Genomic DNA, 107,494 nt, shown 5'->3' with positions numbered 1-107,494 from the left:
CCGCCCGCCACGTCCCGGCAGGTGAAGGTGAGTGCCGCCTGGCTGATCGAGAACGCCGGGCTCGGCAAGGGCTTCGCTCTGCCCCACTCGCGCGCCGGCCTGTCCACCAAGCACACCCTCGCCCTCACGAACCGCGGCGGGGCGAGCGCGAACGAGATCGCGCAGCTGGCCCGCTTCGTGCAGCAGCGGGTGCAGGCCGAGTTCGGACTGCTGCTGCAGCCCGAGCCCGTGCTGATCGACGTCGAGCTGTAGTCGGGCGGCGCCCTCAGGCGCCGAAGAGGCGCTGGAGACGCTGCACGCCCTCGAGCAGCTGCTCGTCGCCGAGCGCGTACGACAGGCGCAGGTAGCCGCTCGGGCCGAACGCCTCGCCGGGCACCACCGCCACCTCGGCCTCGTCGAGAATCAGGTCGGCGAGTTCGAGCGAGGTGGTGGGGGTCTTTCCCGCCCATTCGCGGCCGAGCAGTCCGGTCACATCGGGGTAGACGTAGAAGGCGCCCAGCGGATTGGGCACCGTGACCCCGGGGATCTTCGCCAGTTCGTCGACGATCAGTCGGCGACGTCGGTCGAAGGCCATCCGGAAGGTCTCGACCTCGTCCTGCGGCCCGGTGAGCGCGGCGAGCGCTGCGCGCTGCGCGATGTTGTTCACGTTGCTGGAGAGGTGGGACTGCAGGTTCGCGGCCAGCTTGATCGCGTCGGTCGGCCCCACCATCCATCCCACCCGCCACCCCGTCATCGCGTAGGTCTTGGCGACGCCGTTGACGAGGATCGTCTGTGCGGCGAGGTCGGGCACCGCTTCGACGATCGACGTCGCGCGGGCACCTTCGTAGACGAGGTTCTGGTAGATTTCGTCGCTGATGACCCAGAGGCCGTGGGCGAGCGCCCACTCGCCGATCGCGCGGGTCTCCTCCGGCGAGTAGACCGCGCCGGTGGGGTTGGAGGGCGAAACGAAGACGAGCACCGTGGTGCGGTCGGTGCGCGCGGCCTCGAGCTGGTCGACGGTGACCTTGTACTCCTGGTCGGCGCCGGCGAACACCTCGACCGCGACGCCGTCGGCGAGAGCGATGGCCTCGGGATACGTCGTCCAGTACGGCGCGGGAAGCAGCACCTCGTCGCCCGGGTTCACGACGGTCTGGAACGCCTGGTAGACGGCCTGCTTGCCCCCGTTCGTCACGACGACCTGAGCGGGCGTGACCTCGAGGGCCGAGTCGTGCAGGGTCTTCGCCGCAATGGCTTCGCGCAGGACCGGAAGACCGGCCGCCGGGGTGTAGCGGTAGTTCGCGGGGTCGGTGACCGCGGCGGCCGCCGCGTCCACGATGAACGACGGCGTCTGGAAGTCGGGCTCGCCGGCCGCGTAGGAGATGACGGGGCGGCCGGACGCCTGCAGCGCCTTCGCTTTCGCGTCGACCTTGAGCGTCGCGGACTCGGCGATGGCGGACAGTTTGCGGGAGAGGGGGGCGCGCGAGGTCACGGTGCGAGCCTATCCGGGTGCGCCGCCGCTTTCCCGGGGAATCAGGGCACGACGGGAGCGGACGGGCGGTGCATTCGCACGGGTGCGGGTTCCGTAGGCTTACGTGGTGATCGAGTGGGTGCTGGCGTCCTGGACGGAGATCCTCGGATTCGCGACGGGTCTCGCGTGTGTCGCGCTGGCCGCGCGACGGAACGTCTGGAACTACCCGATCGGCATCGCCAACAACCTCGTCTTCCTCGTCGTGTTCGGCTCCGCCGGGCTGTACGCAGCCGCCGGGCTCCAGCTGGTCTACCTCGCCTTCGCGGTGCACGGCTGGTGGCGGTGGACGCGCGGCGTCGAGCACGACCGGTTCTACGTCGCGCGGACCCCCGCCCGGGGCTGGGTCTGGCTGATCGGTGCCGGCCTCGTGGGCGCCGTTGTGCTCTGGTGGGTGCTGTCGAGCTTCACCGACTCCCCGCTGCCGCTCGCCGATGCCGCAACGACCTCGGCGAGCCTCGTGGCGCAGTACCTGCTCAACCGCAAGCGCATCGAGAACTGGTACGTGTGGATCGCCGTGGACATCGCGTTCGTGGGCCTCGCCGTGGCGACGGGCCTGTGGATCACCGCGGCGCTGTACCTGGTGTTCATCGCCCTCTGCGCCTACGGCCTCACCTCGTGGCGCCGCCTCGAGCGTTCCAACACCATGCCGGTGCTGAACGGTGGCGCCGAGGTGGGGGTCCGTGGCTGACGCCGCGCCGCGGTTTCGCCATGCGCTCGTGCTCGGCAAGTTCTATCCCCTGCACGCCGGTCATTCCGCGCTGATCCGTGCCGCGATCCGCCGGAGCGATCGCGTGAGCGTGCAGGTGCTGGGCTCCTCGGTCGAGACCATCCCGCTCGAGGTGCGGACGCAGTGGGTGTGCGAGGAGCACCCCACGGTGCGCGTCGTGTCCACCGTCGATGACGCTCCGGTCGACTTCGGCTCGGATGCTGCGTGGCAGCAGCACGTGGAGGTCATCGAGAGCCTGCTCGACGAGCCCGTCGATGCCGTGTTCACCTGCGACGAGTACGGCGGTGAGCTGTCGCAGCGCTTGGGTGCGTCGTGGCAGCGGATCGATCCCGGCCGCGTTTTCAACCCCGTCTCGGGTACGGCGATCCGCGCCGATGTCGCCGGTCACTGGCACGAGCTGGCCGCTGTGGTGCGCGAGTGGCTCGGCGTGCGCGTCGTGGTGCTCGGTGCGGAGTCGACGGGGTCGACCACCCTGGCCGCGGCGCTCGCGGCGGAGCTCGGCACGGCGTGGGTGCCCGAGTACGGGCGCGAGCACTCCGTCACCCGCGAGGGCGGCCTCGATGCGCCGTGGCGCAGCGACGAGTTCGATCTCATCGTGGACCGTCAGATCGACCGGGAGCGCGCTGCCCTGCGCACGATGGCCGCCCCCGTACTGGTGTGCGACACCGACGTGCTCGCCACGGCCCTCTGGCATGAGCGGTACGTGGGCGTCGCCGCTCCCCGCATCCTCGAGCGGGCTCGGGCGCACCGCCCCGCCCTCTACATCCTCACGGGGGATGAGATCCCGTTCGTGCAGGACGGCATGCGCGACGGCGAGCACCTCCGCCACGAGATGCAGGACCGATTCCGAGAGGCGCTCGCAACCTCCGGTGCGAGGTGGCTCGAGGTGCGCGGGGATGTCCCCTCCCGCGTGGCCCAGGCCCTGCCCGCCATCCGGGCGGCGGTCGCGGAGCGGTTGACGTTCGGCGTCCCGCTCGAGGCGCGTCCCTGGCAGGAGCAGGTCGACCTCCAGCGGCGCAATCGCGACAAATAGGCGGCGCGATCGCGACAGGCAGACGGTGCGCACGCGAGCGCACGCGAAATAGGCTCGGCGCATGGTGGATCAGGTGCAGGCCGAGCGGATGACGTCGGCCAAGGGCTTCATCGCGGCGCTCGACCAGAGCGGCGGCTCGACCCCGAAGGCGCTCGCCCGCTACGGGATCCAGCCCAGCGCGTACTCGGGCGAGGCGGAGATGTTCGCGCTCATCGATCAGATGCGCGCCCGCATCGTCACGTCGCCGGCCTTCAGCGGCGACCGGGTGCTCGCGGCGATCCTCTTCGAGGAGACCATGGAGCGCGACTTCGCGGGCAAGCCGGCGGCGCACTACCTCTGGCAGGACAAGGGAGTGGTTCCGTTCCTGAAGATCGACCAGGGTCTGGCCGATGCCGCCGACGGCGTGCAGGTGATGAAACCCCTTCCGGGTCTGGACGACCTTCTCGACCGCGCGGTGCAGCACGGATTCTTCGGGACGAAGGAACGGTCGGTGATCGGTGCGGCCGATCCCGGCGGCATCGCCGCGATCGTGGAGCAGCAGTTCGAGGTGGCGCACCGGGTGCTGGGGCACGGGTTGATCCCGATCCTCGAGCCCGAAGTCACCATCACGATCCCCGACAAGACCGCCGCGGAGGATCTGCTCCTGCGGGAGATCACCCGGCACCTCGCCGACCTGTCCGCGGACGAGAAAGTGATCATCAAGCTCTCGCTGCCGTCGGTGACGAACTTCTATCGACCGTTGACCGAGCACCCCCGTGTCATGCGGGTCGTGGCCCTGTCCGGGGGGTACTCGCGGACCGAAGCCGACGCCCTCCTCGCCGAGGACACGGGCGAGATCGCCAGTTTCAGCCGCGCGTTGACCGAGGGACTCTCCGCTCAGCAGTCCGATGCCGAGTTCAACGCCACCCTCGACCGCTCGATCCAGGAGATCTACGACGCCTCGGTCGCAGGCTGAGCGGCACCGGAGGTGCGGCGGCGCTCATTAGGCTGACGTCATGCCGGATCGCTGGAACAAGGTCTCCGCCGCTCCGACGGCTCCGCTCGCGACCGGGGGAGTGGCCCAGCTCTCCGTGGACGACCTCCTGAGCCCCCGGGTGGAGGCAGGGGCCTCGCTCGCGCTCGATGAGAAGCTGCGCCAGGCGTACTACTGGATCGTGAACCGGGCGATCGTGTCGCCCTACTACGACGTCGAGTTCTCCGCCGACGCGCCGGTGACCTTCCCGCTCGGCGACGCCGGAGCGGAGCTCACGCTTCCGACGGAAGCATCCTTCTCCTCCAACGTTCTGCTGCCTCTGCTGAGCTTCGCCGTCGGCGGCAAGTGCCTGTTGATCGGCGGCCCCGGTCGAGGAAAGACGACCGTCGCCGTGCTCATGGGGGTGCTGGCCGGATCGACCGCCGACGAGGTGCGTCGCGGCGTGCAGCAGGGGCAGCCGCAACTCACCGTCAGCGACCTCGTCGGCATCCCGCTTCCGAAAGACCTCGTCGGGGCCGAGCGGCTCGCCGACATCCGCATCGCCTGGCGCGAATGGCTCGAGCGGCCGGTCAAGATCATCGACGAGTACAACCGCATCCCCACCAAGACCCAGTCGGCGCTGCTGACGATGGTCGCCGAGGGTTACGTCGAGAGCCACGACCAGATGCGCCGGACGGCCCCGGCGTCCGGGGTGGAGAGCTGGTTCTTCACCGCGAACGACGATGCCGGTGGGGGAACCTTCCCGGTGATCCAGGCGCTCCGCGACCGCATGGACGTGACGGTGCCGGCCGCGGGATTCAACAGCCGGTTCTTCGCCGAGCTGGTGGCCCGGGTAGAGGCGGGGGAGAAGCCCGAGGAGCACGTCCCCGGTGAGCTCGTGTTCTCCGGGGCCGAGCAGACGGCGATGCGCTCGGCGATCCGCGCTGTGCCGTTCCCCGCCGAGGTGCGCCGGCGGCTGGAGTACTTCCTCGGGCAGTTCGAATTCGTGCAGCAGGGCGGACGCCGCTTCGAATACCGCACGAAAGACACCGTCACGACCGCCGGAGGCCGGGTGGGCGAAGCGATCGAGGCCAACACCGGCGCCGACCTGGCGGTGGATCTGGGCACCCAGACGCTCAACGGGTTGTCGGTGCGATCGCTGCAGACGCTCGTGCTGTACGCCAAGGCGATGGCCTGGTTTCGCGGACGCGATGCTGTCGGACTCGAGGACGTCGCGGCGGTACTGCCGTTCGTCCTCCGCGGGAAGCTGCTCGTGCACGCCTCGCATCCACGGTTCGACGTCGGTGCGGAACGCGAACTGCTCACCGATACCGCCAGCTGGCTCGCCGATCTGTTCGCGCAGTCGTGTCGGCAGTACGACGCGGCCGGTCGCGACGTCGACGATCCGGTCGGCGACCTGCTCGCGCAGCTCGACCGCGGTCTCGACGGTGTCTCGATCGTCGATGCGCAGCGGAGGCTGACGGAGATCGAGGGTCAGATCCGTCGCATCGCCGGTGTGGGGAAGCTCTACGGTCGCGACTTCGACGACCTCACTGCCCTCAAGTACCTGCACCAGCGCTATTCCGCCTACCTGCGCTGGGCGGACGACGCGCGATGATCGCTGTCGCCCGCCACGTCACCGACGAGCCGCTCGGCGAACTTCGGCCGGCCGACGTGCTCCCCGCCGTCGACGGGGTCGATGTCGCGGCAGCCTCCGCGAACGTGCGGTCGCTCGGCGGCGATCCGCGGCGCTTCGGGCTGCGCCTGGGGTCGGCACTCGAGGCGGTCGGCGTGGATGCTGACACCGACCTCGTGCGCGGTGCGATCGCGCTCGCCGCGTGGCGCTCGGGGGTGCTGGCGCTGCGGGATGCGGCGCTCGCGACCCTGGCTTCCGGCGGCGTGCCGGTGACCGTCGCCGCGGCGGCGCTGGCGATCGCGGGCGACACGCTCGAAGAGTTCACCGAGCGGCAGCGGGACGACCGGTTCTGGTGGCCGGGGCGTGCCGAGTGGAACGGCTACGTGCGGGCCGTGGGGGGCTTCGCCGGTCTCGGCGGGGCCTGGATCGAACCGCCGAGCGACGGCGGCGCCTACGACGACGGCGATGCCGAGTTCTTCCTCGTTCGCACCGGAGAGGGGTGGTGGCGGATCGACGCCGATGTCTGGGGCGCCCGACTCACCCGGGCGCGCCCGCCCGTTTCGGCGCAGCGCGCTTCCCGGGTGACCGTCGTCACCCGGCCCGACAGCTACCTCGCGTGGTTGCACGTGCGCGACGCATGAGGATCCTGGGGGGCAGGCGCCGATCGCCCCAGCCGCAACCCCTCGACCCCTCCGCGCGCATCGCGTGGGAAGCGGCCCAGCGACTGTGGGGCGTGCGGATGGCCGATGCCCAGCTGCTGCCCGGAGCAGGCCGGGAGGTCGGCTCCTTCGCGTGGTTCTCGTTCCCGCCGACTGTCGCGATCGACCCGGCCCTCGTCGCCGAGCGCGGGGTCGCCGGCGAACTCGAGAGCGTCTTCGCCCACGAGCTCGGCCATCACGTGCTTGCACCGAGCACCCGCATCGACGGGCTGAAGATCCGCCACCAGATGGCGCGCGCCCTCACCGCGTCGGGTGCCCGCGCCGTGAACGCCGATCACGCGGCAACGCTGGCGAACATGTGGAACGACCTGCTCGTGAACACCCGTCTTGCCCTGCTGCAGCGACGTGCGGCCGCCGGCGCTGCGGCAGCATCCGCTCCCCTCACGGAGCCCGGCATCGTGCGCACGCTCCGCATCACCACGCGGTCGGGGTACGACAGCGCTGACCGGCTCTGGTGGGTCTACCGGCGCACCTACGAGCTGGTGTGGAACCTCGTGCCGGGGGCGTTCTGCCCGCCCGTGCCGCCACCCGCGCCACCCCCGCTCGGGGCGGCGCCCGTGGTCGAGACGCCCCTGTCGAACTTCGCGCCCAAGTTCCGGGAGCAGGAGCTCGCGCTCCGCGCAGCCCGGCGGGAAGCGGCGCTCGCCGCAGCGGAGCTGAATGCGGCCATCACCTCGCATCCGCAACTCGACGCCGACCTCGCGGCCGGCCTGGTGCGCACCTTCCTCGCCGACCCCGTGAGCGGGGCGCTGCGGTTCGGGATGCTCGCCGCGCCCTACCTGGTGGAAGGAGAGCGTGCCGCAGCAGCCGACCTCGGTCGCGCGGGCTCGCTGATGGGACGCGCGTGCGCGGCTGACGACGCTCCGGCCACCGCGAAGGAACTCGGCCAGGTGCTCGCCGACGGCCGGTTGCACGGTGCCGTCGCCGCTCCCGACGGGCGTGCCGGCGATGCGGACGAGCCGGGGACGGAGGCGCCCGGCCAGGGATTCGGCGTCGCCGAGACCCTCGCCCTCTACGAGGCCAGCGACGCCGACGCGGTCATGGCGGCGTACTACCGCACCGAGGCCGCCCCCTGGGTGCGGCCGTTCACCCAACGACGTCCCGCCCTTCCCGACGCCTCCCTGCCCGGCCCGCTCGCGGTGTGGGAACTGGGCGACGACCTCGCCGACATCGACTGGCCGGCGTCGTTCCGGACGTCCGCGGTGCTCGTACCCGGCGTGACCACCCGTCGCCGCACGTGGCTCGCCGACGAACCCGTCGCGGCCGAGGAGAGCATCGAGCTCGACCTCTACATCGATTCGTCGGGCTCGATGCCCGCCCCGCGCCGAGGCTCCCCGGCGGTGCTCGCCGGCAGCATTCTGGCCCTCTCGGTGCTTCGCGGCGGCGGTCGCGTGCGGGTCACGAGCTTCTCCGGGCCCGCTCAAGTGGCGGGGAGCGAGCGGTTCACCCGCGACCACGTCGAGATCGTGCGGGGTCTGACCACCTTCTTCGCGGGAGGCACGTCCTTCCCCCTCGACCTCTACGGCCAGCGCTATGCGGGGCTCGCGGTCGCCGATGAGGCCACCCGCCGGCACGTCGTCGTGCTGTCCGACGACGGACTGCGATCGATGTTCGGGTTCGGCAATGAGCCCTTCAGCGGGACCGCTGCCACGGTGCGCGCGGCGTTGACCACCGGCACACTCGTGCTGCTCGATGCGGGACGGCAGGTCGCGGACGCGGCCGAGGGGGCGGGCTACGACGTGCTCTACCTGCAGACGATGGACGACGCACCGGCCGCGTGCGCACGATTGGCGGAGGTGCTGCATGGCTGAGGACGGAGGCGCCCTGATCGCCTGGGCCGAGCGCGGGGGCGATCAGGCGGCCGTCTGGGGCGACCTGCAGCCAGGTCCCGGCATCGCCGAGATCGCGGCCCGCCTCTCGAGCGTGCCGCGGCCCTTCCTCGACGAGCGACTGTCGGTGCGCGCCCTGGCGGGGGATGTGCTCGGAGCCGGGGACCTAGCGTGCCTGCGCTTCGAAGACGAGCAGCACGTGCGCACCGGCGCGGCCATGGCCCTGTGGCTCATCGCGAGCGAAGACGTCATCGCGCCGTTCTCGCCGCCGCTGCGGCGCGATCGGATGCTGCTCGCCGTCGACGCGCTCGCGATGCGGCTGGCTCCCGTCACCCCGCCGGTGGAGTGGACCTCGGACGACGAGCGCCGCGAGGAAGCCGCCCGCACGTTCCTGCTGTGGATCGGGCAGCTGCCGGCCGGTGAGGACGTCGAGACCGCGCGGGCGCTGCTGGCCGGGCGGGACTCCCTCGAGCGCAACCGTTCGCTCGCCGAGGCGTTCGAGGAGCACCGCCACCGCGCGGAGGTGGCGCGACGCTTGGCCGAGGCGCGGGCACGCGAGGCCGCGGCGCGGTACTCGAGTGAGTGAGCGCGCCGCAGCCGTCGATCCCGACGCGCCCGATCCGCTCCTGCTGGCGGAGTACACCCCCGGCACCTCGGCGGTGCTGCGCGACGAGGAGCGCTGGCCCACGCTGGATGACATCGGCCGCACGCGTCTTGCGCGGTGGCGGCAGCATCCGGATGCCCCGGACTGGGTGCACGCGACCGGGGACCGGCTGACGCCCGAGCAGATCGAGCGGGTGCGTCACCCCTTGGTCGTCGACGGTTGGCTCGAGGCGCATCTTGCGGTCGCCCGGCGCCTGATCCGATTTCGTCGAAGTACCGGACTCGACACGCTCGAGGACTTCCCGACCACGACGCGGGCCGACCTCGTCGCCGATCTCGGTGCCTTCGTGCCGTTGGATGCGGATCTGGATCGGATGCTGCACGGCACGAGCTCGGGCTCCACGGGAGCGGCGCTTGTCATCCCCGACGACGTGGAGGAGGTGGCGCGCGGCTTCCACCTGCTGCGCGACCTCGTGCGCGGGGAGGGGATCGACTGGGAGCCCGACGGGGAGCGTCTCGCACTCGCCCACGTGGTCTTCCAGGCTCAGGCGTTCACCTACGTCTCGCTGATCAGCTCGTTCGCGCTTCGCGCGATGGCGCGGGTGAACCTGCACGAGCAGGCGTGGGGTGACCCGGGCGCGCGCGCCCGCTTCCTCGCCGCCGCCGACCCCCAGGTGATCACGGGGCACCCGACGAGCCTCGGCGAGCTGCTGCGGCCGGAAGTGCGCGCCGCGGTGCGCCCGCTCGCGCTCTTCTCGAGCGCGATGGCGCTCGCCGCGCCGTTGCGCCGCCGGCTCCAGGACGCCTTCGCCTGCCCCGTCTTCGACGTCTACGGTCTGCACGAGACACGGCCGATCGCCGTGCGCACAGACGACGGGCCCTTTCGCATCCTGAACCGGCGCGTGCACGTCGAGGTGCTCGATGCGGCCGGCGCTCCCGTGCCCGCCGGGGAGATGGGCGAAATCGTCGTCACGGCGGGGGAGAATCCCTTGCTGCCCCTCGTGCGCTATCGCACGGGTGACGTCGGGCGGCTGGTGACCCTGCCCGACGGGACCCCGGGGCTCGCCGACCTCGAGGGGCGCGCCCACGTGGTGTTCCGCGCGGCGAGCGGCCGTGCCGTCGCCAGCGTCGAGCTCACCCAGCACCTGCAGGCGCACGGCGCGCTCGGATGGGTGGTCGAGCAGTCCGCCGACGGGGCCATCGCTGCCACAGTCGCCGGCGGTGACGCGGAGGCGGCCGGTCGCGCCCTTTCGGCGCTGCTCGAGCGGCCGGTCGTGGTGCGCCGGGTCGAGCGGCTCGCCGACCTCGGCGAGGGCAAGCCCCGCCGCTACCGCGCCTGAGGGGGCAGCCGTAGCCCCGCGAGGGGGCGTGGGGGATCGTTATGGGTCCGTTGCGGGCGACGCGCGCTGCCCGCGTACCGTGGAAAACGGGGGTGGAGCATGCGCAGACGCGTTCTCGCCGTGGCGGCGGCCGGGATCGGGATGCTGCTGCTGAGCGCGTGCGGAGTGCCGGGCCCGCCGCAAGAGCGCTCCGTGGGCACGCCCGTCGACGCGATCACGTGCGTCGACGACTTCGAGGTGTACGAGGGCGCCGACCCGGGACCGGCCAGCGGAGTCATGCCCGACGACTTCGCACCCGTCGCCGTGATCCGGTGCGAGCCGAACGCCACGCGCGAGTTGGACGGCGGCGTCGTGTGGTCGGGAATGCTTCTCGAGCGTTTCGAGGGAGACCTCGGTCCGTTCCTCGGCGCGATCGCCGCGCCCAGCGATCCGCAGTGGCCGGGCCCCTGCACGGCGAACATGGTGCTCGCTCCCGATCTCTGGGTGGAGGGCGTCGACGGCCGGTTCGTGCGGCTGTCCTACCCATCGACCGGGTGTTCGCAACCCAAGGTGGAGGTGGTGGCGGCGCCGCTCGCAGCACTCCGCGTGGTCGACGAGGAATTCACGCCGCGTGCCGTGATCAAGAGCCCCGAAGCCGAGGTCGCCGGGTGCGCGACGCGGGCGAGCGTCGGTCCGGTCCTGGCGACCGAGGTCGATTTCGGCCAAACGGGGGAGGAGGCTTCGGCTCAGCCGGAATCGGCCGATGGCCAGATCGCGCTCATCCCCGAGGAGCTTCCGACGCTGCCGTCCGCCGCCGATGTTCAAGGATTGCGGGTGTGCTTCTACGCGGCGCAGCCCGGGGTCGCGGTCGAGACGGACGGGGCGCTCTTCATGGACGACCGCCGCATCGACCCCCCGGATGTCGCCACCGCCCTCGCCGCCGTGGCTTCGGCGGCGCCTGTCGCGGGGTGCACCGAAACGGCGTCGCGGTTCGCGGTGGTGCAGCCGCTGCCGGCCACCGCCGCGTCGTTCACGGTCGAGTTCGACGGCTGCCGCCGCGTCATCGATCCGGCCTTTCGCGCGCTCGCCGCGCCGCCCGCCTTGCTCGCGCTGCTGGACAGCGCCCCCTGAACAGCGCCCCCTGGAAAATTTCCGGCGCGGTGTCGATTTCGGCCGGCGCCGTTCGACGCGATAGTAGGGGTGGTTCACAGCATCCCGTCCACCGCTCTTCGGAGCACATCCCAGGGAGATTCCGATGAAGTACATGCTGATCATGCGCGGCACCGACGAGGCCTACGCGGCTTACAAGGAACTGCCGTTCGAGGAAGTCATCAACCGCATGGGCGCTTACAACGAGGCCATGATGAACGCGGGTGTGCTCGTGGGCGGAGACGGCCTGGCCGACGATCTGAGCACCGCCTTCGTGGTCGATTTCGGCGGCGAGACCCCGGTCGTCACCGACGGCCCCTACGGCGAGACCCACGAGCTGTTCAACGGGTTCTGGATCCTGCAGGTCTCGTCCCGCGAAGAGGCGATCGAATGGGCGAAGCGGGCTCCGCTCGGCGCCGGCAGCAAGCTCGAGGTGCGTCGCGTGACAGATGAGACCGACTTCGCGGACTTCGCCGACAACGAGTACGTGCAGAAGGAAGAGGGCTGGCGCGAGCAGCAGTCCGCCGGCTGAGTCGACATGACCGACCTCGACGTCCGCGCGAGCGTGGCGGCGATCTGGCGCATCGAGGGTGCCCGGATCGTCGCGACGCTCGCGCGGGTGGTCGGCGATCTCGGCTTGGCCGAGGACCTCGCCCAGGACGCGCTCGTGGAGGCGCTGCGGTCGTGGCCCGAGGGGGGCATCCCGAACAACCCCGGCGCGTGGCTGACGGCGGTCGCCAAGCGCCGGGCGATCGACGCCTGGCGCCGACGCGAGCGGTTGGACGAGCGCTACCAGGCGCTCGCGCACGACCTCGAGAGCGAGACCGACGCGCCGTGGCAGCCCATCGAGGACGACGTGCTGCGTCTCGTGTTCGCCGCCTGCCACCCCGTTCTCGCCCGCGAAGCGCAGATCGCGCTCACCCTGAAGGTCGTGGGCGGACTCAGCACGGAGGCGATCGCGCGCCTGTTCCTGCTGCCGGTGCCCACGGTGCAGCAGCGGATCGTGCGCGCCAAGAAGTCGCTCGCCAGTGCCCGCGTGCCCTTCGAGATCCCCGAGCCGGCGGAATGGCCGGCGCGGTTGGGTTCGGTGCTGAGCGTGATCTACCTCGTGTTCACGGAGGGGTACGCCGCGAGCTCGGGAGACCGGTGGATGCGGACGGAGCTGGCGAACGAAGCGGTTCGGCTCGCGCGTATCCTCTCGAGACAACTGCCCCGCGAGCCGGAGGTGCTCGGCCTGCTCGCGCTCGTGGAACTGCAGTCCTCGCGCTTCGCGGCGCGGACGGACGCGGCCGGGGCGCCGGTACTGCTCGCCGATCAGGACCGGCGGCGGTGGGACCGCTCGGCGATCGCGCGCGGGCGCGCCGCCCTCGTCCAGGCGGATGCGCTCGGTCGCGGACGTGGGCCCTACCGACTGCAGGCCGCGATCGCCGAGTGTCACGCGGTCGCCGGCTCCGTCGAGACGACCGACTGGGCCCAGATCGTGCTGCTGTACGAGTTGCTCGGGCGGATCGCGCCGAACCCCGTGGTCGATCTCAACCGCGCGGTGGCCATCTCGATGGCGACCGGACCCGCGACCGCCCTGCGTGTGGTCGACGAGCTGGCCGAGGCGGGGGCGCTGCACGGATCGCACCTGCTGCCGTCGGTGCGCGGGGAGTTGCTCGCCCGCTTGGGCCGCCGCGAGGAGGCGCGCTCGGAGCTGCTCGTCGCCGCCGGCCTCGTCGCGAACGAACAGCAGCGAGCCGTGCTGCAGCGCAAGATCGCCGAGCTCTGACGGCGCAGCACGCGGGGGTCAGCGCCCCGACACCTGCAGGGCCGCCCACAGCTCGGCGCGCGCGGGGAAGGCGGTCAGGTCGACTTCGAGGATGCGCTCCACCTGCGCGATCCGGGCGCGCACCGTGTGTCGGTGCACGCCGAGGGCGACGGCCGTCGCATCCAGTCGGGTGTCGTTCTCGAGCCAGCTGCGGGCGGTCGCGACGAGGTCCGAGCCGTGTGCCGCGTCGTGGCCGATGAGCGGCTCGAGGGTGGTCGTGGCGATGAGACGGGCGAGATCGGTGTCGAGCGCTCCGAGCACACCGGATGCTGCGACCTCACCGAAACGGGAGACGCCGTTGCCGTGCCGGCGCAGCGCCTGAACCGCCTCGTCGTGTCCCTGCGCGAACGCGGCGTAGGCCACCGGCGTCGACAGCCCCACCCGGGCGTCGAAGCGGGACGCGAGTTCCGTCGCCAGCGCGTCGTCGGTCGCGGAGACCGCGAAGACCAGCCCGTCGGGTCCGCGCCCGAACACCACGGCCGCCTCCCCGGCGACAGAGCGCACGTCCAGCCACTCCGCGGCGGCGTCGGCTGCGGGGTGTGCGGCATCCACCACCCCGATCACGACCGGCGCCGTCGGTATCGAGGGCCAGAGCTCACGGGCGAGGCGCCGGGCGAGGGTCGCATCCCCGGCCAGCAGCGCGTGCACGACCCCACCGCGCAGCAGACCGAGCGCGCGGGTGACGCCCTCGTTCTGCTCGAGCGCGAGTCCGGCGAGGGCGATCACCGACGTCACCACCGCCCGTCCCTCGGTGTCGAGCGCGCCCCCGGCGATCGCGATGACCCCCCGGAGGTGGCCACCCCGCCCCAGGGTCTGCAGGGTGAAGGGAACCCCGCCGATCTGCAACGACGAGCCGGCGCGCGCTCCGCGGCGGAGCACGGTTTCGACCTCGCGGTCGAGGTCAGCTCGGGTGGCCGCATCGAGCCTGCCGGTGGGGTGCTCGCGCTGCAGCGCGCCGCCCGCGTCGTACAACCCGACCCACGCGTCCAGTTGCCGGGCCAGTTCCGCGAGCGTCGCCGAGAGTCCGTCGGGGCGCAGTGCCGCGAGCGAGACGGCGCGCTGGGCAGCCAGCGCCCAGCTGCGGCGGGCGTACGCCCCCGCCGCGATCGCCTCGGCATTGGCTCGCGCCAGGGCGATGAAGGGGGTGCGGTAGGGCACCTCGAACAGCGGCAGGCGGGCCGCGGTGCAGGCGGTCAGCAGCTGCGGGGGGATCCCCGCACGCACCACCTCGGTGCCGAAACCGAGCGCCACCACCCCGCGTGCGCGCAGGCGCTCGACGTAATCGTCGTAGGTCGGCTGATCGTCGGCGGGCGGCGCGAACTGCGTGCCCGTGGTGAGCAGCACGAGCCCTTCCGAGAGGAACGGCGTCGGATCCATCAGGTCGGTGCTGTGCACCCAGCGCACCGCCTGCTCGAGAGCTCCCTCGTCGAGCTCGGCCTCGGGGGTGGCGAGGGCCAGGCCGAGTTCGCGTCGGCCGAGCAGGGCACGCACCGTGGGGGTCTCCTCGATCCGATCGACCATGCTCTCCTCCTCCACCGCGCCGCCGCGCCGGCCGCCGTCGTGTACAGCGGCGCTGGTGCGACTGTACCCGGCGTCCGGTGCCGCCGAAGCATCCGCTCCGTAGCATCGCGCCATGAGTACTTCTGTCATCGCCTCCGCCGTCGGGGGTCCCTCCCTCTCGCAGGAACGGCGCCTCGTCACCGCGATCCCGGGTCCGGCGTCCGAAGCGCTGCTCGCGCGCAAGGCCGAAGCCGTCGCCGCCGGCGTCGGTCACACCGTGCCGATCCAGGCCGTCGCCGCCGGCGGCGGGGTCGTGGTCGACGTCGACGGCAACTCGCTCATCGACCTCGGCTCGGGGATCGCGGTGACCACGGTCGGCAACGCCCACCCCGCGGTCGTCGCGGCCGTGCAGGCGCAGGTCGCGCAGTTCACCCACACCTGCTTCATGATCTCGCCGTACGAGTCTTACGTCGCGGTCGCCGAAGCCCTCAACCGACTGGCGCCGGGCGACCACGCGAAGAAGAGCGCCCTGTTCAACTCCGGGGCCGAGGCGGTCGAGAACGCGGTCAAGATCGCGCGCAAGGCGACCGGACGCCAGGCGGTCGTCGCTTTCGATCACGCCTATCACGGCCGCACCAACCTCACCATGGCGCTGACGGCGAAGAGCATGCCGTACAAGAGCGGCTTCGGACCGTTCGCCTCGGAGGTCTACCGCGCGCCGATGTCCTACCCGTTCCGCGACGGACTCAGCGGGGCGGATGCTGCGGCCACCGCGATCCTGTTGATGGAGAAGCAGATCGGGGCGGACAACCTCGCCGCCGTCATCATCGAACCCATTCAGGGCGAGGGCGGGTTCATCGTGCCTGCTGACGGCTTCCTCCCCGCGCTCGCCGAGTGGTGTCGCGCTCACGGCGTGGTCTTCATCGCCGATGAGGTGCAGACCGGCTTCACCCGCACCGGGGCGATGTTCGCCAGCGAGCTGTTCGGAATCGTGCCCGACCTCATCACGACGGCGAAGGGCATCGCGGGGGGCCTGCCGCTGGCGGCCGTCACGGGGCGTGCCGATCTGATGGATGCTGCGCACCTCGGCGGCCTGGGCGGAACGTACGGCGGTAACCCGGTCGCCTGCGCGGCAGCGCTCGCCGCGATCGAGGTGTTCGAGACCGAGGACCTCTCCTCTCGCGCCCGGGCGCTGGGGGAGATCCTGTTCGCCCGACTGCACAGCATCCAAGCCGCCGATCCCCGTGTCGGAGACGTGCGCGGCCGCGGCGCGATGGTGGCGGCGGAATTCATCGATCCCACCACCGGGGCACCGGACGCCGCCTTGGCGGGTGCCGTGGCGAAGGCGGCCATCGCCGAGGGCGTGATCGTGCTGACGTGCGGAACCTACGGCAACGTCATCCGGTTCCTGCCGCCGCTGTCGATCCCCGACGCCCTGCTCGAGGAGGGCCTCGACGTCGTCGCGGCCGCCCTCGCCGCCGCGTGAGCTTCACCGACCGAGCCTCATCGAAGGAGATGGACACGCCATGACCGAGATCAACAGAGACGTGGTGATCGTGGGTGCGGGGGCCGCGGGCCTGACCGCCGCGAACGCGCTGCGTCGCGCGGGGCTGTCGGTCGCCGTGCTGGAGGCCCGCGACCGCGTGGGCGGCCGCCTGCTGACCGACGTGATCGAGGGCGCGACCCTCGAGGTCGGCGGCCAGTGGGTCTCACCCGACCAGGAGGCGCTGATCGAGACGGTCGCCGACCTCGGGCTCGACACCTACAGCCGCTACCGGGAGGGCGACAGCGTCTACATCGGCCCCGACGGGGTACTCACCCGTTTCACCGGCGACATCTTCCCCGTCGCGGAGGCGACCGAGAAGACGATGGTCGACCTCATCGCCCGTCTCGACGAGATGGTGGCCGCCACCGACCCCGACCGGCCGTGGGAGCATCCCGACGCCGAGGCCCTCGATCGCATCTCCTTCGAGGGATGGCTGCACGAGCAGACCGATGACCAGGAGGCGATCGACAACATCGGCCTCTTCATCGCCGGGGCGATGCTCACCAAACCCCCGCACGCCTTCTCGGCACTGCAGGCCCTGCTCATGGCGGCCAGTGCCGGCAGCTTCAGCAACCTCGTCGATGCCGACTTCATCCTCGACAAGCGCGTCGTCGGCGGTCTCCAGCAGGTGCCGCTTCTGCTCGCCGAACGTCTAGGTGACGACGTCTTCCTCGACCAGGCCGTGCGCACCCTGGAGTGGTCGGAAGATGGGGGAGTGCGGGCGATCGCCGATGGGATGAGTGTGCGCGCCCGCTTCGCGATCCTCGCGCTCGCCCCCGTGCTCTACCCGCGCATCTCCTTCGTGCCGCCGCTGCCCCGCCTCCAGCACCAGATGCACCAGCACCTGTCGATGGGGTTCGTGATCAAGGTGCACGCCGTTTACGACCGGCCGTTCTGGCGAGACCACGGGCTCTCCGGCACCGCGTTCAGCCCGTACGAACTCGTCCATGAGGCCTACGACAACACCAACCACGACGACGAGCGCGGCACGCTGGTGGGCTTCGTCTCCGACCGTCATGCCGACGACATGTTCCGCCTGTCGGCCGAGGAGCGTCGCGGTCTGATCCTCGAGTCGCTGTCCCACTACTACGGGGAAGATGCGCTTCACCCCGTCGTGTATTACGAGAGCGACTGGGGCACCGAGGAGTGGACGCGCGGCGCCTACGCCGCCAGTTTCGACCTCGGCGGGCTCGTCCGCTACGGCGCCGACCTCCGTGCGGCCGTCGGGCCGATCCACTTCGCCTGCAGCGACCTCGCCGGTGCCGGTTACCAGCACGTCGACGGGGCGATCCGGATGGGACGGCTGGCTGCGTCGACGATCATCGAGGAGGCCCGCGCATGAGCGCCCCGATCGTGGTCGGGTACACCGCGACCGATGCCGGCGCCGACGCGCTCGCCCTGGGAGCACGACTCGCCCGAGCGACCGGCAGTGCGCTCGAGATCGTGCTCGTGCTGCCCGACGAGTCGCGCAGCGTCATCACCCCGCCGGACGCGGGGTACACGCAGCACGTGCGTGATCAGGCGGAGCGGTGGCTCGCCGAGGCGAGCGAAGCGGTGACGGCCGCGCATCCCCGCGGGGCGGTGCGCTACGGCGAATCGTTCGCCGCGGGGCTCGTGAACGCGGCCCACGAGTTCGGCGCCCGGGTGATCGTCATCGGCGCGGCCAACGGCGGCCTCCGCGGTCGCCATCGTCTCGGCAGCGTTGCGAGCGAACTGCTGCACTCCTCCGACGTTCCCGTCGCCCTCGCGCCCGAGGGTTTCCGGCAGGCCGACACGGCCGTCGGTCTCTCGCGGGTCACCGCCGCGGTAGGAACCCGGGCCGGGGCCGACGTGCTGCTGGAGGAGAGCATCGCGCTCGCGGCCGCAGCATCCGTTCCCCTCCGCCTGGTGTCGCTCGAGCCTCTCGACCTCCCCGCCGGTCTTGACACGGGCGCGGTGCGGGTGCTCAGCGACACGCACGCGGAAACCGTGCTGGAACGCGCGCGGGAGACCCTCCCCACGGACATCGCCTCGAGCGCGACGGTGGCGCACGGCGAGAGCATCGAAGACGCGGTCGGCGACCTGGAATGGCTGCCCGACGAGATCGCCGTGGTCGGCTCGAGTCGTCTCGCGCAGCCGCGCCGACTGTTCCTCGGTACCACCGCCGCGAAGATGCTGCACGAGCTTCCGGTGCCGCTCCTCGTGGTGCCGCGCACCCGCTCCCAGGAAGGACCGCAGTCATGACCTCTCCGCACTCCCCGGCGACACCGCCCGTCGCCGTCGACGAGGCCGGCGGCGGCCTGTCCAGCAAGGGCTTGTCCGCCGGGACCATCGGCCTGATCGGTGCCGTCGTGATCGGCATCTCGTGCATCGCCCCGGCTTACACGTTGACCGCGGCCCTCGGCCCGACCGTGTCGGAGGTCGGCTTCCAAGTGCCGGCGATCATCCTCGTCGGGTTCATCCCGATGCTGCTGGTCGCGTTCGGCTACCGGGAGCTGAACAAGCAGATGCCCGACTCCGGTACCTCGTTCACGTGGGCATCCCGCGCGTTCGGCCCCTGGATCGGCTGGATGGCCGGGTGGGGACTGATCGCCGCCACCATCCTCGTGCTGTCCAACCTGGCGGGCATCGCGGTGGAGTTCCTCTTCCTGCTGATCGACCAGCTCGCGGGCAGCCCCGGCACGATCGCCGAACTGGCGTTCAACCCGTTCATCAACGTGGTCGTCTGCCTCTTGTTCATGCTGGGTGCCACGATCGTGTCCTACCGCGACCTGCAGACCACGCAGAAGCTGCAGTACGTGCTCGTGACCTTCCAGGTGCTGGTGCTGGTGGTCTTCTCGATCGCCGCCTTCGTGCACGTGGCCCAGGGCGACGCGTTCGATGCGAGTCCGGTGGAACTGTCGTGGTTCAACCCGTTCGAGGTCGGATCGTTCACGGCGATCGTCGCGGGTCTGTCGCTGTCGATCTTCATCTTCTGGGGGTGGGACGTCACCCTCACCATGAACGAGGAGACGAAGGACCCGGAGAAGACTCCCGGCCGCGCGGCGACCCTCACCGTCATCACGATCGTGGTGCTGTACCTGCTGATCTCGATCGCCCTGCTGGCTTTCGCCGGCACGGGGGACGGCGAGCTGGGCCTGGGCAACGAAGACATCCAGGACAACGTCTTCTTCTACCTGAGCGGCCCGATCCTCGGGCCTCTCGCCTTCCTGGTGTCGCTCGCCGTGCTGACCAGCTCGGCGTCGTCGCTGCAGTCGACCTTCGTCTCGCCCGCCCGAACGCTGTTGGCCATGGGGCACTACGGCGCGCTGCCGTCGCGGTTCGCGAAGGTGAGCCCGCGGTTCTTCACCCCCGGGTTCGCCACGGTCGTGTCGGCGGTCGTCGCATCCGTCTTCTACACGATCATGCGATTCGTCAACGAGAACGTTCTGTGGGACACGATCACGACGCTCGGACTGATGATCTGCTTCTACTACGGACTCACCGCGTTCGCGTGCGTCTGGTACTTCCGCAAGCAGTGGTTCGACTCGGTGCGCAACGTCGTGTTCACCCTGCTCTTCCCGCTCGTGGGCGGGATCATCCTCGCGGTGCTGTTCGTCATCACCCTCGTCGAGAGCCTCGACCCCGAGTACGGCAGCGGCACCGAGTGGTTCGGCGTCGGCAGCGTGTTCGTGCTGGGTGTGACGATCATCGGGCTGGGCATCGTGCTGATGGTCTGGCAGGCCATCCGCCGCCCGGCGTTCTTCCGGGGCGAGACGCTTTCCCTGGCCGCGCCGCCCAGCGCGCGCCGCCAGAATGTACCGAACGGATCGGAGAAACCATGACCGAGTACGCCGTCGTGAACCCCGCCACGGGGGAGACCCTCGCCACCTACGACACCTTCACCGACGATGAGGTCGAAGCCGCCGTCGGACGGGCGGATGCTGCGTCCCGCTCCTGGGCGCGCACGTCGCCGTCGGAGCGCGCCGAGCTGCTGCACCGCGCCGCCGAGCTGCACCGCGAACGTCGCGAGGAGCTCGCGAGCATCATCGTGCGCGAGATGGGCAAGCCCCTCGAGGCGGCCCTCGGCGAGGTGGACTTCGCCGCGGACATCACGCAGTTCTACGCCGACCAGATCGCGGTGATCACTGCCGACCAGCCGCTGCCGATCGCGGGAGAGGGAACGGCCGTCATCCGCCGCACGCCGCTGGGCGCGCTCCTCGGCATCATGCCGTGGAACTTCCCCTACTACCAGGTCGCCCGCTTCGCCGCGCCGAACCTGGCCATGGGCAACACGATCCTGCTCAAGCACGCCCCGCAGTGTCCGGAATCGGCGGCCGCGATCGAGACCATCTACCGCGACGCGGGCTTTCCCGAAGGGGCATACGTCGACCTGCGCGTGACGAACGAGCAGGCGGCGTCGATCATCGCCGACCCGCGCGTGCACGGGGTCTCGGTGACCGGCTCGGAGCGAGCGGGCGCCGCCGTCGCCGAGGCGGCCGGGCGCAACCTCAAGAAGGTCGCCCTCGAACTCGGCGGGTCCGACCCCTTCCTGCTGCTGTCGACCGATGATCTCGATGCGACGGTGCAGGCGGCCGTCGACGCTCGGTTGGACAACACCGGGCAGTCCTGCAACGCGGCGAAGCGATTCGTCGTCGTCGACGAGCTCTACGACGCGTTCCTCGAGAAATTCTCCGCCGCGATGAGCGCCGCGACGCTGGGCGACCCGAACGACGCCGATACGGTGCTCGGGCCGCTCTCTTCCCTGACGGCCGCGGAACGCCTGCAGGAGCAGGTCGATCGGGCCGTCTCCCAGGGGGCCACCCTGGTCACCGGCGGCACCCGAGACGGGGCGTTCTTCACCCCGACCGTGCTGACCGACGTCACCGCGGAGATGGATGCGTACCGCGAGGAGTTCTTCGGCCCGGTGGGCGTGGTCTACCGCGTCGCCGACGAGGACGCCGCCGTCGCGGTGGCCAACGACACGCCCTTCGGTCTCGGTTCGTACCTGTTCACCACCGACGAGGAGCAGGCGCAGCGTGTCGCCGATCGGATCGAGGCGGGCATGGTCTTCGTCAACCTCGTGCTGGCAGACTCGCCCGAGCTGCCGTTCGGCGGCATCAAACGGTCGGGCACCTCCCGCGAATTGGGACTGCTCGCCGCGGATGAGTTCGTCAACAAGAAGCTCATCCGCACCGCATGAGGGGTGGAGGTGGGCTCGGTTCGCCACCGCGAGGGGCATGACGTAGACTGGATGAAGCAGTTGAAGTCTGCATTCTTTCGCCGTGCCCGCGGGTCGGGCTGGCCCCTCCCCAACAGGACACGACGGAAGACGGCGGGCGATTCGGGCCGCAAGGTCTTAGGGCGGTAGCTCAATTGGCAGAGCAGCGGTCTCCAAAACCGCAGGTTGCAGGTTCGATTCCTGTCCGCCCTGCGCGTCAGCGCACGCTGGCACACGGAAGGTAATTCAGGTGAGTTCGATGGTCCAGGATGAACCGGCCGGCGAGGCCGTCGCCAAGCGCGACGCGCCGAGAGAGAAGAAGCCCAACTTCTTCCGGCGGATCGCCATCTTCATCCGGCAGGTCTTCGCCGAGCTTCGCAAGGTCGTCACCCCGACCCGGCAGGAACTCGTCAAGTTCACCGCGGTGGTCCTCGGATTCGTCGTCGTGATGATGGCCCTGGTCTACGGCCTGGACGTGCTATTCGTCTGGGTCACGACCGCAGTCTTCGGTGTACCGGACGGCACTGTCCCCTGAGTAGCGCTTCGGCGCCCGCGGCGCGCGCTCAGCGCCCGCACCCTGAACGGAAGAGAACACACGTGTCTGAAAAGTTTACCGACGACGCCGATTGGGCGACGGCCGCCGAGCAGTCCAGCGAGGACGACGAGGCGCAGGAGGGCAACCAGCTTGCCGCCGAAGAGCGCTCCGTCGAGCCCGCCGAGCACGCCGCGCTGCACATCGAGGATCCTGACGGACCGGCCGACGCCGCCACCGATGGCGAAGACGACGATATGGATGTCGACGACCCCGAGGCCGACGCGATCGTGAACGACGCGCTCGAGCTCGACCAGGCCGCCGAGGCCGAGGCCGCAGCCGAAGTGCTCACCGAGTCCTACGAAGAAGAAGCGGCCGAGCTCGCCGCCGAGGCTGCCGACGAGGTCACGCCGTACGACGGCCCCGACATCAACGGCGAGCCCGATGCCCCGGTGCTCGACGAGGAGTTCATCGAAGAGGTGGGCGCTGCGGCAGGAGTCGTCGACGAGGTCGAGTCCTCGGTGTCCCCGGCCGACGCTGCGGAAGTTCCCGGTGACGTCGACCCGGCCGATCACGAGACGGACCCGTACGAAGAGTTCCGGATGGATCTGCGGATGCTTCCGGGCAAGTGGTTCGTCATCCACTCCTACGCCGGTTTCGAGCGCAAGGTGAAGGCCAACATCGAGCAGCGCAAGTCCACGCTCGAGGTCGAGGACGACATCTACCAGGTCGAGGTCCCGATGGAGGACGTCGTCGAGATCAAGAACGGCCAGCGCAAGATGGTCACGCGCGTCCGGATCCCCGGCTACGTGCTCGTGCGCATGGAACTCAACGAAGACACCTGGTCGGTCGTTCGGCACACCCCCGGCGTGACCGGGTTCGTGGGCAATGCGCACAACCCGACCCCGCTCCGCTTCGAGGAGGCCTTCAACATGTTGAAGAGCCTCGTCGAGGTCAAGGAGGTCGCCCCGGCGAAGGCCGGCGCCACCAAGGGCGGCCAGGGCGTCGCCCGCAGCATCGTCACCGAGGTCGACTTCGAGGTCGGCGAGACGATCACGATCAAGGAAGGCTCGTTCGCGGGTCTTCCCGGTTCGATCAGCGAGATCAAGCCGGAGAGCGGCAAGCTCACCGTGCTCGTGTCGCTGTTCGAGCGTGAGACCCCGGTCGAGCTGTCGTTCGACCAGGTCACCAAGCAGTAGGAATTACCCCAGACTTCCCGTCGTTGAGATGGGAGAACCGCTGTCCGGAGATGCCGGGCGTGCGGGAGAGAAGATCCCCCCCCGAGCCTCAGCGAGGCGAAGGATGCGGATCGCTCGAGGAAAGGAAAAGGAAATGGCACCGAAGAAGAGGGTGACCGGCCTGATCAAGCTTCAGATCAAGGCCGGAGCCGCAAACCCCGCGCCCCCGATCGGGCCCGCGCTCGGTCAGCACGGCGTCAACATCATGGAGTTCTGCAAGGCGTACAACGCGGCCACCGAGGCTCAGCGCGGCAACGTCATCCCCGTGGAGATCACCGTCTACGAGGACCGCAGCTTCACGTTCATCCTGAAGACCCCGCCCGCGGCGGAGCTCATCAAGAAGGCCGCCGGCCTGGCGAAGGGGTCGCCGACTCCGCACACGACCAAGGTGGGCAAGCTCACCAAGGATCAGGTGCGCGAGATCGCCACGACCAAGCAGCCCGACCTGAACGCGAACGACATCGACGCTGCGTCGAAGATCATCGCCGGCACCGCCCGTTCCATGGGCATCACGGTCGAGGACTGAGGGGATAACGAACATGGCTACTAAGTCCAAGGCCTACCAGGCCGCTGCGTCGAAGATCGGCGAAGACACCTTCTACACGCCCACCGAGGCGGTCGTGCTCGCGAAGGAGACCGGGTCGAAGAAGTTCGACTCGACCGTCGAGGTCGCGCTCAAGCTCGCTGTCGACCCCCGCAAGGCCGACCAGATGGTGCGCGGCACCGTCATCCTGCCCCACGGCACGGGTAAGACGGCTCGCGTCATCGTGTTCGCCACGGGCCCCGCAGCCGAAGCCGCTCTCGCGGCCGGTGCCGACGAGGTCGGTGGAGCCGAGCTCATCGAGAAAGTCGCCGGCGGGTACACCTCGTTCGACGCCGCTGTCTCGACCCCCGAGCTCATGGGCCAGGTCGGTCGACTGGGTAAGGTGCTGGGCCCCCGCGGCCTCATGCCGAACCCGAAGACCGGCACCGTGACCCCCAACCCGGCCAAGGCCGTCGAGGAGATCAAGGGCGGCAAGATCGAGTTCCGTGTCGACAAGCACGCCAACGTCCACTTCGTGGTGGGCAAGGCGTCGTTCTCGGCCGAGCAGCTCGATGAGAACCTGAAGACCGCTCTCGAAGAGATCGTGCGGCTCAAGCCCTCGAGCTCGAAGGGGCGCTACATCCAGAAGGGTGCGGTGTCGACCACGTTCGGCCCCGGCATCCCGCTGGACGTCAACAGCATCGCCTGACACCTGGTGTGAAGAAGGACCCCGTCGCGATCCGCGGCGGGGTCCTTCTTCGTTCAGCGGGTGGGGAGGACGTCGAAGCCGGAGCTGCCGAGGGGAACGACCTCGACGAGATCCACGGCCGAGACTTGAGCGGACGCGGGACCGCGTCGCATCCATGCCACCATCTCGTCGACGCGCTCGGGGATGCCCTCGATCTCGCCCTCGACGGAACCGTCGCTGCGGTTGCGCACCCAGCCGCTGACCCCGATCTGCTGGGCCGCGGCCCGCGCGGAGAATCGGTAGCCGACACCTTGGACGGCTCCGTGGACGTGGATGACGACGCGGCGCATGCCCCCATCGTGCCGCACCGGCGAGGGGTCGGGGTCAGTGGGGCAGCACGAGGCTGATGGCGAGGGTGATCATCACCACGGCGATGGCTCCATCCAGCACCCGCCACGCGCGGGGAGTGGCCAACCAGCGCCCGAGATACCGTGCGCCGTAGCCGAGGGAGAAGAACCAGGCGATGCTCGCCGTGATGGCACCGGCGGCGAACACCCACCGGAACTCGCCGTGCGTGGTCGCGACCGAGCCCAGAAGGAAGACCGTGTCGAGGTAGACGTGCGGGTTGAGCCACGTCAGGGCCAGGCAGGTCAGCAGTACCGGGGTCAGCCGGGTGCGCGTCGCTGTGCCCTGGCCGAGCGAGGCGCTACCGGCATCCGGCGAACGCGCGTCGAGGGCGGCTCCGCCCGGTCGCCACGCGCGCCGGGCCGCGAGCAGCCCGTACCCGGCGAGGAAGATCGCGCCGGCCCAGCGCACCACGTCGATGAGCCACGGCACGGCGGCCAGCACGAGTCCGATTCCGGAGACGCCGAGCGCGATGAGGACGGCGTCCGAGATTGCGCAGACGAGCACGACCGCGAGCACGTGCTCGCGGCGGATGCCCTGACGCAGTACGAAGAGGTTCTGCGCGCCGATGGCCACGATGAGGGACAGACCCAGGCCGATTCCGGCCGCCAGAGAAGCGAGCATGCCCCTGACGCTAGGCGCGACCCGAGCGCAAGTACAGCTCATGTTTCTGTTGCACCATTAGCGTAGCTTCATGGACATCCCGCTCGACCTCGCTCGCACCCTCGCCGTCGTGCTCGAGGAGGGGACGTTGGATGCTGCGGCCCGCCGTCTTCATGTCACTCCTTCGGCGGTGAGCCAGCGCATCCGCGCCTTGGAGGACCGGCTCGGTCGCGTCGTGCTGGTGCGCTCCAAGCCGGTGCGGACGACCGAGGCGGGTGAGGCCGTGGTGCGCCTCGCGCGGCAGCTCGCGCTCATCGAGCACGAGGCGCTCGCTGAGATCGGGGTCGACGACACCGTCGGGGCAGCCGTCGTTCCCCTGGCCGTGAACGCCGACTCGCTGGCGACGTGGTTCCTCGCCCCGCTCGCTCGCATCACGCGGGAGCGCCGCGTGGTCTTCGACCTGCACCGGGATGATCAGGACTTCACCGCCGGTCTGCTCGAGTCGGGAGCGGTGATGGGCGCGGTCACCTCCCGCTCGACCGCCGTGGCCGGGTGCCGGGTGAGCGCGCTCGGGGTGCTCCGCTACGAGGCGGTGGCGAGTGCGGCGTTCTTCGAGCAGTGGTTCACGGCGGGTGTGGATGCCGCCTCCCTCGCCGAGGCGCCGCTCGTCGACTTCGACCGGCGCGACGAACTGCAATCCCGCTGGCTGGGCGAGCGCGTGGGTGAGGCCGCCGTGCCGCCGCGGCACCGCGTACCGGCGTCGAACGACTTCGCCACCGCGATCCGGCTGGGTCTCGGGTGGGGGTTGCTCCCGCGGCTCCAGTCCGGCGACGATCTCGCCTCGGGTGCCCTGGTGCCCCTGGGCGGGCCGCCGATCGATGTGCCGCTGTACTGGCAGCAGTGGAACCTGACGTCTCCGCTGCTCGACGCGATCCGCGACGAGGTGGTCGCCGAAGGGCGACGGGTGCTCGTCGCGTGAGCGATCAGTCCTCGCTGACCTGCAGCACGAGCTTGCCCCGCGTGTGGCCGTTCTCCAGCTGCTCGTGGGCGGCGGCGGCATCGGCCAAATCGAAGACGCTGTCGATGTACACCTGCAAGGCGCCGGAGTCCAGGAGTCGACCGATCGTCGCAAGCGCCCCGCCGTCGGGGATGACCTTGTAGCTCGTGGCGCGCACACCGGCAGCGGCGGCAGCATCCGCGTATCCGGGCCACGCTCCGGTCGGCACCTCCACCAGCAGGCCGCCGGGGCGGAGGACGCGGAGCGAGCGGGTCCCGGTGTCGTCGGTCGTGTTGCCGACCAGGTCGATCACGACGTCGACCTCGCCGGCGCGCTCCTCGAACTTCTCCGTGGTGTGGTCGATGACCACATCCGCACCGAGTTCCCGCAGCCAATCGGCGTTGCGGGCGGAGCTCGTCGCGATCACCCGAGCGCCGAAGTAGGCGGCGAACTGCACGGCGAAGTGACCGACCCCGCCGCTGGCGGCGTGGATCAGCATCCGTTGTCCTTCGTGGGCGAGAGCCGTCTCGACGACGAGCCCCCACGCGGTCAGGGCGGCGAGCGGCACGCCCGCGGCCTCGACATGCGAGAGCGAGCTGGGTTTGCGCGCCAGGGACAGCGTCGGTACGACCGCGTACTCGGCATAGCTGCCCCCGCACCGCGGGAAGTTCGAGACGCCGAAGACCTCGGTGCCCGCCGGGAAGGGGTGCGCCTCGAAGGGCGCCCGCACGACCACGCCGCTGAAGTCGAAGCCCAGGGTCGCGGGATAGGCGGCGATGCCGTTGGCGACGCCGCTGCCGGCGCGGGTCTTGGCATCGATCGGGTTGACCCCTGCAGCCACGATGCGCACGAGCACTTCGCTGAGCACGGGGGTGGGAGTCGGCACGGTGGCCAGGTGCAGATTCGACGGTGCGCCCGTCGCATCGATCACGGCCGCACGCATGTCGGCCGGGGGCTCGAGGGCGGACAGCGGGGCGAGGTGGGCGGAGGACTCGGGACGCGACGGCCGGAATCTCATGGTGCGCTCCTTCCGTACGGTCATCGTCGGCAGCACAGATGCTGAAGGACGACCTCAGTCAAGCGCGAGATTGTCTCCACGGTGTTACGCCGGTGTCACCGCGCAGGAAAGGATGCTGCGCTCAGGCCTCGGGGGTCTCGCCGGCGGCGAGGGCATGCATGAGCACCGTGACGTGACGGATATCGGCGACGTTCCAGTCTTCGAGCACGGCGAACAGGCGTCCGTGGTGCGGCTCCCGCGCCGCAGCGAGGCGTTCGGCGCCCTCCGGAGTGACGGCGATGAGCCGGGAGCGGCGGTCGTCGGGATCGGGGGTACGGGCGATGAGCCCGAGGACTTCGAGCTCGGAGACCGAGCGGCTGATGAGCCCCTTGTCGGCGGTCAGTCGATCGGCGAGGGCGGAGAGGGTGATCGCCCCGGAGCGACTGATCGTGGAGAGCACCTTGAAGGTACCGGGCAGCATGCCCGGGTGCACCCGCTCCGCGGCGTTCGCGAGGTAGCGGCGGAAGACGGTCATCAGCTCGGCGAACGAGGCTTCGAGAGCCTGAACGGCTTCGAAGCGTTCGGGGTCGGCCGTGGCGGCTTCCGAACCCGCCGAGACGGCCGACCCCGTGCGGGGGTCAGCCGTCTCGGCGGACGTGACGGAGGCCGTCATGTCATGCACCGTCGCCCGTGCTGGAGCGACGGGACGAGCGCAGCTCGTGCTCGGTGAGCGTGGCCACGGGGCCGGTGGCCTCGAGGACCGCCATGCCCTCGGCGGTCGAGACCGTCGCGAGGTCGGCCTCGCCGGCGACGACCCGCTCGCTGGTCGTCATCCGCGTGAGCGGCTTGTTCGGCAGGAAGATGATCGCGATGAGGCTCACGATCGCCACGGGAACCGCGATCAGGAACGAGTGCGCGATCGCCGTGGCGTAGATGTCTTCAACGATGACCTGCACGGTCGGCGGCAGGGCCGACACCTGCGGGATCGCCCCCGACTGCAGCTGCTGTGCGACGGCCGCTCCGTCCGGGCCGAGGCCCGCGATCGCGGCTCCCAGGTCGGCGGCGCGCTCGGTGAAGAGGTTCGTCGCGGAGGTCGCGAGGGCGGCGCCCATGACGGACACCCCGATCGTTCCACCGAGGCTGCGGAAGAAGGTGACGCCCGAGCTGGCTGCACCCATCACCGAGGGGGCGCTGGTGTTCTGCACGATGAGCACGAGGTTCTGCATCGTCATACCGACACCGGCACCGAGGAGGGCCATGTAGATCGAGACGAGTGCGAAGTTCGTGTCGTAGTGGATCGTCGACAGCAGCGACGAGCCGGCGATGAGCAGGATGGCGCCGGCGATGAGGTACGGCTTCCAGTGACCGAAGCGGCTGATCAGCTGCCCGACCACGACCGAGGCGATGAGGAGTCCCGCGATCATGGGGATCGTGAGGATACCGGCCTCGGTCGGCGTCGCGCCGCGAGCCATCTGCATGTACTGGCTGAGGAAGACCGCCGTGCCGAACATGGCGAGTCCGGTCGCGATCGAGGCGATCACCGCGAGGGTGAAGGTGCGGTTGCGGAACAGCGTGAGCGGTACGAGCGGCTCGGTGACGCGCAGCTCGACGACGATGAACAGCACGGCAGCGGCGATCGAGCCGCCGACCATGAGTACGGTCGGAACGCTCCACCAGTCGAAGCTGTCGCCCGCGTTGGTCACCCAGATGAGGATGAGCGAGACCGACGTTGCGAGCAGCACGATGCCGAGGTAGTCGATGTTCGCCTTGCGAGCAGGACGGGCAGGCAGGTGCAGCGTCCGCTGCATGATGATGAGGGCTGCGACGGCGAAGGGGAGCGCGACGAAGAAGTTGAAGCGCCAGCCGAGGGTATCGGTGATCACACCACCCAGGAGGGGGCCGCCCACGGTGGCGACGGCCATGACCGCGCCGAACAGACCCATGTACTTGCCCCGCTCGCGGGGGCTGATGATGTCGGCCAGGATGACCTGGCTGAGGGCGGCGAGGCCGCCGGCGCCGATGCCCTGGACGGCACGGAAGGCGATCAGCGTCTCGGGGTTCTGCGAGAACCCGGCCGCCGCGGTCGCGAGCACGAAGATCGCGATGGCGATCTGGATGAGCAGCTTGCGGTTGAACAGGTCGGCGAGCTTGCCCCAGACGGGGGTGGAGATCGCGGTCGTCAGCAGGGTCGAGGTGACGACCCAGGTGAAGGTGGCCTGGTCGCCGCTGAGGTCGTGCACGATGACGGGCAGCGACGTCGACACGACGGTGGACGCGAGCATGGAGACGAACATCCCGAGGAGGAGTCCGGTGAGCGCGGGCAGTACGCGACGCTGCGCGGTACTGGGCTCGGGAACAGCGGTTGCCATGGTGAAACCTTTGGAGGAGAGAGGGTTTCGCGACACCAGCGGCGCGATAGTTGACTGATATCAACTATAACGCGGTTGCTTGACTTTCGTCAACTATGCGTCGATGAGCGCGAGCGCCCGGTACCTCTCCCGCGGCGGCTCGGCTCGCGCCGGTACCTGGATGCCCGTGGTGCGGCGGTAGAGCTCGTCGATCAGGGTGGTGGCGAGGTGCACGAGCTTCGCGATCTCGCGGTCGTCGCGGTCGACCCACTGGCAGCGCGGCTCGTCGGCGACGGGCACGAAGTCGTCGTGCTGCTCCCACGTCACGAGAGTGCGCTCGGCTCCGAGAACGTGCTGCTGCCACCAGACCTGGCGCAGATAGGTGCGAGGGATGCTGCGCCACGACTTATTGGTCGTCTTGATCTCCGCGAGGATGACCCGTCCCGCAGCATCCACCGTCACACCGTCCGGTGTCGCGAGGTGACGCTTCTCCACGACCGCATGGAACAGGGCGGACGAGGGCTGGATCCCGTGCGTCGCCGCCACCCACGCGGCGATCTCGGGCTCGCGCCGACGCCCGTGGTCGGTGTAGGCGTTACCGGAGAATCCGGAGCCCATGAGCTTCGCATCCGCGGCGCGCTTGATCGCGTTGGCGCTGGTGAGGGTGGCGACATCGGTGGCGGTGATCCCGCGCGAGCGTGCCCGCACCCATGCCACCCGGTCGCGCGAGTCCGCAACGATCCGGGCGGCCAGCTCGGGGCTGCGCGCGCTCAGTTCGGGGGACATGCGTTCGATGCTAACCCCGCCCTCCCGCCGCTTCCGCCTCGACCCGCCGCCAGATTCCGACCGCCCGCGCGTGTCGCGCCCTTACGCCGCCGCCACCGTCCAAAACGTACGTACTCGTCGAAACCGGATGTCCTTGCGCTCAACCAGGTGTGTGCTCGCCGAGAACGTACGTACTGGGCGTGGGGAGTGCGGGGGGTGGAAAACTGCTGCTCCACAGGGCGGGCGATCCGCTGGGTTGTCCACCGGGGTGGGAATCGGAGGGCGGTGGGGAGAGCGGATGCTTCACCCTCGACGCATGCCGCACCACATCACCGTTGCCGAGGCGCGCGCCGCGCTGATGACGCGAGTTCAGCTGGACGAGTCGGGTATGCGTGACTCGGACCTCCGACGCGCAACCCAAGCCGGCGTGTGGGTGCGCGTTCAGCGCAACCAGTACGCGGAAGCATCCCTTCTGAGCAATCTGTGGCCCGAGTCGAAGCACCTCGTCGCTGTTGTGGCCGCCTCGCGGGAGATGAGGGGAGGTGAGAGCGCGATCTCGCACTATTCCGCTGCCGTCGTGCACGGCCTTCCGCTTTACCGGCTCCAGCCCGCGCGCGTGCAGTCGACCTTGCTCGGGCACGCGCGTTCGTCCAGCCGCGGTGGCGCCATGCGGCACGAGGACACGCTCGGTGAGGACGACGTCACGACCGTGGGCGGAATTCGCTGCACCACGCTCGAGCGGACGGTGTTCGACATCGCCCGCACGCTGGGCTGGGAGGCGACCGTCGCCTGCGCCGACGCCGCTTTGCGCACGATCGCGATGCGTGAGCGCGAGTATGACCCCGACGTCGCTGCGGAATGGCGCGACCGCCTGCGTGAGCGGGCGGCCGGTGCTACGGGGCGAAGGGGGATTCGGCAAGCGCGGCGCATGATCGAGTTCGCCGACGGGAGGGCCGAGCTGCCCGGGGAGAGTGTTAGCCGCGTGCAACTCGTGCGTCTGGGGTTCACCGACCTCGACCTGCAGGTTGCCGTCCCCTCTCCGGCAGGCCGGAACTACGAGGTGGACATCGGGATCCAGCAAGCTCGCACGTTCTGGGAATTCGACGGAAAGGGCAAGTATGCGGATGCGGACAGCATCCGGGACGTCGTCCTGCGAGAGAAGCAACGGGAGGATTGGATCCGGGGCAAGACCCAGTGGCGCATGGTCCGTGGCGAGGATGCGCACATCGTTACTCCCGCCGCGCTCGCCAAGAGACTCGCCTCGTTCGGCGTCTACCCGCCCCGCTGAGCCTCTTCTCTCGCGCTTCCCGCCCAGTACGTAGGTTCTCGACGAACCCGCACACTTTGGGTTCCCCATAAGGGGTGGGTTCGCCCATTACGTACGTTTTCGGCGAGGGGGGCGGGCGGAGCGGGTGGAGGGGGCGAAGGGCGAAGGGGGAGGAAAGGGGGAGGCGGGCGGGATTTGGGGGGAGAGCGGGAAGGGGTTATATTGGTGGCAAGCCAAAGACCGCCGGTCATCGGCGTGCGCGCGAGCGCATGACGATCGAAGCAGCAGAAGCGAAGTCCGCAAGGACATCGTGGAAAGCGGACCTGCGCAGGTGTACGAACGACATCCCGATCGGGATCAACGCTCCGTGCTCTTGCGCCGGAGCGTTTTCTTATGCTGCGGGGAAGAACGGATGCTGCGGCCCGACGCCCGCTCCCGCGGAGCGTCTCGTACATCAAAGGAGTGGCCATGGCGCAGAAGGACGCATCGGTTGCCGAGCTCACGAAGCACTTCGAGGACTCGACCGCCGTTCTGCTGACCGAGTACCGCGGTTTGACGGTTGCCCAGCTCAAGGAGCTGCGTAACAGCATCCGTCAGGACGCGGAATACGCCGTGGTGAAGAACACGCTGACCAAGATCGCCGCGTCCAACGCGGGGGTCACCGGCCTGGACGACGACCTCAAGGGTCCGTCTGCCATTGCCTTCGTCCACGGTGACCCTGTCGCCGTCGCGAAGAGCATGCGGAACTTCGCCAAGGCTAATCCTCTTCTCGTGATCAAGGGCGGCTTCTTCGACGGCGCCTCCTTGACCGCAGAAGAGGTGAACAAGCTCGCCGATCTCGAGAGCCGTGAAGTCCTGCTGGCGAAGCTCGCCGGCGCGATGAAGGCCTCGCTGTTCGGCGCCGCCTATCTGTTCAACGCACCGCTCGCACAGGCCGTTCGCACGGTCGACGCGCTGCGTGAAAAGCAGGAGTCCGCAGCCTGATTCATTCAGGCGCGGTACGAATAACCCCGATCAAGGAGATAAATCATGGCAAAGCTCAGCACTGACGAGCTGCTCGACGCGTTCAAGGAGCTCACGCTCATCGAGCTCAGCGACTTCGTCAAGAAGTTCGAGGAGACCTTCGAGGTCACCGCCGCGGCTCCCGTCGCCGTTGCCGGCCCCGCTGCCGGTGGCGCCGCCCCCGTCGAAGAGGAAGAGGTCAAGGACTCCTTCGACGTCATCCTCGAGGCTGTCGGCGACAAGAAGATCCAGGTCATCAAGGTCGTCCGCGAGCTCACCTCGCTCGGTCTCGGTGAGGCGAAGGCCGTCGTCGACGGTGCTCCCAAGGCCGTCCTCGAGGGCGCCAACAAGGAGACCGCCGAGAAGGCCAAGGCCGCTCTCGAAGAGGCCGGCGCGACCGTCAACCTCAAGTAATCCCCTCTCGGGTCGGCGTCGCCTCGCGACATCGGCCTGAGAAACTCGAAGCCCCGGATGCTGTCAGCATCCGGGGCTTCGTCGTTCCGTCAGCGCGGGGGAGCGGTGGAGGCCCTCACCACGAGCTGCACCGGGATCGTCGAGCGCGCGGGGGCGGCGGCGTAATCGACCATCCCGAGGAGGATGTCCACGGCCTGCTCGCCCTGCGCGGCCGGGTGCTGCTCCACGGTGGTCAGCGCGAACATCTCGGCGTAGTCGTGGCCGTCGATTCCGACCACGCTCAGCTGCCCGGGCACGGTGATGCCCAGGCGCCGCGCCGCGATGATCGTGCCGATCGCGATCTCATCGCACGCGGCGACGATCGCCGTGGGGCGTCCTTCGACATCGGCGAGGAGGGCGGCCGCGGCAGCGTAGCCGTCGGTGATGGTCAGGGAGGCGTCGTGCGACCGGGCCGCAGCATCCAGCCCCGCACCCCGCATCGCTTGGCGGTAGCCCGCGATCCGGTCGGAGACGTCGTGCGCGGCAGGTTCGTCGGCGGGCGTCTCGCCGAGGAAGGCGATCGAGCGGTGCCCGAGGGCGAGCAGATGCTGCGTGATCATCCGTCCGATCGCGGTGTTGTCGATGCCCAGCGTGGCGATGTCGGTGAGCTCGTTGCCGATGCAGACCGTGGGCTTTCCGAAAGCCAGCAGCCGCTGGATGTCGTCGTCATCGGGTTCGAGGGCGACGGCGATGACGCCGTCGAACCGTTTGCGGGCGAGGAAGTGGCTGTACAGGCTCACGCGGTCGCGGGAGTCGGGTTCGGCGACGTAGAGGGTGAGGTCGTAGCCGCGCGGGATCAGGGTGCGCTCCACGCCCTCGATGATCGATCCGAAGTACCAGCGTTTGACGCGCGGCACGATGAGGGCGACCGTGTTGGTGCGCCCCGTCGCCAGGCTGACGGCACTGGTGGTCGGTACGTATCCCAGCGAGCCGGCGGCATCCTGCACGCGCCGGCGGGTCTCGTCCGAGACGTATCCGCCGCCCGTCAGGGCCCGGCTCGCGGTGGATTTCGACACCCCGGCCAGGCGCGCCACCTCCGCGATTCCGCTCACGCGTCCGCCTCCCTCATCTCCGGCGTCCCTGCCGCGGATGCGCGTCCGTGTGCATCCGATCGTCCACACCATAGTCGAGACGGCCCGGAAAGAGAACCGGTTCCACACGTCGCAGCCCAGCGCACCCGCGCGTGATCACGCTTGGTTATCGAGTTGTGATGATTGGACGTTGTGTCCACCCAGGATCTCGCTTACCGTGGTGTGGAATCGGTTCCCGAATGGAACCCGAGTGCGGGTGCAAGTCGTATCCGCGCCCTCGAAGGGGAGGAATCATATGATCAGCTCGCAGCGGCGCCGTGTCATCGCACCGATCGCGCTCATCAGCATTGCGGGACTCGCTCTCGCAGGTTGTGCCGAAGGCGGCTCGTCCGACAGCGGCTCGGCGGAAGGCCAGACGGTCGAGATCGCCGGCGGCATCACCGGTGTCGAGGCGGATGACCTGAACGCATCGTTCGAACAGTTCACCGCCGACACCGGCATCAAGGTCAACTACACCGGAGACAAGAGCTTCGAGGGAAACATCGTCACCAAGGTGTCCGGTGGATCTGCCCCCGACATCGCGATCGTCCCCCAGCCCGGTCTGCTCAAGGCCCTCGTCGAGACCGGTGAGGTTCAGCCGGCACCCGAGGCCGTCGAATCCAACGTCGACGAGAACTGGTCGCCCGACTGGAAGACGTACGGCACCGTCGACGACACGTTCTACGCGGCTCCCATGCTCGGCAACGTCAAGGGGTACGTCTGGTACTCCCCGGCGAGCTTCGCGGAGTGGGGCGTCGAGGTTCCCAAGACCTACGACGAACTGCTCACGCTCACCCAGACGATCCGCGACAAGACGGGCGCCGCTCCCTGGTGCGCCGGCTTCGCCTCGGATGCTGCCTCGGGATGGCCCGGCACCGACTGGATCGAGGACCTCGTCCTGCGTCAGTCCGGCGCCGACGTCTACGACCAGTGGGTCGCGAACGAGGTTCCCTTCACCGACCCGAAGATTGCTGACGCGTTCGACGCCGTGGGCGACATCCTCCTCAACCCGGAGTACGTCAACGCGGGCTACGGCGACGTGAAGAGCATCAACTCCACCGCCTTCGGCGACGTGGCCGCAGCTGTCGCCGACGGTCGTTGCGCCCTGACGCACCAGGCGAACTTCCTCTCGGCGAACTTCCTCGAGGCGAAGACCGCCTCGGGTGAGACCCCGGTGATCGCTCCCGACGGTGACGTGTACGCGTTCCTGCTGCCGGGCATCGAGGCCGACGGCGAGACCTACGTCGAGGCCGGTGGCGAGTTCGTCACCGCGTTCAGCGACTCCGACGCCACGCAGCAGGTGCTCGAGTTCATGTCGACCCCCGAGTTCGCCAACGCGCGTGTCGAACTGGGCGGCGTCATCTCGGCCAACAAGAACGCCGACGCGTCCCTCGCGTCGAGCGGCTTCCTCACCGAGGCGATGGAACTGCTGCAGGATCCTGAGACCGTGGTGCGCTTCGACGCATCCGACCTCATGCCGGCCACCGTCGGTAGCGGCTCCTTCTGGAAGGGCATGGTCAACTGGATCGACGGCCGCCCGACCGAGCAGGTGCTGAGCGACATCGAAGCGGGCTACAACAACTAGTCCTGATGCGGGCTACGCGTCGTGGGGATACCGTCCCCACGACGCGTAGCCCGCTCTGGACATTGCGAAAGGTATGACAGTGTCGCATACGCTTACTGCCCCGCCCGCGGCTCCGCCGGCGGATAAGAAACCTCTCCCGCCCGCGAACGACAGGCGCGCTGCGACGATCGGTGCGATCGTTGCAGCGGTCGTGTTCCTCGTGGCCGTCGTGCTGCTGTTCATCGCACCGGCCAACGACGATGCCCCGCCCACCTCGCTGGGCTTCTCGCTCAACAGCTTCTTCGTCTGGATCGGCAATCTGAACCCGCTGGTGCAGATTCCGATCGCGGTGCTGGTGTTCGCCGTCGTCGTGGCGTTGATCCTGCTCGTCATCGAGTTCGCGCCCCGTGCCGGTCGCGGCTACTTCTGGCTGCGCCTGGCCATCTGCTTCGGCGTGCCGGTGCTCGCGTTCATGCTGCTCCGGCCGTACCAGAACGCGGTGCTGTACGTCGTGGCGATCGCGCTGGCCCTCGGAGCTCTGCTCTTCACGCTCGATTACCGATCGCGCGCGGGAGCCGGTTACTTCTTCCAGCTCGTGACGTTCCTCCTGCCGGCGGCGATCCTGCTGCTCGTGGGCCTCATCTACCCCGCGATCTCCACGATCTACCAGTCGTTCTTCGACAAGACGGGCGACAACTTCGTCGGCCTCGAGAACTACATCTGGACCTTCACCAACCCCGAAGGCTTCTTCTCGGTCATCAACACCATCATCTGGGCGTTGTTCGCCCCGACGCTGTCGACCGCGATCGGCCTGGCCTACGCCGCGTTCATCGACCGGGCGCGCGGCGAGAAGATCCTCAAGCTGTTCGTGTTCATGCCCTTCGCGATCTCGTTCGTCGGCGCCGGCATCATCTGGAAGTTCGTCTACGACTACCGCCAGGGCGAGCAGATCGGTCTGCTCAACGCCATCGTCACCCTCTTCGGCGGTCAACCGATCGGCTGGCTCGACCAGCAGCCGCTCGTGAACACCTTCGCGCTGCTCGCCGTGTTCATCTGGACGCAGACCGGCTTCGCGATGGTCATCCTCTCCGTCGCCATCAAGGCGGTTCCGATCGAGCAGCTCGAAGCAGCGCAGCTCGATGGCACCTCCGCGTGGCAGCGCTTCATCAACGTCACCGTCCCGGGCATCCGGGCGTCGTTGATCGTCGTGCTGACCACGATCACGATCGCCTCGCTCAAGGTCTACGACATCGTCGCGGTCATGACCGGCGGTCGCTCGAACACCAGCGTGCTGGGCTTCGAGATGGTGAACCAGCAGCAGCGGTTCCAGAGCTTCGGTCACTCCTCGGCTCTCGCCGTGGTGTTGTTCCTGTTCGTTCTGCCGCTCATCGTCTACAACGCGCGCCAGATGCGCAAGCAGAAGGAGATCCGATGATCCCCGTGGTGGAAGCAAGCCCGGCCTACAGTGCCCGCGCTGCGCGCAAAGTCGCTCGCGAGACGCGGAAGAACGAGAACGAGGCCCACAAGCGGCTGACCTCCCGGACGGCCACGATCATCGCGATCATCATCGCGATCTTCTGGACGATCCCGACCTTCGGTCTGTTCGTCACGTCGTTCCGACCGGGATCGGATTCGCAGACCACGGGTTGGTGGACGGTCTTCACCAATCCCGGGTTCACGCTCGACAACTACTTCGACGCCCTGACGTCGGGGGGAACCGCCCTCACCCTGGGGGACTCGTTCATCAACTCCCTCGCGATCTCGATCCCCGCGACGGTCATTCCGATCGCCATCGCGTCGCTCGCGGCCTACGCCTTCGCGTGGATCGACTTCAAGGGCAAGAACCTGCTGTTCGTGTTCGTGTTCGCTCTGCAGATCGTTCCCATCCAGATGGCGCTCGTCCCGCTGCTCAGCCTCTTCTCGCGCGGGCTGACGATCAACGGTGTGGGAGTGTTCCCGGGCTTCGAGCTGCGCGACGTCGACCACAGCTTCGCGACGGTGTGGATCGCGCACGCGATCTTCGCTCTGCCGCTGGCGGTGTTCCTGCTGCACAACTTCATCTCGGAGATTCCGACCGAGGTGATCGAGGCCGCCCGGGTGGACGGCGCCGGTCACGGGCAGATCTTCTTCCGGATGATCCTGCCCCTGTCGATGCCGGCGATCGCGTCGTTCGCGATCTTCCAGTTCCTGTGGGTCTGGAACGACCTGCTGGTGGCGACGATCTTCGCGCCATCGTCATCGCTGCCGCTGACGCAGACGTTGAACTCGCTGTCGGGCTCTTGGGGAGACCGGTGGTATCTGCAGTCGGCGGGTGCGTTCATCTCGATCATCGTTCCGTTGATCGTGTTCTTCTCGCTGCAGCGGTTCTTCGTGCGGGGTCTGCTGGCCGGCGCAACGAAGGGCTGATCGGCTCACCGACAGAGGGGGCAGCATCCATTCTTCGGATGCTGCCCCCTCTGCGTGTGCGTCAGCGGGCGGGTGCGGGCCGGGCGTCAGCCCGCGCAGCCCAGCCGGTTCTGGATGCTCTTCATGGCGTCGATCTCGCTCGTCTGTGCGGTGATCATCGATTCGGCGACCGTGAGCACGCGCGCGTCGTCGCCGAGTTCGATGACCGCTTGAGCCATGGGGATCGCGCCCTCGTGATGGCGGATCATGAGGTCGAGGAAGAGGCAGTCGGCCGCGGTGCCGGTGGCGGAGCGGAGGTCGGCGAGCTGGGCGTCGGTGGCCATCCCCATCTCGTCGCGCAGCTGGGCATCCGTCGCAGCTTCGGCGTCGTGACCGTGCTCGGAGGAGGCGGCCATCCACGACATGAGTGGAGCACCCGCTTGGGGAAGACCCCACTCCACGAGCCACCCGTACATCTCGCCGCGCTGGGCGGATTGCGCCGTCGCGATGTCGTACGACAGGGTGCGCAACTCCTCGTCACCGGTCTTGCGGTAGATCTCCATCGCCATCTCGACGGCCTGGCTATGGTGCACCTGCATGTCGCGGGCGAAACCCGCCTCCGCCGACACGGTCGAAGGGCGCACGGGAGCGGCGGACGCACCGAAGGCCGTGAAGCGTCCGACGGCGAAAGCGACCGCGACGAGGGCCACGGCCACCAGAGCGACCAGTAACCAGCGCCGCGCCGGTCGGCCGGCGGTGTCGTCGCTCATGTCAGAGCTTGCCGGGCCCGTCGAGGGCGCCGGAGCAGGAGGCGCCGGGCTCGGGCGCATTCTGGTCGCGCCAGTACTCCTCGAAGAACTGCGAGATGCGGGGGTCGTCGGCCGCGTCGATCTTCAGCTGGTGGTCCCAGGCGCTCAGGACGATCGGCGAATCGAGTCCCTCGTACGGCGAGAGGATCGTGTAGGTCGACGGCAGGAAGGACTTGAGGGTGCTCAGCTGCTCGTCGCTCACCCGGGCGGCGTCGTAGGTCACCCAGACCGCGCCGTGCTCGAGGGCGTGCACCGCGTTCTCGTTCTGCTGCGGTTCGGTATAGACGCCGCAATTGAGCCAGACCGCGTTGTGGTCCCCACCCGCGGGCGGGGTCTGCTCGTAGGCGACCGTGCCCTCGACGTGGTTGTTCGTCAGGTCGAACGTCTCGACGCCGTCGATCTCGGCGCCTGTGCTGTCGCCCGCGGTGTACGTCGGGGCGCCCTTCGGCGCGAAGACGAACGAGGCGACGACGAGGGCAACGACCGCGACCGCGGCGGTGCCGCCGACGACCCACCAGACCAGCTTGCTGCGGCGGCGCTTGGCGAGCTGGCGCTGGTACTCGGCCAGCTTCTCCTGGCGCTTCTGCTCGCGCTGCTGCTTGACCGTCTGGTTGATCTGGGTCTGCTTGGCGGGGTTGCCGCTCGTGCGGCCGTTCTCAGGTGACATGTGCAGTGGCTCCGGGCTTCTGCTCGGGGGCGGGACGCGCCGACGTGGTGCCGACCGTCCCACCCTATGCGGGCGGATAGGAAACAGCCTGGGAAACCCTCGAACGGAGGCACGCGCACGGTGCGCCGCGCGGTTCGGTTCGCTAACATGGACACCGTCGCCCGAATCGATTCGATGGCATCCCTTCGTGCCGCGGCGACACCATCCCCTCGCACCCGCCCCCGGTTCTCCGGGGGCTCACCGACGTCTTGAAAACAGGATCCCTTGCTCGACACCGCCTCCATCCCCGTCGTCTCCCCGGGCGGCAAGCCCGCCGCCTCGGCGACCGGCGCCATCCGCACCCTCGGGTCGAACCCGGCGACCGCGCCGATCGTCCTGCACCCCGGGGATGCGATCACCCTCGGGCGGCGCGTGGTGCTCATCGTGCTGCTCGGCGCCCTGACGGCGCTCGGTCCGTTCACGATCGACCTGTACCTGCCGGCCTTCCCGATCCTGCAGGAGGACTTCCAGACCACGCAGGCCGCGATCCAGCTGACGCTCGCCGGCACCATGATCGGGTTCGCCCTCGGCCAGCTGATCGTCGGCCCGCTCAGCGACAAGGTCGGCCGGCGCGTGCCGTTGCTGGCGGTGACGGCCGTGCACGTCGTCGCAAGCCTCGTGGCCGCGTTCGCGCCGAACCTCGCCGTGCTGGGTGCCGCGCGGGTGCTGATGGGGATGGGGGCTGCGGCCGGTGGTGTGGTCGCGATGGCAATCGTGCGCGACCTGTTCGGTGGGCGCCGCCTGGTGGTCGTGCTCTCGCGCCTCGCTCTCGTCACCGGTGTCGCGCCCGTGATCGCCCCGCTCGTCGGATCCGCGCTGCTGCAGGTCGTGCCCTGGCGCGGCTTGTTCATCGTGCTGGCCGGGTACGGCGCGCTGATGCTGGTGTGCGCCCTCGTGCTGATCCCCGAGACGCTGCCGCCCGCGCGCCGGAGCGGCCAGGGGTCGACGACCGTGCTGCAGCGCTACCGCAGTGTCTTCAGCGACCGCGTGTTCGTCGGCGTCCTGTTTATCGGCGGGATGACGTTCAGCGGGCTGTTCTCCTACCTCTCGGCCTCCTCGTTCCTGTTCCAGGAGACCTACGGCTTCGACGCGCAGCTGTACGGCGTGCTCTTCGCGGTCAACTCGCTCGGCCTCGTGATCGGCAACCAGATCGCGGCGCGGTTGGCCGCGCGCTTCGGACCGCAGTGGGTGCTGGCGTTCTCGAGCTCGGCGCTCATCATCAGCTCCGCCGCCATCATCGCGGGCGACCAGCTGAACCTGGGCCTCTGGGGCACCGTCATCCCGCTCTTCTTCTTCATGACCGCGTGCGGGTTCACCTTCCCCTGCGTGCAGGTGCTGGCCCTCGACCGGCACGGGAAGGCGGCCGGTACAGCAGCATCCGTGCTCGGAGCCGCCAACTTCGGCGTAGCCGGCCTCGTCTCCCCGCTCGTGGGATGGCTCTCCGGATCTGCCGGCATCACGGCCACCTCGATGGCCGGGGTGATGTTCGGCTGCGCCGTCATCGGCGCCCTCGCGCTCTGGTTCATCGTGCGGCCGCGCACCGTCGCGCGGCTCGCGCCCTAGCCCCGCATCTTCGCCGCGACAAGCGGGGCGGATGCTGCCGCCACCGCTGGCTAGGCTGACCGGCATGAGCGACACCGGCGCACCCCCGAACGACAGCGACGGTGCCGACCACAGCGACGGTGCGGATGCGGAGCTGGCGCTGCTGCGCGCGGAGGCCGAAGCGGCGGAGGCGCGCCTGCGCCTGGCGCGGGCGGAGGCGGCGCGTGCCGCGGGCGGTGCGCCACCGGCAGGCGTTCCGGCTGAAGCGGCTCCCGCGCCGGCATCCGCCGGTCCCCTTGACGCTCCGGCCGCACCGGCGGGCGTTCCGGCTGAAGCTGCTCCCGCGCCGCCATCCGCCGGTCCCCTCGACTCCGAGCGGGTCGCTGCCATCGCGGCGGGCTACTCCTTCGACGGCCCGGTGCTCGAACTCGGCGCCCTCGTGAACGGCGAGGCGGTGGCGGCCGCCCAGATCCGCATCCCGCTCGCGATGACGAATCGGCACGGTCTCGTCGCGGGGGCTACAGGGACGGGCAAGACCCGCACCCTGCAGGTACTCGCGGAGCAGCTCTCCGCCCACGGGGTCGCGGTCTTCGCGGCCGACATCAAGGGCGACCTGTCGGGCGTCGCCACGCCGGGTGAGCCGAGCGACAAGCTGCTCGCCCGCACCGCCGGTATCGGTCAGCAGTGGACGCCCGAGGCCTTTCCCGTGGAGTTCTACGCGCTGGGTGGTCAGGGCAGGGGCGTGCCGCTGCGGGCGACCGTGTCGGGCTTCGGGCCGCTGCTGCTGAGCAAGGTGCTCGGACTGAACGCGACGCAGGAGTCGAGCCTCGGACTCGTCTTCCACTACGCCGATCGGAATGGTCTGGCGCTCGTCGACCTCTCGGACCTCCGCGCCGTGCTGAGCTTCCTCACGAGCGACGAGGGCAAGGCCGAGCTGAAAGAGCTCGGCGGCCTGTCGAGCGCCACGGCCGGCGTGATCCTGCGTGAGCTGATCACCTTCGCCGATGCCGGCGCCGACGTCTTCTTCGGCGAACCCGAGTTCGATGTCGCCGCGCTGCTGGCCACCGCCGCCGACGGGCGCGGTGTGATCAGCCTGCTGGAGGTGCCGGGCGTCGCCGATCAGCCGGCCCTGTTCTCGACCTTCTTGATGTACCTGCTCGCGGAGCTGTACGAACTGCTGCCCGAGGTCGGCGATGTCGACCAGCCCAAGCTGATGTTCTTCTTCGACGAGGCCCACCTGCTGTTCCGCGACGCGTCGAAGGACTTCATCGCCGCGATCGTGCAGACGGTGCGTCTCATCCGCTCGAAGGGTGTCGGCGTCTTCTTCGTCACCCAGACGCCCAAGGACGTACCCGGCGACGTGCTCGCCCAACTGGGCTCGCGCATCCAGCACGCCCTCCGCGCTTTCACCCCCGACGACACGAAGGCGCTGCGCGCCTCGGTGCGCACCTACCCCTCCTCGGGGTACGACCTCGAGCGGGTGTTGCAGGAGCTGAGTACCGGCGAGGCGATCATCACCGTGATGAGCGAGAAGGGCGCCCCCACCCCGGTCGCCTGGACGCGCCTGCGCGCACCGCAGGCGCTCATGTCGCCCACCCCCGACGAGCGGATCGACGCCGTGGTCGCAGCATCCCCGCTTTCCCAGCGCTATGGGGCCCCGATCGACCGGGAATCGGCGCGTGAAGTGCTCGCCGCCCGGATGAGCGCCGCGCACGCGGCCTTCGCCGCCGAGGAAGCGGCCGAGGAGCAGCAGAAGCTCGACGCGGCCGCGGCGAAACAGCGGGCCGCGGCCGAGAAGGCGAGGGCGGCGGCCGACAAGAAGGCGCAACAGGAGTACGAGCGGATGCTGCGGGCGACGTCCGGCTCCTCGCGCAGCCGCCGTTCGACTCCGCGCAGTCCGGTGGAGCAGATCCTCGGGTCGAAATCCGCCGACGCGTTGCTGTCGGGCGTCATCCGCGGGATCTTCGGCACGGGCCGCCGCCGCTGAGGCCACGAGCGCCGGGTGCACCCGCCCGCGTCAAGCCCCGGCGGCTCCGGAGGGCGCGAGCGTAGCGTCACCATCGTGACTGAACTGACGGCCCCGACCGGACGAGAACCCCAACTCACAGCGGTGCCCCACGCCGACGGTACGCCGCCGCGCGCGCTGGTCATCGGCGCGACCGGCTACCTGGGGGGACGCCTTGTGCCCCGGCTGCTGCAGGCCGGGTACCTGGTGCGGGTGTTGGCGCGCAACGCCTCTCGCGTGGCCGCTTTCGAGTGGGGCGCCGAGGTCGAGGTCGTCGAGGGCGACGCGACCGACCGGGCCGCCGTCGAGCGCGCCGTCGCCGATGTCGACGTGCTCTACTACCTCGTCCACTCGATGGCGGCGGGCGACGATTTCGAGAACACCGACCGGCGTGCAGCCCGCACCGTGGCGGATGCCGCGGCCGCAGCATCCGTGTCCCGCATCGTGTATCTCGGGGGCCTGCACCCCGACGATGCGCCCCTCTCGGCGCACCTGCGCTCGCGGGTCGAGGTGGGCGAGATCCTGCTCGCGAGCGGGGTGCCCACCCTGGTGCTGCAGGCGGGCGTCGTCATCGGTTCGGGGTCGGCGTCGTTCGAGATGGTGCGCCACCTCACCGATGTGCTGCCGTACATGCCCGCGCCGAAGTGGGTGCGCAACCACATCCAACCGATCGCGGTGCGCGACGTGCTGTACTACCTGCTCGGCGCCGCGCGCGTCGACCCGGAAGTGAACCGCGCGCTCGACATCGGCGGGCCCGACGTGCTGCGTTACGGACAGATGATGAACGGCTACGCGGTCGAGGCGGGCCTGCGCCAGCGCGCGATCGCCGCCCTGCCCGTGCTCACCCCGCGCCTCGCCTCGCACTGGGTGAACCTCGTCACCCCGATTCCGCGGGCGACGGCTCGCCCCCTGGTGGAGTCGCTGCAGAACGAGTGCGTCATGAAGGATCACGACGTCGACGACCTCATTCCGCCCCCGGACGGCGGTCTCACCCCGTATCGCACCGCGGTCGCGCTCGCTCTCGGTCGGGAGAAGAACGACACGATCGAGACGAGCTGGCAGGACGCCGAACTGTCGGGCGTGCCGAGCGACCCGCTGCCGAGCGACCCCGAGTGGGCCGGCCGCGTGGTGTTCGTCGACGCCCGCTCGGTCACGACGACCGCGTCGGCGGAACGCGTGTGGGCAGTGATCGCCGGTATCGGAGGCACCAACGGGTGGTACTCCTCACCCCTGTTGTGGTCGATGCGCGGTCTGATGGACCGGCTGGTCGGCGGCGTGGGACTTGCCCGCGGGCGTCGGAGCCGAGCGGTGCTCACCGTGGGCGACGCGCTCGACTTCTGGCGGGTCGAGGCGGTGGAGCCGGGGCGTCTGCTGCGACTGCGTGCCGAGATGAAGGTGCCCGGGCTCGCGTGGCTCGAGATGCGGGTGACCCCGGAGGGCACCGGCTCGCGATACGAACAGCGCGCGCTCTTCTTCCCGCGCGGCTTGGCCGGCCGGCTCTACTGGCTCGGCGTGCTGCCGTTCCACGGGCTGATCTTCCCGGGCATGGCCGCCCGCATCACCGCCGCGGCCGAATCCGCCGACCCGCCGCCGGCGCCGGACCTGGCCGCCGCGCCGGCTGATCGCTCGGGCGAACATAACTCCTCCACTTCGGGCGGCTGAGGCCGGGATCGGGCGGTTCGGGGGAGGTATCCGCCCGTGGTGGCGGAGTTGTGTCCGCCTGGCGGCGTCGACTTCTCCCGCGACGGTGTCCCCGGCGGACCCGGCGGCTGATCGCTCGGGCGAACATAACTCCTCCACTTCGGCCGGCTGAGGCCGGGATCGGGCGGTTCGGGGGAGGTATCCGCCCATGGTGGCGGAGTTGTGTCCGCTTGGCGGCGTGGACGTCTCCCGCGACGGTGTCCCCGGCGGAGCCCGCCGGCCGCGAGCGACGGCGTCGTAGGGTGAGAGGATGCACCCCACAGCGGCCGTGATCACCGTGTCGGATCGATCTGCGGCGGGCGAACGCCCCGACGAGAGCGGCCCGGTCGCCGCCGCAGCGTTGCGCGAGGCGGGCTTCCCGTGCGAGCCGGCGGCGATCGTGCCCGACGGCGCCGACAGCGTCGAGGCTGCCCTCCGGGCAGCTATCGACACGGGCGCCCGGCTGATCGTGACGACCGGCGGCACCGGCGTCGGCCCCCGCGATCTCACGCCGGAGGGCACCGTCCGTGTCGTGACGCGCGCACTGCCCGGCATCGCGGAGGAGCTTCGCCGGCAGAGCACCGCGGAGAAGCCCGCGGGCATGCTGTCGCGCGGTATCGCGGGAGTGGTCGACGGTGCGGGTGCGCTCGTGGTCAACCTGCCGGGTTCGCCCCGCGCCGTTGCCGCGGGAATGCCCGTGATCCTTTCGATCGCCGGTCACGTGCTCGATCAGGTCCGCGGATCGGACCACTCGTGAGCGCCGTCCGGATCGCCGCGATCTCGACCGAACCCCTCGACCTCGACGCGCATCTGAGCGCGGTCGACGACGCGGCCTCCGGTGCCCAGACGAGCTTCGTCGGGCGGGTGCGGGACAACGATCCGGATGCTGCGACCGCCGTGGTCGCCCTGGAATACTCCGCGCACCCCGACGCCGAAGCGGCGTTGCGCGCGCTCGCCGAGCGTGCCGCCGAGGCCACCGACGCGATCGTCGCGGTGAGTCACCGGATCGGCCGACTCGAGGTCGGCGATGCGGCCGTGATCGTGGCCGTGTCCTCCGGGCACCGCGCGGCGGCGTTCGAGGTGTGCCGCGCCATCATCGAGGCCATCAAGGTGGAGCTGCCGGTGTGGAAGCGCCAGGTCGAGGCCGACGGCACCACCGCCTGGAAGGGTCTCGGCGGGTGACGAGGGCCTCACGGCCGGCAATCGAGGAGACGCGATGGAACGTGTGACGGGCATCGGCGGATTGTTCTTCCGCTCAGACGATCCCGACGGGCTGACCCGGTGGTACACCGAGATGCTGGGCGTGGACCCCGCCCCCACCGCCTACGGCGAGCCGTCCTGGCAGCAGAGCGCCGGACCCACCGTTTTCGCGGCGATGTCGCCGGAATCCGAGCACTTCACGGGCGGGCGCGCCTGGGCGGTCAACTTCCGCGTCGCCGACCTCGATGCCATGGTCGCGCAGCTGCGGGAGGCAGGAGTCCTGGTCGTGGTCGATCCGGCGTTCTATCCGAACGGGCGCTTCGCCGACCTGCACGACCCGGAGGGCAACCCGATCCAGCTCTGGCAGCCGGCGGGCCTCGACGCGGCCGACTGACTCGCCACCGGTTGAGAGCGCGACCCGGGCGGACCCTCGTTCAGCCGCCGGCGAAGGGGGGCAGCACGTCGACCGTCGCCGCCGGGGTGAGCGCAGCATCCGTGTCGACCCGCAGGCCGTCCACGAGCACAGCGCACCGCGGCAGGATCTCGCCGACCGTCGGGTGGTCGGCGGCGATACCGGCGCGCAGGGCGAAGACGGATGCTTCGTCCCGCTGCTCTTCGTCGGTACCCGCGCGCTCGGCCGCGGCCGCGAAATAGCGCACTCGCACGCTCATTCCGGGCGCATCCAGTCGCCCGATCGGCCGCCGGTCTTGGCGACGATGCGCAGGTTCTCGATGACGGAGGTGCGATCCATGCCCTTGACCATGTCGACGATCGCGAGGGCGGCGACCGACACGGCGGTGAGGGCTTCCATCTCCACCCCGGTGCGGTCGGCCGTCTTGACGGTCGCGGTGATATCGACGCCGTGCTCGGTGATCGTCAGATCGACCGAGGCGGCGTGCACGCCGATCACATGGGCGAGAGGAAGGAGCGTGGGTGTGGCCTTAGCCGCCTGGATGCCGGCGATCCGGGCCACGGCGAGCACGTCACCCTTGGGGGCGGTGCCGTCGGTGAGCGCGGCGATCACGTGCGGTGCGCACCGGACGAATCCCCGGGCGGTGGCGCTGCGCACCGTCGGGGTCTTCTCGGTGACGTCGACCATGCGCGCGTGGCCCGCGCTGTCCAGGTGGGTGAAGCTCATGACACCAGCATGACATCGACCGCATCGCCCACGGCGACCTCGTCGATGTCGGCGGACACGATCGCGAACGCCTGAGCGCGGGCGAGGCCCCCGGCCAGGTGCGAGCCCGAGCCGCCGGCGGTCGCGGGCCGCACCGTGCCGGCGTCGGGATCGACGATGGCGGGAAGGTACTGTCGGCGCCCGGGCGGGGTGCGCCACGAGACCGCCGCGGCCAAGGTCATCGTGGGGCGCGTGATCACGGCGCGTCCCTGCAGTTGCAGCAGCGTCGGACGCACGAACACCTCGAACGACACCGCGACACTCACCGGGTTCCCCGGCAGGCCGAACACGAGGGCGCCGCTGGGCAGCATCCCGAACGCCTGCGGTTTGCCCGGTTGCATGGCGACCTTCGCGAACTCGATCGGTCCGCCCTCGAACGCGCCGCGCACGGGTTCGAAGGCGCCCGCGCTCACACCGCCGGTGAAGACGATGACGTCAGCGCCCGCGGCTTCGGCGTCGCGCGTGACGCGCAGCACCTCGCCCGGGTCGTCGCCCACCCGCGCCGCGAGCACCACCTCGGCGTCGGCGTCGACAACCAGACCGGCGAGGAGGGGTCCGTTCGAATCGGGGATGCTGCCGGCGCCCCCGGTCTCGTCGGGGCCGCGCAGTTCGCTGCCCGTCGACACCACCGCGACCCGCGGTGCACGCACGACGGTCACGTGGGTGACGCCGGCGGCGATGGCGGCGGCGACCTGGAACGGTCCGAGCCGGGTGCCGGGAGCCATGACCTCGTCGCCGGTGCGCAGGTCGCCGCCGCGGCGCCGCACGAAGACGCCCTCGTGGTGCGGAGCGCTGACGACGACGACGTCGTCGAGGCCGCCGGACAGTCCCGCGGCCGTGTCTTCGAACGGCACGATCGTGTCGGCGTCGGTGGGGACGGGGGAGCCCGTCATGATGCGGGCCGCTTCCCCGGCCGCGAGGGGCGGATCCAGGGGAGTGCCGGCGGGGAGGTCGGCGACGACCCGCAGGGTGACGGGTGCGTCGGGCGCAGCATCCGCCACATCCGCGAAGCGCACCGCGAACCCGTCCATCGCGGAGTTGTCGAAGACGGGGATGTCACCCGCGGCCAGTATCGGCTCGGCGAGCGTGGCCCCGCGTGCCGAGATCACGGGCACCGCAGCGGCCGGGAGGACACGAGTCGTGGCGAGGATGCGGCCGAGCTGCTCCTCGACCGAACGCAGGGCGCTCACGCGGGCACCGCCGCGCGCAGCGGGATCTCGCTCTGGCGCGCCCGGAGGGCATCGATCACCACGACGCGGCCGAGCAGGGGCTCACCGACGCCGGTGATGAGCTTGATGACCTCGGTTGCGAGCAGGCCGCCGACCTGCAGGCAGAGGGAGCCGAGCACGCCGACCTGTTCGCACGTGGGCGTCTCACCGGTGCTGCCGAGGGGATAGAGGTCGCCGAGGCGCACCGGGGAGAAGCCTGGCGGCGGAGCCGACCAGAAGACGGTGGCTTGCCCGGCGAACTCCTGTACGGCTCCCCAGACGACGGGGATGCCGAGCTGCTCGGAGGCCATCGCCACCGCCTCACGGGTGTCGAAGGTGTCACTGCCGTCGACGATCACGTGGGCGTTCGCGAACAGCCGTGCGGCGTTCTCGGGCGTGAGGCGCTCGGCGACGGGGATGACGCGCGTGAGAGGCGAGAGGTCGGCCGCCGCGCGCACCGCGGAATCGACCTTGCGCTGCCCCAGGTCGCCGATGCGGTGCAGCACCTGGCGCTGGAGGTTCGACCCATCGACGACGTCGTCGTCGATGACCGTGATCTCGCCCACCCCGGCCGCGGCCAGCGCGAGGATCACGGGCGAGCCGAGCCCGCCGGCTCCGACCACGACGACGCGGGCTGCGGCGAGGCGCCGCTGGCCCTCGTTGCCGATCCCCGCCAGCACCGCGTGGCGTGCCGTGCGGATGAGCTCGGTCGGAGCGAGGGCGTCGATCGGTTCGACGAGCGGATTCATGCCCTCAGGCTAAACCGCGTGCGCGCCCCTGCGCCCAGAACGTACGTAGTCGGGGCGACCGCCTCGAGGTTGCGCCCAGCGCTGGCGCGTGGTGACCGCCCCGAGGTGCGCCCAGAACGTACGTACTCGTCGAGAACGCACGTTGCCGGGCGCGGTAGAGGGTGGGTTCGCCGAGTACGCACGTTTTCGGCGAGATGGACGGGGGTAAGGGCGAGCGGGGAGGCTGCGCACGCGCAGGTCGCGCGGTCTCCGGGGGCCGGCGTACCGAACTCAGGAGAACCGGCGCACGACTCCGCTCAGGGGTGGCCCGGGGCGGCGCCTGGACGGGGTTTTCCTGCATTCGGTACGGGGAGTGCGCGCCCTGCGCCCGAACGGACGTAGTCGGGGTGGCCGCCTCGAGGTTGCGCCCAGAACGCACGTACTCGTCGAGAACGCACGTCGCCGGGCGCGGTAGGGGGTGGGTTCGCCGAGTACGCACGTTTTCGGCGAGATGGACGGGGTGCGGACGGGGCAGGGGAGGCGCAGGTGCGGAGGATGAGGCGCGTTATGTACGCAGATGCGGATGCTAGCCTCAACCCATGCAGAGCTACCGCATAGCGCAGGCCGCCCGGCTGCTCGGGGTGAGCGACGACACCGTGCGCCGGTGGGTGGACCAGCAGGTGCTGCCGGTGACCGACGCGAGTCCGGCGGAGATCCCCGGGGATGCCCTCGCCGCTCACGCCATCGAGCTGGCGGCCACGCCGGGCGATCCGCTCGACGGGATCTCGAGCGCGCGCAACCGCTTCCCGGGCATCGTGACGCGCGTGCAGATGGACGGCGTCATGGCGCAGGTCGACCTGCAGGCCGGGCCGCACCGCGTCGTGTCCCTCATGTCCGCCGAGGCGGTGACCGACCTTGGGCTCGAGGTCGGCTCCTTCGCCGTCGCGGTCGTCAAAGCCACCACCGTCATCGTCGAAACCCCCCGGAGCTGACATGCGCCCTCGCATCCTTACCGCAACCGCCGGCGTCGCCGCCCTTGCCCTCGCGCTCGCCGCGTGCGCGGGAGGGACGACGGAACCGGAGGCCTCGGACGATGGGCTCAACGGCTCCCTCTCGGTCTACGCCGCGGCCTCGCTGACGGGAGCCTTCGATGAGATCGCCGACGCGTTCACCGCCGAGCACGAGGGCGTCACGATCGTGCCGGTCTACGACGGATCGAGCACCCTCGCCGCCCAGATCAACGAGGGCGCCCCCGCCGACGTGTTCGCCTCCGCCGACGAGGCCAACATGGAGAAGGTGGCGGATGCTGCGATCGACCCGCAGCTTTTCGCCACCAACACGCTCGTGATCGCCGTGCCCGCCGGAAACCCCGCCGGCATCGAGAGCCTCGCCGATCTCGCCGATGCCACCGTCGTGCTGTGCGCTCCCGAGGTGCCGTGCGGAGCAGCATCCGCCACCCTTCTCGCTAACGCCGGGGTGACCGTGGCGGCCGCAAGCCTCGAGCAGAACGTGACGGCCGTGCGCACCAAGGTCGCCGCGGGCGAGGCTGACGCCGGACTCGTCTACGCCACCGACGTGGTGGGCGACGACGCGCTCGACTCGATCGTTCCCGAGGGCGCCGACCAGGTCGTCAACCGCTACCCGATCGCTGCGCTCTCCGGCGCTGCCGACCCCGATCTGGCGGCCGCGTTCGTCGCGTTCGTCCTGTCTGACGAGGGGCAGGCGATCCTGGCGGACGCCGGATTCGGCGCCCCGTGATCCGCGGCGGCTACGTGCCGCGGCTGCTCGCGGTGCCGGCCCTCGCCGGCCTCGCGCTGCTGGTCGTTCCGCTCGCCGCCCTCGTCGCACGGGTGCAATGGCCCACCTTCCTCGCCGATGTCACCGCGCCCGCGGCCCTCTCGGCGCTGCGGCTCTCCCTCACCACCGGTGTGATCGCCACGTTGCTGTGCATCGTCGCGGGCATCCCCCTCGCGTTGCTCATCGCGCGGTCGGGACCCCGCACCGCCGCACTGCTGCGCGCCGCGGTCACCGTTCCCCTGGTGCTGCCGCCCATGGTCGGCGGGGTCGCGCTGCTGTACCTCTTCGGGCGCAACGGCTGGTTCGGCGGGCTAGGCCTGCCCTTCAGCACCGCGGCCGTCGTCATCGCCCAGACCTTCGTCGCGCTGCCGTTCCTCGTGCTGGCCGTCGAAGGGGCCCTGCGCACCACCGGCGTCGAGTACGAGCGCACCGCGGCCGCGCTCGGCGCCGGGCGCTGGACCATCCTGCGCCGCGTCACCCTGCCACTCGCGGGCCCCGGCATCGTCGCGGGGATCGTGCTGTGCTTCGCGCGCGCCATCGGCGAGTTCGGCGCGACCGCGCTGTTCGCCGGCAACGCGCCGGGCATCACTCAGACCATGCCGCTAGCGATATATACGGCCTTCAACGGCGCCGGGGTCTCCCAGAGCACCGCCGTCGCCCTCGCACTACTGCTGCTCGCGACCGCCGTACTCGTGCTCGTGCTCGTTCGCGGATGGCGACCCGGAGCTGCACGATGACGGATGCTGCCGCCACTCCCGCGTCGAACAACTCGGCGCCGAACCCTCCCGCGACGGACACCTCGGCGCCGAACCCTCCCGCGACGGACACTCCCGCGACGGACACTCCCGCGTCGAACGCCTCGGCGCCGAACCCTCCCGCAACGGTCACTCCCGCGGCCAACCCCGCGACGCGCACTCCCGCGTCGAACCACCCCGCGACGCTAACTCCCGCGACGAACCCTCCCGCGACGAACGCTCCCGCGATCAACGGCGCAACCGGCGACCGCCTGAGCGCGCGGGTGGTCGTGCGCCGCGAGCACTTCGACGTCGACGTGTCGCTCGACGTCGAAGCCGGGGAGACGGTCGCCGTGATGGGTCCGAGCGGCGCCGGCAAGTCCACGCTTCTCGCTGCCCTGGCGGGCCTCGAGCGGCTCGCCGATGGGGAGGTTCGGGTGGCGGAGCGGATCGTCGAGCGCGCCTCGTCGCCGCGGGTGCAGGTCTCGCCGATGGCGCGCGGGATCGTGCTGCTCGGGCAGGAGCCCCGCTTGTTCCCGCACCTCTCGGCCCGCGAGAACGTCGCGTTCGGTCTGCGGGCGGGAGGGATGCCTCGCGCCGCGGCGCGCGCGCAGGCGGACGGGTGGCTGGAGCGCGTCGGTCTCCCCGGTGCGGGGGGCCGGTTCCCGGCAGAGCTGTCGGGCGGAGAACAGCAACGCGTCGCGGTCGCGCGGGCGCTCGCCGCGGGTCCGCGGGTGATCCTGCTCGACGAGCCGCTCGTGGCGCTCGATCCCGAGACCGCCGGTGGCATTCGGGCGATGCTGCGCGCCGAGCTCGCCGACCGCACCGTGGTCGCCGTCACCCATGACGCGGTCGACGCGGTGGGCCTCGCCGACCGGCTCATCGTCGTCGAAGCGGGCAGGGTCACCCAGCACGGGCCGGTGCGTACGGTGTTGGAGCGACCGGCGACGCGGTTCGTGGCCTCGATCGCCGAACTCAACCGCGTCGACGGCATCTCTCGAGCGGGAGCGTGGGAACGCGACGGGGTGCGTCTCACCTCCGCCTCCGCACCGATTGCCGTGGACGGCACTCCGCTCGCCGCCGTCTTCGCGCCGGGGTCGGTGCGCCTCGCGCGCAGCGGCGACAGCATCCTGCCCGCCGACAACAGCTGGCGCGCGCGCGTGACTCGACTCGAGCCCACCCCGGCCGGCGTGCGCGTGCACACCGAATGGTGCGGTGTCGACCTGCCGTTGCTGGACGCGGCGTCGATCGTCGAGGGCGACGAGGTGCAGCTGCGGGTGGCGCCCGAACACGTGCGGCTGTTGTCGGCCTAGACTGCCGCGCGTGAGCCGCATCCGCCCGTTCCGCCCCGGCGACGAAGCCGCCCTCGCCGAGGTGTGCGTGCGCACCGCGTGGGCGGGCGCCGACGGGACGGGTCGTTACAGCGACGATGCGATCTGGCCTGAGATCTTCGTGCTGCCGTACGTGGCACGCCACCCCGACCTCGCCTTCGTGGTCGAGACCGGCGACGGCCGGGTTGCCGGATACATCGTGGGCGCTTCCGACACGCGGGCCTTCGAGGCCTGGTTCCGCGAGGAGTGGTGGCCGCCCCGGGCGGTGCGGTGGCAGCATCCGGGGCCCGATGACACCTCTGCCGAGGCCGGCACCCTGCGTTACGCCGCGGCACGCGGGGGCGAAGAGGATCCGGTCTGGGCACAGTATCCCGCCCACCTGCACATCGACCTCCTGCCCGAGCTGCAGGGGGAGGGGTGGGGTCGGCGGCTCATCGACACCCTCGTGGAGGCCTTGCGAGCGGAGGGCGTGACGGGGCTGCACCTCGTGGCCTCGGCGGACAACGCCGGCGCCCTCGCGTTCTACCCCCGTGTAGGGTTTCACCCGCTGCCGTCGCCCGAGGGCGTGCAGGTGTTCGGCCGGGCGCTGTAGCGCGTTCCCCGCGGACCGGGCTCAGCCGGCGAGGCGGCCGTTCGCGAGGCGCAGCGTGCGGTCGACGAGGTCGGCCGGAACGTCGACGTGGGAGATGAGCACGACAGCGCGCTGCGCGTCGATCGCGCCGAGCAGGTCGGCGAGCAGGGCGTCGGATGCTGCGGGGTCGACGCCCGCGGTCGGCTCGTCCAGCACCAGCACGGGGAAGTCGTGCAGCAGCGCCCGCGCGAGCGAGATGCGTTGCGCCTGACCCCCGGAGACGAGGGCGCCGCGATCGCCGAGCGGGGTGTCGAGGCCGCCCCGCTCGGCGGCCCAGGCGCCGAGTCCCACGCGCTCCAGCACCGCTTCGAGGTCGGCGTCCGACGCGGTGTCGCGCGCGAACAGCAGGTTCTGCCGCAGCGATTCGTCGAAGAGGTAGGGCTGCTGTTCGCAGAGTCCCACCGTCCGGCGCAGATCGTCGCCCGAGAGTTCCCGCACCTCGACGCCGCCGATGCGGTACGAACCGGTGTAGTCGAGAAAGCGCACCAGCACGTGGGCCAGCGTCGTCTTGCCCGCGCCGCTCGGGCCGGTGACGAGCACGCGCTCGCCGGCTCCGATGCTCAGGGTGACGTCGTCGAGGCGTCCGGGGTCGGCGGATGCTGCGCCCCGCCGCGGCCATCGGGCTCCGAGGCCGCGCAGCTCGAGCCCGGCGCCGAGCGTCGGGGCGACACCCGTGGCCGCCGGTTCGTCGCGGGGGAGACCTTCGGGGATGGCGTCGGGCACGGTCTCGGCCACCCGTTCCGCGGCCGAGCGCACCTGGCGCCAGGAGGCCAGGGCGAGGGGCACCGGCCCGAAGATCTCGAAGACGGCCATCGGCAGCAGCACCACCACGGCGAGCCCCGGACCACTGAGCGTTCCCCCCGCGACGCCGGGAGCTGCGACCACCAACGCGGCGAGCGACGCGATGCCCGCGACGAGCGACACCGCGCCCGCCGTGAGCCCCTGCGCGACTCCGCGGCGCACCACCGCTCGGCGAAGGCGCTCGTCCGCGGTGCGGATGCGGCCGTGCGCAGCATCCACCGCCCCGAAGGCGACGAGCACGTCGAGCGAGGTCAGCAGGTCGAGCAGGGCGTCGGCGACCTCGGCGCGGAGCGGCGCGACGGCGCGCTCCGCGCGCGCGCCCGCCCACCAGCCGACGCCGACGGCGAGGGCGAGCGCTCCCGCGAGGCAGGCGGCCAGGACCAGCGCTGCGGGCCACGACACGAACGCGACGAACACCACGGTCGCGATCGAGGCGAGCCCGGCGACCGCGAGGGGCTGCACCACCCGCAGCGGGAGGTTCTGCAGTTCGTCGACGTCGTCCACGAGGCTCGACAGCATCGCACCGCGGCGCGCACGGCCGAGACCGTCGGGGGCGAGCGGGACGATGTCGCGGATCAGCCCCGCGCGCACGATAGCCAGCTGACCGAGGGCGGCATCGTGGCCGGCGAGTCGCTCGAGGTAGCGGAAGGTTCCCCGACCCAGCGCGAAGGCGCGAACGGCGACGACCGCCGCGGAGAGATACAGCAGCGGCGGTTGTTCGGCGGCGCGGGCGATGAGCCACGCGCTCGCGGCGAGCAGCGCGATCGCGCTCGCCGCGGTGCCGAAGCCGGCGAGGGCCCCCGGGGCGAATCGCCGCGGTGGTGGTTGGGCTGCGCGCAGGACAGCGCGCACCCGCTCGTTCACGACGGTGCTCCTGCCGGGGAAACGCCGCGATCGACGGGCACAGGACGATCGGATGCTGCGAGGGACACGACCGCGTCGGCGATCGCGCGCGCCGAACGGCGGTGCGAGATGAGCACGACGGCTCGTCCCCCGTCGGCGATCGTGCGCAGCGCGTTCCACAGCTCGCCCTCGGTCTCGCCGTCGAGGGCGCTCGAGGGTTCGTCCAAGACGAGCACCCCGCCGGGTTCGGATTGCAGTCGGTAGAGCGCACGGGCGACGGCGACGCGTTGCGCCTGGCCGCCGGAGAGTCCGCTGCCGCCGGCGCCGAGCTCGAGGGCAGGGTCGATGTCACCCGCCTGCGCCTCGGCGAGGCTGACGAGAACGCGCTGCCCGTCGGGGCTCGCGTCGCCCAGGGCGACGTTGCTCCCCACGGTGCCGGCCACGAGGCCGGGTCGCTGCCCCGCCCAGGCGATGCTCGCGCGGGCGTCGGTGACCGTGGTGCCGTCGACCTCGATCACGCCGTCGTAGTCGGCGAAGCCCAGGAGCGCTGCGACGAGGCTGGACTTTCCCGCTCCGCTCGGTCCGTCCACCACGACGACGCGCCCGGGACCCGCATCGAGGTCGACCGGTGGCAGCATCCGTTCTCCTCGTCGGACGCGGAGGGCCTTCGTCGTCAGGCGGTGTCCGCGCAGGGAAGGAACGGGAGCCGGCCACGGCGCGACGGCCGCAGCGTCGAGCACGGCGAAGATCTCATCGGTGGCCGCCACACCTTCCGCGGCGGCGTGGAACTGCACGCCCACTTGCCGGATCGGGAGGTAGGCCTCGGGGGCGAGAAGCAGCACGAAGAGCCCGACGAGAAGGTCGAGCTCGCCGGCGAGCAGGCGAAACCCGATCGTGACCGCGATGATCGCGACCGAGATCGAAGCGAGGAACTCCAGCGCGAAGCCCGAGAGGAACGACACCCGCAAGACCGCCATCGTCTCGCTCTTGTAGTCGCGGGTGACCTTCTCGATCGAGGTGGCCGCGCGCTGCTGGCGGCCGAAGACCTTCAGCGTGCCGAGGCCGTTGACGGTGTCGGCGAAGCGTGCGGCGAGGTGCCCGAGGGTGCGGAACTGACGGCGCTGCACCGAGCGGGTGGCGAGTCCGATGAGCACCATGAAGATCGGGATGAGAGGGATCGTGACGACGACGATGAGTCCCGACAGGGGGTCGGCGACGGCGATCGTGCCGATGACGATGGGCATCGTGATCGCGGTCGCGACGAGCTGGGGCAGGTAGCGCCCGAAGTACGCGTCGAGCGATTCGAGACCGTGGCCCGCGACCACCGCGAGGGCGGCGGCGTTGCGCTCGCCGATCCACCGCGGCCCGAGCTTCGTGACGGCGCTCGCGAGGGCGTCGCGCAGCTGCAGCGAAGCGCGGGCGGCGCCGACGGCCGACACGCGCTCGGCGAGGGCGATGAGGGCTGCCCGTACGAGCACGAAACCGGCGGCGGCGGCGATGAACGGCCAGAGGTCGGCGAGGGCCGCTCCCTGGATCGCCCCGACGAGAGCGGAGGTGAGCGTCCAAGCGAATCCGACGATGACGCCCGTCTGGGCGAGCACGATCGCGGCGGTGGCGAGGAGGAATCCGCGCGAGGCCGTGGCGTAGCGCACGAGGCGCGGGTCGACCGGCCCTCGCATCCGATCCGCCCGTTGTTCGCTCACCGTCTCCATCTTTCCACCCGCCGTTCTCGGGCGCTCGCCGCGCGAACGGCGGGCGAAAAGGAGGTCAGTGAGCGGATGCTGCCGCCCGCTCGATCTGCGCACGGCTGATGCGTTTGCGGAACACCCAGTAGGTCCACGCCTGGTAGGCGAGCACGAACGGCACGAACACGAGCGCCGCCCAGCTCATGATCGCGAGCGTGTAGTCGGTGCTGGAGGCGTTCTCGATCGTCAGGGAGAACGCCGGATCCGTCGAGGACGGCATGACGTTCGGAAAGAGCGCGAAGAACAGCATCGCCACCGCGGCGATGATCGTGACGGCCATGAAGGCGAAGGCGCGTCCTTCCCGGTCGCGCATGTTCGCCCCGACAGCGGTGATGAGGCCGACCGCCGCGACGGCGGCGAGGATCAGCACCGGCAGGGTGAAATGGGCGGCCACGGTCCACACCAGGAAGGCGGCGGCCACCACGACGGCCAGGATGCCGGCCCGCACCGCCAGGCGGCGGGCGGCCTCGTGCACCGGGCCGTCGGTCTTCAGCGCGACGAAGGTGACGCCGTGCACGAAGAACAGCAGAAGCGTCGTCAGACCGCCCAGGAGTCCATAGGGGTTGAGCAACGTGAGCAGTGAACCGGTGAACTCCTTGTCGGCGTCGATCGGCACCCCCTGCACGATGTTCGCGAAAGCCACGCCCCAGAGCAGCGCAGGCACGGCGGAGCCGACGACGATCATCGTGTCGAAGCCGCGCTTCCACCGGAGGCTGTCGCGCTGGTGGCGGTACTCGAACGACACCCCGCGCGCGATGAGCGCCAGCAGGATGAACAGGAGCGGCAGATAGAACCCGCTGAAGAGGGTCGTGTACCACTCGGGGAAGGCCGCGAACAGGCACGCCCCCGCGACGATCAACCACGTCTCGTTCAGGTCCCAGACCGGGCCGATCGTGTTGATGATCTGGCGGCGCCCGATGTCGTCCTTCGCGAGGAAGGGGAGCGACATGCCGACACCGAAGTCGAAACCGTCGAGCACGAAGTACCCGATGAAGAAGAATCCGATGATCCAGAACCAGAGATATGCGAGATCCATGACCAGCTCCTAGTAGACCGTCGTCGGGGTGTTCTCGACGGTGTCGGGGTGCGCCGGGGCGTTCGGGTCGGGCAGGGGGTCGGGGCCCTTCTGCGCGTAGGTGATCAGCAGCCCGATCTCCACGATCGCGAGCGAGGCGTAGATCGCGGTGAAGGCGATGAGCGAGATCAGCACGTTCCAGCCGGGCACGCTCGGGGAGACACCGTCTTCGGTGAGCATGAGCCCGAACACGATCCAGGGTTGGCGACCCATCTCGGTGAAGATCCAGCCGACGAGGCTGCCGAGGAGGGGGAGCGGCGCCGACCACACCAGCACCCGCCACATCCAGGGCTTCATCTCGATGCGGGACTTCGCCCGCGTGATCCAGAGGCCGGCGACCGAGAGCAGAGCTGCCGCGCCGCCCAGGCCCATCATCCAGCGGAACGACCAGTAGGTCACCCAGATGATCGGGGTGTAATCGCCCGGGCCGAACTGTGCGGTGTACTGCGCCTGCAGGTCGTTGATCCCTTCGACGCAACCGTCGAGGGAGTGCGTGGAGAGGAAGGACAGCAGGTATGGCACGCGCAACGACCAGATCTCCTGGGATCCATCGGGGGTGCCGAGGGAGAACAGCGAGAACGACGCGTCCGCCCCGCAGGCGGTGTTGTACAACGCCTCTGCGGACGCCATCTTCATCGGCTGGGTCGCGACCATCTGCAGGCCGAGCTGATCGCCCGTGAGAGCGACGCCGGCGAACGAGATGACCATGAACCACAGTCCGAAGCGCAGGGATTTCCGCATCATCTCGATGTTCTGGCCGCGCATCAGGTGCCAGGCCGAGATCGCGATCACCACGGCCGCGGCGAACATCCACGCGGCGGTGATGGTGTGGGGGAACGCGGCGAGCGAGACCCGGTTGGTCAACAGCGCCCAGAAGTCCGTCAGCTCCGCTCTCGAGCCGTCGTCGGCCATCCGGTAACCGACCGGGTTCTGCATGAACGCGTTGGCGGCGAGGATGAAATAGGCCGACAGGGTCGCGCCGAGCGCGGCGATCCAGATGGTGGCCAGGTGGGCGAGGCGGGGGAGCTTGTCCCAGCCGAAGATCCACAGCCCGATGAACGTGGCCTCCAAGAAGAAGGCCAGCAGGCCCTCGAAGGCCAGCGGCGCGCCGAAGACGTCACCGACGAACCGCGAGTAGGCCGACCAGTTCATGCCGAACTGGAACTCCTGCACGATGCCGGTGACGACGCCCATGGCGAAGTTGATCAAGAAGATCCGGCCGAAGAACCGGGTGAGGTGCAGCCACTTCACGTCGCCGGTGCGATACCAGACGGTCTGGAAGATCGCGACGACGAGCGACATCCCGAGGGTCAGGGGCACGAAGAGGTAGTGGTAGAGCGTCGTCAGCCCGAACTGCCAGCGGGCGAGAAGCAGGGGATCGAGCCACTCCACGGGGGCCTCCATGTGTGTGCGATTGTGTGGTCTGACCACAGCGTATTCCGGGCGATCGCCGTCCGGTGAGAGGTGTCTCGGCATCGAACGAACCGTCCGCCGGGCCCGCCTCTCGAAACGGCGGGTAGCCTCGGAGAATGACGCCCGAGGACCCGCGCTCGTGACCGCCGTACCGGTGGCACTGCGTCGGCGTGCCGAGATCGTCGCTGCGGACGCAGCATCCGGCCCCCTCGTCGACACGCACGGTCGTGTTCACCGCGACCTGCGCGTGTCGCTCACCGACCGCTGCTCGCTGCGGTGCACCTACTGCATGCCCGAGCAGGGCAACGAGTGGCTCGCGCGAACGAGCATCCTCACTCTCGATGAGATCGAGGAGATCGCGCGGGTGGCTGCGGCCGCCGGCGTGCGCACCTTCCGCCTCACCGGGGGAGAACCGCTGCTGCGCCGCGACATCGTCGACGTCGTCGCCCGCCTCGCTGCGATCGAGGGACCGGCCGGCCCGGTCGAGATCGCGATGACGACGAACGGCATCCGTCTGCCCGAGGTGCTCGATGACCTCGTCGCGGCGGGACTGAGCCGACTGAACATCAGCATCGACACCATCCGCCGTCAGCGGTTCGCCGACCTGACGCGCCGCGACCGCCTGCCCGAGGTGCTCGAGGGGATCGCCGCAGCCGCGGCGTCGCCCCTGCGCCCCCTGAAGCTGAACGCCGTCGCCATGCGCGGGGTGAACGACGACGAGCTCGTCGACCTGGTGCAGTTCGCCGTGGACTCCGGGGCGCAGATGCGCTTCATCGAGCAGATGCCGCTCGACGCCGGTCACACCTGGGATCGCGCCCAGATGGTCACGCGCGAAGAGATCCTCGCGGCCCTGTCGGAGCGCTGGCGACTCACCCCGGTACCCGGACGTGGCGGCGCACCGGCGGAGAAGTGGCTGCTGGACGACACGGCGCACGAGGTGGGAGTCATCGCCTCGGTGACCGCGCCGTTCTGCGGGGACTGCGACCGGCTGCGTCTGACCGCCGACGGCCAGATTCGCAACTGCCTGTTCTCGATGGCGGAGTACGACCTCATCCCCGTGCTGCGGGCGGGCGCTTCCGTCGTTTCCGACGGCGCTCCGATCGACCGCGCAGGTGCGATCGACGCGGTGTTGCGTGCAAGCGTGCGCGGGAAGCTCCCCGGGCACGCGATCAACGACCCCGCCTTCTTGCAGCCCCAACGCGGAATGAACGCCATCGGCGGCTGAGCCCTTCGTATACTCGGTACGTAGATACCCGATATCCCGTTTTCGGAGGCCGTATGTCGGTACGCCACGCCCTGCTCGCGATCCTCGAGCAGGGGCCGTGCTACGGCTACCAGCTGCGTTCGGAGTACGCGCGTCGCACCGACGTGGCGCTCAACGTCGGTCAGATCTACACGACCCTCGAGCGCCTCGAGCGCGACGGCATGGTGGCTCATCGTGGCGCCGACGAGCGGGGGCATGTCTACTGGGGCATCACCGACGCGGGTCGCGAGGCCGCGCGCCACTGGCTCTCAGAACCCAGTGCTCCGTCGGGGCGCGACGAACTGGCGCACCGGATCGCCCTGTCGGCGACCCTTCCCGGCGTCGATGCCGAGGCGGTCATCGCCGCGCAGCGGGCGTCGACCCTGGAACGACTCGCGGCCATCGACGGGCGGGAGAGCCACGGCGGAGTCGCCGGCGCGATCGTGCACGCGGCCGAGGCGGCGCGCGCACGGGCCGAACTCGAGTGGCTCGATGCGGCGAAACGTGCGGTCAGTGCCGCGGGTGAGGGCTTCGGCCTCTCGACCGAGCGTCCGCGGCGCGGACGTCCGGTGCGCGAAGCCGCGGGTCACGCCAGCGTGTAACCGGCCTCTTCCACCGCAGCGGCGATGGCAGCGTCATCGATGCTCGCCGGCGCGCGGAACGACACGCGCGACACGCCTCCGGCCGCGAGCGCGACCGACACGTTCTCGACGCCGTCGAGGGCGCCCAGCTCGGTGGTGACCGCCGAGACGCAGTGGGCGCAGGTCATTCCGGAGACGCCCACCTCACGATCGACGGATGCTGTGGGCTCCGCGGCGGTGCTCGCCTCCGCGGCCGATCCGACGCCGCAGCTTCCGCCGCCGCATCCGCACATACCGACGTCGGCGACCGCCGCGTCACCGATGGATCCGAGACGGATCGGCTGAATGCTCATGGATGGCTCCGTTCGAACAAGAGGGGGATTATGAGCGGACGAGGCGCGCGATGGCCTCGTTCGCTTCGCGGATCTTGGCGTCGGCCACGGGTCCGCCTTCTGCGGCCGCCTCGGCGACGCAGTGTGTCAGGTGATCGCCCAGAAGAGAGAGGGCGACGTTCTCGAGGGCTTTCGTGGCGGCGGACACCTGAGTGAGGATGTCGATGCAGTACTTGTCGTCCTCGACCATCCGCGCGATTCCCCGCACCTGACCCTCGGCTCGCCGAAGTCGGCGCAAGAGATCGTCCTTGTTGCCTTCGTAGCCGTGCACCCGTCGATGATACCCCCGGAGGGTATCGCCGGGCTCGGCGTGGACGCCTAGAGCGAGGTGCGCAGGTCGGTAGGTCCGTCGCTGCCGTCGCCACCGAGATCCTCCGGGGCGAGGTCTCCCTGACCGTCCTCGCCGAGTTCGGCCTCGATCGGCGATTCCCCCTGCGTGATGGGGTCGTCCAGGTCAAGTGCTTGGGCGTCCTGAGCGGGCATGTCCTCGAAGGTGTCGGGAATCGAGTCGGTCTCGACGTCGCCGACGGGGCGGATCGTGTCGTCGTTCATGCCCGGGTCATCGAACGTCGTGTCGTCCTGGGTGGCCTCGAGCTCGGGATCATCGACAGTGGTGTCGTCGGCGGGCGTGCTGTCTGAGGGGATGCTCATGGGTGCGTCCTTTCGTTCTCCTCCGAGCCTGCCCGCCCGCTCATCACCCGGCAGGCGGGTTGACGGGTACCGAATCGGGGGTTATCCGCCCGGCGCGTACCCCCGATGTCCGAGGGAAGGGTTACGGTCGAGGCATGGCATCGGCGGACCGTGACGACGAGGTCGACCTCCTCATCGACGCATGGTCGCGTCGGCTGCCCGACGTCGATCTGACCCCCCTCGACGTGATGTCGCGCCTGCGACGCGTCGCGCACCGTCTCACCCGCTTGCGCGCCGCCGCCTTCACGGGCGCGGGGCTGGCGAGTTGGGAGTTCGACGTGCTCGCAGCTCTCCGCCGCACCGAACCCCCGCACGAGCTCAGTCCGGCCCAGCTCATCGAGACGACGATGATCGGCTCGGCCGCGATGTCGAACAGACTCGACAAGCTGTCCAGCCGAGGCCTCATCGACCGACGCCCCAACGACCTCGACCGTCGCAGCATCATCGTGCGCTTGACCGACGACGGCGCCGGTCGCGTCGACGCGGCCATGACCGAACTGGTGCGCCGCGAGGCCTTCGAGTTGCGCGACGTCAGCCCCGCAGATCAGGCGGCCCTGGCGCGCATCCTCCGCCGCATGCTCGAGCCTCGCGCATGATCCGCATCGGCACGATCGGCACCGGCGCGATCACCTCGCAGTTCGCCGACGCTGTCGCCGCCACCGACGGCATCCGCATCGACGCCGTGTTCTCCCGCGACGAGGCGCGCGCACGCAGCCTCGCCGACGACTTCTCCGCGGAACACGCCTTCTCGGATCTTGATCGGATGCTGGCGTCCCCCGACATCGATGCGGTCTACATCGCGAGCCCCAACAGCGTCCACCAGGAACAGGTGCGCGCCGCCCTCCACGCGGGAAAGCACGTGCTGGTCGAGAAGCCCGCCGTCCTGGCCGCTGCCGACTGGGTCGACCTCGTCGCCGAAGCGAACGCTGCCGGTCTCGTGCTGCTCGAGGCCATGCGTACCGATTACGATCCCGGATTCGCGGTGCTCCGCAGCATCCTGCCCGAACTCGGTGTCCTCCGCCGCGCGAGCCTGCGCTTCGACGGACTATCGTCGCGCTACGCCAAGGTTCTCGCCGGGGACCACGTGAACATCTTCGACCCCGCGATGGGCGGTGGGGCCCTGCTCGACCTCGGGGTCTACGGCATCCACGCCATGGTCACTCTGTTCGGTGCGCCCGAGGGCGTGTTCGGTGCCGCAGCGCTCATCGCGACCGGCGTCGAGGGGGCGGGTTCCGTCATCGGCGTCTACCCCGGACTCGTGGTCGACGTCTCGTATTCCAAGATCACCCGCTCCTCGCTCTGGAGCGAGATCCAGGGAGAGGATGCGACGGTCGCGGTCGATCACATCGCGAGCCCGCGCGAGCTCGTCGTCACCGGTGCCGAGGGCACGCGGACGATCACGGTGCCCGGCGAGCAGCATGCCCTCGACGGCGAGGTGCGCCGCTTCGTCGAGCTGGTGAGCACGGGCGCCTCCGCCGCGGCGGATCAGGCCCGCACCACCGAGACGCTGCGCATCCTCGATCTTCTCCGCTCGTGACGACGGGCCCGTCACGTCGCCACGGTCGGCGCAACGCCGCCGTCCGACTCATCGTCAGCGGTGTCTTCCAGGCCGTGCTGATCGTGCTCGGAGTGGCGTTCATCTTCAGCGCCGGCCATTCCCCTTCGTTTCCCCTGCTGGTGGCCTGGTGCATCATCGGCACGGTCTACGCCCTCGGCATCTGGGTCGCTCTGCGCATCGCGAGCGGCTCGGCCGAATCCGACGAGCCCCCCACCGTGCTCGAACTGAGCATCGTGGCTCGGACGATCTCCCGCGGGGCGACGATCCTCGTGAGCTTCGTCGGCATCACCGCGGCGGTGCAGCACATCCTGCTCGACCCGCAGGGCGAGCTCGACATCCTCACCAACGGGGTGGGTATCTGGGCGATGATCCTCGCGTGGATCCTGCTGCATTGGGGGTTCGCGCAGCTGTATCTGCAGCTGTACTACCGCGAAGCCACGCCGCCGTTGAAGTTTCCTTCGTCCCGCTCGCCCGGCGTGCTCGAGTTCGCCTACTTCTCATTCACCCTCGCCGTCAGCTACGCGGTCTCCGACGTCGAGGTGCTCGATCGCCGCATGCGCTGGCAGGTCATGACGCACTCGGTGTTGGGCTTCTTCTTCAACGGCGCGATCATCGTCACCGCCCTCGGATCGCTGAGCGAGGTCGCCGCGGGTCTGTGAGGCTCAGGGCTGTTCGCGCGTGAGCTCCGTCAGAAGCACGCGTTCATCCGGATCGCTGAGCCCAGCCTTCCCCTCCGCATGCCCAGCGGCGAGGGCATCGGCCAGTGTCTCCGACAGCGGGCGCAGGGCCAGCCCCGCCGCACGCGCCCGCGCCGTCGATCGGTCGTTCATCCCCCACCAGGTGCGGTCAGCGAGCCAGAGGGGGAGGGAGCGCGGACCCGACCACTCGGCGACGTCTCGCTCGCGGAGCCAGTCCTCCGCAGCGACCACGAGCGGGCCGGCGTGCCCGGTCACCGCGCGAGCAGCAGCGAGGTGGTCGGCGAACGCGCGCACGTCTCCCTGCGCGTTGTACGTCCCGCTGGCGCCCCCATCGGCGAGCTGCACGAGCCACGCGGCCAGGTCGCGCACGTCGATGATCGCGGTGGGCAGATCGGGCGCGTCGGGGATGAGCACCTCCCCCGAGGGGGAGGAAGGGCGAGCGAATCGCCGCGGCCAGTAGGTCGTGCGCCCGGACGGATCGCCCGGACCGCCGATCAACCCGGCACGCACGATCGCCGATCTGGCTTCACCGAACGCGTCGAGGACCGCGGTCTCACAAGCCACCTTCGCCGCGCCATAGTCATCGGGCGAGGTGTAGGCATCCGCCGTGAGGGGCGCGAGCAGAGCCGCCCCCTCGTCAGCGCCGTGCTCGGCCTGGGAGGCGTACACGTTCGCGGAAGACACGAAGACGTACCGGCCCGCAGTCGCGGCGAGAGCGGCGGTCGCCCACCGAACGTGGCCGGGCTGGCGGCCGACGTCGATGACCGCGTCCCATCGCTCGGCCGCGACGGCGTCGAGCGCGCCCTCGTCATCGCGGTCGGCGCGGATCAGACGGGCGCCGACGGGGGCGCCCGTGCCGCGCGCCACGCAGGTGACATCGTGATTCTGAGCGATAGCGGTCTCGGCCACGGTGCGGCCCAGCCAAGCCGTCCCGCCGAGGATGAGCAGCTTCATGGTGTGGAGCCTGGCACGGTCGGGGTCTCGGCACCTCGCGCGTTCGCGAGAAGCGGACCGCCGAACGCCTACGGGCCCAGGCGGCATCCGTCAAGACCTCCGGCAGATGGGTGCATCGTGACTACCGTCGTACACATGTCCGATTCGAACACTTCCCCCGAAACTCTCGGCTCCTCGGAGCCGACCGGCAACAGTGCAGAGAAAGACCCGGCCGATTGGGTCACCGGCGACGAGCCGATGACCGGGCCGCAGAGCTCCTACCTCGATACCCTCGCTCGCGAGGCCGGTGAAGAACTGTCGGCCAACCTCACGAAGGCGGAGGCGTCCGAGCAGATCGACCGCCTGCAGGAAAAGACCGGCCGCGGAAACGACTGAGCCGGAGGGAGTGGGCGCAGTGAACGCAGAAGGCCGTTTCGCCCGCGTCGCCGCCCGCTCCCTCTCTTCCGCTGCATCGAGGTCGGTGTCGCCTTCGGCCGGCATCTCCTGGCGGTCGATCTTCCCGGTGGCCGAGCTGGCGCTGGACAGCGTCGGTTTCGTCAGTGCCCAGCTCGATCGGGCCGGTGACGAGCGCGGCGTCGAACCCAGCGCAGACGCGACGCTCGACCCTGCGACGGTAGCCGCCTCGTTCGGCAGCGAGCGGTTGTTCCGTATCAACGGTGCCGCCCCCCAGATCTGGGCTCCGCTCTCCGGCTTCTTCCGCGCCGAAGACGGCTGGGTGCGCACCCACGCGAACTACCCGCACCATGCCGCGGCCCTGCGCGCACTGCTCGACCTCGACGCGGATGCCGGGGCCGAAGAGGTGCGGCAGGCGACGGCGCGGTGGGGCCGATTCGCCCTCGAGGAGGCGGCCGTCGGCGCCGGCGCGGTTGTCGCGGCCGTGCGCGAGCAGGCGGAGTGGGCGCAGCATCCGCAAGCCGAAGCCCTCGAGAACACGCCCCTCATCGGGCACCGCGTGTCGGGTGCCGCAGCGGCGCGGCCCTGGTCCTCGGGTGCGCTTCTGCCCTTGGACGGCGTGCGCGTGCTCGATCTCACCCGCGTCATCGCGGGGCCGATCGCCACGAGAGACCTCGCGTCGGCCGGCGCGGAAGTACTGCGCATCGATGACCCGCACCGCCCAGAGGCGGACTGGCAGCATCTCGACACCGGACAGAACAAGCGCACCGCCCGGCTCGATCTCACCGTCGCCGCCGACCGCGACGTGTTCGACCGGCTGCTGGCCGCCGCGGACGTACTAGTCACCGGATACCGGCCGACCGCGCTCGACCGCTTCGGGCTGAGCCCGGCCGCGCTCGCCGACTCGCATCCGGGTCTCGTGATCGGTTCGGTCAGCGCCTGGGGGAGTCGCGGCCCCTGGTCGCGTCGTCGCGGGTTCGACAGCATCGTGCAGGCCACGATCGGCATCGCGCTGGCGGAGCAGGAGGCGCAGGGCACGCAGGCGCCGGGCGCCCTGCCCGTGCAGGCGCTCGACCACGCCTCGGGTCACTTGCTCGCTGCGGCCATCGTTCACGCGCTCGTCGCGCAACGTACCGACGGCGGTTCGCATGAGGTCTCGGTCGCCCTGGCCCGCACGGGCATGGAGCTCGCCCGTCACCATGACGGGTCGGTCATCGCCGACGTCGGCGGGCCGCTGCCGACGACGACGCTGCAACTGGACGACGGCGCTACGCTCACCTGCGCGCCCCCGCCGCTCGCGTTCAGCGGCGCGCCGACGGGCTGGGGCTTCGTGCATCGGTGGGGAACGGACGCTGCCGCCTGGAGTGCGAACGGCTGACACGGCGTCGACGGGGCCAGCACTATAGCGCGCAGGGGGACGTGCGTCACAGGGCGCGTGCGCTCGGAACGTCGTTGATACCGTTCGATCGCGGCACCGCCGCGGAAAGTTGGTATCTCGTGGGTAAGACCCTTCGCATCGCCCTGGCCACCGCCTTCGCCGGGGGAGTGCTGCTGCTCGGCGGCTGCTCCGTCGAGATCGGAACGGCCAACACCACCCCGACGACGGTCTCGAGCGACCAGGTGTCGGAAGTCGCCGAGAACGCTCTGGAGGAGCAGGTCGGACGCCGCCCCGAAGTGGACTGCGGCGACGACGAGTTCGAGCTCGAGAACGGCGCTTCGCGCACGTGCACCCTCACCGACCCGGAAACCGGTACCGAATACGACGCCGACGTCGAGCTGAGCGACGTCGCGGGCACCGAGTTCCAGGTCGAGGTGAACGTCGCGACCGAGCCGAACAACTGACCGCCCGGTCCGACTGCGCGTCAAAGCCTCGCGCGTGACGAGGGTGCGGTGGCGGGAACGCAGCGTCGTGGTGCGTGCGGTGCGGTTGTGGCGCACGCGCAATCCGCGGACGTTCCGTGACAAGGTGCGCTACAAGATGCTGCGCGATCGACGGCCGCTGGTGGTCACCTTCGCCGACAAGGCGGCCGTCCGCCATTACGTCGCCGCGGCGGTAGGGGAGCATTATCTGCCGCGCGCCTTAGCTATCGTCGATGACCCGGCCGACCTGCGCGAGGTGGAGCTGCCGCGCGCCTACGTCGTGAAGCCGACCCACGGCAGCGGCGTGGCGGTGATCGTGTCGGATGCTGCGTCCGCTGACGCGCGTCTGCCCGCCGAGCCGGGCAGTTGGACAAACCGGCATGTGCGCCCGGAGTTCGCCGCGCGCGACGACATCGTCCGCCTCGCCCAGGGGTGGCGGGAACAGCTCTACGGACAGGGCCCGAACCGGGAGTGGGCCTACGGGCGGGTTCCTCGCCGTGTGATCGTCGAGGAGATGCTCGCCCGCGTCGGCGGCGCGATTCCCGATGATTACAAGTTCTTCGTGTTCCACGGCCGGTGCGCGTACGTGCAGGTCGACAGCGGCCGCTTCGGTGTCCGCACGCAGGACTTCTTCCGGCCCGACTGGCAGCACCTCCCGCTCAGCGGCGGTCCGCCGTGGGCTGCGCCCGAGCCGCCCCGGCCGGCGCGACTGGGGGAGATGATCGCGATCGCCGAACGGCTCGGAGCCGAGACCGACTTCGTGCGCGTCGATCTCTACGACGTCGACGGGCGCATCGTCTTCGGCGAGCTGACGAGCTTCCCGGCGGGCGGGGACAGTCCCTTCGATCCGGAGTCGTTCAACGAGGAGTTCGGCCGAACGTGGCGGGTTCCGCGCCGCTACCGCTGAGCGTCAGCGGTCGTCGCGGGTCATATCACCCACGGGCGGTTCGGTTCCGACCACCCGATAGCGCAGCTGCACGACTCCGTTGGGCGATGTCGTCGCCGGCTCGAGCAGTTCCAGGGTGGCGGGGGTGACGTCGCCCGTGAAGACCTTCTTGCCGTGTCCGAGCAGGATCGGGTGCACCCAGAGCGTCATTTCATCGACCAAGCGCTCAGCAAGCAGCGAATGGACGAAGTCGACACTGCCGATGACGTGGATGTTCTCGTGCCGCTGGCGCAGTTCACGGATCGCCGCGGGGAGGTCAGTGTCCAGCAACGTCGAGCCGGCCCAGGGGAGGGGAGGGGTTCCCCGCGAGGCGACGTATTTCGGGAGGCGATTGAAGAGGTGGGCGATCTCGCTGTCCTGCTCAGGCCAGTACGCGGCGAAGATGTCGTAGGTGCGGCGGCCCAGGAGCAGCGCGTCCATCCCCACCATTCCGGACTGCACCCACCCGCCGGCGACTCCGTCGAGGAGGGGCGCCTGCCACCCCCCGAACGCGAAGTCGCCATCCGGATCTTCGTCGGGGGCGCCGGGGGACTGCGCCACTCCGTCGAGTGTCGTGAAGAGGTCGACGCGGACGAACCCCATGCTCACTCCTTCGCTGAGAACCGTCCTCGACGACGGGTCTGGCGCCACGCTCCCACATCCGGCGCAGCGCGGGCAAGCGGGGCTGTCAGGGCTCGATGTGGACGACTACGGTGTCGCCGATCTCTTTGCCGAGCCTCCTCCTGAGCTGAGCGGTGATCGAAAGCATGTGGCCGCCTCGCCCGGTGGGCATCAGGGCGATGGCCAGGGGTTCACCATCCACAGTGGCGGCGACTTTCACCGCCCTGCTGGTTCTGAAGTGCTCGGCCGAGCCCGGCACCTCGACGCACGACCAGACCTCCCCTTTGACCGTCACCCCGATCGTGCCGACGAAGTCCAGGGTCGGTGGGCCGCTTTCGTCGGGTGCCATGTGGGTCACTTCTCCGCGGTGACGCGAGCGAGGTCCGCGAGCACGGAAGCCATCGCCCGCGGCTCCCAGCTGTGCCAGGCGCCGTCGACGACGATCGAGCGTCCGTCGGTGGCCGCGGCGATCGCATCCGCAGCCTCCGGCATTCCAGGAAACGTCTCGGCGCCGACCGCCGCAACCACCGGTATGTCGAGGTCGCGGAGCAGGACGGAGAGCGGCTGCGACTCCGCCCACACGAGGGATTCCCCGTCGGGCCCGTAGCTGACCACTGCGGCGACGGTGGCGGGGTAGTCGGGCGCGGCCTTGGCGGCCTCGAGAAACTCCGCGGGCATGTCTTCCATGTAGGTGGCGAGAGCTCCTTCCCGGTCGCCGGCGGCGATCTGCTTCGCAGTTCGCGCCCACCAATCCCGGGTGGGTTCGGCGCCCTGCCCTAGGGGCGCCTCCCACAGGGCGAGGGCGGTGACGGGGAGGCCACCGACTGCAGCGGCGAGCGCGATCGTGCAGCCGGACGAGTGACCGCAGAGTATCGCTCGCCCGCCCGCTGTCTCGATGAGCGCGGCCAACGCCGCCAACTCGCGGTCGAGGTGGATCGGCGCGTCCGCCGGGCTCTCCCCGCGTCCGACGCGGTCGTGAACGACGCTCGGCACGCCGAGGTCGGCGAGGAGGCGAGCAGTCTCGGTCGTGACCTGATCGGACCCGCGATGAGGCCCCGCACCCGCGACGAAGACCACGGGCACGACATCGTCCGTGGGATCAGCGGCGAGGTGGTGGTCGAAGGCGACACGATCGCCGGCTGAGGTGGTGATGTGTTCTGTCACTCGAGCGACTCCTCACGATTGTGGACTGCAACGTCCAATGTCTCGAAAGTAGACCGTTCGGTATGATTTTGGCAAGGAGGTGATCGGATGCTGCCACCAGATCAGCGTCGACCCAGTTCGCTCGCGAAACGGGAGCGCCTGCTGGCCGCCGCAGAGGAGCTGTTCCTCGCCGTCGGCTTCGACCGGGTGACCATGGACGCGATCGCCGAGGCGGCTCGCGTTTCCAAACAGACCGCTTACGCGCATTTCGGCAGCAAGGAGGGCCTCTTCGTCGATTTGGTCACCGCCATCACGACGGACACCGGCGACAGGGCGACCGCCCCCGAGGTGTCCATTCCCACGGACGCGCGCGCCGCGACGATTCTGAGCGACTATCTGTATCGCCAGCTCACCGCCGTCATGCATCCGAGGGTGCTGCGCGTGCGGAGGCTCGTGATCGGGGAGGTTCCGCGCTTTCCCTCTCTCGCCCGAGCGCTCTGGGAGCACGGTCCCCGGCTCGGCATCGAGAGGATCGCCACTATCCTGCGCGAGCTGGGGGATCGAGGCGAGCTCGCCATCGACGATGTGATGGCGGCAGCATCCCAGCTGAATTGGCTCGTGATGGGTGCCCCGGTCAACGACGCCATGCTGCTCGGGGACGAAGCGATACCGGATGCCGAGGCGATGCGAGTTCAGGTCGACGCCGCGGTGGGTACGTTTCTCGCCGCTTACGCGGTCACGGGGCCGCGTGGCCAGCGTTCCCCGGCGGCGCCGGGCTGATCGGACCCCCGCTACTCGTCCTTCAGCGCGACAGCGGTCGCAGCTGATCCTCGCGCACCGGGAGGGCGAGACCGTAGTAGATCTGCGGTGCTGTCATGTCGCCCCAGTCGTCCTTCTTCACGCGGATCGCGTCGGGCAACACCTCAGCGATCCGCACGCGCAACCAGGAACCATCGTCCAGGCGCAGCTCATACGGGTCGGCGAGGTAACCCAGCCCCAGCTCATCAAGGGTCGCTTCCGCAAGCATCCAGTCCACAACATCGGTGCGCTCGCGTCCCAACAGATCGATCACGACGAAACCGTCGCCGGCGGGCTTCATCCAGCCCACCCGCTCGCCATCGTCCGAGCGCCGGTGCTCTATCCAGTCCGTTTCCACGTCCCGAGGGTATCGATGCGCTCGGAATGCCGCCGTGTCAGCGCTCGAGCGCCAGCGCGACGTGTGCAGCTACGAGATACCGCCGATGTTGCGGGCCCACGGTGCGTCGAACCGCTTTCGGGTCGTGGGGTCGGGCTCGCCGGCCGCCCGCGCGGCTCGGATCTCATCGTCGCTCATCGGTCGGCCGGTGAGGACCCATTTCAGGCGGGTCCACGGTGACGGGTTCGCTCGGTCATCCATCGCATGCTCCTCGGTTCACGGTGCTCCCCATCGCGGATGGGCTGGGGGAGTGTTGCTCGGCCGTTCGGGAGGGAGTCGCATCGGGTCCGGGGGTAATCCGTCGTCGATCTGCGACGCGCTGCGCGTCTCTCGGTGGGGATGGATCGGCTGCGCCCGTCCGAGGTACGCGTCGGAATACGGGTCGGAGGCGGAGAGTTCCGCAGCCGTTGTCCGCCGGCGCGGACGGAAGGAGAGGAGCGAGATCAGAAGCAGCGCAGCCATGCCGGCCACGAGGTAGACCCAGAGCGGGACCCGCCACTCGAACGCGACGGAGGCGAGGTATGCGGCGAAGCCGCCGATGACCACCACGGCGATCACCGCTCGACGCCACAGGTATCCCATGGCTCACGGTAACGCCGCCGGCCCCTTCCCGCCAGACCTAGCGGACCGCGGCGATGGCTTCGATCTCGACCAGCTGATCGTCGTATCCCAGCACCGTGACACCCATCAGGGTGCTCGGCACGTCGTGGTCGCCGAAGGCATCGCGCACCACCTCCCACGCTGTGATGAGGTCGGCTTGGTTCGACGACGCGACCAGCACGCGCGTGACCGCTATGTCGCGGATCGTGGCGCCGGCATCCGTCACTGCCACAACGAGGTTCTCGAAACACTTGCGGGCTTGAGCCGCGTAGTCTCCCGGCGACACGGTCGTGCCGTCCTCGTCGATCGGGCACGCCCCAGCGAGGAAGATGAGGTCGGCATCCCGGGGAACAGCCGAGGCGTAAGCGTATTCGGCGCTAGCCGACAGGCGGGATGACCGGACGAGACGCACACTGCTCATGGATCGACTGTGCCAGACGTACTTGGCGCTGGCACCGTCACAGGCAGACGCGCATGCTGCTTCCTTGGAAGGTGACGATGTCGCCGAGCTGAAGCTGGCGGCCGCGGCGGCGGTCCACCTCGCCGTTGACGCTCACGAAGCCGTCGATGATGGCCTCTTTCACGTCGCCGCCGGAATCGAGCAGGCCCGCGAACTTCACGAACTGTCCGAGGCGGATGCCTTCGCCGCCGATCGAGACGTCGACCGGAGCAGGATTCGTCATCCCCGAATGCTAGGCCACCCGGGAGCGCCCGGGTGAAACTCCTCCGCGGAGCCACTGATCTGGGTTGATTGCAACGCCTGCTGGGATGCGCCTCGTTGGCCGATCAGAATCGCTCACCCCGATGAGCAGCACCGCGATACCCACCAGCAGGATCGTGCGTTGGCTTCTCGGGCTCACCCGACGAGCATGACAGCTTGCTGCAGGTGACGTTCGTGGAGTCGGAGGCGTAGCGTCAGCACAAACGACGGGAGTCCCATGTCTGGTTTGCTCGTTGCAATGGCCTCCGGGGGCCTCGCCGTTCTGGGCATCGCCCTCATCGCGGCTGTCGCCATCCCCCGTCTGCGCCGGAGTCGCGTCGACTCGAACGTCGACCCGGAGATGCGCCGGGCGGCGGAAGACATCCAGTCGCAGATCGACCGGGGCCGTGCCGGCCCGCTGCTCTGAGAGCCTGATCGGCCCACCGGTTCCGGGCTCGCCGGGTCCTGGTGACGCGCGGTGTGGCGAGCAGCATCCGCCCTCTCCTTCTCGTCTCGACGAGCCCGTCCGTGCACAACTTCGGATGCTTTGACCCCAACCCCCTGTGAAACCCCGATCAATGGGTGGAGTGGGCGAAACCTCCGAAGTTGTGCGGATGGGGCGGGGGGAACGAGGGCTGCAGGCGTGTCCGCAGGTTCGGGCGTCTCCGGGCTCGCCGGGTCCTGGTGGCGCGCGGTGTGGCGAGCAGCATCCGCCCTCTCCTTTTCGTCTCGACGAGCCCGTCCGTGCACAACTTCGGATGCTTTGACCTCAGCCCCCTGAGAAACCCCGATCGGCGGGTGGCGTGGGCGAAACCTCCGAAGTTGTGCGGATGGGGCGGGCGGAACGAAGGCTGCAGGCGTGCCCGCAGGTTGGGGCGTCTACGGGCTCGCCGGGTCCTGGTGGCGCGCGGTGGCGAACAGCATCCGCGCGTCTCCTTCCCGTCGCGACGAGCCCGTCCGTGCACAACTTCGGATGCTTTGACCTCAGCCCCCTGAGAAACCCGGATCGGCGGGTGGCGCGGGCGAAACCTCCGAAGTTGTGCCCGTGAAGGGGGTCGAGGGAAAGGGGGAAGGGGGCAATTCAGGGCAGCCGCGAACGGTCTAAGACAGACTGGAGCCATGGTTGACTCCCCAGACACCCTCCTCTCCCTGAGCTACACGAGTGCGGCAGTACCGCCGTTCGGCAGCGAAGCCCTCAAGGAAGTGCTGCCGCCGTGGCAGGAGATCAACGCCCGCGCGCAGCTCACGGGCCTGCTGCTCTACAGCCGCGGCCGCTTCCTGCAGACGCTCGAAGGTCCGGCCGATTCGGTGCGGCAGATGATGTCGACCATCGCCGCCGACCCGCGCCACGACGACGTGCGGATCGTCGTGGAAGAACAGATCGACCGCCGACGATTCCCCGACTGGGCCATGGAGTTCCAGCCCCTGACCGAGACGATCGCCAACTCCATCCCGGGGTACCGCACGTTCTTCACCGACGTCGACACCTCGAACGACGACCCGGCGCAGCTCGCGGGGGCGCTGCAGGAGATGATGCGCTGGTATCGCGCTCGCGCGACCCAGTCGTGGTGATCAGTCCAAGGTCGACTCGAGGCTGACGCGGTTCTTGCCGGAGTCCTTCGACAGGTACATCGCCCCGTCGGCGCGAATCAGCATCTGGTCGGGCGTCGGGCGTGCATTGACGGCGGGGTCGTAGACAGCGAGCCCGATGCTGACCGAGACGTTCACGGGCGCGGCGGCCGTGGGAATGTCGTCGCGACTGCGCTCGCGGATGCGCTCGGCGATCGCGACAGCCTCGTCGGCGCCGGCATTCGCGCAGATCACGATGAACTCATCGCCGCCGATGCGGCCCACGATGTCTTCCACCCGCACCGAGGCGCGCAGGCGGTGAGCGAGCGTGCGCAGCACTTCGTCGCCCGCCGCGTGGCCGAGCGTGTCGTTCACGGCCTTGAATTCGTCGAGGTCGAGGAAGACGAGCGCCAGCGGTTGCGCGCTCTCTTCGGCCGAGCGAAGGGCGTCGCGCAGGCTCTCCTCGACCGACTGACGGTTCGGCACCCCGGTGAGCGGGTCGAAGTGCGCGAGGTGCTCGAGCTTGCGTTGCAGCCGCACGCGCGTCAGGGTCTGCGACGCCTGACGGCCGAGTGCCCGCTGCAATTCATGGAACTCGTCGTCGAAGTCGCGGGCGCGGCCGAAGAAGCACACCAGAACTCCGAGACGCCGACCGTCGCTGAGCAACGGCGTCACGCTCATCGCCTCGAACCGGGCGTCGCGCAGCCCCTCGGCCAGCTCGGGGAAATCCGTCTGCACGTCGGGAATCGACAGCACGACCTCCCGTGCGGTCTGTCGGAGGGAGTCGATCGGCGGAACCACACCCCACAACGGGTTCACACCGGCGGCGAGCTGCAGCGTGCCCTCCTCGTCGAAGAGCAGAACGGATGCTTCGGCCGCAGCGAACGCGTCCTTCGCGGCGGTGACGAACGAGTGCGCCACCTCGTGGTCGTTCGCGCTGGTGTCGAACGCCCCGGAGACGTTCTGCAGGATCCGCACCCGCGCTTCGGAGTGCTCGGCCTTGCGCCGGGCACGCACGAGTTCTCTCTCGTACGCGATGCGGTCGGCGGCATGGAAGACGGCGGTGCGCACGATGGGGTGACCCTCGGCATCGTGATCGAGCACCGAGTTGATGAAGACGGGCACGGCCTCGCCGTCGGCACGGGTCAGCGACAGCGCCACTTCGCTGACCCGCCCCTCGATGTGCAGCACCTGCGTGTGCCGGGTCTCGTAGAAGAGGCGGCTGCTGGGCTCGAGAAGCGAGGGGAACGACATGCCCTCGAGGTCGGTGTGCGAGCGCCCCAGCCAGCGGCCGAGGGTCTCGTTCGCCTCGACGACCACGCCGCCGGGCGTGGTGGCGATGAGTCCGCACGGGGCGCGGTGATAGCGGTGGTCGAGGTCGACGGCGTCAGAGGAGTCCACGGCGGATCGCCTCCCCGAGCTCGTCGGCGGCGGAGAGGATCGGCAGGTGTCCGGTGGCCGCGAGGACGGTCAGCCGGCTGCCGGCGATGGCCTCGTGCACATACCGGCCGACCTCGATCGGCGCGATGACGTCCTCGCTGCTCTGGATGACGTGCGTGGGCACGTTGACCGCCGACAGGTCGCGCCGGTTGTCGGAGAGGAAGGTCACACGGGCGAACTGCCGCGCGATGGTCGGGTCGACGCGACAGAAGCTCTCGACCAGCTCGGCGCCGAGCTCGGGACGTTCAGGGACGCCCATGATGACCGGAGCGAAAGCAGCCGACCAGCCCAGGTAGTTCGCATCCAGCGAGTCGAGCAGCCCCTCGATGTCGTCGCGGCCGAACCCGCCGCGGTAGGCGCCGTCATCGATGTAGCGCGGCGATGGGCCCATGAGCACGAGCTGGCGGAAGCGCTGCGGCTCGCGGTTGGCCGCCAGCACACCGATCATCGCGCTGACGGAGTGCCCGACGAAGATGACGTCGTCGAGGCTCAGTGCATCGAGCAGGTCGAGCACGTCGTCGGTGTAGCCGTGCAGCGAGTCGTACTTGCCGGCGTCGTAGGCGGTGAGGTCGGAGCCACCCGCGCCGACGTGGTCGAAGCGTACGACGCGGTGGTCGTTTTCGAACTGCGGAGCGACGAGTCGCCACGCCTCCTGGCTGCACCCGAACCCGTGCGCGAACATCATGGTGGGGCCATCAGGATCACCGGTGACGACGACGTTGTTGCGTCGCAGAAGTTCGCTCGCGCGCGCCGGTTCCACTCATGCCCCCAAGATCACCAGGCGGGATGACTGGCGCTCTCAGGATGGTAGTCCAAACGACGGACGTTGCCCCGGTTTATGGACGCGGTCCAAACGGGAGCGGTCAGGCGTCAGATGTCGCCGTAGTCGACGTGCTCGGAGGATTCGGCTTCGTCGCCGCCGCCGACATCGATGCGGGTCCAGGTGACGGGCATGCCGGGGGAGAAGAGGATGTCGATGCCGGGGCCTCCGCGCAGCGGAGGGATGTTCACGTACCCGCCTCCGGAGCGGATCGCCTGGAGGATCTTCTCGCGAAGCTCTGTCACCGGGTCGGGCAGGAAGTAATCGTGGCCGTCGACCGTCAGGCGGTTCACGCTGGGCATTCGCTCTCCTCGTACATCGCATCCCGCGCAGTCGCACGACGCACGCACGTCGAACGGCCCGGGATCCTTGATTCGCTCGCCATTGTGGCATGAGCGCCTCGCAGCAATCTCGGCTTGACACACGCGCCCGCGCGCACCGGTCGGCGCTCCCGGCCGCCGCCGGGTCACCCGCGTGAAAGGGTGGAGTGTGCCTCCCACCCTGCTCGAACACGTGCCACCTGGCGCCGACGCGGATGCGGCGTACACGGGCTTCGTCGAGTGGGTGACCGAGCGGGGGCTCGCCCTGTATCCCGCACAGGACGAGGCCGTGATCGAACTGGTCTCCGGAGCGAATGTCGTCCTGTCCACACCGACGGGGACGGGAAAGTCCCTCGTCGCGGTGGCCGCCCATGCCGCCTGCCTCGCGCGCGGCGGCCGCACCTACTACACCGCGCCCATCAAGGCCCTGGTGAGCGAGAAGTTCTTCGCTCTGGTCGAGATCTTCGGCGCTGAGAACGTCGGCATGGTCACGGGGGATTCCTCGGTCAACCCCGACGCCCCCTTGATCTGCTGCACCGCCGAGATCCTGGCGAACCTTGCATTGCGCCAGGGTCCGACAGCATCCGTCGACCAGGTCGTGATGGACGAGTTCCACTACTACGGCGACCCTGACCGTGGGTGGGCCTGGCAGGTTCCGCTGCTGCTGTTGCCGCGCGCGCAGTTCCTGCTCATGTCGGCGACGCTCGGCGATGTCACCGAGCTGGCGGCCGACCTGTCGCGACGCACCGGCCGCTCTACCGCGCTCGTGACCGGTGTGGAGCGCCCCGTGCCGCTGCACTTCTCCTACGCCCGCACTCCCGTGCACGAGACCGTGCAGGAGCTTCTGGACACCCGGCAGGCCCCCGTCTACATCGTGCACTTCTCGCAGGCCGCCGCGATGGAGCGGGCCCAGGCGCTCTCGAGCATCAAGGTCGTCTCCCGCGAGCAGCGCGACGAGATCGCCGAAGCGATCGGCGGCTTCCGGTTCAACACGGCATTCGGGCGGATGCTGTCGCGCTACGTGCGTGCCGGCATCGGCGTGCATCACGCCGGCATGCTGCCGCGCTACCGACGCCTCGTCGAGACGCTCGCGCAGCGGGGCCTGTTGCGCGTCATCTGCGGCACCGACACCCTCGGCGTCGGCATCAACGTGCCCATCCGCAGCGTGCTCATCACCGCCCTCACCAAGTACGACGGCCAGCGCATGCGGCAGCTGAGCGCCCGGGAATTCCACCAGATCGCGGGGCGCGCCGGGCGTGCCGGCTACGACACCGCGGGAACCGTGGTGGTGATGGCGCCCGAGCATGAGATCGAGAACGCGGCCGCCATCATCAAGGCCGGGGACGATCCGAAGAAGCAGCGCAAGATCGTGCGCAAGAAGGCGCCCCAGGGCTTCGTGAACTGGGGAGAGGCGAGCTACGAGCGGCTCGTCGCTGCCGAACCCGAACCTCTCGTGGCGCAGATGCAACTCACCGCCGCGATGCTCATCAACGTGATCGCCCGCGGGGGAGACGTCTTCGCGAACGTCCGCTCCCTCGTCTTCGACAACCACGAACCCCGAGCACGTCAATACGAACTGGCACGCCGCGCGATCGCCATCTTCCGCACCCTCCTGACCGCCGGTGTGGTCGAGGTCGTGGCGGATCCGTCGGCGCCGGACGGCCGCAGCATCCGTCTCACCGTCGACCTGCAGCCCAACTTCGCGCTGAACCAGCCGCTCTCGCCGTTCGCGCTCGCCGCGATCGAACTGCTCGACCCCGAGGATGCGTCGAAAGGAACCGGCGAGGCGACCGCCGGCACCGGGCACTACGCGCTCGATGTCGTCAGCGTCATCGAGGCGACGCTCGACGACCCGCGGCCGGTGCTTTCGCAGCAGCAGTTCCTCGCTCGGGGCGAAGCGGTCGCGGCCATGAAGCGCGAGGGGATCGAGTACGACGAGCGCATGGAGCTGCTCGAGCAGATCACGTGGCCCAAGCCCCTCGAAGAGCTGCTGGCTCAGGCGTATGAGGTCTTCGCGTCGAGTCAGCCGTGGATCCGCGACTTCGAGCTCTCGCCCAAGTCGGTCGTGCGCGACATGTACGAACGGGCTCTGTCGTTCGGCGAGCTCATCTCGCTGTACCAGCTCGCCCGCAGCGAGGGCCTCGTGCTGCGCTACCTGAGCGACGCCTACCGGGCGATCCGCCAGACCGTGCCGTCCGAGGCGCAGACCTCCGATCTGCTCGACCTCGTCGCGTGGCTGGGCGAGCTTGTGCGCCAGGTCGACTCGAGCCTGGTCGACGAGTGGGAGGCGATGATCGACCCGCTGCGCCAGGCCGAGGTCGCCCGAGCCGACGTCGTGCCTCCGGCGCCCCCGTCGGTGCTCACCAATCGCCGAGCGTTCGGGGTGCTCGTGCGCAACGAGCTGTTCCGCCGCGTGCGCCTCGCCGCGCTGCAGCGCGACGACGAGCTCGAGGTGCTCGACCCGGAGGTCGACTGGCCCGCCGCTCTGGACGCCTATTTCGACGAGCACGACGAGATCCTCACGGGCGGCCCGGCGCGGTCGGCCGCGCTCGTGGTGATCGACGAGACCGACGCGGCAGCATCCGGTGTCTGGAAGGTCGAGCAGATCATCGACGACCCCGCCGGCGATCACGACTGGCGCATCCGAGGCGAAGTCGATCTTGCCGCGTCCGAGGAGTCGGGCAGCGCGGTGCTGCGCGTCACCGAGGTTCTGCGTCTCTGAGGCGCTCTGCGCACGCCCCCGTTCACCCGCCTGTCGTTCTGCGTCTCTAGAATCGCGGTGTAGCAATCGGCCGTTTCCGGCCGCTCGACGCTGCCGATAGGAGTCCTGGAATGAAGATGGCCATGGTAGGTCTCGGACGTATGGGCGGCAACATCGTTCGCCGGTTGATGAACGACGGTCACGAGGCCGTCGTGTACGACGTCAACGCCGACGCCGTCAACACGCTCGCCGCCGAGGGCGCGACGGGGGTTCCGAACTACGCCGACCTGGCTGCGAACCTCGAGTCCCCTCGCGTTGTCTGGCTCATGATCCCCGCGAGCCTCACCGGCAAAGCGGTCGAGGAGGTCGCGTCCCACCTCGAGGCCGGCGACATCATCATCGACGGCGGCAACTCGAACTACCGCGACGACGTGCGCCGCGCCGCGGCCCTCAAGGACAAGGGCATCCACTACGTGGACGTCGGCACCAGCGGCGGCGTCTTCGGCCTCGACCGGGGCTACTGCCTCATGGTCGGCGGCCCCGACGAAGCCGTGGCCCATATCGAGCCCATCCTGCGCACCATCGCCCCGGGCGTGGGCGACATCCCCCGCACCCCCGGACGCACGGGCGATCCCGCTCCCGAGGAACAGGGCTGGCTGCACTGCGGCCCGTCGGGTGCCGGCCACTTCGTGAAGATGGTGCACAACGGCATCGAGTACGGCATGATGGCCGCGCTCGCCGAAGGCTTCAACGTGCTGCACAACGCCGACGCCGGCCTGCATGAATCCGAGCACTCCGCCGAGGTCGCGCCTCTCGAAGAGGCCGAGTACTACAAGTTCGACATCGACACCCCCAAGGTCGCCGAGCTGTGGCGTCGTGGGTCGGTCATCTCGTCGTGGCTGCTCGACCTCACCGCCGCCGCCCTCGAGAGCAACCCGACGTTGAACGGTCTCGCCGGCCGCGTCTCCGACTCGGGCGAGGGACGATGGACGGTCAAGGCCGCCGTCGACATCGGGGTTCCGGTTCCGGTGCTCGCCGCTTCGTTGTTCGAGCGTTTCGCGTCGCGCGATGAAGACCGCTACGCGAACCAGATCCTCTCGGCCATGCGCCAGCAGTTCGGCGGCCACCAGGAGCTGCCCGTGGGTGACGTGCTCGAGGCGGGTGCGAGCAAGTCCGACCAGACCGACCAGCGATGACCTGGGTCAACGCCGGCTCGCTCGGCGCCGAACCCGGTCGCCGCGACGAACTCGTCGAGCACCTGGTGCGTCGTAACCCGGCACTGGCCGACGTCGGGTGCCTCATGTACGAGGTCGGCGTGAACGACGAAGAGCCCGACACGGTCTTCGTGGTGGAGGTGTGGACGGATGCTGCCGCGCATCGCGCGTCTCTGCAGCTCCCCGAGGTGCAGGCCGCCATCGCGGCCGCCCGTCCTCTGCTCTCGGGCGAATTCGGCGGCTTCCGCTTCGAAGCGGTCGGCTCTCCCCTCCGCGACTGACACGGAACGGCCCCCGACCTGAGTCGGGGGCCGTTTCGTTTGGTCAGTCCGTGCTGGGGTCGACCTGTTCGCGGGTCGGCGTCTGGAAGAGCGGGTCCGGCTTCCATTCCGGGGTGGGCGCATCATCGGGCTGCTGTCCCAGGAAGACGTCGGGCTCGGGTTCGTCGTCGGGGCCGAAGTCTTCGGGCTCGAGCGCGACGTCGTCGGTGTTGGGATCCTGGGGGTCATCGATGGGGAGGAACGGGTCTGAGGTCGACATGAGCACACCCTGCCGCAGATCGATGACGTTCGGGTGAATTCGGGCGAATTCGAGGTGCACCTCCCGCGCGCGGACCCCCCGACCGTGCCACGATCATCGCGTAACTCGCACGCAACCTTCCCCGTCTACGCTGGTGCGGTGAATGACGCGATCGTAGTACTGCCGTGGCGGCCAGCGGCCTCCCGCATCCCGGCTTTCGACCGTGTGATCGCGTGGTACGCCGAACAGCTTCCCGAGCTCGAGGTGCGCACCGTCGACACCGACGACGACCCCTTCGTGCTCGCGGCGTGCCGCAACAAGGCGATGCGGGATGCTGCCGACGACACCGTCGTGGTGGTCGGCGACGCCGACACTCTGCCCGAACCGGCGCCGCTGCGCGCCGCGATCGCGGCGGCCCGTTTCAGTGATCGCGTGCACCTGCCCTACGACGAGTACCGCTGGCTCGGACGAGAGGGATCGGCGCAGTTCGCCGCGGGAGCGGCGCTTCCCGACTGCACGTTCGAACTCGTGCTCGGCGCGTGCTCCGGCGTCTACGTCGCGACGCCGCGGACGTGGGCGGCGCACGGCGGGCAGGACGAGAACTTCCGCGGGTGGGGCTTCGAAGACGCCGCATGGTTCCTCGCGCACGAGACCCTGCTCGGCGGCCCGCCGGTGCGCCACTCCGGCCGTGTCTACGCCCTGCACCACGCGGGCGAAGTGCGTGCGGGCGCGCGCTACGAGGCGAACGCCGCGCGCATGGCGCTCTACCGCCTCGCCGCGGGCGACCCCGCCGCGATGTCTCAGCTCGTCGGCGAGGTGCCCGTCACCACGTCGTAAGCGATCTGGGGGCCGGGCTTGTGCTGCTCTGTCCGCACGATCTCGTCGAGGAGGGCGCGTCCCTCGGCCGGGAGGGCGGCCGTTGCGCGGATCGCCTCGGCCAGCGCCTCGACGCTCGCTGAGTTCGGATCGAGCGCCCGCCCGATCCCGCGCCGTTCGATCGCAGCAGCACCGGCGAACTGGTCGGTCGAGAACGGCAGCACCACGAGCGGAACACCCTGGCCGACGGCCTCGGTGACGGAGTTGTTGCCGCCGTGCGTCACCGCGACAGTGGCCGATCCCAGGAGGCGTACCTGCGGGAGGAAGGGGCGCACGAGCCAGTCGGCGGGCACCGGCCCGAGAGCGGCCGGGTCGCCCGCGCCGATCGCGAAGGCCGCTCGGAGGCCGAGCCGTCTCAGCGCTTCAGCGACGCGGCCCAGCACGTCGTCGCGCACCGACAGGAAGCTGCCGAAGCTCACGTACACGTAGGGTTCGCCGGCGCCGATCCATCGCTCGATCTCGTCGTCGACACGTTCCGCGCGTCGCGTGGAGCCGAGGAACGCATGGGGCGGCAGGGCTCGCCCGTCGCCGGCCGCGAGGGCGGCGGGGTAGTTGTAGAACACCTGGGCCCCGTGCGAGGCGAAGGCGTCGGCGATCTCGGCGGCGCCGGGGTCGAGCTCGTGTGCGGCGGTGTTCCACTGGGCGGTGAAGCGCCTCGAGACCTCGAGGCACAGCATCCGCAGTTCTTCGAGCTCACCGGGGTCGGGAGAGAACGCGGCGGGCCACGCGGGCGGGTAGCCGTAGACCTCGCCTTCGACAGGGAGCGCGCTCGGATGACCGAGCACGACGTCGGCGTACGCGATGCCCGCGGTCTGGAGGGCCAGACGGGCGCTGAACGCGAGGTGGTCGACGAGGATCGCATCGGGGCGCACACGCTCCACCACCGCGAGGGTCTCGCGGCCGCGGCCGACCGGGTCCCACATCAGATCGGTCAGACGCTCAATCGCTTGGTACGCGAGGGTGGCGACCATGCCCACCCGGGTGGCGTCGAAGAAGCCGCGGAGGGAGTCGGCCTCATCGGCTGGTTGCTCGCCGGGGCGCATCACCCCGGCGTTCGAGCCGCGCCCGAGGGTCAGCTCGACGCGGTCGAAACCGAAGTCGCGCACGATCGGGTCGGTGGCCGCACCCGTCGCGACGACGACGTGTTCGCCCCGGTCGCTCCACGCGGTCGCGAGCGTCGCGAGGGGCAGCAGGTGGGAGGCGTAGTCGGGGCTGATGACCAGCAGTGTCACGCGAGGGCTCCGGTAGCCCGCAACAGCTCCGCCTCGGAGGCGGCGACGGCCCGGTAGACGGGGCCGAGGGCGGCAGCCATCCCCTGGATGGTGAAGCGCGCCTCGACCATGTCGTGCGAGCGCTGGGACCGCTCGTCGGCATTGAAGTCGGCGAGCGACAGAGCACGGTCGGTCGCCGAGGTCAACGAGGCGGGATCCCACGTCGCGGTCAAGACGCCGGTGACGCCGTCCTCGACGTAGGTCGCAGGGCCCCCCGCGTCGGGGGCGACCACCAGCAGGCCGGTCGCCATCGCCTCGAGCAGAGCGATGCCGAACTCTTCCTTGAGGCTCGCGCACACGTACACGCCGTGCGGCGCGACCCAGCCGGGAATGCCGACGCGGACGGCCGCCAGCCAGCGGGCGGCGACGTCGTTGGGGCGGTGCCCGGCCATGAGCAGTCCGCGCGAGGCCCGCTCGGCGGGCGGGACGGCTGCGTCGATGCGCGCCAACTGCTCGCGTTCATCGAGGGAAGGGGTGGCCAGGTCTCCACCGAGGATGAGCAGGTTCGCCCGCTCGGAGAGGCCGCTGTCGGCCCAGACCTCGACGAGGGTAGCCATGCCCTTCACCCGATGCAGGCGTCCGACGGTCGCGATGATGGGGAGTCCGCGCCGGTGCTCGGGCAGTTCCTCGAGCATCGCCATCAGCTCCTCGAACCCCGCGGTGCCGGCGTCGCCGGTGGCGAACGCGGAGGCAGCGGTCACGGAGCGGTCGACGACGCCGAGATCGACGCCCTCCGCCACGATCGTGTGCCTTTCGGGGTGGGAGGCGATGTCGATACCGACGAGCTCGCGCATGTCGCGTTCGAGCTCGGGCCGCGGGAACAGCACCGTGTGGGCGGCGTTGGCGGCGAGGTTCTGCACCAGACGGGTGCGGAACCAGAAGTGCTCGCGCAGGTCGGTCGCGCCGAACGCCTCACGGGTGAGGTCGCCCGTGCGATCGAGCGACTGGATGATCGAGTGCGGGTCGGGGGCGACCGTGAAGACGACCGGGATGCCCATCTCCCGGGCGACATCGACGGCGGCGAGGCTTCCGACGTCGGCCATCCGGAGGTGCAGCACGTCGACTCGGCCCGCGGCGCGCAGCAGGCGGCGGATGCCGCGGCGAGCGGTGACGCGCAGCGGCCACGCCGCCGCGGAGGGAACCGGCTCGGGGGAGAGGGGAACGTGACCGTAAACGTGGCCGATGCCGCCGCCGATCGACAGCAGGTCGGCGGCCGCCCGGGGGACGCCCCCGCGCGAGAGGGTCAGCACGCGCTCGACGGCGGTCGTGTTGTCTCCGACGGTGTCGTCTGCCGCGGTGTCGTCTGCCACCAAGGCGTCGCCGAGGCGGACGAGCAGGGTGGCGATGCCACCGTTGTCGCCGGCACCGGCCGAAGACAGTGAGGGGTCGATGTCTGCGTGCAGGAAGAGCTGCGCGACGGTGAGCCCGCCCTCTCCGTCACGGCGGGGCTGCGGCACCACGTTCAGGTCGATGATGGCGAGACGCGCCACTTCGGCGATGCGTCCGTGTCCTTCGACCAGGGTCGCGAGCCGCTCGGCGACCCGCACCGATCCGCTGCGCTGGCCGAGGGCGGCGACCGCGGCGACCCGCACGTCTTCGTGCTCGCGGTCATCGAGGGCGAAGGCCAGCAGACACGGCTCGGCGATGGGTTGACGGACGAGCCCCAGCGTTTCGACCAGACGGGTGCGCGCGGCGGGATCGGAGACGCCGATCATCGCGGCCTCGATCGCGACGGCCAGGGTGTCGCCGATCGATCCCGACCAGTCCTCCAGGGTGCTCTGCGCGAGCATTCCCGTGAAGCCACCGGTCGTGACGAGAGAGAGCAGCGGAGCGACGGCGTCGAAACGGGGGAGGGTCTGGCCCAGCGCCCACGCGGCGTGCTCGCGCACGAACGCGCGGTCGTCGGCGAGCAGTCGGCTCAGCATCTGCGAGGCTTCTTCATCGAAGACCCCCGCCAGGGCGTGGACGGCGGCGATGACGGTGAGCTCGTCGGTGCCCGCGATGGTGCGCGCCAGAATGCGGATCGTGCGCACCCCGGGGTCTCGGCGAGCTTCGAACGCGAGATCGTCAGCGAGCCTCATGGCGTCGATGATGCGCGGAGCGGTGGTGACCGCGTCCAACGTGGTCTGGATGCCCATGTTCCTGGCTTCCTCGAAAAGATGACCGCGGTCCGCGGCTGTGTGCATGGTAACGGTTGCACCTGTCACGGAAGTAGCGTTGCAGGACACCCCCTTGACCACCACTCTGCGGAGGACCGTTTCGTATGCCCGTAATCGCCATCGGAGACATCGGCGTCATCGACGGGATGATGCACATCGGCGACGAGGCGATGTTCGAAGCCGCGCGCCTCGAGCTGGGCTCCCGCGGCGTCGAGATCGTCGGCGTCTCCTCCGTCCCGGGCGAGTCCGCGGAGCGCTACGGCATCGCCGCGGTGCCGCGGTTGGGCTTTGCCGGACTCGACCGGGATGCGGCCGCCGCTCGTACCCGCCTGCTCGTCGCCGCAGCATCCGGAACCCTCGACCTGCCCGAGAGCGACCCCGCCGCTTCCGCGCTTGCCGCCTTGCGCGCCGGCAAGGGCGTGTTCGTCGCCGGCGGGGGGAACCTCGCATCGCGCTGGCCCGTGCACATCCACGAGCGCACGACGCTCGCCGCGATGGCCCGCGCGCTCGGGCTGCCGGTCGTCGTGAGCGGGCAGACCCTGGGTCCTGATCTCGTCGAAACGGATGCTGCGGCCGTGGCCGCCATGATGACGGGTGCCGCGCGCGCGGCGGTCCGTGAATCGGCCTCGGCGGCGCTCGCCGCATCGTGGGGCGCAGAGGTGCGTTCCGGAGTGGATGACGCGTCCTTCCTCGGCTTCGATGCATCCACGGTCCTCCCGCAACCGGAGGGTCTGCTGGTGAGCGTGTCGGGCTGGTTCGATCATCGTCCGCCGGCCGCGGTCGAAGCATCCCTCGCCCGTCTGGTCGACCGTGCGGCGCAGGTCGTCGGGGGACCCGTGCGTTTTCACGCCCACTTCGGACCGCTCGACCCGGCCGCCGAACCGCGGGGGGATGCTGCGTTGCACGAGCGCATCCGCGCGCTGATGTCTTCCGCGAGCGAGGTGGTACCCACCGGCGACTCCCAGCACGCCGCCGCGCTTGCTCGCAGCTCGGCGCTGCTGATCACGAGCCGGTACCACCCGGCGGTGTTCGCCGCCCCGGCCGGAGTGCCGGTGCTCGGACTCGTCGCCGACGAGTACACGGCGATCAAACTGCGCGGAGCCTTGGGGCACTGGGGCGAGCCCGCCACGGTGACCCTGGACGAGCTCGACGGCGAGGCGCCGCTCGCCGTCGAGCGCCTCGCCGCGGGGCGCGATCGGATCGCGGCGGAGGCCAGCGCTCGTCGGCCCGCGCACCGCGCGGACTACGACGCCTGGTGGGACGACGTGGCCGAGACCTTCCGTTCCTGACGCGTCGCTCGGCCTCGGGATGACCACATAGTCCACCTTCATCGGTACTCCCTACCGGACGCCTATGCGGCGTAGTTCGGTTGCGGGACAGCGCGAGGGTCACAGCCCGCGCAGTGATCCGGCTGAAATGTCACGGGGAACGATCCTCTATCGGACACTCGGTTTGTTGCGTTTGAGGTGCCCGCTGCGGGCATCTTCACCGGGCCGGGTAAACGAGAAACCGGGCTGAGCGCCTGACGAACGACCCAGGCTCGAGGCGATCGAGAGAAGGTCGAACATTCCTCACGCTCCACGCAACGTTGGGGGCCACTGGTGACATGTCCTATATGACGGCATCATCACCAGACGGGGGAACCGAACGTGATCGACACAGACGACAGCCAAGACGACGGCCGCTTCGCAGCCATGCTGCTCGCAGCGGAACCACCCGTCACAGCCGACACCGCCCACGCACGAAAGCTAATGCGGGAGGTGGCGAAGAACGTGACCGAGGAACCCAAGACCCGCCCCCGCCGCCGTGTGGGTATCGCGGCGTCCATCATCGCGCCGTTGCTGGTGATTGGCTCCGCCACCGCCGCGTACGCTTCCACCACCGACTGGTCCTGGTATTGGGGACTATCGGAGGTTGAGCTTGACGCGGCCGCGACTGGACCGTGGCTGAGTTGGGCGGAGAACCCCGACGCCGTCGTTACCTACTCGCTGCCTGGCGGCGGCTCATGCGAGATGCGCATGGCCAACTTTGAGTTCAGCCCTCAGCCCGATGCTCCTGCCGGCGTCGAGTTCGATCCGCGCTCGGCGGACCTCGCACGCGAATTCGCCTCGAGCACGGACCTGGCCGCCCTTATGGACGTCGAGAGCGTGATCGCGGAGAACCGGTCGGACGAGAACTGGGGTCCGGTCGATGACGCGGGCGAGCTGCTGCCCTTCGGCTACGGCACCCAGAATTACGACCCGGTCGTCGAGTACCACTCCGCCGCGCAGGAAGCCATAAGCGATGTCATCGTCGCCCACCTCGCGAGTCTCGGCGTCCCGTCAAACGGTTTCGGCTGGCAATCGCAGGAAATCTGCACCGGGGTCGACGAGTGAAGCGACGCCCATCTGACGAGGCCGAGGCCCGCTACCTTGACCTCGTCGACAACGCGTCGCTTGACGTGCTGCACTATCTTCAGCGCCGCATGCCAACTGAAGCTGCGGACCTCCTCGCAGACGTGCTCCTCGTCGCCTGGCAAAAAAGGACGCAACTGCCCGACGGCGAGACAGAGTCCCGCATGTGGCTATTCGGCGTCGCCCGAAACCTTCTCCGCAACGGCGAACGAGGCGAGGTCCGCCGCTCGCGCCTAACCGCCACCCTCCGTGAGCAACTGACCGTGACGACCGCGCTGCCCGCCGACTCACACTCGGAAATGCGGGACCTAATCGAGCGTCTACCACCAGACGTTGCCGAGGTGGTCACACTCGTGCACTGGGAAGGGTTCCAACTCGCTGAAATTGCTCGACTGCAGGGAGTTCCCTCGGCGACAGTGCGAGGCCGATACCGTCGCGGCCGGGAACTCCTACTCTCGGCGATGTCTGCCGCAAATAGCTGAACGGGTCGGAATCGACCAAGCAGTGTCAGCTGCGATCCTCTAACGGTCGTTCAGTGGCGGGGGCTAAGACGGTCGAACTACAAAGAATGTGTCACCAACGAGGTCGGCGTTATCGGGCGAGAGTTGGCTCGGGGAAGATGCGAACTCGATGACTAGACCCGTTCCTGTGGTTGCCGAGACGCCCGGCCCGCCGCACGCGACGAAGTTGTCTCCGGTGTCGGCGGCAACAAAGACGATGCATTCCGCGCGGGACCCGTTTTCGTAGGCAGCCCAGTACAGGTTGCCCGCGGAGTCTTCGCCGGCATACCGGCTCGATTCTGAGTCCAGGTTCCCGCCTAACTCCGCGGGAAGTTCATCCGATGGCGTTCGCGCCCGATCGAAGATCGGAGATCTGCTCTGCATTGGTGAGTCGGGACCTGCTGTGCAGCCGACAAGCAATAGCGCCGCACTGAGTGCCAACCCGCTGAATCGGCGGTCCCTCATGCGCTCACCATAGATACACGGCGCCGACAACACCAGACCGACCGGGGCTCGATTCGCAACCTAGGCGTTGGTGCCTTTGAAGGATCGGCTTACGGCGACGGCGTGACTAGCGAGTTCAGGTCTGCGACGAACCGGGAGAAGCGCCCATCGTCCATCAGGCTGAGGGGTTCACCGAACCATGTCATCCAAATGTGGTCGATGTCCGCGGCGCTGATCTCTCTGCGAGTCATCAAATGGCTGGCCATCGGCAAAGCTTCGGATCTGTATTCGTCGGATGGGGCCCCGTCCTGTGCGCCAGGCTCGAGCCCGTAGGGATCTAACTCGCTCAGGAGACGCAGCACAGCGGCAGTGATGGGTTCTCCCGAGTGCCAATCCGCGCTCACCCGGCCATTCTCGTTGAAGCGTGAACCTGGCGCATCACGATCCGCGTGCGGGCGCTGGTGATAGCGGGAGTGAACCCGGAGTTCAGGTCAGCCCTGTTCGCGCTTCCAGGCGACCGCTCGCCGGTATATCAGCATCGCGACTATGACCGCGACTACAGCAACGCCAATCGCAGCGAAGGCTGTTACGGGTTGTGGGAGACCTGCAAGCACTGCGGCGACCGCCATCAGCGCTGCAACGGTGAGCAGCCAGGGGCGCATCCACCTGGGTGTCCGCCACACCCTACCTACGACCGCCAAGAAGGCCGCGAAAACCAGCCACGACGCTAGAAACCACCAGTTCACGCCCACCTCCAACTCGCCACAACCCCCGACCATAGCGGGCCGGTAAACGGAGCGTTCACGCGAAGCGTTCGCACGATTGCCCGCCCTGTGCCGGGTCCCTCAGAGGCGGTTCCCGAACAACGGGAGGTCCAGAGCCGCACGACTCATCGCGTAGGTCGCCGCGAACAGTGCGACGGTTAGCACGATCCCCGGACAGGGGACCAGAAGGATGGCCGGGCTAAGTTCTCGAGGAGAAAGATCCCTGCGGCGGCAACGACGAGAAGTATGACCACCCCGACATTGAACGTCTTGACCGTGGCGGAGTAGAGCGTGTAGTCGCACGACGTGGCCGTGCAGCTCGCGATACTCAACTGTGACAAGAACATCTGGACGTAGGCGACGACGGCGATGATCAACTGGAGTAACCACAACCACGGTGACGCATCGGCGCGGTTTGGGCCCCGTCCGTCGTTTGTCATCTCGCGATGATCTCAGAAAGGGCCGCCAACACGAGGCTCCAATGGGGATCCGGCCATGGGCTTCGAAGCCATCGCCGTGTGTCCGATCGCACTGCTACGACTTGGGCGGATTATCGCCATCCGGGGCATCGTCGCCCGTCAGGCCGTTGTCGCGATCCCAGAGCTTGGCGGCAGCAATCGCCTCGTAGGCCTCCTCGTTGGCGCGCGCGCGATGTGCCCACACTGTCGCGCCGACACCAAGAACTGCGACTACGACGGCGACCCACCACAGCCCAGTAACGAAGAGAACGACTGTGATCATCGCGAATGCTGAAGGGATCGTGAGGACGAGCAATTGCCGGTTGCTCATGTCGTCGTCTTTACCAAGGAACGTCTTGCCCATGCACGAAGTATGACGGACGGTCCTGGAGGTCTGGGTCGTCCACCAGGGATCGCTCTGCGCGTGTGAGGGCCGGTCCATGGCGTCACTCGATGACGTCGATGCGGCTTGAGCCCACCACCTCCTGAACCCACTGAGGACATTTCACGTCCTCCGCACTCATGTCGCGCGGCTTCCCCTTGGCAAAGTGCACATCCACGCACGCATTGACCGTGGTACTGACCTGGTCATAGCCAGCGGATGCCTGACCGCCTGATCGAATAAGGAGCGTCACGGTTAGGTTTTGCTCGTTCTGCACTGACACCGCGGTCACTGACCGCGAGGTCAACTCCGCCGAGGTGTTCTCCTTGACATAGCCGATACCTCGACGGTCGAGGATGTCTGGCAGCTTCTCAAGGTTGCCGGCCGCAAGAGACACCGCCTGCCGCACGTCGGTTAGCGCACTGTCGGCAATACTCTTGGCGCGCTCCTGTGCCTGACGCGAAGCTTCACCGCTGGTGTCTGCCACGGTGCACCCGGCCAGTCCTATCCCGAAGACTGTCAAGACCGCGGAAAGAAGAAAAGTTCGGGCCAATCGGTGCACGACTTGATACTGCCCCAGGCAGTTATAAGGAGCCAAGGGATCGCGCTCTCCTGTCCGTTCGCCCATCGCCTACTGAGACAATCAGATCGTGATGCGAAGGGTCGTCAACGCTGCTGTAGTTCTAATCGCGGGCGGGCTGCTCGCGTCGTGCGCTTCGGGGAATTACGCATATGACTTAGAAGTTGCAGACGTTGCAGGTGCCTGGATTGCGAGAGACGATTCCGGCCTCGAGCTCGCCCTTTCACCGGACGGGGTTCTCACTGCTTCTAACTGGCCGGATGAACTCGTGTGCGTCCGACGAAACGGGTTGCTTACGGCAGATCTTGAGAGCGCCGAAACAAGCGACCTGGGGGGCGGTTGGTCCTTCTTCGGCGGGGTCGAAGGCAGCGTGCTACCGAGCTTGCAATTGAATTTCGAGTCCGCTGTGTGTGCAGACAACGGACCACGGGGATATTTCTGGCGCGGGGAGGACGATCGGGTGAGCATCTGCATACCCCTCGAATCCGATACCGACCCCGATAATTTTCAACTGGACCGGATGTTGATTCTTTCGAGAGGAGCTGCCCCGGGAACCGATCCTGCTGACCCCTGCATCTAAGGCCCCAGGATCGGCGGCGGTTGGGAGCATGACCTCAGTCTCCGACCTAAACCGGACGGCCCGACGCCCGCAGTGGGATGGTTCTGCGGCTACCTCGGCACCGAATCAGCTGAGACGAACTTGCTTGGCGAATATCGTCGGGTGACTAAGGCGAGGATTGCCCAGTACCCGATGACTGCTGCGGTCGCCACCGATAGCAACAACGCCAGACCATGCCATCCCATCGTGCCGCCGAGGACCACGATCCCTGCCGGTATGGCAGCAACAGGTCCCGCTGCAGCGGCTTTAAGCCGCATCGGCAGCCCCGGCCATATTGGCGGCGCGTTCTGGTGACCTCGGTACACAACAAGAGCAGATACGGAAGTAGCAACGACGCCGCCGAGTGCGAGGAAGCCCATCATGCCGGCGCTATGCCTTGCGAAGTCGAGAGCCGATGGAGGCGCCAGGAACACCAGCGACCGAAACAGCAGCGTGGCGGCGACACTCAACGCGAGTGAATATGCACCTAACGAGGCCACTGTGATGGCAACCGTCCGTGAAGCGCCTGGTCTAACGGCAATACGCATGGGCAACAGCGTGACGGGCGACGGACCGAATGTCCACGGCGAAGTTGCCCCGACGCCCGTTGAACGATCCCCTGTTGAGACTCACCCGTCCGCCGAGAAACGTGCTCTTAGGCGCAACCTAGGCAAGAAATTGCCCGCCTCGATATGGTCGGGGTATGAGCGTAGCCACCATTCCGAGTGAGACCACCGCGGAGAGGAGCCCACGACGCATCAGCCGCCTTCTGGTCCTCATCCTGGGCGTCATCGTGATCCCGTTCGCGCTCACAGCCGCGTTGAACAGTTACGGCGCGCTCACCGTAGACGGAGCACTGCGCATGGCGTTCGGTATGGTGGCTGGCCAAACATTAGCCATCCTCAGCGGGTTTGCTTGCGTCGTACTCACCATCAAACGCGGGAGTGGCGCGCACGCGATCGTCGGTTTTGCAGTTCTCGCTGCACTCATCACCCTGGGCGCTGTAGGACACATTGGCTCGGCTGGCGACCTACTACTCACGCGCCTAGACCTCATCGCCGAGGTGGACCGGCTAAACCGGTGAGGGATCCCGCTGCGATCTTCCACGGCCCGCTTCGACGGAGACCGAGCGGGGGTGGCACGATACTTATGGCATGTCCAGCAATCGGGCTCCGAGCCGCAGTCGCAAATCGCGCCGGCGTTCTCGCCGCGTGTGGTCGTTCATAGGCTACGTGGCGCTGTTCGGCGCTGCGGGAGCTGTGTTTGCTGCCCTGTCTTTCAGCAGGGGCGACGCCGATCCGGTGGCTTCTGTGGGGGGTTCGATCGGGGCAGTGTTGCTGGGTTGCGGCATCGGCGCTCTGATCCGACTCGGCATAGACGCCTGGCAAGCACGGCAACCTCAGTAACGGCAGTCGGCTGCGTCTTCCTGCGGCGCCGGAAACTGCCTCAGCCGAGTAGTCGAACGCGCTGGTAGGGGATCCCTTATCGGACTGTCGGTGCCACCCCCGCTTGTACGGTTCTTGGCTTCACGCTGGCGACCACGACCACGGGGATGCTGGGAGACCGTGGGCGCGACCCTGCAAGGTGCGGGGCAGTCTCGGGACTTCCCGCAGAGTGCCCATGCTTCCCACGCGCTCATTCCAATAGCCGATCGCCGTGTCCAGCAATTCGGCTGCCCGCAATTGATAGAAGCCGTACTGCTCACGCGGAACATACGTCTGCACTACTCCGCCTCCGCTCGTGTCGGCTCCGGACGATGCGAGGATTGCCCACGGCCGACCGTGCGCCAATCCGGACAGAAGGGACCAGAGGGGTACCAGGTCGTTTTCGCCGGTCGAAGCCTCCAGGTCTACCAAGGCCTGGGTAACGCTGTACCGGTTTGATCTGAAGTAGCCCTCGGTGAGTCCTATTTTGATCATCGGTGCCAACAACTGACGGCGTCGCGTCTCGTACGCCTCTGTGCCGTTGGCGCCTTCAAAGCGGAACTGGTCGTAGGAGTCTTGTAATGCCAGCTGAACGATGCGTTCCACACGCGTGTTCACATCGTCTGGTGCAAGGAACCACGCAACTGATGTTGCGGCTTCCATGGCCGCCCGAACCAGGACAGGAACCGCGGACGGTGGCGTCCCGATCGCCTGCATCTTCAGTGCAGCGCCTAGTTGCCAGACTGCGGTTTGGATGTTGAACTGCGCCGTCGTGTTGGCCACGGGAGTCCCCATCAGCTCATAGTCCGCGCGCAGGTCCGCGTCTTGGCGGCCCACATTGAACCGCTTCATGTCTCGCACGAAATCATCAAGCGCAGCGAGCCAGTCGACGTAGTCGCTATTCATCACATTCAATGATCGCGTAGGCACGCTGCCCACCCCTAACGGTTGAAGCGGGGTGACAACGTGCCGACCCGTGGCACTCGAGATCGCTACGATTCCTGCATGTCTGGACGCACACTGAAGCACGGCGACACCATCCGAACGCCAGAAGGTGAGGTTGGACGCGTCCTGAGGCGTTCGAGGCAACTCTTCGTTGATCCGTTTGAGTACCGCCGCTACGACCTCGACGGTGAGGGAGACGTGCTCATCTATGCGGTCTTGCTCGAAAGTGGCGAGATGCGCCACTACAGCTTCGAGGCTTTAGCGGCGTCGAATAACCCATCTGCATAGTCGGAATTGGAGCGTGCAGGGGCGCCCGGCTACGGATGGGCCTGCGGGCGCGACTCGCTTCAGTTCGACCGGGTCAGCACGACGGAGACTGTGGTGCCCCCTGGGTGGAAATCTCCGGCTAGCCGAATGAGTTTGCGATAGGAGACCCAACCTGATTCCCGTGACTCAGCATGGTCGGCGGTTTCGACGAATAGCTCGAACCGCCGCTCACCCTTCTCCGCCGAGATCCAGGCGAGGACTTCTTCTACCGACTCGGCTTCGGTAACACGCTGCGGATCGTGCCGTGTCGGCTGATCGACGTCGTCCCCAGTCCAGAAGCAAACCCAGTAGACCGACGCGTCCTGCTGTTTAGCCTCAAAATATGACTCGTCCCACTCAACCCGCATCTGGCCAACCTTCCCCGACGGTAGCCGCACAGTGCGTACCGCGAAACTCGACCCTGAGAGCGCACTTTAGTTGACGCGTCGGGCCGGTCGCGCAGACGGATCCCTCGGTCCACCTGCTCCGGGACGACGCCGCTAAGGTGTGCGGTTGACGCCGATGCCGCAGTTACCGCCTGAGCGTCGCGAGATCCGGATGTTCCCGGATTACGGGCGCCGGTATCCCCTGTGGGGGAACTCGACGCCGACCTGGGACGTCGGATACACGACTTCGTCCGAGACGTACGGACTCTCCGACGAGTTGGCAGAAGACCTCGAGGGTTGGCAGTCGTATTTCGAAGCCCACGCCAACCCTTTTGAGGGATGGGATAGCGATACCAACCTGGGGAAGTGGTTGCGTGACGGTGAATGGCTCGCGAAGCGCCTGCAGGACGAGGTGCAGTCTTTTGCTGATGTGAAACGCGAGTTCGGTCCGAGGAGCGAGCGCTGAGGGATCGCTCTACGAACCGCGTCGGTCTCGTGCCCGCCAGACGCCCCCGAGCACGATGAAGTAGGTGCCGAGAGCCCACACCAACACGACCATCACTACCACGACGGCGCCGAGGTTCCTCTCCGAGACGAAGTCACCGAAGAGGAGAATCAGGCCGAGAAAACCGAAAAGGACGCCACTAATACCCATGACGATTGCCCCCACTGGGGACTGCGGCCGCGCGAACATGCCACAACAATGACATGCCTTGGCCCCGCGGCCAGTAGGGGATCCCTCTCGGTCACTCTTTGGCGGGGTACTCCACCTCGCAGTGATCCACGAAGTGAGCCAGCACGCTCAGCGTTGCTAGCCGCTCAAGTGCGGCCTGTTCCGACAGCGGTTCCTTATCGTGCGTTGCGGGGTTCCGAATCACCATGTTCGCACCCGGTGCGAACTGCCGTAGGCCGTCCTGCATCGTCTTCACGTCTTGGTTTGCCTGATCGCCTGGCCAGCGGAGACGAGCTTTTCCGGGCCGCGGGGCATCCTGGGCGAATGCCTGCTGCCACAGGGACGTGTCCGCCGCATCGTTTCGATCGGTTAGCTGTTTCATCTGGCCGCTCACTGCCTCGGCGGCCGCCGATACTGCGTGGCGCAAATGGCCATCGTTCCAGAGCCGCTGCGCTGCCGACCACACGAGCGGGTGCAGGAGGGACGGCTGGATGGTTGGCGACGAGAGGGCGTCAGCTCGGACGCGGAGTCCTTCAAGACGCCCGGCGGCCTGGAGACAGCACCCGCGGACCGTGGATGCTTCTAGCACCGGCTTCGGCTCTGTTATGCGTTCCCAGTTTACGAACGGGTCGACCTCGCCAGTCCCTTGCACGAACATGCGCACGCCCGTCACGGAACTCAAGTCCATAAGAGCGCCGGCAAGTCGGTTCAACTCCGCGGTCAAAGCGCGCACGCGTTCCTCATCCGCACCGTCTTTCGGGAATACGGCCGGCGCGATGCCTCGCGTGAAGGATCCCGGCCCGACGTTCTCGACGTGATGTGTCATGAACTCATCAAATGCGGTGATGAACTCATCGAGTCGTGCGGAGAGGAAATCGAGATACTCCGTGCTGGTTCTTGGGTCCATGCCGCGAGTGTTGCAGACAGCGATCGGCTATCGAGACACGCCTGGGCGTCAGGGGCGGGACCTAAGCTTCGCTGCATGTCGATCAATGATGAGCTTCGCCGAGAGCCTGGGATCCGCGCGGTGAGCAGCTTTTTCGGACACTTCAATGGCGAAGACGTCGTCGTGCGACCGGCGGACCCTCGCGAGCCTGCCTTCACGATTGAGGTTCTACTCACCGAAAGTAAGGCGACCTTTCCGCCCGCGGCCCCTGTTCACGAGGGCGATCTGGTCGAACGTAGCGACCCCCGCGGCGGTGTGATCGAGTACACGATCAATCGCTACGAGTTCAGCAAGGATCCCTTCGGCCACGGCAACGACCATTGGGAAGCTCAGCTCGTCGAGAAGCGTCACGTCGCACGCCGCTTCGCGGAGCCGCACATCGTCGTGAACGGTGGCGTCAACCAACTCGCCGTTGGCGATGGCAACAAGCTGCAGCTGATCAACCAGACAGCGCACTATCCGGCGGTCGTCAGCGCACTTAGTGAGATTCGCAACACTATGCCCCGTGAGGGATTCGGAGCGGGCGACCTCGCAGAGATCGAGGAGGCCTTGACTGACGCGACGGGCGTGGCCCAAGAGTCCGACAAGCCGAGCGCCGTGAAGCGGGCGCTCCACGCCGTCAACGGAGTCATCGGCGACTTGGCTGGGTCCGCGAAGAGCGGCGCAGCCGACAGTGTCAAGGCATGGGCCGCCGCGGCGACTGCTGTGATCCTGCGCCACATCGCGGGCCTGTAGACCCTCGGGCGAAGCAGCCCAACCGCGCACCCGTGCAGCAGGGCCGCCTCGCCGTCAATGCGGCAGCAGGTGCTCAGAAGCCGCCGGCGCGGGGCACCTGGTAGTGCCTCGAGCGCGGCGACTACGCCGGGGCAAAGACGGCGGCGGCGGCATAGTGAGGCTGCGGTGACCGGTGGTGGATCCCCGGGCGCGACGCTGACCACGGCGGCGGCTGGCTCTTGGCGGGCCATTCAATTCGACTCGGTACGGTGGCGTCATGGACGAGGATCGTCGAAACCTGATGGGGCGCATCGAAATACTCCGCGCTTACAGCAAAGCTCTTCAAGACCCCGAAAAGCTGATTCGGGTGTGCCTCGACGTATCGGGCGATGACGTCGAGGAACGGTCAGCCATTGCCGCAGCATTCGAGGTCGCCGACTTCGCGGCCGATGCGATTCTGGCCATGCAAGTGAGGCTCTTCACGCCGAGGAGATCCGAGGAGATACGGCGTGAGCTGGCCGACGCCAACCGTCTTCTCCTCGATCTCGATAGGTCGTAGGCCGATCCCTAACGGGGAGGCGGTGTCATCCGCGCGTCAGCTCACAATTGCCGCAGCAGTGGTGCCTCCGCGCATCAATGTTCACCGGACAAGCGGAGTGCTCCCATCGGGTAGAGGGGGCGGTCAAGTCCACTAACGGCCCGCCATGCGGCCGGGCTGTCCTCCTCTAGGACCCGGAGCTTGGCGTCAAGCGGGATCGCATCCAGTGCCTTCGATTCGACCCGGAAGACGTGGACGATTTCGTGACCGGGCTCGCCCTCGTACTCGAAGATGCTCTCTAAGACACCGAGCAACTGAACTGTCTCGAGCGACACTTCGAGTTCTTCCAAGAACTCACGCCGCACAGCCTGCTCTGCAGTTTCGCCGAACTCGATACCACCCCCGACGGCGCGATGGTAAGACTCGCCGTTCACAGAGTCCGTCCGGTCGAGAACCAAGACGTGCCCGTCTCGCACCGGGAGACCCACGGCGAGGTTTCGAATCGACGGCATGCGATGATCGTAGGTTGGGTGGATGAGAGATGACGGTCGCGACGTTAGCCGCGCACAGCCCACATCCGCACCTCGGGCGGCCGTCCTCGACGACGTTCCTGCGATCATCGCTCTCGTCGCCGAGATGTACTCCGAGATGGCGGAGGAATACAGCGGGCAAAGGTCGATCATCCCGGGCGACTGGAAGAGTAGCGCTGAAACGGAGTTCCGAGAGCGACTGGGCGCGGACGTCGGAGCATTCGTGATCGAAGGAGAATCGGGGGAAATCGTCGCCGTCGCCGTGGGACGACTGCACCGCACACTACCCAGCCCACGCCGTACCGGTACAACGGCGGGATATGTGGAATGGGTGGTCACGGATGCCGCGGCACGTCGGCAGGGGAACGCGACGGCGGTTATCTCTGCTCTTCTCGCGTGGTTCGAATCGTCCGGCACCTCGGTGGTCGACTTGAACGCGAGTTCGTCTGCCGAGACCATCTATCGACGGCTTGGGTTTGATAGCGAAGGTCCTGTGGCGCTCAGCCGGCGGCTCCGAACATTAGACCGTTGACGGATCCCGTAATTGGAGCGGCCAGTACAGCCAAGACTTCCACTCCGGGCTCATGTGCCACGATTGGCCATATGGATGTCGTTACTTGGCTGGAGCGCATCGGCAGCCGGCCAAGCACTTGGTGGGTGTTCATCTTCGGCGCCACCGCGCTCGGGATCGCGACGGCGATGCAGAGTCTGTGGTGGGTCGCCGGCGCAATGGCTCTAATTCTTGTGATCGGAGTGCTGAATTTGCTTCGAACCACCCGAACCCGAAAACAAGGCGACGGCTGAACGTCTGCGATCAACCATGTAGTAGGGGTGTGCCGACCCTTCTTCGCGTTCGCTCACTGCAGCGAGCCTGAAGCGCGCAACGGTCGCACTCGGCGGAGGTAGGCCGGGAACCGCTGGACGTCCTCTCCGTCGCGCACGAGGATCGATCAGCGGGCGCGAGCCGACCACCCGAAAGGGTGGTTCGCTATCGTTTGGGTCGTGGAGAACGGAACTGCTGCACGCGCCGGATGGCGGGAGCTGGACCAGGGTGAAACCAGTAGGTACTGGGATCTCTTTGACGAGCTCTACCGCTTCCGCCCCGGCACGTCGCCGTTGACGTGGCCGGCGATTCAAGAACCCGTTCCGTCTGTCACTTTCGATCTGTCGGTTATTCCGGATGGCGCTCCGCGCGCTGTCGCGGTCCGCGCCATCAACAGCGAAGCGCAGCGCTGCTTCATCTGGGTACTTGGCGGCGAACCTCTGGTGGTCCTCGATTGGCAGCACCCCGCCTGGTCGTTCTCGCCCACCGAAGAAGCCCTGAACATGGAATGCGACGATCCGATCAACGGCCGCCCCACCGCTTACCCGGACGGCGACTACTACGCCTTCATGACTGCGGATCTGCGCGAAGGAACGTTTGGGCATCCGTGGGAACGAACGCTATGCGTAATGGGTGACAGACTCGTCCGCACCCTCGGATTGTCTCTCTCGACATGGCTCCCGACCGTGAGAGTTAACGGGCGCTGATCCTCACCCTCAATCGCTCTTGAGCTGCCCGTTGAACGATCCGCGACCGGTGGCACCCTTGGGCGTTATTCATATGATCACGGTGATGGAATCAATCGCGCGGGACTTGATCACTGACGACGGAACGACGATCGCCTACACGGTGTTCTTGGGCAAGGAGCCGGCAATCGTCATCCTGCACGGTCTTGCGGGCAGCAGCCGCGAGTTCGTCCCGACAGCGCAGTCGCTCTCAGGCCGCCGGGTCATTCTCATCGACCAGCGGGGCCATGGCCTCAGCACGACCAGACCCGAGCGCACGTCCCGGGAAGCTTTCGTGTCGGACGTCGTGGCCGTCCTCGAAAGGGAGTCGTCGGAGCCGGCCGATCTCGTCGGACAGTCAATGGGTGCTCACACCGCGATGCTCGTCACTTCAGCGCGGCCCGACCTTGTACGGCGGCTGGTACTCCTCGAAGGGAACGAGGGCAGCGGAACGCCCAATCGTAGCGCCGCACTCGGTGAGTACTTCCGGTCGTGGGATACCCCCTTCGCCGACTCATTGGCCGCTTCCGCCGCACTGGGGAACGGGCCGCTCCAGCGAGCGTGGGTTGACGACCTCGAGCAGACGGCCGACGGTCTCCGTCCCCGCTTCGACCCCGATGTCATGCAGGCAACCATCGAAGCGGTCAGCACTCCTCGGTGGTCGGAATGGGAAAGCATTGAGGCGCCTACGCTCGTCGTGTACGCGGGCTGCGGCATGTTCACCGAGGAGCAAAAGACGAACTTCGTTCGCCGAGGCCGCAACGTGCAGCGGGTCGACCTTGACCGCGCATCGCACGACGCGCATCTCGATGCATTCGAACAATGGAGCGCAGCGTTGCGAAGTTTCCTCGAGGTGCGGTAGCCGATCGCCGAACGCGCGAAGGTGAATCATTCGTCGGTGGTCTGCCACACCGCGTAATCGCGGTCCTCGTTGTCAGCTCCATAATCGGAAGGGACAGCGTCTCACGTGACGTACCCGCCCCGCTCTCGATCGAGTCGCCGACTTCGAGCACCCTCTTGTCCGGGGACCTGAGTCGATTGCCCATCGTCGGCCAGCAACGTTCCGAACGGAAACTGAAGCTGGTAGGTGACACCGCCGCTGGCGACGGCGAAGCATCCCGAGTCGGTGGTCGTCAAAGTTCCGTTGTCCGACGCTTCAATGGCTGCGGTGGGACGGTCGGGAGCGGTCGTCATAGTGAATCCCCGCGATTGCTGCACTGGGGGTGCTCCTGAACAAGCCGTCAGGATCGCGGCCATTGCTGCCGCGCCTGCCAGGAACACGCTTGCTCGTATAACGATCGAATCGGGCAGAAATGGACGACCCGCAGGTGACCTCGGAACGGTGAGGGGTGCCAGGGCGCTAGTCTCCGACCGTGCCTATTGCTCTAGTTACAGGCGCCGCCCGTCCAAACAGCATCGCCGCCGGCGTGGTGCCGCGGCTTGTCTCTGACGGCTGGACCGTTGTCACCAGTGATCTTGATTCCGGCGACGTGCCCTGTGACCTCTCCGAGCCCGACAGCTCCACCCGGCTCATCGAGCAGGTCGCCCGCCAGTACGGCCCGATCACGGCGCTCATCCTCAGCCACGCGTACGACGTCGAGTCCGGAGTTCTCGACACGACGGCTGAAAGCTTCGACCGGCATGTTGCAGTCAATGCTCGTGCGCCCCTGCTGCTCATCGCAGCATTCGCCCGCCAGACCGGAGACGCTGGGGGCGCGGTCGTCGCTTTCACCAGTGACCACACCACCGGGAATCTGCCATACGGAGCGTCAAAGGGCGCCCTTGACCGCATCGTCATCTCAGCTGCCCGTGAACTCGGCCCAAAACGGATATCAGCGAACGTCGTAAACCCCGGACCCATCGACACCGGCTGGATGGATGATTCACTCCGCACCGCACTTGCTCCCCAGCACCCGCTTGGACGCCTCGGTACCCCTGCCGATATCGCCGAGATCGTCGCCTTTCTTGTTTCACCGGCAGGCCGATGGATCAGTGGCCAGCTCCTCAATGCCGACGGCGGATTCTCCGCACGGTTCTGACCGCTCACGCTTATGTGTGGATCACAGCGATAAACGGCGTGGTTGTCCCAACGCTCCGTGACGTCTTACTTGCCGGCTAGGGGAGGTGAAATGGGGACGAGCACCTCGGACAACTTCGTGTGAACCCAGCGGACGGCTGTCCGAGCGCGCGTCGTAGGATCGGCGCATGCAGGACGCTTCCGAAGATCGGCATCCCCGCCCGGGCGATACCGCGGATGAGCCGGCTAGTCAGAGCAGTCCGCCGAAGCGGCGCACCAAGCCTGCTACCGCGCATTACATCGGAGCTGTCATCATCCTTGGCCCCATAGCCGCCTTGGGCATCATCTTGCGAATCCTGAACTAGACCGTTTCGGGCTGCGCACATGGCGAAGGTGCGGCCGCGGCCGCAGAAACTACGCGTAAGGCGATCGGTGTGTGAGCTAACTAATCGGTGCTCTGAGGGGACGCGTGCCAGTGCTTCAGCCAGACATCGCAAAGCGAGCGAACGGGCTCGCGACTCAGCGCAAGCTGCTCGCAGCCGCAGGGGCTATTTTCGCGCAGACCGTATGCCGAGGCGCGGCTAAAAACATCGCCGTTGAAGCCGACATCAGTCAGGGCTCCCTCTACTTCCACTTTGGCCACAAAGACGAAATTGCCAAGGCTGTCATCGCCGCGCAGCAGAAACGAGTCGATGAGGTGCTTGCGCGGGTGCGCGCCTGGGAAGAAACCGCGCTCGAGCAACTCTTTCTGCTGATGGAGAGGCTTGCTGACCTCATTGCGTCGGATGAGCTGGTACAGGCGGGAATCCGCCTGGCCACACAACAAGACGCAGAAAGGTCTTTCGACGTGGGCGGACCTTACGCGGCGTGGGAACGCGTAATGGCAGCGACTCTGCGCGATGGCATCGCTGATGGTTCGATGGCACCGGATATGGATCACCGCTCCGCCGCGGAGCTGATCAACGAGATCTTCGTCGGCGCAGAGAACATCGCTGGCATCACGGATAAGTGGGCCTCCCTGCCCCACCGCATCGCAACAACCCGCGCAACCGTGCGACTCCTGCTCACCACTTCGCTTCCCCAGTGACGGGCAGTTTGGCCCGCAGGGAGACAACCTTCGGCATGAACGCTCCGCTTTTCCGGTTCGTCGCGGGCCCCGACACGAGAGTCGCTCATCCACCTAGGCCGATTGCTTAGCCGGCTCGCCCGGACCAACCCTCAAACTCGGCCTGCACTTCATCGAAGAACGCCGTCTTACCGAGTGTGTAGTCGTCGTAATCAGCCTTTCCTACCTGCTGTGCGCTGAGGGTTCGTTTGACGCTCTGGTACCGGTTGCGAGCTTCGGCGTTCGCGCGGAGCCAATCGCGGAACCACACCGTGTACAGACCCCAGGGTGAATCCAGGCGCCGAACATGGAGGATCGCTTGCTGGTCCTCGTTCCAGAACAGGGACTTCTCCCAAACGGTGTCGTCGACTTGGATCGACCCCCGCGGTAAGTCTCTGTCAACGCCTGGAGAATTCGGGCGCGAACCGCGTGCTCGAGCCCACCCAAGCGGCGCAAGTCGGGCGAGGAGTTCAGCTTCAGTCGGCAGCGGCTCGATGCGCAGCTGCAGGTCAATGATCGGCTTGGCCGCCAAACCAGGCACGGAGGTCGAGCCAATGTGATCGAGTACCGAAATATCCGCCCCTGCCATACCAGCAAGAGCTTCCCCGATCCCGGTAAGCATCAGCGATGCGCTCCGCGCCCACTCAACCTGGTGATCCACTAGCGCTGCCGGGTTCGTGCTCTTGGCGTCATCCACGTACTCGAAGCTACTGGGGGGGGTGCTGCGCCCGGTAAGCCAATCAAGTGTTCCTGCACGCCATCCGTGCTGCCGCGAGGTCGCGCGCTTTCAACTCGACGGCGTCAGCACTACCTCGGCACGACCGTTACGGAGGATCAGCTCGGTGCCCGTCCGCTCATAGGTGACGGACGACCCGAAAAAGGCCTCCACCCAGTTCTGTTTCGCGGTCGATTGGGGATCGCAACCCTTGAGCGTGGCCGCGGTTTCCTCCACCACGATCACGCCGTCGCTGAAGGGGCTATCGAGAGTGAGGGTGTTGCAGGGGGTATCAACGACGATCATCACGGCCTGATCAACACTCTGTGCCTCAAAGCGCAGGGGCGTGTCAGAGAGCCACTCCAGCTGGGTGCTGCCATCGCTGCCGCTTACCGAACGATAGGAAGCGCACCCCAACTCAAAGGGAATCTCTGACGAACACGCAACAACCGGTCCGGGGGATGTAGGCGTTGCACTATCCGGAGATGCCTGACAGCCCACCATCACGGTAAGGGCGCCCGTCAGACCAAAGATCAGCACCCAACGCTCCGCAACGTTACGTTTCATTAGGGTCCTCCACACCGCGGACTTCATACGGGCTTCCACCGTCTTCGCATGGCTCGTTTTCTCCCAGCAATGATGTCAGGTGCTGTCACGACACGCCCCGCCGATGGCGTGTCGTGAGGGTCCGTCTGTGGCGATGGCTCCCTTAGCCGGCGCCGGAGATAAATCGTGCGTCGACGAGTTGACGCACCCAGGTGACGACATCCGGCACGTCTCCAGCTGCCAGGGTTTCGTGCACGTGTCTCTCCCACATGGCGCGAAGCGCATTGGCGGAATCGGGAGGCATGTCCATCGCGCGCTCCACAACCCCCTGCCAGCTCGGGGCTTCAGCGTGGAGCGCGGCGGCCAATTTCGGTCTCATCGCGGTGTAGCTCTCGACCGTCAGCTCATCGAGCGCGCCGAGCGCGTCCAACACGTAAGCATCGAGAACCCGAAGCATTGGCTTGCCCTGGTACCGCGCTTCGTCGCTCACGCTTCAACCTTCATGAGTCGTTGCGGAACCATGCCAGTACCTTCGCATATCCATGATCCTTGGGCGGTTCCGACTGCTGGCGCGCCCCCTGGGCCATCCGTGCGCTGGCATCGACAGATCGCGGCCCCCATGTCACGCTAACGGTGTGAAGCGTGACCTCAAGACGCAGTTCCTAAGCAGCATTGCGGTCCTCGTTGGCGTATCACTCATGGTCGCAGGCGCGGTCGTCTGGTTTCTGGCTGGAGAGCTGAATCCGATTCTGGCCTTCATCGGAGTCCCGCTGGCGCTGTTTGGGGCGCTGTATGGGTTGGTGTCAGACATTCGCGCGATTCGAGGGGACGCGCGGGGTAAGACCGACTAGGTACGCACCGCCCGTATCAGGATCGTGAAACGCCGCGGTAGAGGGGTGCGCAAACCTTCAAGGTGGAGTGACCCAGGATGGGCTTGTGGTTGTCTTCTTTGAATGCGTGACCATCTCAAGTAAGCCGGTCGACGAGATGTTTGATCTCGCGCGGAGTGTTGATGCTCACACTGACTCACAGTCGGCATCGGCGGAACAGGCTGTGGCTGGCGTGACGGGTGGACTCATTGGGTTCAATCAGGAGGTCACCTGGCGGGCTCGTCACTTTGGAGTGCCGTTCGAGCTGACAAACAAGATCACCGAGTTCGAAGCCCCACACCGTTTCGTCGACGAGCAGATCCACGGTCCCTTCAAGACGTTTCATCACGAGCACCGCTTCGAGGCATCGGCAGAGGGCTCCGTGATGATCGACCGCGTTCGCTTCTCCGCACCGTTTGGGCTAATCGGCCGTCTGGTTGAGAAGCTGGTGTTAGCGACCTACATGCAGCGTCTGATCGAAGATCGCGGCGTCTTCCTCGCTGAGTCATCGGGAGGTTCTACCGAACAGGCGGTGTAAACCCGCCCGTACATCCATCCCTCAACGAACGCGCCTCGTCATATCGTGCCGGGCGCGTTATTGCGGAGGGGCGCTCCCCACTCTTGGATCACCGAGTTGTAGTCGTCGATCGGGCGCAGGTGTTCAACAGCTCTTCGGTCGCTGTCCCAGCGGACGATGCCTGCTGCATGAAGACGGCTCCACTTTTCGATCACGGAAGCGAGAGTGACAGGCATCTGTGGTGAAAGTGGTTCGGTACGTAGCTCCTCGGTGACCGATGTGATCGTGGAATCCGTGCCGCCGTGAAAGATCACCGGAAAACGGGTCGCGAGAAGATCCGCGAGTCGGACGTCAGAGTGCGTCTCCACGTACTGCTCATATTCCCAAACGGGGACGTCCGGACGGTCGGGGGTGGCTGGTCCGGCTAGTTTTCCCGCGGCAAGCGATGCAGCGCCGGGACGTCGCGCCTCTAGCGAGTCGAGGATCGCGAGGCGTTGGTGCTCTGGCATGCCTTCGATGTCCATGAAGCGCATCCTTCCGTGAGCGGCTGGTGGAAGGCAATACGCGCGTGAGCGGGAGCGAGCATCCATTGCCCGCTCACCGATCGTCAATCGGGGTCTGTCCACGTGTTGCGCTGGCAGTATCTGAAGTGTGAGGCCTCTACGAAGAATCGCCGTCGCAACACTGGTAGCGGCGATGGTCATTGCGGCCGGGGTCTTGGTGTTCCAAGCAGCCACCCGGTCGATGCCGACTGACCTCGCTTTCGGCTCAATGGGGCTATCGGGTGCGCTCCTCATCATCAGTGCGATCACGCTAGCTCTCGACAATCGAGGGCGACGCTGAACGAGGACCGTCACACGAGCGCCGGTAGAGGATCCCCATTGGAGCCTCGTGTTGGCGGCCGTTTCTGAGATCATCGCGAGATGACAAACGACGAACGGCGCCCAAACCGCGCCGATGCGTCACCTTGGTTGTGGTTACTCCAGTTGATCATCGCCGTCGTCGCCTACGTCCAGATGTTCTTGTCACAGTTGAGTATCGCGAGCTGCACGGCCACGTCGTGCGACTACACGCTCTACTCCGCCACGGTCAAGACGTTCAATGTCGGGGTGGTCATACTTCTCGTCGTTGCCGCCGCAGGGATCTTTCTCCTCGAGAACTTAGCCCGGCCATCCTTTTGGTCCCCGGTCATGGGGATCGTGCTGACCGTCGCTCTGTTCGCGGCGACCTACGCGATGAGTCGTGCGGCTTTGGACCTCCCGTTGGTCGGGAACCGCCTCTGAGGGATCACCATCAGGAGATGTTCGATGGGTCTTGCGGGCGGTAGCGCGGTAGATTCATCGAGCCTCCGCGCCGTCTGCACAAGATCCGAATGGGGTACCA

General features: G+C 68.5%; 121 protein-coding genes and 1 tRNA gene (2 of these 122 only partly in view). 74 read left to right on the top strand and 48 right to left on the bottom strand.

Going from position 1 to position 107,494, the window contains the following annotated elements:
* Window positions 1-252: the 3' portion of a UDP-N-acetylmuramate dehydrogenase gene (locus ACFXP5_RS15010; protein WP_394545374.1), read on the top strand. Its footprint begins 885 nt before the window's first position; only the last 252 of its 1,137 coding nucleotides appear in the window; its start codon lies off the left edge, out of view; the stop codon is at window positions 250-252.
* Window positions 253-265: 13 nt separating this feature from the next.
* Here ACFXP5_RS15010 and ACFXP5_RS15005 read toward each other — a convergent pair whose 3' ends face one another.
* The gene (locus tag ACFXP5_RS15005) at window positions 266-1,468 is read right to left on the bottom strand and encodes a pyridoxal phosphate-dependent aminotransferase (RefSeq protein ID WP_394529214.1); all 1,203 of its coding nucleotides are present in this window, start codon (window positions 1,466-1,468) and stop codon (window positions 266-268) included.
* Window positions 1,469-1,574: 106 nt separating this feature from the next.
* Between ACFXP5_RS15005 and pnuC the strand changes: the two genes are divergently transcribed.
* The 11 genes from pnuC (at window position 1,575) to ACFXP5_RS14950 (ending at window position 13,245) form a co-directional block, all read left to right on the top strand.
* Complete coding sequence (pnuC, locus tag ACFXP5_RS15000; RefSeq protein ID WP_394529213.1) at window positions 1,575-2,195, top strand: nicotinamide riboside transporter PnuC; 621 nt, start codon at window positions 1,575-1,577, stop codon at window positions 2,193-2,195.
* Complete coding sequence (locus ACFXP5_RS14995; RefSeq protein ID WP_394545372.1) at window positions 2,188-3,267, top strand: AAA family ATPase; 1,080 nt, start codon at window positions 2,188-2,190, stop codon at window positions 3,265-3,267. The genes pnuC and ACFXP5_RS14995 overlap by 8 nt, the downstream gene beginning before the upstream one ends.
* Before the next feature lie 61 nt (window positions 3,268-3,328).
* The gene (locus ACFXP5_RS14990; protein WP_394545370.1) at window positions 3,329-4,222 is read left to right on the top strand and encodes a fructose bisphosphate aldolase; all 894 of its coding nucleotides are present in this window, start codon (window positions 3,329-3,331) and stop codon (window positions 4,220-4,222) included.
* Window positions 4,223-4,262: 40 nt separating this feature from the next.
* Entirely contained in the window at window positions 4,263-5,837 is a 1,575-nt protein-coding gene (locus ACFXP5_RS14985) for an AAA family ATPase (protein WP_394545368.1), read from the top strand.
* Window positions 5,834-6,496, top strand: coding sequence for a potassium transporter Kef (locus ACFXP5_RS14980; RefSeq protein WP_394545367.1), 663 nt, complete (start codon window positions 5,834-5,836; stop codon window positions 6,494-6,496). The genes ACFXP5_RS14985 and ACFXP5_RS14980 overlap by 4 nt, the downstream gene beginning before the upstream one ends.
* The gene (locus tag ACFXP5_RS14975) at window positions 6,493-8,385 is read left to right on the top strand and encodes a DUF58 domain-containing protein (RefSeq protein ID WP_394545366.1); all 1,893 of its coding nucleotides are present in this window, start codon (window positions 6,493-6,495) and stop codon (window positions 8,383-8,385) included. The genes ACFXP5_RS14980 and ACFXP5_RS14975 overlap by 4 nt, the downstream gene beginning before the upstream one ends.
* The gene (locus ACFXP5_RS14970; protein WP_394529207.1) at window positions 8,378-8,989 is read left to right on the top strand and encodes a phosphohydrolase; all 612 of its coding nucleotides are present in this window, start codon (window positions 8,378-8,380) and stop codon (window positions 8,987-8,989) included. Before ACFXP5_RS14975 ends, ACFXP5_RS14970 begins: the two co-directional genes overlap by 8 nt.
* Window positions 8,982-10,346, top strand: coding sequence for an AMP-binding protein (locus tag ACFXP5_RS14965; RefSeq protein WP_394545364.1), 1,365 nt, complete (start codon window positions 8,982-8,984; stop codon window positions 10,344-10,346). Before ACFXP5_RS14970 ends, ACFXP5_RS14965 begins: the two co-directional genes overlap by 8 nt.
* 99 nt (window positions 10,347-10,445) lie before the next feature.
* Window positions 10,446-11,456 (top strand): hypothetical protein, encoded by a 1,011-nt coding sequence (locus tag ACFXP5_RS14960; protein ID WP_394545362.1) that lies wholly within the window; start codon window positions 10,446-10,448, stop codon window positions 11,454-11,456.
* 124 nt (window positions 11,457-11,580) lie between these two features.
* Window positions 11,581-12,006, top strand: a complete 426-nt coding sequence (locus ACFXP5_RS14955) for a YciI family protein (RefSeq protein ID WP_394529204.1) — start codon at window positions 11,581-11,583, stop codon at window positions 12,004-12,006.
* Between the two features lie 6 nt (window positions 12,007-12,012).
* A complete protein-coding gene (locus ACFXP5_RS14950; protein ID WP_394545360.1) occupies window positions 12,013-13,245 on the top strand; it encodes an RNA polymerase sigma factor in 1,233 nt (410 codons plus the stop codon).
* 18 nt (window positions 13,246-13,263) lie between these two features.
* On the opposite strand, the gene ACFXP5_RS14945 is transcribed toward ACFXP5_RS14950, so the two are convergent.
* The gene (locus tag ACFXP5_RS14945; RefSeq protein ID WP_394545358.1) at window positions 13,264-14,934 is read right to left on the bottom strand and encodes a PucR family transcriptional regulator; all 1,671 of its coding nucleotides are present in this window, start codon (window positions 14,932-14,934) and stop codon (window positions 13,264-13,266) included.
* Here ACFXP5_RS14945 and gabT point away from each other — a divergent pair.
* The 10 genes from gabT (at window position 14,918) to rplA (ending at window position 24,511) form a co-directional block, all read left to right on the top strand.
* The gene (gene gabT / locus ACFXP5_RS14940) at window positions 14,918-16,270 is read left to right on the top strand and encodes a 4-aminobutyrate--2-oxoglutarate transaminase (protein ID WP_394545356.1); all 1,353 of its coding nucleotides are present in this window, start codon (window positions 14,918-14,920) and stop codon (window positions 16,268-16,270) included. The two genes, ACFXP5_RS14945 and gabT, sit on opposite strands and share 17 nt — an antisense overlap.
* Before the next feature lie 40 nt (window positions 16,271-16,310).
* Window positions 16,311-17,672 carry a flavin monoamine oxidase family protein gene (locus tag ACFXP5_RS14935; RefSeq protein ID WP_394545354.1) on the top strand — a complete coding sequence of 454 codons (1,362 nt, stop codon included), beginning with the start codon at window positions 16,311-16,313 and terminating at the stop codon, window positions 17,670-17,672.
* Window positions 17,669-18,553: a universal stress protein gene (locus ACFXP5_RS14930; protein WP_394545352.1), complete on the top strand. Its 885-nt coding sequence runs from the start codon at window positions 17,669-17,671 to the stop codon at window positions 18,551-18,553. The genes ACFXP5_RS14935 and ACFXP5_RS14930 overlap by 4 nt, the downstream gene beginning before the upstream one ends.
* Complete coding sequence (locus ACFXP5_RS14925) at window positions 18,550-20,133, top strand: APC family permease (protein ID WP_394545350.1); 1,584 nt, start codon at window positions 18,550-18,552, stop codon at window positions 20,131-20,133. The genes ACFXP5_RS14930 and ACFXP5_RS14925 overlap by 4 nt, the downstream gene beginning before the upstream one ends.
* Complete coding sequence (locus ACFXP5_RS14920) at window positions 20,130-21,491, top strand: NAD-dependent succinate-semialdehyde dehydrogenase (RefSeq protein WP_394545348.1); 1,362 nt, start codon at window positions 20,130-20,132, stop codon at window positions 21,489-21,491. The genes ACFXP5_RS14925 and ACFXP5_RS14920 overlap by 4 nt, the downstream gene beginning before the upstream one ends.
* Window positions 21,492-21,649: 158 nt before the next feature.
* Window positions 21,650-21,722: transfer RNA gene (locus ACFXP5_RS14915), tRNA-Trp, on the top strand.
* Between the two features lie 46 nt (window positions 21,723-21,768).
* Window positions 21,769-22,044, top strand: coding sequence for a preprotein translocase subunit SecE (gene secE, locus ACFXP5_RS14910; RefSeq protein ID WP_394529196.1), 276 nt, complete (start codon window positions 21,769-21,771; stop codon window positions 22,042-22,044).
* Window positions 22,045-22,106: 62 nt separating this feature from the next.
* Window positions 22,107-23,240 (top strand): transcription termination/antitermination protein NusG, encoded by a 1,134-nt coding sequence (gene nusG, locus ACFXP5_RS14905; RefSeq protein WP_394545346.1) that lies wholly within the window; start codon window positions 22,107-22,109, stop codon window positions 23,238-23,240.
* A gap of 133 nt (window positions 23,241-23,373) precedes the next feature.
* Window positions 23,374-23,805: a 50S ribosomal protein L11 gene (rplK, locus tag ACFXP5_RS14900; RefSeq protein ID WP_394529194.1), complete on the top strand. Its 432-nt coding sequence runs from the start codon at window positions 23,374-23,376 to the stop codon at window positions 23,803-23,805.
* A gap of 13 nt (window positions 23,806-23,818) precedes the next feature.
* Window positions 23,819-24,511 (top strand): 50S ribosomal protein L1, encoded by a 693-nt coding sequence (gene rplA, locus ACFXP5_RS14895; protein ID WP_394529193.1) that lies wholly within the window; start codon window positions 23,819-23,821, stop codon window positions 24,509-24,511.
* 53 nt (window positions 24,512-24,564) lie between these two features.
* Here rplA and ACFXP5_RS14890 read toward each other — a convergent pair whose 3' ends face one another.
* Complete coding sequence (locus ACFXP5_RS14890) at window positions 24,565-24,840, bottom strand: acylphosphatase (RefSeq protein WP_394529192.1); 276 nt, start codon at window positions 24,838-24,840, stop codon at window positions 24,565-24,567.
* A 34-nt stretch (window positions 24,841-24,874) separates the two neighbouring features.
* Window positions 24,875-25,519, bottom strand: coding sequence for a LysE/ArgO family amino acid transporter (locus tag ACFXP5_RS14885; RefSeq protein ID WP_394529191.1), 645 nt, complete (start codon window positions 25,517-25,519; stop codon window positions 24,875-24,877).
* Window positions 25,520-25,589: 70 nt separating this feature from the next.
* Between ACFXP5_RS14885 and ACFXP5_RS14880 the strand changes: the two genes are divergently transcribed.
* On the top strand, window positions 25,590-26,477 hold the full coding sequence (locus ACFXP5_RS14880; RefSeq protein WP_394545344.1) for a LysR family transcriptional regulator ArgP: 888 nt from the start codon (window positions 25,590-25,592) through the stop codon (window positions 26,475-26,477).
* Between the two features lie 4 nt (window positions 26,478-26,481).
* Here ACFXP5_RS14880 and ACFXP5_RS14875 read toward each other — a convergent pair whose 3' ends face one another.
* The 4 genes from ACFXP5_RS14875 to ACFXP5_RS14860 all read right to left on the bottom strand — a co-directional run bounded on the left by ACFXP5_RS14875 (window position 26,482) and on the right by ACFXP5_RS14860 (window position 30,626).
* Complete coding sequence (locus tag ACFXP5_RS14875; protein ID WP_394545342.1) at window positions 26,482-27,513, bottom strand: NADP-dependent oxidoreductase; 1,032 nt, start codon at window positions 27,511-27,513, stop codon at window positions 26,482-26,484.
* Between the two features lie 121 nt (window positions 27,514-27,634).
* Window positions 27,635-28,165, bottom strand: a complete 531-nt coding sequence (locus ACFXP5_RS14870; RefSeq protein ID WP_394545340.1) for a MarR family winged helix-turn-helix transcriptional regulator — start codon at window positions 28,163-28,165, stop codon at window positions 27,635-27,637.
* Window position 28,166: 1 nt separating this feature from the next.
* Window positions 28,167-29,861: an MDR family MFS transporter gene (locus tag ACFXP5_RS14865; RefSeq protein WP_394529187.1), complete on the bottom strand. Its 1,695-nt coding sequence runs from the start codon at window positions 29,859-29,861 to the stop codon at window positions 28,167-28,169.
* A gap of 93 nt (window positions 29,862-29,954) precedes the next feature.
* A complete protein-coding gene (locus tag ACFXP5_RS14860) occupies window positions 29,955-30,626 on the bottom strand; it encodes a YqaJ viral recombinase family protein (RefSeq protein ID WP_394545338.1) in 672 nt (223 codons plus the stop codon).
* A 295-nt stretch (window positions 30,627-30,921) separates the two neighbouring features.
* Here ACFXP5_RS14860 and ACFXP5_RS14855 point away from each other — a divergent pair, with 295 nt between their 5' ends.
* The 3 genes from ACFXP5_RS14855 (at window position 30,922) to rplL (ending at window position 33,288) form a co-directional block, all read left to right on the top strand.
* Complete coding sequence (locus tag ACFXP5_RS14855) at window positions 30,922-31,893, top strand: hypothetical protein (protein ID WP_394529185.1); 972 nt, start codon at window positions 30,922-30,924, stop codon at window positions 31,891-31,893.
* A gap of 447 nt (window positions 31,894-32,340) precedes the next feature.
* Window positions 32,341-32,856, top strand: a complete 516-nt coding sequence (gene rplJ, locus ACFXP5_RS14850; RefSeq protein WP_394529184.1) for a 50S ribosomal protein L10 — start codon at window positions 32,341-32,343, stop codon at window positions 32,854-32,856.
* Between the two features lie 45 nt (window positions 32,857-32,901).
* On the top strand, window positions 32,902-33,288 hold the full coding sequence (gene rplL / locus ACFXP5_RS14845) for a 50S ribosomal protein L7/L12 (RefSeq protein WP_394529183.1): 387 nt from the start codon (window positions 32,902-32,904) through the stop codon (window positions 33,286-33,288).
* A gap of 89 nt (window positions 33,289-33,377) precedes the next feature.
* Here the strand turns inward: rplL and ACFXP5_RS14840 are convergent, their stop codons facing one another.
* On the bottom strand, window positions 33,378-34,379 hold the full coding sequence (locus tag ACFXP5_RS14840; protein WP_394529182.1) for a LacI family DNA-binding transcriptional regulator: 1,002 nt from the start codon (window positions 34,377-34,379) through the stop codon (window positions 33,378-33,380).
* A 274-nt stretch (window positions 34,380-34,653) separates the two neighbouring features.
* On the opposite strand from ACFXP5_RS14840, the gene ACFXP5_RS14835 reads away from it, so the two are divergent.
* The 3 genes from ACFXP5_RS14835 (at window position 34,654) to ACFXP5_RS14825 (ending at window position 38,367) form a co-directional block, all read left to right on the top strand.
* Window positions 34,654-35,982: an ABC transporter substrate-binding protein gene (locus tag ACFXP5_RS14835; protein ID WP_394545336.1), complete on the top strand. Its 1,329-nt coding sequence runs from the start codon at window positions 34,654-34,656 to the stop codon at window positions 35,980-35,982.
* A gap of 79 nt (window positions 35,983-36,061) precedes the next feature.
* A complete protein-coding gene (locus tag ACFXP5_RS14830) occupies window positions 36,062-37,396 on the top strand; it encodes a carbohydrate ABC transporter permease (protein WP_394529180.1) in 1,335 nt (444 codons plus the stop codon).
* Window positions 37,393-38,367, top strand: coding sequence for a carbohydrate ABC transporter permease (locus tag ACFXP5_RS14825; protein ID WP_394529179.1), 975 nt, complete (start codon window positions 37,393-37,395; stop codon window positions 38,365-38,367). The genes ACFXP5_RS14830 and ACFXP5_RS14825 overlap by 4 nt, the downstream gene beginning before the upstream one ends.
* 86 nt (window positions 38,368-38,453) lie before the next feature.
* Here ACFXP5_RS14825 and ACFXP5_RS14820 read toward each other — a convergent pair whose 3' ends face one another.
* Window positions 38,454-39,116, bottom strand: a complete 663-nt coding sequence (locus ACFXP5_RS14820; RefSeq protein ID WP_394545334.1) for a DUF305 domain-containing protein — start codon at window positions 39,114-39,116, stop codon at window positions 38,454-38,456.
* A 1-nt stretch (window position 39,117) separates the two neighbouring features.
* A complete protein-coding gene (locus ACFXP5_RS14815) occupies window positions 39,118-39,822 on the bottom strand; it encodes a DUF3105 domain-containing protein (protein ID WP_394529177.1) in 705 nt (234 codons plus the stop codon).
* Between the two features lie 264 nt (window positions 39,823-40,086).
* On the opposite strand from ACFXP5_RS14815, the gene ACFXP5_RS14810 reads away from it, so the two are divergent.
* The 6 genes from ACFXP5_RS14810 (at window position 40,087) to ACFXP5_RS14785 (ending at window position 46,682) form a co-directional block, all read left to right on the top strand.
* Window positions 40,087-41,424, top strand: coding sequence for a multidrug effflux MFS transporter (locus ACFXP5_RS14810; protein WP_394545332.1), 1,338 nt, complete (start codon window positions 40,087-40,089; stop codon window positions 41,422-41,424).
* A gap of 64 nt (window positions 41,425-41,488) precedes the next feature.
* Window positions 41,489-43,390, top strand: coding sequence for a helicase HerA-like domain-containing protein (locus ACFXP5_RS14805; RefSeq protein WP_394545330.1), 1,902 nt, complete (start codon window positions 41,489-41,491; stop codon window positions 43,388-43,390).
* Window positions 43,391-43,465: 75 nt separating this feature from the next.
* Entirely contained in the window at window positions 43,466-45,070 is a 1,605-nt protein-coding gene (locus ACFXP5_RS14800) for an SDR family oxidoreductase (protein WP_394545328.1), read from the top strand.
* A 289-nt stretch (window positions 45,071-45,359) separates the two neighbouring features.
* The gene (locus ACFXP5_RS14795) at window positions 45,360-45,845 is read left to right on the top strand and encodes a MogA/MoaB family molybdenum cofactor biosynthesis protein (RefSeq protein ID WP_394545326.1); all 486 of its coding nucleotides are present in this window, start codon (window positions 45,360-45,362) and stop codon (window positions 45,843-45,845) included.
* Entirely contained in the window at window positions 45,842-46,270 is a 429-nt protein-coding gene (locus tag ACFXP5_RS14790; RefSeq protein ID WP_394545324.1) for a molybdenum cofactor biosynthesis protein MoaE, read from the top strand. Before ACFXP5_RS14795 ends, ACFXP5_RS14790 begins: the two co-directional genes overlap by 4 nt.
* A 34-nt stretch (window positions 46,271-46,304) precedes the next feature.
* Window positions 46,305-46,682 (top strand): VOC family protein, encoded by a 378-nt coding sequence (locus ACFXP5_RS14785; RefSeq protein ID WP_394545322.1) that lies wholly within the window; start codon window positions 46,305-46,307, stop codon window positions 46,680-46,682.
* Window positions 46,683-46,722: 40 nt separating this feature from the next.
* Here ACFXP5_RS14785 and ACFXP5_RS14780 read toward each other — a convergent pair whose 3' ends face one another.
* From ACFXP5_RS14780 to ACFXP5_RS14765, 4 genes are read right to left on the bottom strand one after another with little or no spacing between them, the layout of a single operon-like run.
* Window positions 46,723-46,959: a MoaD/ThiS family protein gene (locus ACFXP5_RS14780; RefSeq protein ID WP_394529170.1), complete on the bottom strand. Its 237-nt coding sequence runs from the start codon at window positions 46,957-46,959 to the stop codon at window positions 46,723-46,725.
* Window positions 46,956-47,426 (bottom strand): cyclic pyranopterin monophosphate synthase MoaC, encoded by a 471-nt coding sequence (gene moaC / locus ACFXP5_RS14775; RefSeq protein ID WP_394545320.1) that lies wholly within the window; start codon window positions 47,424-47,426, stop codon window positions 46,956-46,958. Before moaC ends, ACFXP5_RS14780 begins: the two co-directional genes overlap by 4 nt.
* Window positions 47,423-48,655 (bottom strand): molybdopterin molybdotransferase MoeA, encoded by a 1,233-nt coding sequence (locus ACFXP5_RS14770; protein WP_394545318.1) that lies wholly within the window; start codon window positions 48,653-48,655, stop codon window positions 47,423-47,425. Before ACFXP5_RS14770 ends, moaC begins: the two co-directional genes overlap by 4 nt.
* Window positions 48,652-49,422 (bottom strand): HesA/MoeB/ThiF family protein, encoded by a 771-nt coding sequence (locus ACFXP5_RS14765; RefSeq protein ID WP_394545316.1) that lies wholly within the window; start codon window positions 49,420-49,422, stop codon window positions 48,652-48,654. Before ACFXP5_RS14765 ends, ACFXP5_RS14770 begins: the two co-directional genes overlap by 4 nt.
* Before the next feature lie 578 nt (window positions 49,423-50,000).
* Here ACFXP5_RS14765 and ACFXP5_RS14760 point away from each other — a divergent pair.
* Genes ACFXP5_RS14760 through ACFXP5_RS14740 form a run of 5 tightly spaced genes read left to right on the top strand, consistent with a single transcriptional unit; the run spans window position 50,001 to window position 53,855 of the window.
* Entirely contained in the window at window positions 50,001-50,393 is a 393-nt protein-coding gene (locus tag ACFXP5_RS14760) for a TOBE domain-containing protein (RefSeq protein WP_394545314.1), read from the top strand.
* A gap of 1 nt (window position 50,394) precedes the next feature.
* On the top strand, window positions 50,395-51,159 hold the full coding sequence (gene modA / locus ACFXP5_RS14755) for a molybdate ABC transporter substrate-binding protein (RefSeq protein WP_394545312.1): 765 nt from the start codon (window positions 50,395-50,397) through the stop codon (window positions 51,157-51,159).
* A complete protein-coding gene (gene modB, locus ACFXP5_RS14750; protein ID WP_394545310.1) occupies window positions 51,156-51,935 on the top strand; it encodes a molybdate ABC transporter permease subunit in 780 nt (259 codons plus the stop codon). The genes modA and modB overlap by 4 nt, the downstream gene beginning before the upstream one ends.
* Window positions 51,911-53,245, top strand: a complete 1,335-nt coding sequence (locus ACFXP5_RS14745; protein ID WP_394545308.1) for an ABC transporter ATP-binding protein — start codon at window positions 51,911-51,913, stop codon at window positions 53,243-53,245. The genes modB and ACFXP5_RS14745 overlap by 25 nt, the downstream gene beginning before the upstream one ends.
* Window positions 53,246-53,255: 10 nt before the next feature.
* Window positions 53,256-53,855, top strand: a complete 600-nt coding sequence (locus ACFXP5_RS14740; RefSeq protein WP_394545306.1) for a GNAT family N-acetyltransferase — start codon at window positions 53,256-53,258, stop codon at window positions 53,853-53,855.
* Window positions 53,856-53,876: 21 nt separating this feature from the next.
* Here the strand turns inward: ACFXP5_RS14740 and cydC are convergent, their stop codons facing one another.
* The 4 genes from cydC to ACFXP5_RS14720 are packed head-to-tail and all read right to left on the bottom strand — an operon-like array spanning window position 53,877 to window position 59,762.
* Window positions 53,877-55,559, bottom strand: coding sequence for a thiol reductant ABC exporter subunit CydC (cydC, locus tag ACFXP5_RS14735; RefSeq protein ID WP_394545304.1), 1,683 nt, complete (start codon window positions 55,557-55,559; stop codon window positions 53,877-53,879).
* Complete coding sequence (cydD, locus tag ACFXP5_RS14730; protein WP_394545302.1) at window positions 55,556-57,250, bottom strand: thiol reductant ABC exporter subunit CydD; 1,695 nt, start codon at window positions 57,248-57,250, stop codon at window positions 55,556-55,558. Before cydD ends, cydC begins: the two co-directional genes overlap by 4 nt.
* A gap of 55 nt (window positions 57,251-57,305) precedes the next feature.
* Window positions 57,306-58,319, bottom strand: coding sequence for a cytochrome d ubiquinol oxidase subunit II (gene cydB, locus ACFXP5_RS14725; RefSeq protein ID WP_394545300.1), 1,014 nt, complete (start codon window positions 58,317-58,319; stop codon window positions 57,306-57,308).
* A gap of 9 nt (window positions 58,320-58,328) precedes the next feature.
* On the bottom strand, window positions 58,329-59,762 hold the full coding sequence (locus ACFXP5_RS14720; protein ID WP_394529159.1) for a cytochrome ubiquinol oxidase subunit I: 1,434 nt from the start codon (window positions 59,760-59,762) through the stop codon (window positions 58,329-58,331).
* Between the two features lie 148 nt (window positions 59,763-59,910).
* On the opposite strand from ACFXP5_RS14720, the gene moaA reads away from it, so the two are divergent.
* Window positions 59,911-60,996 (top strand): GTP 3',8-cyclase MoaA, encoded by a 1,086-nt coding sequence (gene moaA / locus ACFXP5_RS14715; RefSeq protein ID WP_394529158.1) that lies wholly within the window; start codon window positions 59,911-59,913, stop codon window positions 60,994-60,996.
* 53 nt (window positions 60,997-61,049) lie between these two features.
* Window positions 61,050-61,616: a PadR family transcriptional regulator gene (locus tag ACFXP5_RS14710; protein ID WP_394545298.1), complete on the top strand. Its 567-nt coding sequence runs from the start codon at window positions 61,050-61,052 to the stop codon at window positions 61,614-61,616.
* Here ACFXP5_RS14710 and ACFXP5_RS14705 read toward each other — a convergent pair.
* The 3 genes from ACFXP5_RS14705 to ACFXP5_RS14695 are packed head-to-tail and all read right to left on the bottom strand — an operon-like array spanning window position 61,601 to window position 62,638.
* The gene (locus ACFXP5_RS14705) at window positions 61,601-61,948 is read right to left on the bottom strand and encodes a cation transporter (RefSeq protein WP_394545296.1); all 348 of its coding nucleotides are present in this window, start codon (window positions 61,946-61,948) and stop codon (window positions 61,601-61,603) included. The two genes, ACFXP5_RS14710 and ACFXP5_RS14705, sit on opposite strands and share 16 nt — an antisense overlap.
* Window positions 61,949-61,976: 28 nt before the next feature.
* Complete coding sequence (locus tag ACFXP5_RS14700) at window positions 61,977-62,258, bottom strand: metal-sensitive transcriptional regulator (RefSeq protein WP_394529155.1); 282 nt, start codon at window positions 62,256-62,258, stop codon at window positions 61,977-61,979.
* A 47-nt stretch (window positions 62,259-62,305) separates the two neighbouring features.
* Window positions 62,306-62,638 (bottom strand): hypothetical protein, encoded by a 333-nt coding sequence (locus ACFXP5_RS14695; RefSeq protein ID WP_394545294.1) that lies wholly within the window; start codon window positions 62,636-62,638, stop codon window positions 62,306-62,308.
* A gap of 134 nt (window positions 62,639-62,772) precedes the next feature.
* Between ACFXP5_RS14695 and ACFXP5_RS14690 the strand changes: the two genes are divergently transcribed.
* Genes ACFXP5_RS14690 through ACFXP5_RS14680 form a run of 3 tightly spaced genes read left to right on the top strand, consistent with a single transcriptional unit; the run spans window position 62,773 to window position 64,894 of the window.
* Window positions 62,773-63,273 carry a MarR family winged helix-turn-helix transcriptional regulator gene (locus ACFXP5_RS14690; RefSeq protein WP_394529153.1) on the top strand — a complete coding sequence of 167 codons (501 nt, stop codon included), beginning with the start codon at window positions 62,773-62,775 and terminating at the stop codon, window positions 63,271-63,273.
* Complete coding sequence (locus ACFXP5_RS14685; RefSeq protein WP_394545292.1) at window positions 63,270-64,214, top strand: Gfo/Idh/MocA family protein; 945 nt, start codon at window positions 63,270-63,272, stop codon at window positions 64,212-64,214. Before ACFXP5_RS14690 ends, ACFXP5_RS14685 begins: the two co-directional genes overlap by 4 nt.
* On the top strand, window positions 64,211-64,894 hold the full coding sequence (locus ACFXP5_RS14680) for a DUF1345 domain-containing protein (protein WP_394529151.1): 684 nt from the start codon (window positions 64,211-64,213) through the stop codon (window positions 64,892-64,894). The genes ACFXP5_RS14685 and ACFXP5_RS14680 overlap by 4 nt, the downstream gene beginning before the upstream one ends.
* Window positions 64,895-64,897: 3 nt before the next feature.
* Here ACFXP5_RS14680 and ACFXP5_RS14675 read toward each other — a convergent pair whose 3' ends face one another.
* Window positions 64,898-65,887: an NAD-dependent epimerase/dehydratase family protein gene (locus ACFXP5_RS14675; RefSeq protein WP_394545290.1), complete on the bottom strand. Its 990-nt coding sequence runs from the start codon at window positions 65,885-65,887 to the stop codon at window positions 64,898-64,900.
* Window positions 65,888-66,022: 135 nt separating this feature from the next.
* Between ACFXP5_RS14675 and ACFXP5_RS14670 the strand changes: the two genes are divergently transcribed.
* The 4 genes from ACFXP5_RS14670 (at window position 66,023) to ACFXP5_RS14655 (ending at window position 69,047) form a co-directional block, all read left to right on the top strand.
* Entirely contained in the window at window positions 66,023-66,262 is a 240-nt protein-coding gene (locus ACFXP5_RS14670; RefSeq protein ID WP_394529149.1) for a DUF3072 domain-containing protein, read from the top strand.
* A gap of 19 nt (window positions 66,263-66,281) precedes the next feature.
* Entirely contained in the window at window positions 66,282-67,658 is a 1,377-nt protein-coding gene (locus ACFXP5_RS14665) for a CoA transferase (RefSeq protein WP_394545288.1), read from the top strand.
* 119 nt (window positions 67,659-67,777) lie between these two features.
* Window positions 67,778-68,122, top strand: a complete 345-nt coding sequence (locus ACFXP5_RS14660; protein ID WP_394545286.1) for a DUF4333 domain-containing protein — start codon at window positions 67,778-67,780, stop codon at window positions 68,120-68,122.
* 34 nt (window positions 68,123-68,156) lie between these two features.
* Window positions 68,157-69,047: an ATP-grasp fold amidoligase family protein gene (locus ACFXP5_RS14655; RefSeq protein WP_394545284.1), complete on the top strand. Its 891-nt coding sequence runs from the start codon at window positions 68,157-68,159 to the stop codon at window positions 69,045-69,047.
* 3 nt (window positions 69,048-69,050) lie between these two features.
* Here the strand turns inward: ACFXP5_RS14655 and ACFXP5_RS14650 are convergent, their stop codons facing one another.
* From ACFXP5_RS14650 to ACFXP5_RS14640, 3 genes are all read right to left on the bottom strand, one after another.
* Window positions 69,051-69,668, bottom strand: a complete 618-nt coding sequence (locus ACFXP5_RS14650) for a dihydrofolate reductase family protein (protein ID WP_394545282.1) — start codon at window positions 69,666-69,668, stop codon at window positions 69,051-69,053.
* 85 nt (window positions 69,669-69,753) lie between these two features.
* On the bottom strand, window positions 69,754-70,035 hold the full coding sequence (locus ACFXP5_RS14645; protein ID WP_394545280.1) for a DUF1905 domain-containing protein: 282 nt from the start codon (window positions 70,033-70,035) through the stop codon (window positions 69,754-69,756).
* A gap of 5 nt (window positions 70,036-70,040) precedes the next feature.
* A complete protein-coding gene (locus tag ACFXP5_RS14640; RefSeq protein ID WP_394545278.1) occupies window positions 70,041-70,850 on the bottom strand; it encodes an alpha/beta hydrolase in 810 nt (269 codons plus the stop codon).
* Window positions 70,851-70,937: 87 nt separating this feature from the next.
* On the opposite strand from ACFXP5_RS14640, the gene ACFXP5_RS14635 reads away from it, so the two are divergent.
* The gene (locus ACFXP5_RS14635) at window positions 70,938-71,609 is read left to right on the top strand and encodes a TetR/AcrR family transcriptional regulator (protein ID WP_394545276.1); all 672 of its coding nucleotides are present in this window, start codon (window positions 70,938-70,940) and stop codon (window positions 71,607-71,609) included.
* Window positions 71,610-71,631: 22 nt separating this feature from the next.
* On the opposite strand, the gene ACFXP5_RS14630 is transcribed toward ACFXP5_RS14635, so the two are convergent.
* The 5 genes from ACFXP5_RS14630 to ACFXP5_RS14610 all read right to left on the bottom strand — a co-directional run bounded on the left by ACFXP5_RS14630 (window position 71,632) and on the right by ACFXP5_RS14610 (window position 73,307).
* Complete coding sequence (locus tag ACFXP5_RS14630) at window positions 71,632-71,985, bottom strand: hypothetical protein (protein WP_394545274.1); 354 nt, start codon at window positions 71,983-71,985, stop codon at window positions 71,632-71,634.
* 69 nt (window positions 71,986-72,054) lie between these two features.
* Window positions 72,055-72,225 carry a hypothetical protein gene (locus ACFXP5_RS14625; protein WP_394545273.1) on the bottom strand — a complete coding sequence of 57 codons (171 nt, stop codon included), beginning with the start codon at window positions 72,223-72,225 and terminating at the stop codon, window positions 72,055-72,057.
* A gap of 15 nt (window positions 72,226-72,240) precedes the next feature.
* Window positions 72,241-72,606, bottom strand: a complete 366-nt coding sequence (locus tag ACFXP5_RS14620) for a hypothetical protein (RefSeq protein WP_394545271.1) — start codon at window positions 72,604-72,606, stop codon at window positions 72,241-72,243.
* A gap of 37 nt (window positions 72,607-72,643) precedes the next feature.
* Window positions 72,644-73,045, bottom strand: coding sequence for a RidA family protein (locus tag ACFXP5_RS14615; RefSeq protein WP_394545269.1), 402 nt, complete (start codon window positions 73,043-73,045; stop codon window positions 72,644-72,646).
* A gap of 37 nt (window positions 73,046-73,082) precedes the next feature.
* Window positions 73,083-73,307 (bottom strand): RNA-binding S4 domain-containing protein, encoded by a 225-nt coding sequence (locus tag ACFXP5_RS14610; RefSeq protein ID WP_394545267.1) that lies wholly within the window; start codon window positions 73,305-73,307, stop codon window positions 73,083-73,085.
* A 276-nt stretch (window positions 73,308-73,583) separates the two neighbouring features.
* On the opposite strand from ACFXP5_RS14610, the gene ACFXP5_RS14605 reads away from it, so the two are divergent.
* Both ACFXP5_RS14605 and ACFXP5_RS14600 read left to right on the top strand, forming a co-directional pair.
* The gene (locus ACFXP5_RS14605; RefSeq protein WP_394545265.1) at window positions 73,584-73,751 is read left to right on the top strand and encodes a hypothetical protein; all 168 of its coding nucleotides are present in this window, start codon (window positions 73,584-73,586) and stop codon (window positions 73,749-73,751) included.
* Window positions 73,752-74,443: 692 nt separating this feature from the next.
* A complete protein-coding gene (locus ACFXP5_RS14600) occupies window positions 74,444-74,896 on the top strand; it encodes a BLUF domain-containing protein (RefSeq protein ID WP_394545263.1) in 453 nt (150 codons plus the stop codon).
* Here the strand turns inward: ACFXP5_RS14600 and ACFXP5_RS14595 are convergent, their stop codons facing one another.
* The 3 genes from ACFXP5_RS14595 to ACFXP5_RS14585 all read right to left on the bottom strand — a co-directional run bounded on the left by ACFXP5_RS14595 (window position 74,897) and on the right by ACFXP5_RS14585 (window position 77,455).
* Window positions 74,897-76,294 (bottom strand): sensor domain-containing diguanylate cyclase, encoded by a 1,398-nt coding sequence (locus ACFXP5_RS14595; protein WP_394545261.1) that lies wholly within the window; start codon window positions 76,292-76,294, stop codon window positions 74,897-74,899. It abuts the gene before it with no gap.
* Complete coding sequence (locus ACFXP5_RS14590) at window positions 76,281-77,093, bottom strand: alpha/beta fold hydrolase (RefSeq protein WP_394545259.1); 813 nt, start codon at window positions 77,091-77,093, stop codon at window positions 76,281-76,283. Before ACFXP5_RS14590 ends, ACFXP5_RS14595 begins: the two co-directional genes overlap by 14 nt.
* Before the next feature lie 110 nt (window positions 77,094-77,203).
* A complete protein-coding gene (locus ACFXP5_RS14585; protein ID WP_394529134.1) occupies window positions 77,204-77,455 on the bottom strand; it encodes a hypothetical protein in 252 nt (83 codons plus the stop codon).
* 187 nt (window positions 77,456-77,642) lie between these two features.
* On the opposite strand from ACFXP5_RS14585, the gene ACFXP5_RS14580 reads away from it, so the two are divergent.
* The 3 genes from ACFXP5_RS14580 to ACFXP5_RS14570 all read left to right on the top strand — a co-directional run bounded on the left by ACFXP5_RS14580 (window position 77,643) and on the right by ACFXP5_RS14570 (window position 81,669).
* Entirely contained in the window at window positions 77,643-80,195 is a 2,553-nt protein-coding gene (locus ACFXP5_RS14580) for a DEAD/DEAH box helicase (protein ID WP_394545257.1), read from the top strand.
* A gap of 110 nt (window positions 80,196-80,305) precedes the next feature.
* On the top strand, window positions 80,306-81,370 hold the full coding sequence (gene gnd / locus ACFXP5_RS14575; protein WP_394529132.1) for a phosphogluconate dehydrogenase (NAD(+)-dependent, decarboxylating): 1,065 nt from the start codon (window positions 80,306-80,308) through the stop codon (window positions 81,368-81,370).
* On the top strand, window positions 81,367-81,669 hold the full coding sequence (locus ACFXP5_RS14570) for a putative quinol monooxygenase (protein ID WP_394545255.1): 303 nt from the start codon (window positions 81,367-81,369) through the stop codon (window positions 81,667-81,669). Before gnd ends, ACFXP5_RS14570 begins: the two co-directional genes overlap by 4 nt.
* A gap of 43 nt (window positions 81,670-81,712) precedes the next feature.
* On the opposite strand, the gene ACFXP5_RS14565 is transcribed toward ACFXP5_RS14570, so the two are convergent.
* The gene (locus ACFXP5_RS14565) at window positions 81,713-81,928 is read right to left on the bottom strand and encodes a hypothetical protein (RefSeq protein ID WP_394545253.1); all 216 of its coding nucleotides are present in this window, start codon (window positions 81,926-81,928) and stop codon (window positions 81,713-81,715) included.
* Between the two features lie 138 nt (window positions 81,929-82,066).
* Here ACFXP5_RS14565 and ACFXP5_RS14560 point away from each other — a divergent pair, with 138 nt between their 5' ends.
* Window positions 82,067-82,744 (top strand): hypothetical protein, encoded by a 678-nt coding sequence (locus ACFXP5_RS14560; RefSeq protein ID WP_394529129.1) that lies wholly within the window; start codon window positions 82,067-82,069, stop codon window positions 82,742-82,744.
* Here ACFXP5_RS14560 and ACFXP5_RS14555 read toward each other — a convergent pair.
* Both ACFXP5_RS14555 and ACFXP5_RS14550 read right to left on the bottom strand, forming a co-directional pair.
* Window positions 82,708-84,015 (bottom strand): nucleotide disphospho-sugar-binding domain-containing protein, encoded by a 1,308-nt coding sequence (locus ACFXP5_RS14555; protein ID WP_394545251.1) that lies wholly within the window; start codon window positions 84,013-84,015, stop codon window positions 82,708-82,710. The genes ACFXP5_RS14560 and ACFXP5_RS14555 overlap by 37 nt on opposite strands.
* Window positions 84,012-86,192 carry a glycosyltransferase gene (locus ACFXP5_RS14550; protein ID WP_394545249.1) on the bottom strand — a complete coding sequence of 727 codons (2,181 nt, stop codon included), beginning with the start codon at window positions 86,190-86,192 and terminating at the stop codon, window positions 84,012-84,014. Before ACFXP5_RS14550 ends, ACFXP5_RS14555 begins: the two co-directional genes overlap by 4 nt.
* Before the next feature lie 125 nt (window positions 86,193-86,317).
* On the opposite strand from ACFXP5_RS14550, the gene ACFXP5_RS14545 reads away from it, so the two are divergent.
* From ACFXP5_RS14545 to ACFXP5_RS14535, 3 genes are all read left to right on the top strand, one after another.
* On the top strand, window positions 86,318-87,502 hold the full coding sequence (locus tag ACFXP5_RS14545; RefSeq protein WP_394545247.1) for a polysaccharide pyruvyl transferase family protein: 1,185 nt from the start codon (window positions 86,318-86,320) through the stop codon (window positions 87,500-87,502).
* 360 nt (window positions 87,503-87,862) lie between these two features.
* Window positions 87,863-88,588, top strand: a complete 726-nt coding sequence (locus ACFXP5_RS14540; RefSeq protein WP_394545245.1) for a hypothetical protein — start codon at window positions 87,863-87,865, stop codon at window positions 88,586-88,588.
* An 89-nt stretch (window positions 88,589-88,677) separates the two neighbouring features.
* Window positions 88,678-89,088, top strand: a complete 411-nt coding sequence (locus ACFXP5_RS14535) for an RNA polymerase sigma factor (RefSeq protein ID WP_394545435.1) — start codon at window positions 88,678-88,680, stop codon at window positions 89,086-89,088.
* Between the two features lie 1,760 nt (window positions 89,089-90,848).
* Here the strand turns inward: ACFXP5_RS14535 and ACFXP5_RS14530 are convergent.
* Entirely contained in the window at window positions 90,849-91,136 is a 288-nt protein-coding gene (locus ACFXP5_RS14530) for a hypothetical protein (RefSeq protein ID WP_394545243.1), read from the bottom strand.
* A gap of 82 nt (window positions 91,137-91,218) precedes the next feature.
* Entirely contained in the window at window positions 91,219-91,641 is a 423-nt protein-coding gene (locus ACFXP5_RS14525; RefSeq protein WP_394545241.1) for a hypothetical protein, read from the bottom strand.
* Between the two features lie 1,394 nt (window positions 91,642-93,035).
* Between ACFXP5_RS14525 and ACFXP5_RS14520 the strand changes: the two genes are divergently transcribed.
* A complete protein-coding gene (locus ACFXP5_RS14520) occupies window positions 93,036-93,416 on the top strand; it encodes a hypothetical protein (RefSeq protein WP_394545240.1) in 381 nt (126 codons plus the stop codon).
* A 442-nt stretch (window positions 93,417-93,858) separates the two neighbouring features.
* Here the strand turns inward: ACFXP5_RS14520 and ACFXP5_RS14515 are convergent, their stop codons facing one another.
* Window positions 93,859-94,662, bottom strand: coding sequence for a hypothetical protein (locus ACFXP5_RS14515; protein ID WP_394545238.1), 804 nt, complete (start codon window positions 94,660-94,662; stop codon window positions 93,859-93,861).
* Between the two features lie 99 nt (window positions 94,663-94,761).
* Between ACFXP5_RS14515 and ACFXP5_RS14510 the strand changes: the two genes are divergently transcribed.
* Window positions 94,762-94,989 carry a hypothetical protein gene (locus ACFXP5_RS14510; RefSeq protein WP_394545235.1) on the top strand — a complete coding sequence of 76 codons (228 nt, stop codon included), beginning with the start codon at window positions 94,762-94,764 and terminating at the stop codon, window positions 94,987-94,989.
* A gap of 59 nt (window positions 94,990-95,048) precedes the next feature.
* On the opposite strand, the gene ACFXP5_RS14505 is transcribed toward ACFXP5_RS14510, so the two are convergent.
* Window positions 95,049-95,375, bottom strand: a complete 327-nt coding sequence (locus ACFXP5_RS14505; protein ID WP_394545233.1) for a hypothetical protein — start codon at window positions 95,373-95,375, stop codon at window positions 95,049-95,051.
* Window positions 95,376-95,529: 154 nt separating this feature from the next.
* Between ACFXP5_RS14505 and ACFXP5_RS14500 the strand changes: the two genes are divergently transcribed.
* Entirely contained in the window at window positions 95,530-95,859 is a 330-nt protein-coding gene (locus ACFXP5_RS14500) for a hypothetical protein (protein WP_394545231.1), read from the top strand.
* 9 nt (window positions 95,860-95,868) lie between these two features.
* Here the strand turns inward: ACFXP5_RS14500 and ACFXP5_RS14495 are convergent, their stop codons facing one another.
* Both ACFXP5_RS14495 and ACFXP5_RS14490 read right to left on the bottom strand, forming a co-directional pair.
* On the bottom strand, window positions 95,869-96,048 hold the full coding sequence (locus ACFXP5_RS14495) for a hypothetical protein (protein ID WP_394545229.1): 180 nt from the start codon (window positions 96,046-96,048) through the stop codon (window positions 95,869-95,871).
* 91 nt (window positions 96,049-96,139) lie between these two features.
* A complete protein-coding gene (locus ACFXP5_RS14490) occupies window positions 96,140-96,973 on the bottom strand; it encodes a TIGR02391 family protein (protein ID WP_394545227.1) in 834 nt (277 codons plus the stop codon).
* Window positions 96,974-97,048: 75 nt separating this feature from the next.
* Between ACFXP5_RS14490 and ACFXP5_RS14485 the strand changes: the two genes are divergently transcribed.
* Together ACFXP5_RS14485 and ACFXP5_RS14480 are read left to right on the top strand one after the other, a co-directional pair.
* The gene (locus ACFXP5_RS14485; protein WP_394545225.1) at window positions 97,049-97,747 is read left to right on the top strand and encodes a hypothetical protein; all 699 of its coding nucleotides are present in this window, start codon (window positions 97,049-97,051) and stop codon (window positions 97,745-97,747) included.
* 256 nt (window positions 97,748-98,003) lie between these two features.
* Window positions 98,004-98,285 carry a hypothetical protein gene (locus tag ACFXP5_RS14480; protein WP_394545224.1) on the top strand — a complete coding sequence of 94 codons (282 nt, stop codon included), beginning with the start codon at window positions 98,004-98,006 and terminating at the stop codon, window positions 98,283-98,285.
* A gap of 74 nt (window positions 98,286-98,359) precedes the next feature.
* On the opposite strand, the gene ACFXP5_RS14475 is transcribed toward ACFXP5_RS14480, so the two are convergent.
* A complete protein-coding gene (locus tag ACFXP5_RS14475; RefSeq protein ID WP_394545223.1) occupies window positions 98,360-98,776 on the bottom strand; it encodes an NUDIX hydrolase in 417 nt (138 codons plus the stop codon).
* Window positions 98,777-98,798: 22 nt separating this feature from the next.
* Here ACFXP5_RS14475 and ACFXP5_RS14470 point away from each other — a divergent pair, with 22 nt between their 5' ends.
* The 6 genes from ACFXP5_RS14470 (at window position 98,799) to ACFXP5_RS14445 (ending at window position 103,446) form a co-directional block, all read left to right on the top strand.
* A complete protein-coding gene (locus ACFXP5_RS14470; RefSeq protein WP_394545221.1) occupies window positions 98,799-99,326 on the top strand; it encodes a GNAT family N-acetyltransferase in 528 nt (175 codons plus the stop codon).
* A 71-nt stretch (window positions 99,327-99,397) separates the two neighbouring features.
* Complete coding sequence (locus ACFXP5_RS14465) at window positions 99,398-99,598, top strand: hypothetical protein (protein ID WP_394545219.1); 201 nt, start codon at window positions 99,398-99,400, stop codon at window positions 99,596-99,598.
* Between the two features lie 198 nt (window positions 99,599-99,796).
* Entirely contained in the window at window positions 99,797-100,324 is a 528-nt protein-coding gene (locus ACFXP5_RS14460) for a DUF2716 domain-containing protein (RefSeq protein WP_394545217.1), read from the top strand.
* 85 nt (window positions 100,325-100,409) lie between these two features.
* Window positions 100,410-101,204, top strand: coding sequence for an alpha/beta fold hydrolase (locus ACFXP5_RS14455; RefSeq protein WP_394545215.1), 795 nt, complete (start codon window positions 100,410-100,412; stop codon window positions 101,202-101,204).
* 511 nt (window positions 101,205-101,715) lie between these two features.
* Entirely contained in the window at window positions 101,716-102,381 is a 666-nt protein-coding gene (locus ACFXP5_RS14450; RefSeq protein WP_394545213.1) for an SDR family oxidoreductase, read from the top strand.
* 453 nt (window positions 102,382-102,834) lie between these two features.
* Window positions 102,835-103,446, top strand: a complete 612-nt coding sequence (locus ACFXP5_RS14445) for a TetR family transcriptional regulator (protein ID WP_394545211.1) — start codon at window positions 102,835-102,837, stop codon at window positions 103,444-103,446.
* Between the two features lie 106 nt (window positions 103,447-103,552).
* On the opposite strand, the gene ACFXP5_RS14440 is transcribed toward ACFXP5_RS14445, so the two are convergent.
* The 3 genes from ACFXP5_RS14440 to ACFXP5_RS14430 form a co-directional block, all read right to left on the bottom strand.
* A complete protein-coding gene (locus tag ACFXP5_RS14440; RefSeq protein WP_394545209.1) occupies window positions 103,553-104,161 on the bottom strand; it encodes a GrpB family protein in 609 nt (202 codons plus the stop codon).
* 90 nt (window positions 104,162-104,251) lie between these two features.
* A complete protein-coding gene (locus ACFXP5_RS14435) occupies window positions 104,252-104,746 on the bottom strand; it encodes an META domain-containing protein (RefSeq protein WP_394545207.1) in 495 nt (164 codons plus the stop codon).
* A gap of 142 nt (window positions 104,747-104,888) precedes the next feature.
* On the bottom strand, window positions 104,889-105,215 hold the full coding sequence (locus ACFXP5_RS14430; protein WP_394545205.1) for a hypothetical protein: 327 nt from the start codon (window positions 105,213-105,215) through the stop codon (window positions 104,889-104,891).
* 145 nt (window positions 105,216-105,360) lie between these two features.
* Here ACFXP5_RS14430 and ACFXP5_RS14425 point away from each other — a divergent pair, with 145 nt between their 5' ends.
* Entirely contained in the window at window positions 105,361-105,576 is a 216-nt protein-coding gene (locus ACFXP5_RS14425) for a hypothetical protein (RefSeq protein WP_394545204.1), read from the top strand.
* A gap of 85 nt (window positions 105,577-105,661) precedes the next feature.
* Window positions 105,662-106,132 carry an SRPBCC family protein gene (locus ACFXP5_RS14420; protein ID WP_394545202.1) on the top strand — a complete coding sequence of 157 codons (471 nt, stop codon included), beginning with the start codon at window positions 105,662-105,664 and terminating at the stop codon, window positions 106,130-106,132.
* Between the two features lie 38 nt (window positions 106,133-106,170).
* Here ACFXP5_RS14420 and ACFXP5_RS14415 read toward each other — a convergent pair whose 3' ends face one another.
* Window positions 106,171-106,635: a hypothetical protein gene (locus ACFXP5_RS14415; RefSeq protein ID WP_394545200.1), complete on the bottom strand. Its 465-nt coding sequence runs from the start codon at window positions 106,633-106,635 to the stop codon at window positions 106,171-106,173.
* A gap of 399 nt (window positions 106,636-107,034) precedes the next feature.
* Here ACFXP5_RS14415 and ACFXP5_RS14410 point away from each other — a divergent pair, with 399 nt between their 5' ends.
* The gene (locus ACFXP5_RS14410; protein ID WP_394545198.1) at window positions 107,035-107,394 is read left to right on the top strand and encodes a hypothetical protein; all 360 of its coding nucleotides are present in this window, start codon (window positions 107,035-107,037) and stop codon (window positions 107,392-107,394) included.
* A gap of 89 nt (window positions 107,395-107,483) precedes the next feature.
* A protein-coding gene (locus ACFXP5_RS14405) for a hypothetical protein (protein ID WP_394545196.1) crosses the window boundary here: on the top strand, window positions 107,484-107,494 show its 5' end (the start). It continues 418 nt past the right edge of the window; only the first 11 of its 429 coding nucleotides appear in the window; its start codon is at window positions 107,484-107,486; the stop codon falls past the right edge of the window.

The organism is Microbacterium hanjuni (genome assembly GCF_043556395.1).
Classification (GTDB): Bacteria; Actinomycetota; Actinomycetes; order Actinomycetales; family Microbacteriaceae; genus Microbacterium.
This window is presented reverse-complemented; position numbering and strand designations above follow the sequence as displayed.

Excerpts from the sequence above, each read along its gene's own strand:
- ACFXP5_RS14785 (WP_394545322.1), top strand. The coding sequence starts at position 46,305 with ATGGAACGTGTGACGGGCATCGGCGGATTGTTCTTCCGCTCAGACGAT.
- ACFXP5_RS14480 (WP_394545224.1), top strand. The coding sequence starts at position 98,004 with ATGGACGAGGATCGTCGAAACCTGATGGGGCGCATCGAAATACTCCGC.
- ACFXP5_RS14535 (WP_394545435.1), top strand. The coding sequence starts at position 88,678 with ATGCCAACTGAAGCTGCGGACCTCCTCGCAGACGTGCTCCTCGTCGCC.
- secE (WP_394529196.1), top strand. The coding sequence starts at position 21,769 with ATGGTCCAGGATGAACCGGCCGGCGAGGCCGTCGCCAAGCGCGACGCG.
- ACFXP5_RS14760 (WP_394545314.1), top strand. The coding sequence starts at position 50,001 with ATGCAGAGCTACCGCATAGCGCAGGCCGCCCGGCTGCTCGGGGTGAGC.
- ACFXP5_RS14550 (WP_394545249.1), bottom strand. The coding sequence starts at position 86,192 with ATGGGCATCCAGACCACGTTGGACGCGGTCACCACCGCTCCGCGCATC.
- rplJ (WP_394529184.1), top strand. The coding sequence starts at position 32,341 with ATGGCGCAGAAGGACGCATCGGTTGCCGAGCTCACGAAGCACTTCGAG.
- ACFXP5_RS14645 (WP_394545280.1), bottom strand. The coding sequence starts at position 70,035 with ATGGCACCCGACGAAAGCGGCCCACCGACCCTGGACTTCGTCGGCACG.
- ACFXP5_RS14505 (WP_394545233.1), bottom strand. The coding sequence starts at position 95,375 with ATGCGGGTTGAGTGGGACGAGTCATATTTTGAGGCTAAACAGCAGGAC.
- ACFXP5_RS14920 (WP_394545348.1), top strand. The coding sequence starts at position 20,130 with ATGACCGAGTACGCCGTCGTGAACCCCGCCACGGGGGAGACCCTCGCC.
- ACFXP5_RS14600 (WP_394545263.1), top strand. The coding sequence starts at position 74,444 with ATGGTTGACTCCCCAGACACCCTCCTCTCCCTGAGCTACACGAGTGCG.
- ACFXP5_RS14710 (WP_394545298.1), top strand. The coding sequence starts at position 61,050 with ATGTCGGTACGCCACGCCCTGCTCGCGATCCTCGAGCAGGGGCCGTGC.
- ACFXP5_RS14530 (WP_394545243.1), bottom strand. The coding sequence starts at position 91,136 with ATGGGCAAGACGTTCCTTGGTAAAGACGACGACATGAGCAACCGGCAA.
- ACFXP5_RS14500 (WP_394545231.1), top strand. The coding sequence starts at position 95,530 with ATGCCGCAGTTACCGCCTGAGCGTCGCGAGATCCGGATGTTCCCGGAT.
- ACFXP5_RS14820 (WP_394545334.1), bottom strand. The coding sequence starts at position 39,116 with ATGAGCGACGACACCGCCGGCCGACCGGCGCGGCGCTGGTTACTGGTC.
- ACFXP5_RS14795 (WP_394545326.1), top strand. The coding sequence starts at position 45,360 with ATGCACCCCACAGCGGCCGTGATCACCGTGTCGGATCGATCTGCGGCG.
- ACFXP5_RS14885 (WP_394529191.1), bottom strand. The coding sequence starts at position 25,519 with ATGCTCGCTTCTCTGGCGGCCGGAATCGGCCTGGGTCTGTCCCTCATC.
- ACFXP5_RS14980 (WP_394545367.1), top strand. The coding sequence starts at position 5,834 with ATGATCGCTGTCGCCCGCCACGTCACCGACGAGCCGCTCGGCGAACTT.
- ACFXP5_RS14495 (WP_394545229.1), bottom strand. The coding sequence starts at position 96,048 with ATGGGTATTAGTGGCGTCCTTTTCGGTTTTCTCGGCCTGATTCTCCTC.
- ACFXP5_RS14625 (WP_394545273.1), bottom strand. The coding sequence starts at position 72,225 with ATGGATGACCGAGCGAACCCGTCACCGTGGACCCGCCTGAAATGGGTC.
- rplK (WP_394529194.1), top strand. The coding sequence starts at position 23,374 with ATGGCACCGAAGAAGAGGGTGACCGGCCTGATCAAGCTTCAGATCAAG.
- ACFXP5_RS14675 (WP_394545290.1), bottom strand. The coding sequence starts at position 65,887 with ATGAAGCTGCTCATCCTCGGCGGGACGGCTTGGCTGGGCCGCACCGTG.
- ACFXP5_RS14765 (WP_394545316.1), bottom strand. The coding sequence starts at position 49,422 with ATGAATCCGCTCGTCGAACCGATCGACGCCCTCGCTCCGACCGAGCTC.
- ACFXP5_RS14670 (WP_394529149.1), top strand. The coding sequence starts at position 66,023 with ATGTCCGATTCGAACACTTCCCCCGAAACTCTCGGCTCCTCGGAGCCG.
- ACFXP5_RS14545 (WP_394545247.1), top strand. The coding sequence starts at position 86,318 with ATGCCCGTAATCGCCATCGGAGACATCGGCGTCATCGACGGGATGATG.
- ACFXP5_RS14930 (WP_394545352.1), top strand. The coding sequence starts at position 17,669 with ATGAGCGCCCCGATCGTGGTCGGGTACACCGCGACCGATGCCGGCGCC.
- ACFXP5_RS14955 (WP_394529204.1), top strand. The coding sequence starts at position 11,581 with ATGAAGTACATGCTGATCATGCGCGGCACCGACGAGGCCTACGCGGCT.
- ACFXP5_RS14635 (WP_394545276.1), top strand. The coding sequence starts at position 70,938 with ATGCTGCCACCAGATCAGCGTCGACCCAGTTCGCTCGCGAAACGGGAG.
- moaC (WP_394545320.1), bottom strand. The coding sequence starts at position 47,426 with ATGAGCTTCACCCACCTGGACAGCGCGGGCCACGCGCGCATGGTCGAC.
- ACFXP5_RS14610 (WP_394545267.1), bottom strand. The coding sequence starts at position 73,307 with ATGACGAATCCTGCTCCGGTCGACGTCTCGATCGGCGGCGAAGGCATC.
- ACFXP5_RS14565 (WP_394545253.1), bottom strand. The coding sequence starts at position 81,928 with ATGTCGACCTCAGACCCGTTCCTCCCCATCGATGACCCCCAGGATCCC.
- rplA (WP_394529193.1), top strand. The coding sequence starts at position 23,819 with ATGGCTACTAAGTCCAAGGCCTACCAGGCCGCTGCGTCGAAGATCGGC.
- ACFXP5_RS14620 (WP_394545271.1), bottom strand. The coding sequence starts at position 72,606 with ATGGGATACCTGTGGCGTCGAGCGGTGATCGCCGTGGTGGTCATCGGC.
- ACFXP5_RS14975 (WP_394545366.1), top strand. The coding sequence starts at position 6,493 with ATGAGGATCCTGGGGGGCAGGCGCCGATCGCCCCAGCCGCAACCCCTC.
- ACFXP5_RS14515 (WP_394545238.1), bottom strand. The coding sequence starts at position 94,662 with ATGAATAGCGACTACGTCGACTGGCTCGCTGCGCTTGATGATTTCGTG.
- ACFXP5_RS14490 (WP_394545227.1), bottom strand. The coding sequence starts at position 96,973 with ATGGACCCAAGAACCAGCACGGAGTATCTCGATTTCCTCTCCGCACGA.
- ACFXP5_RS14745 (WP_394545308.1), top strand. The coding sequence starts at position 51,911 with ATGGCGACCCGGAGCTGCACGATGACGGATGCTGCCGCCACTCCCGCG.
- ACFXP5_RS14880 (WP_394545344.1), top strand. The coding sequence starts at position 25,590 with ATGGACATCCCGCTCGACCTCGCTCGCACCCTCGCCGTCGTGCTCGAG.
- ACFXP5_RS14570 (WP_394545255.1), top strand. The coding sequence starts at position 81,367 with ATGACCTGGGTCAACGCCGGCTCGCTCGGCGCCGAACCCGGTCGCCGC.
- cydB (WP_394545300.1), bottom strand. The coding sequence starts at position 58,319 with ATGGATCTCGCATATCTCTGGTTCTGGATCATCGGATTCTTCTTCATC.
- ACFXP5_RS14985 (WP_394545368.1), top strand. The coding sequence starts at position 4,263 with ATGCCGGATCGCTGGAACAAGGTCTCCGCCGCTCCGACGGCTCCGCTC.
- modA (WP_394545312.1), top strand. The coding sequence starts at position 50,395 with ATGCGCCCTCGCATCCTTACCGCAACCGCCGGCGTCGCCGCCCTTGCC.
- ACFXP5_RS14695 (WP_394545294.1), bottom strand. The coding sequence starts at position 62,638 with ATGAGCATCCCCTCAGACAGCACGCCCGCCGACGACACCACTGTCGAT.
- ACFXP5_RS14720 (WP_394529159.1), bottom strand. The coding sequence starts at position 59,762 with ATGGAGGCCCCCGTGGAGTGGCTCGATCCCCTGCTTCTCGCCCGCTGG.
- gnd (WP_394529132.1), top strand. The coding sequence starts at position 80,306 with ATGAAGATGGCCATGGTAGGTCTCGGACGTATGGGCGGCAACATCGTT.
- ACFXP5_RS14780 (WP_394529170.1), bottom strand. The coding sequence starts at position 46,959 with ATGAGCGTGCGAGTGCGCTATTTCGCGGCCGCGGCCGAGCGCGCGGGT.
- ACFXP5_RS14605 (WP_394545265.1), top strand. The coding sequence starts at position 73,584 with ATGGCCTCCGGGGGCCTCGCCGTTCTGGGCATCGCCCTCATCGCGGCT.
- cydD (WP_394545302.1), bottom strand. The coding sequence starts at position 57,250 with ATGGAGACGGTGAGCGAACAACGGGCGGATCGGATGCGAGGGCCGGTC.
- ACFXP5_RS14865 (WP_394529187.1), bottom strand. The coding sequence starts at position 29,861 with ATGGCAACCGCTGTTCCCGAGCCCAGTACCGCGCAGCGTCGCGTACTG.
- ACFXP5_RS14925 (WP_394545350.1), top strand. The coding sequence starts at position 18,550 with ATGACCTCTCCGCACTCCCCGGCGACACCGCCCGTCGCCGTCGACGAG.
- ACFXP5_RS14585 (WP_394529134.1), bottom strand. The coding sequence starts at position 77,455 with ATGCCCAGCGTGAACCGCCTGACGGTCGACGGCCACGATTACTTCCTG.
- ACFXP5_RS14815 (WP_394529177.1), bottom strand. The coding sequence starts at position 39,822 with ATGTCACCTGAGAACGGCCGCACGAGCGGCAACCCCGCCAAGCAGACC.
- ACFXP5_RS14805 (WP_394545330.1), top strand. The coding sequence starts at position 41,489 with ATGAGCGACACCGGCGCACCCCCGAACGACAGCGACGGTGCCGACCAC.
- gabT (WP_394545356.1), top strand. The coding sequence starts at position 14,918 with ATGAGTACTTCTGTCATCGCCTCCGCCGTCGGGGGTCCCTCCCTCTCG.
- ACFXP5_RS14465 (WP_394545219.1), top strand. The coding sequence starts at position 99,398 with ATGGATGTCGTTACTTGGCTGGAGCGCATCGGCAGCCGGCCAAGCACT.
- ACFXP5_RS14970 (WP_394529207.1), top strand. The coding sequence starts at position 8,378 with ATGGCTGAGGACGGAGGCGCCCTGATCGCCTGGGCCGAGCGCGGGGGC.
- ACFXP5_RS14950 (WP_394545360.1), top strand. The coding sequence starts at position 12,013 with ATGACCGACCTCGACGTCCGCGCGAGCGTGGCGGCGATCTGGCGCATC.
- ACFXP5_RS14990 (WP_394545370.1), top strand. The coding sequence starts at position 3,329 with ATGGTGGATCAGGTGCAGGCCGAGCGGATGACGTCGGCCAAGGGCTTC.
- ACFXP5_RS14705 (WP_394545296.1), bottom strand. The coding sequence starts at position 61,948 with ATGAGCATTCAGCCGATCCGTCTCGGATCCATCGGTGACGCGGCGGTC.
- ACFXP5_RS14875 (WP_394545342.1), bottom strand. The coding sequence starts at position 27,513 with ATGAGATTCCGGCCGTCGCGTCCCGAGTCCTCCGCCCACCTCGCCCCG.
- ACFXP5_RS14410 (WP_394545198.1), top strand. The coding sequence starts at position 107,035 with ATGACAAACGACGAACGGCGCCCAAACCGCGCCGATGCGTCACCTTGG.
- ACFXP5_RS14860 (WP_394545338.1), bottom strand. The coding sequence starts at position 30,626 with ATGTCCCCCGAACTGAGCGCGCGCAGCCCCGAGCTGGCCGCCCGGATC.
- ACFXP5_RS14475 (WP_394545223.1), bottom strand. The coding sequence starts at position 98,776 with ATGCCGTCGATTCGAAACCTCGCCGTGGGTCTCCCGGTGCGAGACGGG.
- ACFXP5_RS14650 (WP_394545282.1), bottom strand. The coding sequence starts at position 69,668 with ATGGGGTTCGTCCGCGTCGACCTCTTCACGACACTCGACGGAGTGGCG.
- ACFXP5_RS14690 (WP_394529153.1), top strand. The coding sequence starts at position 62,773 with ATGGCATCGGCGGACCGTGACGACGAGGTCGACCTCCTCATCGACGCA.
- ACFXP5_RS14415 (WP_394545200.1), bottom strand. The coding sequence starts at position 106,635 with ATGGACATCGAAGGCATGCCAGAGCACCAACGCCTCGCGATCCTCGAC.
- ACFXP5_RS14520 (WP_394545240.1), top strand. The coding sequence starts at position 93,036 with ATGAGCGTAGCCACCATTCCGAGTGAGACCACCGCGGAGAGGAGCCCA.
- ACFXP5_RS14870 (WP_394545340.1), bottom strand. The coding sequence starts at position 28,165 with ATGACGGCCTCCGTCACGTCCGCCGAGACGGCTGACCCCCGCACGGGG.
- ACFXP5_RS14890 (WP_394529192.1), bottom strand. The coding sequence starts at position 24,840 with ATGCGCCGCGTCGTCATCCACGTCCACGGAGCCGTCCAAGGTGTCGGC.
- ACFXP5_RS14455 (WP_394545215.1), top strand. The coding sequence starts at position 100,410 with ATGGAATCAATCGCGCGGGACTTGATCACTGACGACGGAACGACGATC.
- ACFXP5_RS14510 (WP_394545235.1), top strand. The coding sequence starts at position 94,762 with ATGTCTGGACGCACACTGAAGCACGGCGACACCATCCGAACGCCAGAA.
- ACFXP5_RS14435 (WP_394545207.1), bottom strand. The coding sequence starts at position 104,746 with ATGAAACGTAACGTTGCGGAGCGTTGGGTGCTGATCTTTGGTCTGACG.
- ACFXP5_RS14855 (WP_394529185.1), top strand. The coding sequence starts at position 30,922 with ATGCCGCACCACATCACCGTTGCCGAGGCGCGCGCCGCGCTGATGACG.
- ACFXP5_RS14960 (WP_394545362.1), top strand. The coding sequence starts at position 10,446 with ATGCGCAGACGCGTTCTCGCCGTGGCGGCGGCCGGGATCGGGATGCTG.
- ACFXP5_RS14470 (WP_394545221.1), top strand. The coding sequence starts at position 98,799 with ATGAGAGATGACGGTCGCGACGTTAGCCGCGCACAGCCCACATCCGCA.
- ACFXP5_RS14945 (WP_394545358.1), bottom strand. The coding sequence starts at position 14,934 with ATGACAGAAGTACTCATGGCGCGATGCTACGGAGCGGATGCTTCGGCG.
- ACFXP5_RS14825 (WP_394529179.1), top strand. The coding sequence starts at position 37,393 with ATGATCCCCGTGGTGGAAGCAAGCCCGGCCTACAGTGCCCGCGCTGCG.
- ACFXP5_RS14485 (WP_394545225.1), top strand. The coding sequence starts at position 97,049 with ATGTCGATCAATGATGAGCTTCGCCGAGAGCCTGGGATCCGCGCGGTG.
- rplL (WP_394529183.1), top strand. The coding sequence starts at position 32,902 with ATGGCAAAGCTCAGCACTGACGAGCTGCTCGACGCGTTCAAGGAGCTC.
- ACFXP5_RS14615 (WP_394545269.1), bottom strand. The coding sequence starts at position 73,045 with ATGAGCAGTGTGCGTCTCGTCCGGTCATCCCGCCTGTCGGCTAGCGCC.
- ACFXP5_RS14935 (WP_394545354.1), top strand. The coding sequence starts at position 16,311 with ATGACCGAGATCAACAGAGACGTGGTGATCGTGGGTGCGGGGGCCGCG.
- ACFXP5_RS14835 (WP_394545336.1), top strand. The coding sequence starts at position 34,654 with ATGATCAGCTCGCAGCGGCGCCGTGTCATCGCACCGATCGCGCTCATC.
- ACFXP5_RS14685 (WP_394545292.1), top strand. The coding sequence starts at position 63,270 with ATGATCCGCATCGGCACGATCGGCACCGGCGCGATCACCTCGCAGTTC.